At 72.8% G+C, this 112,350-nt stretch carries 99 protein-coding genes and 4 pseudogenes (2 of these 103 cut by a window edge); 47 read left to right on the forward strand and 56 right to left on the reverse strand.

The annotated features are described in order from the left end of the window. Window positions 1-1,987: the 3' portion of a trypsin-like peptidase domain-containing protein gene (locus ACFWPI_RS00915; protein WP_380369263.1), read on the forward strand. 2,330 nt of this gene lie to the left of the window's left edge; the window shows 1,987 of its 4,317 coding nt (coding positions 2,331-4,317); its start codon lies beyond the left edge, outside the window; the stop codon is at window positions 1,985-1,987. Window positions 1,988-2,122: 135 nt separating this feature from the next. On the opposite strand, the gene ACFWPI_RS00920 is transcribed toward ACFWPI_RS00915, so the two are convergent. The 12 genes from ACFWPI_RS00920 to ACFWPI_RS00975 form a co-directional block, all read right to left on the reverse strand. After that, window positions 2,123-3,229: a hypothetical protein gene (locus tag ACFWPI_RS00920; RefSeq protein ID WP_380369266.1), complete on the reverse strand. Its 1,107-nt coding sequence runs from the start codon at window positions 3,227-3,229 to the stop codon at window positions 2,123-2,125. 201 nt (window positions 3,230-3,430) lie between these two features. Beyond that, window positions 3,431-3,787: a hypothetical protein gene (locus ACFWPI_RS00925; protein ID WP_380369268.1), complete on the reverse strand. Its 357-nt coding sequence runs from the start codon at window positions 3,785-3,787 to the stop codon at window positions 3,431-3,433. A gap of 204 nt (window positions 3,788-3,991) precedes the next feature. Further along, the gene (locus ACFWPI_RS00930) at window positions 3,992-4,558 is read right to left on the reverse strand and encodes a Uma2 family endonuclease (protein WP_063352015.1); all 567 of its coding nucleotides are present in this window, start codon (window positions 4,556-4,558) and stop codon (window positions 3,992-3,994) included. 141 nt (window positions 4,559-4,699) lie between these two features. Next, entirely contained in the window at window positions 4,700-5,518 is an 819-nt protein-coding gene (locus ACFWPI_RS00935; RefSeq protein WP_380369272.1) for a maleylpyruvate isomerase family mycothiol-dependent enzyme, read from the reverse strand. A 140-nt stretch (window positions 5,519-5,658) separates the two neighbouring features. Next, on the reverse strand, window positions 5,659-6,012 hold the full coding sequence (locus ACFWPI_RS00940) for an antibiotic biosynthesis monooxygenase family protein (protein WP_380334514.1): 354 nt from the start codon (window positions 6,010-6,012) through the stop codon (window positions 5,659-5,661). 81 nt (window positions 6,013-6,093) lie between these two features. Next, window positions 6,094-7,338, reverse strand: a complete 1,245-nt coding sequence (locus ACFWPI_RS00945) for a beta-ketoacyl-[acyl-carrier-protein] synthase family protein (protein ID WP_380369275.1) — start codon at window positions 7,336-7,338, stop codon at window positions 6,094-6,096. Then, on the reverse strand, window positions 7,335-7,646 hold the full coding sequence (locus ACFWPI_RS00950; protein ID WP_380334520.1) for an acyl carrier protein: 312 nt from the start codon (window positions 7,644-7,646) through the stop codon (window positions 7,335-7,337). The genes ACFWPI_RS00945 and ACFWPI_RS00950 overlap by 4 nt, the downstream gene beginning before the upstream one ends. Next, the gene (locus ACFWPI_RS00955; RefSeq protein ID WP_380369277.1) at window positions 7,643-8,743 is read right to left on the reverse strand and encodes a beta-ketoacyl-ACP synthase 3; all 1,101 of its coding nucleotides are present in this window, start codon (window positions 8,741-8,743) and stop codon (window positions 7,643-7,645) included. Before ACFWPI_RS00955 ends, ACFWPI_RS00950 begins: the two co-directional genes overlap by 4 nt. Continuing rightward, window positions 8,740-9,579 carry an SDR family NAD(P)-dependent oxidoreductase gene (locus ACFWPI_RS00960; RefSeq protein WP_363630894.1) on the reverse strand — a complete coding sequence of 280 codons (840 nt, stop codon included), beginning with the start codon at window positions 9,577-9,579 and terminating at the stop codon, window positions 8,740-8,742. The genes ACFWPI_RS00955 and ACFWPI_RS00960 overlap by 4 nt, the downstream gene beginning before the upstream one ends. Before the next feature lie 29 nt (window positions 9,580-9,608). Continuing rightward, a complete protein-coding gene (locus ACFWPI_RS00965) occupies window positions 9,609-10,706 on the reverse strand; it encodes a 3-oxoacyl-ACP synthase III family protein (RefSeq protein ID WP_380369281.1) in 1,098 nt (365 codons plus the stop codon). A 17-nt stretch (window positions 10,707-10,723) separates the two neighbouring features. Next, window positions 10,724-12,691: a hypothetical protein gene (locus ACFWPI_RS00970; RefSeq protein ID WP_380369283.1), complete on the reverse strand. Its 1,968-nt coding sequence runs from the start codon at window positions 12,689-12,691 to the stop codon at window positions 10,724-10,726. Then, window positions 12,688-13,740 carry an acyltransferase domain-containing protein gene (locus ACFWPI_RS00975; protein WP_380369286.1) on the reverse strand — a complete coding sequence of 351 codons (1,053 nt, stop codon included), beginning with the start codon at window positions 13,738-13,740 and terminating at the stop codon, window positions 12,688-12,690. Before ACFWPI_RS00975 ends, ACFWPI_RS00970 begins: the two co-directional genes overlap by 4 nt. A 375-nt stretch (window positions 13,741-14,115) precedes the next feature. Between ACFWPI_RS00975 and ACFWPI_RS00980 the strand changes: the two genes are divergently transcribed. Then, a complete protein-coding gene (locus tag ACFWPI_RS00980) occupies window positions 14,116-15,444 on the forward strand; it encodes a tol-pal system YbgF family protein (RefSeq protein ID WP_380369288.1) in 1,329 nt (442 codons plus the stop codon). 36 nt (window positions 15,445-15,480) lie between these two features. On the opposite strand, the gene ACFWPI_RS00985 is transcribed toward ACFWPI_RS00980, so the two are convergent. Next, window positions 15,481-16,554 carry a hypothetical protein gene (locus tag ACFWPI_RS00985; RefSeq protein WP_380369291.1) on the reverse strand — a complete coding sequence of 358 codons (1,074 nt, stop codon included), beginning with the start codon at window positions 16,552-16,554 and terminating at the stop codon, window positions 15,481-15,483. Window positions 16,555-17,173: 619 nt separating this feature from the next. Here ACFWPI_RS00985 and ACFWPI_RS00990 point away from each other — a divergent pair. Then, a complete protein-coding gene (locus tag ACFWPI_RS00990; protein ID WP_380369294.1) occupies window positions 17,174-18,484 on the forward strand; it encodes an MFS transporter in 1,311 nt (436 codons plus the stop codon). Window positions 18,485-18,535: 51 nt separating this feature from the next. After that, the gene (locus tag ACFWPI_RS00995; RefSeq protein ID WP_380369298.1) at window positions 18,536-19,273 is read left to right on the forward strand and encodes a hypothetical protein; all 738 of its coding nucleotides are present in this window, start codon (window positions 18,536-18,538) and stop codon (window positions 19,271-19,273) included. Between the two features lie 170 nt (window positions 19,274-19,443). Here ACFWPI_RS00995 and ACFWPI_RS01000 read toward each other — a convergent pair whose 3' ends face one another. After that, a complete protein-coding gene (locus tag ACFWPI_RS01000) occupies window positions 19,444-20,352 on the reverse strand; it encodes a hypothetical protein (protein ID WP_380369300.1) in 909 nt (302 codons plus the stop codon). Window positions 20,353-20,576: 224 nt separating this feature from the next. On the opposite strand from ACFWPI_RS01000, the gene ACFWPI_RS01005 reads away from it, so the two are divergent. Then, on the forward strand, window positions 20,577-21,137 hold the full coding sequence (locus tag ACFWPI_RS01005) for a hypothetical protein (protein WP_380369303.1): 561 nt from the start codon (window positions 20,577-20,579) through the stop codon (window positions 21,135-21,137). A 230-nt stretch (window positions 21,138-21,367) separates the two neighbouring features. Further along, window positions 21,368-22,435: a hypothetical protein gene (locus ACFWPI_RS01010; RefSeq protein WP_380369306.1), complete on the forward strand. Its 1,068-nt coding sequence runs from the start codon at window positions 21,368-21,370 to the stop codon at window positions 22,433-22,435. Between the two features lie 124 nt (window positions 22,436-22,559). On the opposite strand, the gene ACFWPI_RS01015 is transcribed toward ACFWPI_RS01010, so the two are convergent. The 7 genes from ACFWPI_RS01015 to ACFWPI_RS01045 are packed head-to-tail and all read right to left on the reverse strand — an operon-like array spanning window position 22,560 to window position 30,830. Continuing rightward, window positions 22,560-24,812 carry an MMPL family transporter gene (locus ACFWPI_RS01015; RefSeq protein ID WP_380369309.1) on the reverse strand — a complete coding sequence of 751 codons (2,253 nt, stop codon included), beginning with the start codon at window positions 24,810-24,812 and terminating at the stop codon, window positions 22,560-22,562. After that, a complete protein-coding gene (locus ACFWPI_RS01020; RefSeq protein ID WP_380369311.1) occupies window positions 24,784-26,007 on the reverse strand; it encodes a beta-ketoacyl-[acyl-carrier-protein] synthase family protein in 1,224 nt (407 codons plus the stop codon). Before ACFWPI_RS01020 ends, ACFWPI_RS01015 begins: the two co-directional genes overlap by 29 nt. Then, window positions 26,004-26,276 (reverse strand): acyl carrier protein, encoded by a 273-nt coding sequence (locus tag ACFWPI_RS01025; RefSeq protein ID WP_380369315.1) that lies wholly within the window; start codon window positions 26,274-26,276, stop codon window positions 26,004-26,006. The genes ACFWPI_RS01020 and ACFWPI_RS01025 overlap by 4 nt, the downstream gene beginning before the upstream one ends. Window positions 26,277-26,312: 36 nt before the next feature. Beyond that, on the reverse strand, window positions 26,313-27,308 hold the full coding sequence (locus tag ACFWPI_RS01030; protein WP_380369318.1) for an NAD-dependent epimerase/dehydratase family protein: 996 nt from the start codon (window positions 27,306-27,308) through the stop codon (window positions 26,313-26,315). Then, a complete protein-coding gene (locus ACFWPI_RS01035) occupies window positions 27,305-28,990 on the reverse strand; it encodes an AMP-binding protein (RefSeq protein WP_380369320.1) in 1,686 nt (561 codons plus the stop codon). Before ACFWPI_RS01035 ends, ACFWPI_RS01030 begins: the two co-directional genes overlap by 4 nt. Next, window positions 28,987-29,952: a 3-oxoacyl-ACP synthase III family protein gene (locus ACFWPI_RS01040; protein WP_380369323.1), complete on the reverse strand. Its 966-nt coding sequence runs from the start codon at window positions 29,950-29,952 to the stop codon at window positions 28,987-28,989. The genes ACFWPI_RS01035 and ACFWPI_RS01040 overlap by 4 nt, the downstream gene beginning before the upstream one ends. A 53-nt stretch (window positions 29,953-30,005) precedes the next feature. Further along, on the reverse strand, window positions 30,006-30,830 hold the full coding sequence (locus ACFWPI_RS01045; RefSeq protein ID WP_380369325.1) for an alpha/beta fold hydrolase: 825 nt from the start codon (window positions 30,828-30,830) through the stop codon (window positions 30,006-30,008). A gap of 378 nt (window positions 30,831-31,208) precedes the next feature. On the opposite strand from ACFWPI_RS01045, the gene ACFWPI_RS01050 reads away from it, so the two are divergent. Continuing rightward, window positions 31,209-31,883, forward strand: a complete 675-nt coding sequence (locus tag ACFWPI_RS01050; RefSeq protein WP_380369329.1) for a hypothetical protein — start codon at window positions 31,209-31,211, stop codon at window positions 31,881-31,883. Between the two features lie 37 nt (window positions 31,884-31,920). Further along, window positions 31,921-32,610 (forward strand): hypothetical protein, encoded by a 690-nt coding sequence (locus tag ACFWPI_RS01055; RefSeq protein WP_380369331.1) that lies wholly within the window; start codon window positions 31,921-31,923, stop codon window positions 32,608-32,610. A gap of 108 nt (window positions 32,611-32,718) precedes the next feature. On the opposite strand, the gene ACFWPI_RS01060 is transcribed toward ACFWPI_RS01055, so the two are convergent. After that, window positions 32,719-33,735 (reverse strand): DUF4190 domain-containing protein, encoded by a 1,017-nt coding sequence (locus tag ACFWPI_RS01060; RefSeq protein WP_380369333.1) that lies wholly within the window; start codon window positions 33,733-33,735, stop codon window positions 32,719-32,721. Window positions 33,736-33,995: 260 nt separating this feature from the next. Here ACFWPI_RS01060 and ACFWPI_RS01065 point away from each other — a divergent pair, with 260 nt between their 5' ends. Then, on the forward strand, window positions 33,996-34,727 hold the full coding sequence (locus ACFWPI_RS01065) for an SDR family NAD(P)-dependent oxidoreductase (RefSeq protein ID WP_380369335.1): 732 nt from the start codon (window positions 33,996-33,998) through the stop codon (window positions 34,725-34,727). A 261-nt stretch (window positions 34,728-34,988) separates the two neighbouring features. On the opposite strand, the gene ACFWPI_RS01070 is transcribed toward ACFWPI_RS01065, so the two are convergent. Beyond that, window positions 34,989-36,107: an FAD-dependent oxidoreductase gene (locus ACFWPI_RS01070; RefSeq protein ID WP_380369338.1), complete on the reverse strand. Its 1,119-nt coding sequence runs from the start codon at window positions 36,105-36,107 to the stop codon at window positions 34,989-34,991. A 126-nt stretch (window positions 36,108-36,233) separates the two neighbouring features. Between ACFWPI_RS01070 and ACFWPI_RS01075 the strand changes: the two genes are divergently transcribed. Continuing rightward, the gene (locus tag ACFWPI_RS01075) at window positions 36,234-36,827 is read left to right on the forward strand and encodes a TetR/AcrR family transcriptional regulator (RefSeq protein WP_380369341.1); all 594 of its coding nucleotides are present in this window, start codon (window positions 36,234-36,236) and stop codon (window positions 36,825-36,827) included. Window positions 36,828-36,849: 22 nt separating this feature from the next. Here the strand turns inward: ACFWPI_RS01075 and ACFWPI_RS01080 are convergent, their stop codons facing one another. Continuing rightward, window positions 36,850-38,241, reverse strand: coding sequence for a sporulation protein (locus ACFWPI_RS01080; RefSeq protein WP_380369344.1), 1,392 nt, complete (start codon window positions 38,239-38,241; stop codon window positions 36,850-36,852). A 334-nt stretch (window positions 38,242-38,575) separates the two neighbouring features. Between ACFWPI_RS01080 and ACFWPI_RS01085 the strand changes: the two genes are divergently transcribed. From ACFWPI_RS01085 to ACFWPI_RS01095, 3 genes are all read left to right on the forward strand, one after another. Further along, window positions 38,576-39,889 (forward strand): UDP-glucose dehydrogenase family protein, encoded by a 1,314-nt coding sequence (locus tag ACFWPI_RS01085; protein ID WP_380369347.1) that lies wholly within the window; start codon window positions 38,576-38,578, stop codon window positions 39,887-39,889. Window positions 39,890-40,319: 430 nt separating this feature from the next. After that, window positions 40,320-41,603, forward strand: a complete 1,284-nt coding sequence (locus ACFWPI_RS01090) for a glycosyltransferase 87 family protein (RefSeq protein WP_380369350.1) — start codon at window positions 40,320-40,322, stop codon at window positions 41,601-41,603. Window positions 41,604-41,770: 167 nt separating this feature from the next. Beyond that, complete coding sequence (locus ACFWPI_RS01095) at window positions 41,771-41,953, forward strand: hypothetical protein (protein ID WP_063352045.1); 183 nt, start codon at window positions 41,771-41,773, stop codon at window positions 41,951-41,953. 2 nt (window positions 41,954-41,955) lie between these two features. On the opposite strand, the gene ACFWPI_RS01100 is transcribed toward ACFWPI_RS01095, so the two are convergent. Then, window positions 41,956-42,588, reverse strand: a complete 633-nt coding sequence (locus ACFWPI_RS01100; protein ID WP_380369354.1) for a peptidase inhibitor family I36 protein — start codon at window positions 42,586-42,588, stop codon at window positions 41,956-41,958. Between the two features lie 393 nt (window positions 42,589-42,981). Between ACFWPI_RS01100 and ACFWPI_RS01105 the strand changes: the two genes are divergently transcribed. From ACFWPI_RS01105 to ACFWPI_RS01115, 3 genes are all read left to right on the forward strand, one after another. Beyond that, window positions 42,982-44,115 carry a DUF4185 domain-containing protein gene (locus tag ACFWPI_RS01105; protein WP_380369357.1) on the forward strand — a complete coding sequence of 378 codons (1,134 nt, stop codon included), beginning with the start codon at window positions 42,982-42,984 and terminating at the stop codon, window positions 44,113-44,115. Between the two features lie 179 nt (window positions 44,116-44,294). Continuing rightward, window positions 44,295-44,675 carry a VOC family protein gene (locus tag ACFWPI_RS01110; RefSeq protein ID WP_363367504.1) on the forward strand — a complete coding sequence of 127 codons (381 nt, stop codon included), beginning with the start codon at window positions 44,295-44,297 and terminating at the stop codon, window positions 44,673-44,675. Between the two features lie 153 nt (window positions 44,676-44,828). Then, window positions 44,829-45,383: a hypothetical protein gene (locus tag ACFWPI_RS01115; RefSeq protein WP_380369361.1), complete on the forward strand. Its 555-nt coding sequence runs from the start codon at window positions 44,829-44,831 to the stop codon at window positions 45,381-45,383. A gap of 71 nt (window positions 45,384-45,454) precedes the next feature. Here the strand turns inward: ACFWPI_RS01115 and ACFWPI_RS01120 are convergent, their stop codons facing one another. The 4 genes from ACFWPI_RS01120 to ACFWPI_RS01135 all read right to left on the reverse strand — a co-directional run bounded on the left by ACFWPI_RS01120 (window position 45,455) and on the right by ACFWPI_RS01135 (window position 49,762). Continuing rightward, the gene (locus ACFWPI_RS01120; RefSeq protein ID WP_380369364.1) at window positions 45,455-46,294 is read right to left on the reverse strand and encodes a hypothetical protein; all 840 of its coding nucleotides are present in this window, start codon (window positions 46,292-46,294) and stop codon (window positions 45,455-45,457) included. Between the two features lie 186 nt (window positions 46,295-46,480). Beyond that, window positions 46,481-47,272, reverse strand: a complete 792-nt coding sequence (locus ACFWPI_RS01125; RefSeq protein WP_380369477.1) for a nucleotidyltransferase domain-containing protein — start codon at window positions 47,270-47,272, stop codon at window positions 46,481-46,483. Between the two features lie 176 nt (window positions 47,273-47,448). Next, window positions 47,449-48,477: an SDR family NAD(P)-dependent oxidoreductase gene (locus ACFWPI_RS01130; RefSeq protein WP_380369367.1), complete on the reverse strand. Its 1,029-nt coding sequence runs from the start codon at window positions 48,475-48,477 to the stop codon at window positions 47,449-47,451. Window positions 48,478-48,553: 76 nt separating this feature from the next. Beyond that, entirely contained in the window at window positions 48,554-49,762 is a 1,209-nt protein-coding gene (locus tag ACFWPI_RS01135; protein WP_380369370.1) for a glycosyltransferase, read from the reverse strand. 63 nt (window positions 49,763-49,825) lie between these two features. On the opposite strand from ACFWPI_RS01135, the gene ACFWPI_RS01140 reads away from it, so the two are divergent. The 3 genes from ACFWPI_RS01140 to ACFWPI_RS01150 all read left to right on the forward strand — a co-directional run bounded on the left by ACFWPI_RS01140 (window position 49,826) and on the right by ACFWPI_RS01150 (window position 53,785). Next, window positions 49,826-50,512 carry a response regulator transcription factor gene (locus ACFWPI_RS01140; protein ID WP_380369373.1) on the forward strand — a complete coding sequence of 229 codons (687 nt, stop codon included), beginning with the start codon at window positions 49,826-49,828 and terminating at the stop codon, window positions 50,510-50,512. After that, complete coding sequence (locus ACFWPI_RS01145) at window positions 50,509-51,909, forward strand: sensor histidine kinase (protein ID WP_380369376.1); 1,401 nt, start codon at window positions 50,509-50,511, stop codon at window positions 51,907-51,909. Before ACFWPI_RS01140 ends, ACFWPI_RS01145 begins: the two co-directional genes overlap by 4 nt. Window positions 51,910-51,991: 82 nt before the next feature. Beyond that, window positions 51,992-53,785, forward strand: coding sequence for a zinc-ribbon domain-containing protein (locus ACFWPI_RS01150; RefSeq protein WP_380369379.1), 1,794 nt, complete (start codon window positions 51,992-51,994; stop codon window positions 53,783-53,785). 154 nt (window positions 53,786-53,939) lie between these two features. On the opposite strand, the gene ACFWPI_RS01155 is transcribed toward ACFWPI_RS01150, so the two are convergent. After that, complete coding sequence (locus ACFWPI_RS01155; RefSeq protein WP_380369382.1) at window positions 53,940-54,605, reverse strand: maleylpyruvate isomerase family mycothiol-dependent enzyme; 666 nt, start codon at window positions 54,603-54,605, stop codon at window positions 53,940-53,942. A 395-nt stretch (window positions 54,606-55,000) separates the two neighbouring features. Here ACFWPI_RS01155 and ACFWPI_RS01160 point away from each other — a divergent pair, with 395 nt between their 5' ends. Genes ACFWPI_RS01160 through ACFWPI_RS01170 form a run of 3 tightly spaced genes read left to right on the forward strand, consistent with a single transcriptional unit; the run spans window position 55,001 to window position 58,772 of the window. Next, the gene (locus ACFWPI_RS01160; RefSeq protein WP_380369385.1) at window positions 55,001-57,316 is read left to right on the forward strand and encodes a xanthine dehydrogenase family protein molybdopterin-binding subunit; all 2,316 of its coding nucleotides are present in this window, start codon (window positions 55,001-55,003) and stop codon (window positions 57,314-57,316) included. Further along, entirely contained in the window at window positions 57,313-58,245 is a 933-nt protein-coding gene (locus ACFWPI_RS01165) for an FAD binding domain-containing protein (protein ID WP_380369388.1), read from the forward strand. The genes ACFWPI_RS01160 and ACFWPI_RS01165 overlap by 4 nt, the downstream gene beginning before the upstream one ends. Further along, window positions 58,242-58,772 carry a (2Fe-2S)-binding protein gene (locus ACFWPI_RS01170; RefSeq protein ID WP_380369391.1) on the forward strand — a complete coding sequence of 177 codons (531 nt, stop codon included), beginning with the start codon at window positions 58,242-58,244 and terminating at the stop codon, window positions 58,770-58,772. The genes ACFWPI_RS01165 and ACFWPI_RS01170 overlap by 4 nt, the downstream gene beginning before the upstream one ends. Window positions 58,773-58,780: 8 nt before the next feature. Here the strand turns inward: ACFWPI_RS01170 and ACFWPI_RS01175 are convergent. Further along, a pseudogene (locus tag ACFWPI_RS01175) lies at window positions 58,781-58,931 on the reverse strand (IS5/IS1182 family transposase); the annotation flags it as partial. A gap of 31 nt (window positions 58,932-58,962) precedes the next feature. Beyond that, on the reverse strand, window positions 58,963-59,721 hold the full coding sequence (locus ACFWPI_RS01180) for an SDR family NAD(P)-dependent oxidoreductase (RefSeq protein WP_380369394.1): 759 nt from the start codon (window positions 59,719-59,721) through the stop codon (window positions 58,963-58,965). 147 nt (window positions 59,722-59,868) lie between these two features. Here ACFWPI_RS01180 and ACFWPI_RS01185 point away from each other — a divergent pair, with 147 nt between their 5' ends. The 6 genes from ACFWPI_RS01185 (at window position 59,869) to ACFWPI_RS01210 (ending at window position 66,606) form a co-directional block, all read left to right on the forward strand. Further along, window positions 59,869-60,504 (forward strand): TetR/AcrR family transcriptional regulator, encoded by a 636-nt coding sequence (locus ACFWPI_RS01185; protein WP_380369397.1) that lies wholly within the window; start codon window positions 59,869-59,871, stop codon window positions 60,502-60,504. Window positions 60,505-60,806: 302 nt separating this feature from the next. Continuing rightward, a complete protein-coding gene (locus ACFWPI_RS01190) occupies window positions 60,807-61,802 on the forward strand; it encodes a hypothetical protein (RefSeq protein WP_380369400.1) in 996 nt (331 codons plus the stop codon). Beyond that, a complete protein-coding gene (locus ACFWPI_RS01195; RefSeq protein ID WP_380369403.1) occupies window positions 61,802-63,241 on the forward strand; it encodes a cytochrome P450 in 1,440 nt (479 codons plus the stop codon). Before ACFWPI_RS01190 ends, ACFWPI_RS01195 begins: the two co-directional genes overlap by 1 nt. 124 nt (window positions 63,242-63,365) lie before the next feature. Then, window positions 63,366-63,512: a hypothetical protein gene (locus ACFWPI_RS01200; RefSeq protein WP_380369407.1), complete on the forward strand. Its 147-nt coding sequence runs from the start codon at window positions 63,366-63,368 to the stop codon at window positions 63,510-63,512. Between the two features lie 109 nt (window positions 63,513-63,621). After that, window positions 63,622-65,352, forward strand: a complete 1,731-nt coding sequence (locus ACFWPI_RS01205; protein WP_380369410.1) for a DUF2332 family protein — start codon at window positions 63,622-63,624, stop codon at window positions 65,350-65,352. Window positions 65,353-65,415: 63 nt separating this feature from the next. Next, a complete protein-coding gene (locus tag ACFWPI_RS01210; RefSeq protein ID WP_380369413.1) occupies window positions 65,416-66,606 on the forward strand; it encodes a cytochrome P450 in 1,191 nt (396 codons plus the stop codon). Between the two features lie 172 nt (window positions 66,607-66,778). Here the strand turns inward: ACFWPI_RS01210 and ACFWPI_RS01215 are convergent, their stop codons facing one another. Next, window positions 66,779-67,204 (reverse strand): hypothetical protein, encoded by a 426-nt coding sequence (locus ACFWPI_RS01215; RefSeq protein ID WP_380369416.1) that lies wholly within the window; start codon window positions 67,202-67,204, stop codon window positions 66,779-66,781. Window positions 67,205-67,675: 471 nt separating this feature from the next. Here ACFWPI_RS01215 and ACFWPI_RS01220 point away from each other — a divergent pair, with 471 nt between their 5' ends. Beyond that, window positions 67,676-68,485 carry a hypothetical protein gene (locus ACFWPI_RS01220; protein WP_380369419.1) on the forward strand — a complete coding sequence of 270 codons (810 nt, stop codon included), beginning with the start codon at window positions 67,676-67,678 and terminating at the stop codon, window positions 68,483-68,485. A 270-nt stretch (window positions 68,486-68,755) separates the two neighbouring features. Next, entirely contained in the window at window positions 68,756-69,427 is a 672-nt protein-coding gene (locus ACFWPI_RS01225) for a hypothetical protein (RefSeq protein ID WP_380369421.1), read from the forward strand. Window positions 69,428-69,507: 80 nt separating this feature from the next. Here the strand turns inward: ACFWPI_RS01225 and ACFWPI_RS01230 are convergent, their stop codons facing one another. Next, a complete protein-coding gene (locus tag ACFWPI_RS01230) occupies window positions 69,508-69,834 on the reverse strand; it encodes a nuclear transport factor 2 family protein (RefSeq protein ID WP_380369424.1) in 327 nt (108 codons plus the stop codon). An 87-nt stretch (window positions 69,835-69,921) separates the two neighbouring features. Continuing rightward, complete coding sequence (locus tag ACFWPI_RS01235) at window positions 69,922-71,106, reverse strand: M20 family metallopeptidase (RefSeq protein ID WP_380369427.1); 1,185 nt, start codon at window positions 71,104-71,106, stop codon at window positions 69,922-69,924. 150 nt (window positions 71,107-71,256) lie between these two features. Between ACFWPI_RS01235 and ACFWPI_RS01240 the strand changes: the two genes are divergently transcribed. The 3 genes from ACFWPI_RS01240 (at window position 71,257) to ACFWPI_RS01250 (ending at window position 74,429) form a co-directional block, all read left to right on the forward strand. Next, on the forward strand, window positions 71,257-72,363 hold the full coding sequence (locus tag ACFWPI_RS01240) for an Lrp/AsnC family transcriptional regulator (RefSeq protein WP_380369429.1): 1,107 nt from the start codon (window positions 71,257-71,259) through the stop codon (window positions 72,361-72,363). 204 nt (window positions 72,364-72,567) lie between these two features. Beyond that, window positions 72,568-73,398: a hypothetical protein gene (locus ACFWPI_RS01245; RefSeq protein ID WP_380369431.1), complete on the forward strand. Its 831-nt coding sequence runs from the start codon at window positions 72,568-72,570 to the stop codon at window positions 73,396-73,398. Between the two features lie 167 nt (window positions 73,399-73,565). After that, window positions 73,566-74,429: a PIG-L family deacetylase gene (locus ACFWPI_RS01250; protein WP_380369433.1), complete on the forward strand. Its 864-nt coding sequence runs from the start codon at window positions 73,566-73,568 to the stop codon at window positions 74,427-74,429. Window positions 74,430-74,530: 101 nt separating this feature from the next. Here ACFWPI_RS01250 and ACFWPI_RS01255 read toward each other — a convergent pair whose 3' ends face one another. Next, window positions 74,531-75,286: an SDR family oxidoreductase gene (locus ACFWPI_RS01255; RefSeq protein WP_380369436.1), complete on the reverse strand. Its 756-nt coding sequence runs from the start codon at window positions 75,284-75,286 to the stop codon at window positions 74,531-74,533. 369 nt (window positions 75,287-75,655) lie between these two features. Between ACFWPI_RS01255 and ACFWPI_RS01260 the strand changes: the two genes are divergently transcribed. From ACFWPI_RS01260 to ACFWPI_RS01275, 4 genes are all read left to right on the forward strand, one after another. Next, a complete protein-coding gene (locus ACFWPI_RS01260) occupies window positions 75,656-76,534 on the forward strand; it encodes an oxidoreductase (RefSeq protein ID WP_380369439.1) in 879 nt (292 codons plus the stop codon). Window positions 76,535-76,798: 264 nt separating this feature from the next. After that, a complete protein-coding gene (locus ACFWPI_RS01265; RefSeq protein WP_380369442.1) occupies window positions 76,799-77,626 on the forward strand; it encodes a lipase family protein in 828 nt (275 codons plus the stop codon). 317 nt (window positions 77,627-77,943) lie between these two features. Further along, window positions 77,944-78,978 (forward strand): SMI1/KNR4 family protein, encoded by a 1,035-nt coding sequence (locus ACFWPI_RS01270; protein WP_380369445.1) that lies wholly within the window; start codon window positions 77,944-77,946, stop codon window positions 78,976-78,978. A gap of 73 nt (window positions 78,979-79,051) precedes the next feature. After that, complete coding sequence (locus tag ACFWPI_RS01275; RefSeq protein WP_380369448.1) at window positions 79,052-80,287, forward strand: epoxide hydrolase family protein; 1,236 nt, start codon at window positions 79,052-79,054, stop codon at window positions 80,285-80,287. A gap of 115 nt (window positions 80,288-80,402) precedes the next feature. On the opposite strand, the gene ACFWPI_RS01280 is transcribed toward ACFWPI_RS01275, so the two are convergent. The 5 genes from ACFWPI_RS01280 to lxmK all read right to left on the reverse strand — a co-directional run bounded on the left by ACFWPI_RS01280 (window position 80,403) and on the right by lxmK (window position 86,611). Then, on the reverse strand, window positions 80,403-81,617 hold the full coding sequence (locus ACFWPI_RS01280) for an alpha/beta hydrolase family protein (RefSeq protein WP_380369450.1): 1,215 nt from the start codon (window positions 81,615-81,617) through the stop codon (window positions 80,403-80,405). A 212-nt stretch (window positions 81,618-81,829) separates the two neighbouring features. Further along, entirely contained in the window at window positions 81,830-83,224 is a 1,395-nt protein-coding gene (locus tag ACFWPI_RS01285) for an alpha/beta fold hydrolase (RefSeq protein ID WP_380369453.1), read from the reverse strand. A 179-nt stretch (window positions 83,225-83,403) separates the two neighbouring features. Next, the gene (locus tag ACFWPI_RS01290) at window positions 83,404-84,402 is read right to left on the reverse strand and encodes an LLM class flavin-dependent oxidoreductase (protein ID WP_380369457.1); all 999 of its coding nucleotides are present in this window, start codon (window positions 84,400-84,402) and stop codon (window positions 83,404-83,406) included. Window positions 84,403-84,407: 5 nt separating this feature from the next. Continuing rightward, the gene (locus tag ACFWPI_RS01295) at window positions 84,408-85,439 is read right to left on the reverse strand and encodes a T3SS effector HopA1 family protein (protein WP_380369460.1); all 1,032 of its coding nucleotides are present in this window, start codon (window positions 85,437-85,439) and stop codon (window positions 84,408-84,410) included. Beyond that, window positions 85,436-86,611: a class V lanthionine synthetase subunit LxmK gene (gene lxmK, locus ACFWPI_RS01300; protein ID WP_380369463.1), complete on the reverse strand. Its 1,176-nt coding sequence runs from the start codon at window positions 86,609-86,611 to the stop codon at window positions 85,436-85,438. Before lxmK ends, ACFWPI_RS01295 begins: the two co-directional genes overlap by 4 nt. Window positions 86,612-86,834: 223 nt before the next feature. On the opposite strand from lxmK, the gene ACFWPI_RS01305 reads away from it, so the two are divergent. Together ACFWPI_RS01305 and ACFWPI_RS01310 are read left to right on the forward strand one after the other, a co-directional pair. Then, on the forward strand, window positions 86,835-87,011 hold the full coding sequence (locus ACFWPI_RS01305) for a hypothetical protein (protein ID WP_350876063.1): 177 nt from the start codon (window positions 86,835-86,837) through the stop codon (window positions 87,009-87,011). 45 nt (window positions 87,012-87,056) lie between these two features. Further along, window positions 87,057-87,224 (forward strand): hypothetical protein, encoded by a 168-nt coding sequence (locus ACFWPI_RS01310; RefSeq protein ID WP_380369466.1) that lies wholly within the window; start codon window positions 87,057-87,059, stop codon window positions 87,222-87,224. Here the strand turns inward: ACFWPI_RS01310 and ACFWPI_RS01315 are convergent. The 7 genes and pseudogenes from ACFWPI_RS01315 to ACFWPI_RS01345 all read right to left on the reverse strand — a co-directional run bounded on the left by ACFWPI_RS01315 (window position 87,214) and on the right by ACFWPI_RS01345 (window position 97,943). Next, window positions 87,214-89,565 carry a LuxR C-terminal-related transcriptional regulator gene (locus tag ACFWPI_RS01315; protein ID WP_380369469.1) on the reverse strand — a complete coding sequence of 784 codons (2,352 nt, stop codon included), beginning with the start codon at window positions 89,563-89,565 and terminating at the stop codon, window positions 87,214-87,216. The genes ACFWPI_RS01310 and ACFWPI_RS01315 overlap by 11 nt on opposite strands. A gap of 214 nt (window positions 89,566-89,779) precedes the next feature. Then, window positions 89,780-91,462 (reverse strand): multicopper oxidase family protein, encoded by a 1,683-nt coding sequence (locus ACFWPI_RS01320; RefSeq protein WP_380369471.1) that lies wholly within the window; start codon window positions 91,460-91,462, stop codon window positions 89,780-89,782. A gap of 309 nt (window positions 91,463-91,771) precedes the next feature. Beyond that, a pseudogene (locus ACFWPI_RS01325) lies at window positions 91,772-92,836 on the reverse strand (type III polyketide synthase); the annotation flags it as partial. A 334-nt stretch (window positions 92,837-93,170) separates the two neighbouring features. Then, complete coding sequence (locus ACFWPI_RS01330) at window positions 93,171-94,376, reverse strand: cytochrome P450 (protein ID WP_350876052.1); 1,206 nt, start codon at window positions 94,374-94,376, stop codon at window positions 93,171-93,173. A 200-nt stretch (window positions 94,377-94,576) separates the two neighbouring features. Continuing rightward, window positions 94,577-96,352 carry a glycoside hydrolase family 3 protein gene (locus ACFWPI_RS01335; RefSeq protein WP_380376298.1) on the reverse strand — a complete coding sequence of 592 codons (1,776 nt, stop codon included), beginning with the start codon at window positions 96,350-96,352 and terminating at the stop codon, window positions 94,577-94,579. After that, window positions 96,346-97,173 carry a tyrosine-protein phosphatase gene (locus ACFWPI_RS01340; RefSeq protein ID WP_380376295.1) on the reverse strand — a complete coding sequence of 276 codons (828 nt, stop codon included), beginning with the start codon at window positions 97,171-97,173 and terminating at the stop codon, window positions 96,346-96,348. Before ACFWPI_RS01340 ends, ACFWPI_RS01335 begins: the two co-directional genes overlap by 7 nt. Window positions 97,174-97,340: 167 nt before the next feature. Next, window positions 97,341-97,943: a TetR family transcriptional regulator gene (locus ACFWPI_RS01345; protein WP_063352100.1), complete on the reverse strand. Its 603-nt coding sequence runs from the start codon at window positions 97,941-97,943 to the stop codon at window positions 97,341-97,343. A 246-nt stretch (window positions 97,944-98,189) separates the two neighbouring features. Here ACFWPI_RS01345 and ACFWPI_RS01350 point away from each other — a divergent pair, with 246 nt between their 5' ends. The 6 genes from ACFWPI_RS01350 to ACFWPI_RS01375 all read left to right on the forward strand — a co-directional run bounded on the left by ACFWPI_RS01350 (window position 98,190) and on the right by ACFWPI_RS01375 (window position 104,376). Beyond that, window positions 98,190-99,743 carry an ABC transporter substrate-binding protein gene (locus tag ACFWPI_RS01350; protein ID WP_380376292.1) on the forward strand — a complete coding sequence of 518 codons (1,554 nt, stop codon included), beginning with the start codon at window positions 98,190-98,192 and terminating at the stop codon, window positions 99,741-99,743. Then, window positions 99,740-100,708 (forward strand): ABC transporter permease, encoded by a 969-nt coding sequence (locus ACFWPI_RS01355; RefSeq protein WP_380376289.1) that lies wholly within the window; start codon window positions 99,740-99,742, stop codon window positions 100,706-100,708. Before ACFWPI_RS01350 ends, ACFWPI_RS01355 begins: the two co-directional genes overlap by 4 nt. Further along, window positions 100,695-101,582, forward strand: coding sequence for an ABC transporter permease (locus ACFWPI_RS01360; RefSeq protein WP_380376287.1), 888 nt, complete (start codon window positions 100,695-100,697; stop codon window positions 101,580-101,582). Before ACFWPI_RS01355 ends, ACFWPI_RS01360 begins: the two co-directional genes overlap by 14 nt. After that, the gene (locus tag ACFWPI_RS01365) at window positions 101,579-102,730 is read left to right on the forward strand and encodes an ABC transporter ATP-binding protein (protein WP_380376284.1); all 1,152 of its coding nucleotides are present in this window, start codon (window positions 101,579-101,581) and stop codon (window positions 102,728-102,730) included. Before ACFWPI_RS01360 ends, ACFWPI_RS01365 begins: the two co-directional genes overlap by 4 nt. Continuing rightward, window positions 102,727-103,749 carry an ABC transporter ATP-binding protein gene (locus tag ACFWPI_RS01370; RefSeq protein WP_380376282.1) on the forward strand — a complete coding sequence of 341 codons (1,023 nt, stop codon included), beginning with the start codon at window positions 102,727-102,729 and terminating at the stop codon, window positions 103,747-103,749. Before ACFWPI_RS01365 ends, ACFWPI_RS01370 begins: the two co-directional genes overlap by 4 nt. A 279-nt stretch (window positions 103,750-104,028) precedes the next feature. Beyond that, entirely contained in the window at window positions 104,029-104,376 is a 348-nt protein-coding gene (locus ACFWPI_RS01375) for a hypothetical protein (RefSeq protein WP_380376280.1), read from the forward strand. Window positions 104,377-104,652: 276 nt separating this feature from the next. Here ACFWPI_RS01375 and ACFWPI_RS01380 read toward each other — a convergent pair whose 3' ends face one another. Together ACFWPI_RS01380 and ACFWPI_RS01385 are read right to left on the reverse strand one after the other, a co-directional pair. Further along, entirely contained in the window at window positions 104,653-104,961 is a 309-nt protein-coding gene (locus ACFWPI_RS01380) for a hypothetical protein (RefSeq protein ID WP_063352105.1), read from the reverse strand. Between the two features lie 93 nt (window positions 104,962-105,054). After that, complete coding sequence (locus ACFWPI_RS01385) at window positions 105,055-105,492, reverse strand: transposase (RefSeq protein WP_380376277.1); 438 nt, start codon at window positions 105,490-105,492, stop codon at window positions 105,055-105,057. Here ACFWPI_RS01385 and ACFWPI_RS01390 point away from each other — a divergent pair. Next, window positions 105,490-106,527, forward strand: a pseudogene (locus tag ACFWPI_RS01390) (FAD-dependent monooxygenase); the annotation flags it as partial. The gene ACFWPI_RS01385 and the pseudogene ACFWPI_RS01390 overlap by 3 nt on opposite strands. Window positions 106,528-107,027: 500 nt before the next feature. Here the strand turns inward: ACFWPI_RS01390 and ACFWPI_RS01395 are convergent. The 5 genes and pseudogenes from ACFWPI_RS01395 to ACFWPI_RS01415 all read right to left on the reverse strand — a co-directional run bounded on the left by ACFWPI_RS01395 (window position 107,028) and on the right by ACFWPI_RS01415 (window position 110,986). Further along, the gene (locus ACFWPI_RS01395) at window positions 107,028-107,732 is read right to left on the reverse strand and encodes a hypothetical protein (protein ID WP_380376274.1); all 705 of its coding nucleotides are present in this window, start codon (window positions 107,730-107,732) and stop codon (window positions 107,028-107,030) included. Next, entirely contained in the window at window positions 107,732-108,352 is a 621-nt protein-coding gene (locus ACFWPI_RS01400) for a SigE family RNA polymerase sigma factor (RefSeq protein WP_380376271.1), read from the reverse strand. Before ACFWPI_RS01400 ends, ACFWPI_RS01395 begins: the two co-directional genes overlap by 1 nt. 156 nt (window positions 108,353-108,508) lie before the next feature. After that, a pseudogene (locus tag ACFWPI_RS01405) lies at window positions 108,509-108,712 on the reverse strand (LysR family transcriptional regulator); the annotation flags it as partial. Between the two features lie 39 nt (window positions 108,713-108,751). Next, window positions 108,752-109,330, reverse strand: a complete 579-nt coding sequence (locus ACFWPI_RS01410; protein WP_380376268.1) for a hypothetical protein — start codon at window positions 109,328-109,330, stop codon at window positions 108,752-108,754. 420 nt (window positions 109,331-109,750) lie between these two features. Beyond that, window positions 109,751-110,986, reverse strand: coding sequence for a GDSL-type esterase/lipase family protein (locus ACFWPI_RS01415; protein ID WP_380376265.1), 1,236 nt, complete (start codon window positions 110,984-110,986; stop codon window positions 109,751-109,753). Window positions 110,987-111,258: 272 nt separating this feature from the next. Between ACFWPI_RS01415 and ACFWPI_RS01420 the strand changes: the two genes are divergently transcribed. Continuing rightward, entirely contained in the window at window positions 111,259-112,062 is an 804-nt protein-coding gene (locus ACFWPI_RS01420) for a GntR family transcriptional regulator (RefSeq protein WP_079136488.1), read from the forward strand. A gap of 206 nt (window positions 112,063-112,268) precedes the next feature. Here the strand turns inward: ACFWPI_RS01420 and ACFWPI_RS01425 are convergent, their stop codons facing one another. Then, window positions 112,269-112,350 carry the 3' end of an SGNH/GDSL hydrolase family protein gene (locus tag ACFWPI_RS01425; protein ID WP_380376262.1) on the reverse strand. 794 nt of this gene lie beyond the right edge of the window, so the window shows 82 of its 876 coding nt (coding positions 795-876); the start codon falls outside the window, past its right edge; its stop codon occupies window positions 112,269-112,271.

Below are 112,350 nucleotides of genomic sequence, written 5' to 3' on the forward strand. Positions count from 1 at the left end.
CAGCACCAGCCGGGACGGTGACGTCGTCCTCTCCCGCGACGCCATGGCCCACGTCGTCCTGTTCGTCCGCGGCCGGGACGGCACCGTCCACAGCCGGCCGGTCCCGGCCCAGTACGCCTTCTACCTGATGGTCTCCCCGGACGGACGCCGAGCCGGATTCGTGGCCGACGACGGGACGGGAGGCTGGTTCGACGTCGACAAGGAGAGCACCGCGCCCATCGGCCAGGTGCACCAACTGCCCCGGGTGGACGGGGTGCTGCAGATCTCCGCGGCTCCTGCCGACGCGACCGCGATGTCACCCGACGGGCGCTACATCGCGGTTCCGACCCGCGACAGCCTGGTCTGGTGGGATCTGGACGCGGGGACGATCGCCGGCCGCGTTCCCGCACCTCAGAACATGGGAAGCGGGCTGTGGTTCGGCTCCGACGGGCATTCCCTGCTCGTGAAGACCAGCAACGGCAGTACCGGACTGGCCTCCGTGGACATGGCCGGCGGCGCCGCGCGGACCGTGGTGATGCCTGCTGATCACCAGGGGATCCTGCCCTCCGGGGACCGGACCACCGTCGCCGTCGTCCAGACCCACGACCCCGGACAGGGCAGTGGCACGAAGAGCACCGTACGACTGATCCGGGTGTCCGACGGATCCGTGGTGGGGAAACCTTACGAAACCACGGAGACGATCGCCCCGGCGGCCGAACTGACCGCGGCGAGCGCCGACGGCCACCGGATCGTGATCAACGAAGCCGCCAAACTGACGGTCCTGGACCTCGACCGGGGAAAAGCCGTCGCGTTGGTGGACGAACCGGGCCGCCTGTACGAGCACGCGTCCATTCTCCTCTCCAACGGCGGGAAGGAGTACCTCGCCGGTCAGGGACGGAGCTCCATCTCCTACACCGAGATCCCCGCGGGCGAGGAGGACACGGCCGCGGCCGACACCGTCCACCTCAGTCGGGACGGCAGAAAGATCACCATCCGCCTGACGGGCGGCACCGACCTCGAACTCCGCGAGCCCGGGCTCGACCCCGGAAGGCTCCTGACCAGAACAGCCCTGCCACAGCCCGCCTGGAAGGGCAAAGGCGACCGCCTCATGTCCAACCAGGACGACACGCTCATCGCGCTCCGGGACGGCCCGAACACCGTCTCCGTCCGTGATGCCTCCACCCTGCGAGCGGTCGCCCGCATCACAGTGGCACCACCGCTCCAGGGCGACTCGGCAGCCGAGGACTTCAGCTACTTCTTCGACGGGGCCGACCGCCTGGTGACGGTCTCCGGCACCCGGATCCAGCAGTGGGAGGCCAGAACCGGCCTGCGGTCGGCGCAGTTCGACGCGGCCGCGTTCCACCCCCGGGCCGACAAGCCCGGCACGCCGCAGATGTACGTCGGCCCGTACTGGCAGGAGGGAAAGGTGACCGTGGTCGTCCACGACGACCCCGTGATCCGTGTCGTCGACATCGGCACCGGCCACACCGTCACGTCGCTGAACCCGGGCATCACCGACCTGATCGCGGCCCGGTTCGACGAGAGCGGCCGCTACCTGGCCGTTCTCCGCCGCAACAGCGTCATCGAACTGTGGCGGCTCGACCCCCTGCAGAGGGAAATCGGCCCCCTCCCCACCACCAGCACACCGGGCCAGAACTCGGCCATCACCCGATTCGTCGACGCCCAGGGCCGTTTCATGATCGCGGCCGACAACTCCATCCGGATCTACCAGGTCGGCGGCCGACCTTCCGTGGACTCCTACGACTTCCGCAACGTGACCGACAACAGCCTGCAGGAGCCGCTCACGTTCCTGGACGCCACCAACGACGGAAAGACCTTCCTCATCCGCACCGAGAACGACTACGTCCACCGGATCGTCCTCGACCCCGACGCCTGGCGGCGGAGCCTGTGCCGCATCATCGGCTACCGCTCCTTCACCGCCGACGAACGACGCACCCTGCCGGTCCGGGTACCCGACCGCCCCCTCTGCCCTCCCCCCAAGCCCTGAAGCTGCGGACGGCCCCGGAATCGACGCCGACTGCGCGGTGAACGCGCAGATCCGGGCTTCCACCCGCAACGGCTGGACGTGATCTCGCGCTTGTCGCCCTCCCGACCACCCGCGCCCTCCCGACCGCCCGCGCCCTCACTCCGGCTGCGGGCGGTGGTTGTGGAACAGGACGGTCCCCTCCACCAGCCCCTTCTCCACCACCGCCGGCGTGGCGCGCAGCCACTGGAGTGCCTCCGCACTGGTCGGGGTGTCGGCGACCAGCTTGTAGAAGGACAGGTAGCCCGCCACGCGTTCCAGGAGCACGCTGTTGGGGATCGGGATCGCCGCCCCGAAGGCGTCGAGGGGATCCCGGCCGGCGGCCCGGTAGCTGTCCATCGTGTGGAACTCGCCGGCGAGTCGGCTGCGCTCGGGCGTGAGCCGGTCCCCGGGGATCGTCTTCAGGATCGCGGAGAGTTTCCCCTGGCTCTTGCTGTAGCTGTCACCCATGGCGAGTTTGAGCGCCGCGGCCGCCTCTTCGCCGAACGCGCGCAACTCGGTGGAGATCTTCCGCTGCGCCATCGTCTGCGGCTTCTCCTGGGACTTGAAACGACCGGTGACCGAGTCGAGCGCGTGCTGCATCTCATGGGTCACGGTCGCGGCGAATTCCCGCAGTTCGAGCGGTGAGGCCTGGTCCTTGGGCGGGGTGATCCGCAGCGCGCCGCCCTCTCCTTCGTTGCTGAGCGCGAACAACGCGCGCGCACCCCTGATGTCCGTCTGCTCGTCGATCTCGATGGTGATCGCGGACTCCTCCAAGGCCTTGAACAACTCCCGGTAGGGGACGCTGAATCCGTCACCTTCCTGCTCGCCGGACGCCTGTTGGAGCAGTTCCGCGAAACGGTCCGGCGAGAGGTGCTGCCGTGACCAGTCGGCCTTGGCGTAGGTGATGGCGCGCTGCACGACCGGCTCACCGGGACGGGCGGCCGGCGCGTCCCCCGTCCTCCTCTGGACGGGGGACCGCTGTACCGGTGCGCCCGCCCCGACGACGGCCTGCGGGTGACCGCACCCCGCACCGTGCTGGTGCCTGGACCGCTCGATCACCCGCGAGACCGCGGCGTTGCCGATGCCGCGCTGCAAGGCGAGGACCGTCTGCGCAGACACGCCCCCGAGGCTCAACCCCAGTCCGTCGGCCGCCGGATCGGCCTTGCGCGGCAGGTCGCGGCGCCGCTGCGGCTCCGACGGCTTGCCGGGGTCTTTCGCGTGCATGGGGAACCCCTCCGGAGGCGCGACAGGTGTTCCCTCCGGCATATCCGGCCGGACTGTCGCCGCGCAGCACAACGGACGATCGGGCACCGATCTGTGCTCCAAAGGGCACGCAACGGCCGGGGTGCGCACCCGTGCTGTGCCCGGTGCGTCCCCGGCCCCGCCGGCGTGGTCAAGGAGGAGAACACGCCGGTGTCGAACGGATCAGCTGTTGCCGCCGCTGCTACCGCCGCCGTTGTTGCCGGTACCACCACCGTTGTTACCGCCGCCGTTGTTGCCGCCCCCGTTGTTGCCACCGCCGCCGCTGTCGCCACCGCCACCGGTGGTGGGAGGCGGCGAGAGCAGGTTGAGCAGGTCGCCCAGAAGGTTGGGCTTGTAGATGTACGTGTTGCCGCAGTTGTTCGAGAAGCCCGCGTCCTGGCCGACCACGCATGCGATGCCGACGTCTCCGCCACGCCTGTCCGTGCCGCCATGGCCGCCGGAGTCGGCGACGGCCCAGCTCGCGTCCGCAAGAACGAGAGCACTGGCAGCAGCTGCAACGACAGCGAATTTCTTGATCATCTCTCCACCTCTTGGTTGGTGACTTCGCTTCATGCTGCGGAATCCACGCATGCCACCACCGCACGGCAGGGCGGTTAAGTCGTAAAACTCGATAATATTTCACCCAATTCACCCAGGGTTGACGGGCCGTCACCGCAGGGCAGTCGGCTCACCGGACCCTGGTCAGGCTACGAAGCCGACCCGCCGCCCGGCCGACTCCCCGACTCAGAAACCCGCCGTGTCGAGTTCAAGGCTCAGCGGAGGCGGTAGCTGCAGGGGGGTGCCGAAGGGGTGCGGTCCTTCCACCCGGGTGTAGCCGAGCCGGCCCGGCTGGGAGAGCAGCGTGCAGGTGCGTTCCTGCCGGTCGACCAGGAGGTACACGGGCGCGCCGAACTGCGAGTAGCGCCGGCGCTTGGCGGTCCTGTCGGTTTCACCGTTCGACGGTGATGTCACTTCGACGACGAGCACGGTCTGGTCCGGGAGGAGCGCTCCCTCCGTCTTCGCCAGCTCGGCGGGCACGACGGCCAGGTCCGGCACATAGAAGTTCTCCGTGCCGGGCAGGTCGAGGTTCCCGGAGCCGGCACGGAGGTCGAGCTCGCGCATGCGAGGGCCGATCTGCTCACGGATCAGGTCGACAGCACTCTCGTGGGCCCAGGACGGTGACACCGGGGTGATGACTCCCTCTACGATCTCGACACGGTCACCCGCAATATGCCGAATTGCATACTTCAGGGCCTGCTCCGGATTCGGCACCTGGCTGTAGTCACCTGGGCCGGCGTGCGCTGTACTCACGTGCTGCTCTCCTGTCCGGGATCTCAACCCGCAGAACGGACCAGTGACAGTCTGACGTGTCCGCCCCTGGGCGCCACGACATGACGTCACGATGCGCCGGCGTGACACCGGCGGCGGCCGACGCCCGGCCGGCGGGCGGGTTCAGGGGGCCGCGAACAGCCGGGGGAAGCCCGGTGCCAGCCACGGCCGGCGGCCCCAGGCGAGCACCTTGCCCCGGGCGAGGGCGCCGGTGGCGGTGTAGCGGCCCAGCGCGATGAGGAAGAACGCCACCGGGCCGGTGAGGATCGTGCAGTCCGGGCGGCGCGGCGGCTCCTGGCTCACCACGGCGGCACCGTCCGTGAAGGTCACCGCGAACCCGCCCAGGCCGCGCACCCGCAGCCGGTAGCAGGCGCTGTGACCGGCCGAGGCGCGCGCGTCCAGCACCCGGGGCATCGCCGTCCGCAGGAAGGGCATCGTCAACTCGACGCGGTGCCGGTCGATCGGGTGCGGCCGGCCGAGCGCGACGGCGATGTCGTAGAGGTGGCCCAGCATGTGGGTCAGCAGGTAGGCGCCGAGGGTGTCCAGGTCCATCGGGCCGAGCGGGGTCAGCACCGGCTCGGTGCCGGCACGGGCGCCGGCCGCTGCCGTGAACTCCCTTGCCTGCCGGGCGATCTCCCCGGCGAGCACGGTCAGGTCCCGCTCCGGCCGCCTGGCCAGCGAGGCCTCGTTCGCGGCGGCCAGCGAACCCGGAGTGCCGTCCCCGTAAGGCCGTTCCTCGCCGGCGGCCAGTGCGGCCATCAGCTCGTTGGCCATCGCCAGGTGGGCGGCGGCCTCGCCGACCGTCCACTCGGCGCCGGGTATCGGGGTGTCGCCGCGGCCGCCGGCGAGCAGGGCGACGGCCTCGTCGCCGACGGCGGTGACCGCCTCGAAAAGCGCGGTGCGCGCGGCACCGGGGACGTGCTCGGGGAACGGGAGGGTCATGGTGGTGAAGACTGGCCGACCCCCGCACCGCTGTCCAGACCCGCGACACGGTTCGGTCCGGCCCCTGACCATCGCGGCCCGCCTGGACGACGAGAGCCGGTTCAGCCCGCTGCCGGGCCCCGCGGACCCTGGAAACCGCCCTACGCTCGGCTGAAACCGTGGCTGCGCTCCACCTTCGCCACGTGCAGCGTGTAGTTCTGGTACCACTCGGCCTGCCCGCGCTTCTGCGCCGCGCGGTGCTCGACGTTGCTCCGCCACTCCGTGAGGGCGTCGGCGTCGCGGAAGTACCCGACGGTGATGCCCAGGCCGCCAGGGGTCTGGGCGTGGTCCATCCCCAGGTATCCGGGGACGTCCTTCACCAGGTCTTCCATGCGTGCGCTGGTCTCGCTGTAACCGCTCTGGTCCTGGGTCCGCACTGTCGTGAAGACGGCCAGGTAGTAGGGGGGTTCATAGGCCTCGACGGGCACGACAGGTGCTTCGGGGTGATCGCTCATGGCGCCACCGTAAGGCGGGACGCGCCGAATGATCCAGTTCTTTCCTGAACAGCTGATGCGCCTTGCGTCCTCGTCCCGCTGTCAGCTCCCGGAGGTGGCGGCGGGGGCGAAGGCGAGGGCGGTGTTGTGGCCGCCGAATCCGGCCGAGGTGCTCAGTGCGAGGTGGAGGCGCTGGCGGCGGGGGCCGTCGTGGACCAGGTCGATCGCGCCGGTGTCCCGGTCCGGGAGGGCGAACCCCGCGGTGGCGGGGACGAGTTGGTGCTGCACGGTGAGCACCGTCAGGGCGGCTTCGATGGCACCGGCGGCGCCCATCGTGTGGCCGAGCGCGCCCTTGGCGGAGGTGACGGACGGGGGGCGCAGGGCGAAGAGCCGGTCGATCAGGCGGGCTTCCGCGGAGTCGTTGAGCGGGGTGCTCGTACCGTGGGCGTTGACGTGGTCGACGTCGTCGGGGCCGGCGCCGGCCTCGGCGAGGGCCAGCCGGGCGGCCGCTTCGAGTCCACGGGCTTCCGGGTGCGGTGCGACGGGGTGGTAGGCGTCGGCGGCGGTTCCGGTGCCGACCAGCAGGGCCCTGGGCGTGGCCTGCCGCGACGTCGCGTCCGGCCGGCGTTCCAGGACGAGGAAGCCCGCGCCCTCGCCGATGACGAAGCCGTCGCGGTCCGCGTCGAACGGGCGGGAGGCGCGGGCGGGGTCGGTGTTGCGGGAGAGCGCCTTCATCCGGGCGAATCCGGCGACGCAGACCGGAGTGATCATGGCGTCGGTGCCGCCGGCCAGGGCGATGTCGCAGGCTCCGGTGTGGAGCAGCAGGGCCGCGGTGTGGATGGCGGCGGCCCCGGAGGCGCAGGCCGTGGCGGTGTGCAGCACCGGGCCCGTCGTGCCGAGCTCGATGGCGAGTTGAGCTGCTGCCATGTTCGGCAGGAAGGCGGGGAGCGCCAGTGCGGACACGGCGGAGGGGCCCAGGGTGCGGAGTCGTTCCGCCGCGTGTTCGTAGCTGCCGACTCCTCCGGCGGCGGAGCCGAGGACCAGGGCGACCCGGGCGCCGTCCCAGCGCGCGGGTTCGAGGCCCGCGTCGGCGACGGCCTCCCGCGCGGCGGCGATGGCGAAGCGGGTGGCGCGGTCCAGCCTCCAGGGCTGGCGGCCGCCGACCAGCGCGGCGGAGTCGCCGGGGACCCGGCAGGAGAGGACGACGGGGAGCCCGGCGAGCGCCGGATCGGGTGCGGCGGTGCTGCGGGCGTCGAGGACGCCTCGCCAGGTCGGCTCCGCCCCGTGACCGGCCGGGGTGACCAGGCCGATCCCGGTGACGGCGAGCGGTGGGCGGGCCGCACTCATGCGGCTGGGCCGGGCGGCTGCTCGGGGTCGACGGACGGGTCGGGCCGGACGGAGGCGACGGGCCGGACGGGCTGCGCGAGCAGGGCGTGGATGCGGTCGACGAGCTGGCCCACCGTCACGTCGGCGGCGGAGTCGAGGTCGTCGTCCAGGGCGACGCCCCAGTGTTCCTGGAGGGTGACGACGAGTTCGATCCGGGCGAGGGAGTCGAGGTCGAGCTCGTCGAGGGCGGCGTCGTCGCCGATCGTGTCGGAGGGGGTGTCGAACTTCTCGGTGAGCAGGGTGACCAGGTGCTCGCGGACGGGGTTCACGGTGGGCTGACCTCCTCGTGGTCGTGGTCGTGGCGCGGGGGCCGGGGTTCCGGGGCGGCCGTCCGTACGGGTGCGTCCGGCCACAGCAGGGTTGCGGAGGCCCAGGTGAGACCGCCGCCGAAGGCGGTGAGCAGAGTCGGGGCGCCCGGGCGGCAGGCCCCTCGGGCGGCGGCGTCGGCGAGGGCGAGCGGTACGGAGGCGCCCGCCGTGTTGCCGACGTCGCGGATGTTGCCGAAGCGGTGCCGCGGCGGGATGCCGAGGCGGTCGGCGACGGCGTCCAGGATCCGCTGGTTGGCCTGGTGCCCGATGAAGGCCTCGACCTCGCGGGCCTGCCAGCCGGTCGCGGCCAGGGCGGCCCCGGCGGAGGCGGCCATCCGGCGTACGGCGTGGGCGTAGACCTGGCGCCCGCGCATCCGGAAGTAGCGGTCGCCGCGCCCGAGGGCTTCGGTGGCGGGGAGTCGCGGGCCGCCTGCGGCCACGGTGATCAGGTCGCTCCCGCCCCCGTCGCTGCCCCAGTCGGTCTCCAGCAGGGCCCCGGGTTCGGTGGTGTCCCCGGGGCGGAGCACCACCGCGGCGGCGGCGTCGCCGAAGAGCGGTGCGGTGTCGCGGTCGAAGGGGTCGACGATGGCCGAGTACTTCTCGGCCGCGACCACCAGGGGGGTTCGGCAGGCGCCGCTGCGGAGCAGGGCGGAGGCCGTGGCCAGGCCGTAGAGGAAGCCCGAGCAGACGGCTGCGAGGTCGAACGCGGGGACCGGTCCGAGGCCGAGGCGGTGGGCGACCTCCGGTGCGGTGGCCGGGCAGGGGCGGTCCGGCGTGGTGGTGGCCAGCAGGAGCAGGTCCGGGCGCAGGCCCGGGGAGCCGGTGGAGTCGATCGCGGCGCGCGCGGCGGCCGTGGCCAGGTCCCCGGTGCTGACGCCGGGTCCGGCCAGGCGCCGGCGGTGGATGCCGGTCCGGCCGGTGATCCACTCGTCGGTGGTGTCCAGGCCGCCCCGGGCGATGATCTGGGTGTTGGTCACCTCCTGGGGCGGGAGGCTGGAGCCGAGGCCGGCGATCACCGCCGTGGCGCGGTGGCCGGGGGCGGAGGGTGGGGAGGTCATGCCGCGGCGAACGGGGAGGGCGGCTTGGGGGTGCCCGCAAGACCGCCGTCGGGGACCGAGAGGCCGCCGTCCAGGGCGATTGCCTGCCCGGTGAGGAAGGCGGAGGCGGGCGAGGCCAGGAACAGCGCCGCTGCGGCGACCTCCTCCAGCTCGGCCCAGCGCCCCATGGGCACATGGGCCAGCAGCCAGTCGGTGAGCGCGGCATTGGTGTGGACGGCGGCCGTCATGTCGGTGCGCACCCACCCGGGGCACAGCGCGTTGACCCGGATCCCGCTGCGGGCCCAGCCGACCGCGAGGCTGCGGGCGAGGGAGACCTGGGCGGCCTTGGTCGCGGCGTAGACCTCCATCATGGGCGTGCCGACCAGACCCGCGACCGAGGACATCAGCACCAGGCTGGCGCCGTCCGACTGCGCCAGGTACGGGTGGGCGTGCCGGCAGATCGCGGCGGTGGCGTTGAGGTTGACCGCGACCACCTCGTCCCAGACGTGCTGCGGGAGGTGCTGCAGCGGTGCGAGGAGTGTGCTGCCGTCGGGGTTGGTGGGCAGGATGCCGGCGTTGTGGACGACGATGTCGAGACCGCCCAGGGCCTGGGCGGCCTGGTCGACGATGGCGGCCTGCCCGGTGTCGGCGAGGTCCCCGGGTACCAGGACGGGGGTGCCACCGTAGCGGGCCACCTGGTCGGCGGTGTGCTTCAGCGCGGGCCCGGTGCGGGCGGAGAGGGCGAGCCGGGCCCCGGCCTGGGCGAGCGCGACGGCGACGGCCTGGCCGATGCCGCGCGAGGAGCCGGTCACCAGTGCGCGGCGGCCGTCGAGGCGGAAGCGGTTGAGGATGGTCATGGGGGTGTTCCTCCGGTTCCGGCGGGGCGTCAGTCGGTGGCGTTCCGGGCGGTGCTGTCCCGGGCGGGGGTGTCCCGGGCGGGGGTGTCCCGGGCCAGGGTTTTCAGGTCGCTGCTGGACCGGACGGGCGCGCGCAAGGAGCGGGCGCCCGTCCAGGTGAGCAGGGCGCTGCCCCAGGTCAGGCCGGCGCCGAAGACGCAGACGAGCACGCGGGCCCGGTCGGCCAGCAGGCCGCGGGCGGCGGCGTCGGCCAGCGCGAAGGGGGCGGAGGCCGCGCCGATGTTGCCCGTCAGGTCTCCGGTGATGTGCAGGCGTTCGGCCGGGATGCCGATCCGGTCCGCGACGGCGCGCAGGAGCAGCGGGTTGGGCTGGTGGGTGATGAAGGCGTCGATGTCCTTGAGGTCGAGGCCGTGGTCGGTGAGGGCCTGGTCGACGAGGCGGGGGAAGATCTCGGTGATGAAGTCGCGCACGACCCGGCCGTCCATGTGGATGTGGTGCAGCCCGGCGTTCAGGCTCTCGGGGCCGGCGGGTATCCGGCTGCCACCGGCGGGGATCAGCACGTGGTGCGCGCCGCGGCCGTCCGAGCCGAGGCGGAAGCCATGGAAGCCGGCGTCGTCGTGGACGGGGCCCAGGACGGCTGCGGCGGCGCCGTCGGCGAAGAGGACGGCGGTGGCTCGGTGGGCGGGGTCGACGAACTTCGAGTAGGCCTCGACGCCGACGACCGCCGCGTACCGGGCGCCGGGGGTCGTGGCCAGCCAGGCGTGCGCGACCTTGGCCGCGAACAGCCAGCCGGAGCAGGCCGCGCTGACATCGAGTGCGACGGCGTTGCCGGCGCCGGTGAGGGCCTGGATGCGGCAGGCGGTGGCCGGCCCGAGTTCGTCGGGCGTGGAGGTCGCCGCAACGACGAGGTCGAGCCGCTCCGGCGGGATACCGGCGGCCTCGCAGGCGGCCAGTACGGCGGCCGCTGCCAGGTCCGAGGCGGCCTCGTCGGGTGCGGCCCGATGCCGTTCGACCACGCCGGTGCGCTCGGTGATCCAGGTGGCCGAGACCCCGGCGGGCGGGCCGACCTCGTGGTTGCCGCGGACCTCTGCGGGCAGGTACGTGCCCATGCCCAGGACCCCGGTCATGGGGGGCTTCCTTCGGTTCACGACGTGCTCCCGGTGCGATCGGAGGAGCCGGTGGAGGAGCCGGTGGAGAAACTGGTGGAGGAACTGGCGGGGGCGCCGGCGGAGGCACCATGGGCGGCCAGGAGCGCGGCGGCGTAGTCGGGCTCGTCGAGGGCGGTGCGGGCGAGGCCCGCCCCGGGGTCGAGGGCGGCCACGATGTCCGGCAGGGCCTGACGCAGCCGGTCGCACAGGACGTCCATGGCGGCGGGCAGGGCACGCACGGCCGTGGGGGTGAGCACGCCGGTCGCCAGCAGGGGGCCGGCCAGGCGGCGGGCCTGGCGCAGGCCGTCGAGCGCGGCGAGGTCGGCCGCCTGCGGAACGGGCCACCCGCGCCGGTGCGCGGCGCTCCCCTCCACCGCGGCCTCAGCCGCGAGCCGGCGGGCCTGGACGTCCCCCAGCTCCAGGGCGTCCTCCAGCAGCGGGTTCCACAGCTCCAGGTCTCGCTGGAGCGAGCCGTGGAGCGACTCGGCACGGTCCGCCGCCGCCGCGGCGAGGTCGTCGGCGAGCCGGTCCTGCAACGCGGTGACGGCCGCAGGCCACCACGCGGCGTCGGTCGGGTCGGCCGGGAAGCGACAAGGGTCGGCCGGGAACCGGCCCGGACCGGCCGGCCGCCGATCGGGGCGTGCCCGCTCCTCGGCGAGGGCGCGGCCGGCGTCGAGCAGGATGAGGGTGTTGTCGCCGCCGGCGTTGTCGAAGGCGCGGGCGAAGCCGAGGTAGCCCGGCAGCCGGTTGTGGTCGAAGAGGCCCGACACCCCGCAGCGGTGCTGGAGGGAGTCGACGAGGTCCGCCACGGCCCGGGTGCTGTGCGCCTTGTAGAGGGCGAGCGAGCGGTCGACCGCGGCCCAGGGCGAGAAGGTCATCGCCGTGCCCGGCCCGTCGGAGGGGCTTGCGGCGCGCAGGCCCGCCCACGTGGACAGGGCCGCCCGGGCGGTGCAGCGCAGGGAGAAGGCGGCGGCCAGCGCTCCGACGACGGCGTGCTGCTGGGTGCGGTACTCCAGGACCGGGCTCCCGGGCGCCAGCCGGCCGTGCGAGCGGCGGCCCGCGCTGAACCGCCAGGCCATCGCCGCGCTGCGGCCCGCCAGGCCGGCCATCGCGGACGGCAGGGTGGCCCACAGCCCCTGGCCGCAGCTCAGGGTCCGCTGGAGGCGGGCGTCGGCGCTGGGCTGAGGGTCGTGCAGCACGCCCGTGGCGTCGATCCCGGCCCCGTCCGCCAGCCAGCGGTCGTACGGGATTCGGGCGCCGTGGAACCGGACGAGGCCGTAGGGCAGCGGGAGCGCGCCCACCGGGAGCGGGCCGGAGACCGACACACCCGGTGCCGGGCGGCCGTCGGCCCCGGTGATGTCGACGAGGAAGGAGAACACTCCCCCGTCCCGGGCGCCCGTCAGCAGCCGTGCGCAGACCACCGCCTGCTGGGGCAGGCCGAGCGCCGCGACGGAGGAGAACTTCGCGGCCCGGTGGTCCGGGGTGTGCAGTGTGAACGCGCGGCGGACCGGGTCGAACCGGGCCTCGGTACGGATCCCGAGGTGGCTGCCGGCGTCGCCGATCTCGGTGACCAGGAAGGAGCCCTTGGTGCGTGCGTGCGCGAGGGCGCCGTCCGGGTCCGCGGCCTTGCCGCCCAGGAGAACCAGCGAGCCGACGCACAGGGTGTAGTGGGAGAGGAAGGTCTGGTAGAGCGATGGATCCGCCAGTGCCGTCGCCTCGCTGAGTGCGGCCAGCAGCTCCGCGTCGGCGACCACCTCGGCCGCCGGCGGCAGCGAGGCCGCCAGACGGGCCAGCCGCCGGTGCGCGCTGACGTCCGTGCGCAGGGCTGCCGCCCCGTGTTCGGCCCGGTGGTCCGCCAGGAGCTGTCTGAACTCCGCGGCCCGCCGGGGAGGGAGCAACGCCGAGAGGCGGGTCAGGACGTCGATCGCGTCGGCCTCCTCGCCGGGCGTCCGTTCGGTGTTCATGAGTCTCCCCGTGCGGCCGTCGTGGTCGGGTGGTGGTGGTGCGACGTGCCCTCCCCCGGCGCGGCGGGAGGCGGGCAGGAGCGCGGGGGCTCCAGCGGCGACTGGGGCGGGGACGGAGGGCCGGTCGGCCACGGACCGTCGGCGACCGGCGCGAGCGCGTCCTGCCGCGGGTCGATCCTGCGCACGCTGTTCGTCAGCGTGCTGCCGGTGCCCGCCTCGACGACCAGCGAGGCGTCCGCCAGCGCCGCGCCGAACACCGCGGGCAGGTCGAAGGGCCTGACCAGGCAGGCGGACAGCGCGCTCGGCAGGTCGCTGTCCGCGCGGTAGAGCCGGCCGGCCACCGCCGAGTACACCGGTCGGCGCGGCGGGGACAGGCGCAGCCGTCGGGCGAAGTACGCGAACGCACCGGCCTCGTGGACGAGAGCCGGGTGGTGGCTCATGAACGGGAGCCGCAGCCGCTGCACCCCCACGCCGTGCGCCGTCGCCGACCGTTCGACGACGGCGAGCCCGTCGAGCGGGCCGGAGACCACCGTCTCCCCGCCGTGGTTGACACAGGCCACCACCACGCCCGTGCCCGGCCCGGCGGCCGCGAGCAGCCGGCGGGCTGTGGCCGGGCCCGTGCCCAGCAGTGTCATGCCGCCACCGTGGCCGGTCAGCAACTGCCCGAGCCGGCAGGCCAGCCGGGCCCCGTCGGCGACCGAGCAGCATCCGGCCGCGGTCAGCGCGGGGATCTCGCCGAAGCTGACCGCCAGGAGACGGTGCGCCCGGCAGCCGTCGGCTTCGAGTGCCCGGTGCACCGCCAACGACACACCGAACAGCGCGAGTTGTACGGTCCCGGGCGGCTCGGCGGCCAGCGCGCCGGTGCTGAGCGGGGAGCCGCCTGTCAGTTGGGAGCCACCACCCGAACGGGAGCCGCCTGTCAGTTGGGAGCCGCCTGCCAGCCGGGGGCCGATCGGTGCCACCCCGAACTCGGCGGCGACCACGTCGGCCTCCTCGAAGACCTCGGCGACCGCGCGTGCCAGCGACCCGACGCGGGGAAGCGTCCGCAACAGCGGAGTCAGACTGAAATCTCCCTGCCCGGGGAACATGTGAACGAACTTTTCGATGGCCGTGGGACTCTGCGGACGCTGCGGGCCGGACATCACGGATTCCGCCTCCACCCTGGGGCACGCTCGAAGGAAACGCCCCGACGTCACTGATGGTGGAGTCTGCGGCCGCGCTCGCGGGCGCTTTTCGACGGCCGGCCCGTCAAGCTTTTCCGGGCGTCAACTTTCAAAGAATTAAACCGAGTTGAGAATCCCATTCGGGTATCCCGGCGGCACCGCGAGCGGATAGCATGGCGGGATGTGCGCAGCGCGACCGCGTACCGCGGAGGCCGGACCGGGCCGCCGTGAGCGCGGCGTCGACGACCCGCCGGGAGAGACATGGCCGTCCGCCGTGTGCCCAACGCCCGCCTTCGCGAACTCCTCGAAGAAGCCCAATGGACCGGAGAGCAACTGGCCCGGGCCGTCAATCAGATCGGCGCCGAATCCGGATGGGCCCGGGCCTACGGGCGCGCCTCGGTGCACCAGTGGCTCACCGGAGCTGTTCCCCGCAAGCCCGTCCCCCACCTCGTCTGCGCGGCGCTGGGCCGTCGGCTCCGACGGCCCGTCACCCTGGCCGACGCCGGATTCGGCGGCCCGCCACCGGACGCCCCGCCGCCGGATTCCCCGGCGGTGCTCGCACGGCTCGCTGCGGCGGCCGTCACACCCGATCGCCACGGGAGCCTCCTCTCCTACCAGCCGCCGCCCGCCCCGTCCGGAAGCCCGACCGGCCTGACCGAAGCCCCGAGCGGCCCGTCGGTACCCGCGGGCGCAAAGGCGCCCCCGCCCCAGCCGGACGCGCTCGCCCTGCTACTGCCCGTCTTCTCCGCGATCGACCGCGTCCACGGCGGAGGCCAGGCCCGCACCGCACTCGCCGCGTTCCTCTCGACCACGGCGGCGCCCATGCTCGCCGCACCCGCCCCGCCCGTCCGGCACTTCGGCATCCTCGGAGCCACCGCCCGACTGTGCTACCTGTGCGCCTTCATGCACATCGACGACGACCTCAACGGCCTCGCCGGCCAGTACTACCGCCTCGCCCTCGACCTGGCCCGGCACGCCGGCGACACGGCCGCCCAGGCGATGACCCTGCGCGCCATGGCCACCCAGGCCTACGAACTCGGCCACCGGCGCCAGAGCCTGCGCCTGGCGCAAGCCGCCGCCGACTGCCGCATCAGCTCCTCGGCGCCGCGGCTGCGCGCCTCCGTCCTGGGGCAACTCGCCCTGTCCGAGGCCGCCGTCGGCGATCGGACGGCCGCGCTGCGCCACATCGGCGACGCCCGCGACCTCCTCACGAACGCCACGGGCCCGCCGCCGCCGATCGGCGACTACCACCGCGCCTCGTGGGACCACCAGCGGGCCCTCGTCGGAGTCGAACTCGGCGACCCCGCCGGGGCGATCAAGCTCCTGGAGGTGTCCGCCGCCCGCAGGCCCCGGGGCGAGTCCCGCTCCCGTGCCGTCATCCTCAGCAGGCTGGCCGAGCACCAACTGGCGGCCGGGCACATCGAAGCCGCCTGCGCCACCTGGCACGAGTTCCTCGACGTCTACCCGCTGCTGGCCTCCCGCCGGGCCCATCTGGCCAGGGCGCGGATGCCCGGGCTCCTGCTCCCCCACCGACGACGGCCGGCCGCGGACCACCTCATCCAACGGGCCACCGCCCTGGGGCGCGCCTGACGATTCGCGCGCGGTACCGGCCGGGCCTTCTCCCCGTCAGGGCCGGCGCGGAGTCCGCGCGAGGACGTCGGTCGCGACCTCCGTGACCGTACGGTGGTAGGCCACGCTCACCGGCCCCAGGCCGCCGATCGCCCCGACCACCGCGTCCGTCGCGTCTCCAGCGCCCTCGGCCGCCCGCAGCGGGGCGATCACACCGACAGTCGCCGCCGCCGCGATCTCCTCGGGCCGCAGGGCGTTCAGACCGTTGAACGCCACGAACGCGCCGGAGCGGATCGACGCCGCCACGGCGCTGCTGGCGGAGACCAGTACCAGGTCGCTGGACTCCGCCACCGCGCGGACGGCGCGCCGCCGGTCGGAGGAGCGGTAGCACCACTGATCGGGGTGCTGGCCCCGAAGCAGCGGGAACCGCACGCGCAGCACCCCGAGGATCTCCGCGACCTCCTCGACCGGTGAGCACGGGTGCTGGACGAAGGACAGCCGCTCGGGATCGACGGACCGCAGGGCCCGCGCCCCGGCCGCATCCGGCACCCGGACCCACCCCGCCTGCTGCGCGCCCGTCTGCTGCGCGGCGGGGCCGGCCGGGGCGAAACCGCCGCAGCCGAGCACGAGGACCGTGTCCCCGCGCGCCTCGTACTGCCGGACGGCGGCCCACGTCGCGGCCGCCCGCGGACACTCGGCCTGCCCCGCGCCCCCTGCGGACGGGGGAAGCCGGTTCAGGGGCTGGGACGGGACGACCGGGGTCGGTCCGCACGCGGGCTCCGACGCGCAGACGATCAGCCGTCTGGTCCGCACCGTGGCCGACCAGACCCGGACGGCCTCCGCCGCCACCGCCTCCTGGCGGGCCGGAGCGATCACGGCGATCCCCACCACGGCCCCGTCCAGGTCGATGTAGGTCGTGGCGAACAGCCGCCCGCCCCGGCCCGCCGGCAGGATCCCGCCGGCACCGATCCGGGAGGCGAACCCGCGCTCGTGGAGCCACCCGGCCACGAGCGGGGCCGCCGGGCAGGTCACCGGTCCGCGCGTCGGATGGACGTAGCCGGACAAGACGGTGATCGGACCGTCAGGGCCCGATGCCACGTCGGACTGCTCCGTCAACCGGGACCGGTTCATGCCGGCTCCTCCCAAGGGTGGCTGGCCACGTCGTTCGGCTCCGGCGAAGATCGCGGATGCCGTTGGTGATCTTCCGAGTGTGCCCGGTGAAGCCGCGCCGGCGAGCTGCGGACAGCGCCGTGGACAGAGGTGTCGCCGACGGGCGTCCGACAGCACTCCGGCGACGGCAGCGGGGGCCGGAGCGGGCGACGGGCCGGGTGTGAAAGTCGGATTCTCCATGAATCCGACCCGCCAGTGAGCCACATGCGAATGGAAGTCGCATTGTCCTGGCGGTCGGACGGCCGGAATCCACTCCACAGCACGACGATTCACCGGCGACACGATTAACCTGAACGCCACATTCGGACAAGAAGTCGAGTCGACCACACGAACCACGAACTCCCTTACTTTCGAGCCGAGTTGAACCAACCTCCGACCGGTCACGCCGGACGCCCCGGCGAACCCCCGGAGTTCGGGGCAAAGGTTCCGTGCGCACGCGAATAGTCCAGCCCGCGACGGCCTGCGTGGCGCGATGCCACCGGCGCTGGAATATTGCTAGAAGTGACGGCAGTCACACGCAATGGAGTTCGATGTGCGCTTCGCGACGCGCGATGTCCGCCGCTCGGTCATCGTCAGCCTCATGGGTACCACGCTCGTCTGGTACGACTTCTTCCTCTACGTCAACGCTTCCGTACTGGTCTTCAAGCACCAGTTCTTCCCCTACCTCTCGCCCTTCGCGGCGACGCTCACCGGCATCGGCCTCTACGGGGCCGCGCTGGTGGCACGGCCGGTCGGCGGGGCGTTCTTCGGGCACCTCGGCGACCGCCACGGCAGGCGCCCCGCCCTGGTCGGCGCGCTGCTGCTGACCGGGGCCTCCACCGGCCTGGTCGGGCTGCTGCCCGGCTACGGCCAGATCGGCTTCGCCTCCCCCCTCCTGCTGGTCACGCTGCGCCTGCTCCAGGGGCTCGGCCTGGGCGGTGCGTGGGGGGCCGCCACCGTCGTCGCGCACGAGTGCGCCGAACCGGGTCGCCGGGGGCTGGTGTCGAGCTGGGCCCAGATCGGCGCGCCGGCGGGCAACCTGCTGGCGTTCGGGGCCATGACGGCGGTCTCCGGTGCGCTGACCCCCGCCCAGTTCATGACCTGGGGCTGGCGACTGCCCTTCCTGCTCTCCGCCGTGCTGGTGGTGGTGGGGCTGTGGGCCCGGGCGCGGATCGAGGAGACCCCCGCCTTCCGGGCGCTCACCCTCACCGGGGCCCGCAGCAGGCGGCCGGTCATCGAACTGATCGCCCGGCACCGCAGGAAGCTGCTGATCACCACGGCGATCACCGCCGGAGCCGACGTCGTGCTCTTCGGCTTCTCGTTCAACTACGTCCTCACCCTGCTGCGCGTCGCCGGCCTGTCGCTCAACGCCCTGATCGCGCTCTCGCTCCTCGCCCCGCTCGCGCTGATCGCCCTGATCCCGTTCTTCGGCGCGCTCTCGGACCGCTACGGGAGACGGCGCGTCTGCCTGGCCGGGACCATCACCACGGCGGTCTGGGCCGCCGCGTTCGCGCCCCTGCTGCGCTTCGGCTCTCCTCCGGTCCTGGTGCTCGCCTACCTGCTGTCGCTGGTGGGCTTCGCCGCGATGTACGCCCCCCAGGCTGCCCTGGTCTCCGAGCTCTTCCCGAGCCGTGTGCGCCTCAGCGGAACCGCCGTCGGCTACCAACTGGGCGGACTCCTCGGCGGCACCCTCGCCACCTACCTGACCGCCGAGGCCACCGACTGGTTCAAGTCCCCGTCCGTGACCCCGCTCTACGTCCTCGCCGTCCTGGTGGTCAGCGGTACGGCGCTCCTCACCCTCGCGCGCCACGGCGAGGACGACGGCTCCCCCGCAGCGGCCGGGCCCTCGGACTCCGGGTTCCCCACCCCGTCGAGCCGTCCCACAGCCCCGGCCCCCGGACTCCCCGGGTGAGCCGGCCCCCAGCACCACCGGGCTCCCCCACCCCAAGAAAGGCACGACCCCATGAAACACCCCATCGGTATCGCGGCCGCCGCCCTCACGGCCGGCACCCTGGTCGGCGGACTGCTCGTGTTCGACACCTCCGCCGTCGGAGTGCCCCAGGTCATCACCTGTGAGGACAGCTTCACGATGACCTTCAGCTCCGGCCTCACCCTCGTCCCCCAGGACAACATCACGGCCACCCTCGGCAACCCCAAACTGCTCAACTGCACCGGTGACGCCCCCATCACCCAGGCGGACTACGTGGGGACCGGCCTCGGCAACGGCGTGACCTGCGCGGCCGGCAGCTACCAGAACGCGCCCGGCACCCTGCAGCGCGTCACCTGGGAGACCGCGAACGGCCAGCCCACCACGGAGGACCCGGGCACCACCGACTTCACCTGGGACATGCAGCCGATCCAGGACCTGCTCAAGTCGAGCAACCCCCTCAGCGGCGGCATCACCGCGGGCCGCTACAAGGGCGCCACCTGGACGGTGGTCCTCGACCCGGTCAAGTCCAACATCGACCTCACGGCCTGCAGCACCCCGACCGGCCTGAAGTCGATGACGCTGGACGGGACGGTCACCATCACGCTGCCCACCGGCACGCAGTCCCCCACGCCGACACCGACCTCCACCTCCAGCCCGACCTCCACATCCAGCCCGACTTCCACCGCCACCCCCACGCCCACCGCCACACCCACGGCCACCCCCACGGCCAGGCCCATGCCCGTCCCCTTCGTCCCCGCGCAGGACGCCTGATCCCGAACGGGCGCCCCACCGCCGCGCTCCCGCAAGCCCCGCCCCTCGCTGCGGAGAGGGCGGTGCCCGGCGAACTCGGGCCGGGCGGGACGAGCCTCCTGGACACGGCGGCCTGACGAAGCGCTGGGCCCCGACGCCGATCAAGCGGCGCCGGGGCCCAGTCCGCTGTTCTAGAAGGTGAGGGTGATGCAGCCGTTGCCGCCCGCAGCGCCCTCGGTGCCGTCCTCGCCGGGGGTCTGGGGGTCGTCGAAGTTGCCGACGTAGTCCTGGCCGTCGCCGCCGTCCCCGCCGTCCCCTCCGTCGCCGGTGCCCGCGGGGCAGGCGGCCGGCACAGGAGCCCCCGCTGCACCGCCTTCGCCGCCCACGCCGCCCGTGCTGCCGGGGACGGTGTCGCCGACGGTGGCCGGTGTCACGTCGACGCCTTCCTCACCACCGGCGCCGAGGTCACCGTCGGATCCGCCCGTGCCACTGGGCCCTCCGCCCTTGCAGACGGAGGCGGGGACGCTCCCTCCGCCGTGGCCTCCCTCGCCCCGGGCGCCTCCGAGCACACTGCCCGCGCCCCCGCCACCGGGGCTTGACCCGCCGTCCACGGCTGCCAGGACGACTGCGCCGCCGGTGAGGGTGGATCGGCCCCCGGCGCCGCCGTCGGCGCCCGGGTCGGTCTCCTCACCGCTGGCGCCTCCCGCTCCACCGGCTCCGCCGCTGCCGACGGTGAGGGTCAGCACGTCGCCGGGGGTGACGGCCAGGGTGCAGGTGACCCGGGCCCCTCCTCCGCCGCCGCCTCCCGCCCCGCCCCCGCCGCCGCTCTTGAAGAGGCCGGTGCCACCTCCGCCGCCCCCGCCGCCTCCCCCGGCACCCGACGCGACGAGGGTGACGGTGATGCCGGTGACACCGTCCGGGACGGTGAACGTGGCGTCGGTGGTGAAGGTCCGGGTGGTCGCGTCCCGGGCGGGCGCGGTTGCACCGACGGGCAGCACCAGCGCCCCCGCGAGGCAGCCGGAACCGAGGGCGGCGCGCACCCTCCGGGGGCGGGCAGGCCTCACACGGGCTCCGGCTGTCACCCAATCGTCGTAGCTCATGCTCAAACAGTGCTGTGGCTGCGGTCCTCCCGCGACGCCGGAGTGGGGATCGGGTGACCCGACCCGTCCGCGGCGGGGCGCCCGCACCGCCCACCTGGCCGCCCCGTCCCGCTGTCCGAGTGAGACACGGAGCGCGCCGGTGCCGCACAAATGCCGGTTGATCGAGTACCGACGATCCTTGGCCCCAAGGCACAGCGCCGATGGACAGAGAGTAAGGACGACTGATGAGACGTTTGATGGTGGCGGCCCTCGTGGGCGGGTTGCTGTCGGTGGCGATCCCCGGCGTGGCCGGAACCGCACAGGCGACGGAGGTCCTGGACAACCTGACCTGCACAGGGCCGGCGACGTTGACGTTCAAGAACCCGGTGACCGACGCGGCGGCATCGAACTCGTACACGCTCGAAGGCAGTCTCGACGACTGTTACAGCGCCGCCGGAACCAACTCGAACGTCGGCCATGGCACGATCTCCTCGGTCGCCACCGGGACGTTCTCCTGCGAGTCCTACCATCCCTTCTCCGGAACGGCGACCTTCACCTGGTACGACGTCAACAACAGGGTCCTCGGCCGCACCACCGTCTCCTTCAAGGGCGGGGAGAAGGGCAACTCGGGCAGCAGCGAGGTGACCAACGACGAGACCGGCATCACGGACGTGACCAGCACCCTCCTGCCCCTCAACAGCTACCAGGGCAGCTTCGACCTGTCCGGCATCACCGGCTCCTGCGACGCCGGAGTGACGGCCCTGACCGGGAAGCACGAGGTGGACTTCAGCCTCGCCTCGCTCTGAGCGCACAGCACGCGCTCTCGAGCCCCCGGGCACCGTCCGCCGCCCGGGGGCTCGCCATTCCTGTGGCCACTGCTCGGAAGGCGTACACCCTTGCCGCGTTGACTCCGGCACGGTGAACGGAACAGATTCCGTCAAGCGCGTTGACCAAAAAGCTGCATGCCGATATGTCAGTGTACGAGCCGTTGGGCCAGGAGCCCGCTTCACCGCTACGTGCCGACGGAGGCGCAGACATGGTCGATGGAATCCGCGAAGAGGACGAGTCCGGAGGGCCGGGGGCAGCACCGGTGGCACGCCGAAGCCTCCTCAGGGCCGCAGGGCTGGGTGCCGCCGTGGTGGGCCTGGGCGCAGCCGTGCCCGCGGCGGCCGCAGCCGAGGACCGGTCCGCGACCCCCGCAGGCACCACCCGCCGGCCGGACGTGCTGAACAGCGTGAACCTGTACTGCTCGGCGGACGCGGGCACCTACATGGGCGGCGGGACGGCCACCGTGCAGGTCACGGTCGGCAACTTCAGCAGCGCCGCGGCCACCGGACCGGTGTCGCTGAAGGTCATCACCCCGTTCTACGCCAACGTCGCGTCGCTGCCCTCCGTCAGCGGCGGCACCTCCCGCTGGCTGTACCAGAACAGCGCGCCCGACGTGCCCTCCGTCATCCAGGTCTCGTTCAACGGCTTCCCGGCGAACACGGCCGTGACCGTGCCCGTCACCTTCACCCTGCTGCCCGCCGCCCCCAACATCCCCCCGATCGGCCGGGCGATCTTCACCACCGACGCGAACAACACCACCGACATGGACAGCGACCTGACCCGCAACGTGTGGGAGTTCGGCTTCGTCCGCTCCAGCCTGGCCACCCCGCCCCCCGGCAACGCCAACCTCTACTTCACCTCCCCCCAGCTGCCCCTGATCGCCGGAGGCGCGGCGGCCGAGATCCCGTTCCACTTCTTCAACGGCGCCGGCGCCCTGTTCGACGGCACCCAGAGCCCCGCGAACTTCACCTTCTCCACCCCCTTCTACACCCAGGTCCCCACCGCCGGCCGCCCGCCCGGCCTCACCGCGCTCTACGAGAACAACGACCCCGCCATCCCCTCCGTCTACCGGCTCTCCGTCCCCCCGGGGCTCGGCTCCCTCGGCCCGCAGACCCCCGCCACCATCGGCATCCCCTTCCTGATGCAGAGCGGCGGCCCGAGGGAGTACACCGTCTCCTCCGCCATGATCACCCCCACCGGCGGCGACACCCAGGGCGACCTCACCATCGCCCACCACCACTTCGGCATGGTCTCCGTCATCAACACCGCCGTGTAGCCCGGTCGGATCACCGGCCTTGCTCCTGGTGTCCTGCGCCGGACCTCCGGCGCAGGACACCAGTACTCCGAGCCCGCTCCGCACGCCTCCGAGCGCCGGGCCCTCTCGGAACCCGCTCGCGCGCTCACTCCACCGCTTCCAGGCCCGGCAACGGCCCGGGACGAGGCCCGCTGGGCGCCGCCTGCCGCCGCAAGCGCGGTGCCCACCAGTTGAGTTCACCGAGCAGGCGCATGGTGGCGGGGACCAGCAGCATGCGCACCACGGTGGCATCGACGGCCACGGCCACCAGGACACCGAGGGCGATCTCCTTCACGGTGACGACGGGGCTGGTCGCGAAGGCCGCGGCGACCAGCACGATCAGGGCCGCTGCGGCCGAGATCAGCCCGCCGGTGCGCCCGAGGCCGGTCACCACGGCGCTCGCGTTGTCCATGCCGCCGCGGTGGAGCTCGCGGATCTGCGCGATCAGGAAGAGTTCGTAGTCGACGGAGAGCGCGAAGACGAACATCAGCATGATGGCGGCCTCCAACGCGCCGACGTACCCGGTGGGTTGGAGGCCCAGCAGCCGGGCGCCATGGCCGTCCTGGACGGTCCAGGTGACGGCCGCGAAGGCGATGCCGAGGGACATCGTCGTGGTGATGACCGCCTTGAGCGGGACCAGCAGCGACCGGAAGGCCAGGAAGAGCAGGCCGAGCGTGACCACCAGCAGGTACCCGACCAGTGCCGGGAGCCTGGCCTTCAGGGTGTCCAGGACGTCGACGTTGGCCGCGGCCGGTCCGCCGACCAGGACGCGGCCGCCGTCGGGCGGGTCGAGCGCCCGCACGGCGCGCACCAGTTGCCCGGCGGCGGGAGCGTCCGGAGCCGCGTCGGTGGTGACGGTCAGTATGGCGCTGTGCGCGGTGCTGACGCGCAGCCGGACGTCCTGGGCGTTCGGCAGTCCGGCGAGCCGCTGCTGCCAGCGGGCCAGTGCGGCCTTGCCCGGCTGGCCGCCGATGTCGTCCCGCAGGTGGGCGACGACCTGGAGTTGGTCGAGCGCGGCCGCCGGGAAGTCCTCGTGCAGCAGTTCCTGGGCTCTGCGGCTGGCCGCCCCGGCGGGCAGGGTCCGCTGATCGCTCGCGGCCAGGTGCAGGCCGACGACCGGGGCGCTCAGCACCGCGATCATCGCGACGGCGGCGGTGAGCCAGGCCCACGGATGGGTGACGGCGCTCCGGCCGAGCCGGTACCAGAACCCCGTCTCCTCGCCCTCCGCCCAGGCACGTCCGAGACCGGCCCGTCCGAAGCCCGGCAGCCGGACGCACCCGGCCTCGACGCCCGGGCCGAGCACGGCCAGTACGGCGGGCAGCATGGTGAGGCTGACGGCGCCGGCCAGCGCGACGGTGACGGCGGCGCCGATGCCGAGGGAGCGGGTGATGGGGAACGGAAGCAGGGTCAGGCCCAGGACGGCGAGCGAGATGGCCGTCGCGGAGTAGAGCACGGTGTGCCCGGCGGTGGCCATGGTGGCGGCCACGGCCCGGTGCGGGTCGCCCCGGTGGCGCAGCTCGCGCCGGAAGCGGACGACGACGAACAGGGCGTAGTCGACGGACAGCCCGAGAGCGATCATGACGACGACGTTGCGGGTGACGTAGCTGACCGGCACCAGTGGGGCGAGCACGCGCAGCACCGCGAAGGACAGCGTGAGGCTCGCGCCGGCCACGGCCAGCGGCAGCAGGGCCGCGGCGAGGCTGCCGAAGAAGAGCAGCAGCAGCAGGAACAGCAGGGGGAAGACGTAGAGTTCGGCCCGGGTGAGGTCGTCGTCGACGGTGCGGTCCAGGTCGGCCTGGAGCGGGACCTGCCCGGCGTAGGCGACGGTGAGTCCGTCGGCGTGCAGCAGCCGGCGCAGCCGCTCGTAGGAGGCGGTCTTGGCCTGGTCGCCGGTGCCGGCCAGTCCGACGACCACGCAGGCCGCGTGCCCGTCGGTGGAGAGGAGTTCCCGCTTGCCGGTGTTCCAGTAGTGCTGGGCACCCGTCAGCACGGATCTGGGCACCTCGGCGAGCGCGGAGCGCACGGCTTCGCCGAACTCCAGGTCGTCCACGGTGAGGGTCTCGCTGCGGAAGACCACGATCGTGCTGGTCCCGCCCGCGTTGTAGTGGTGCTCGATGGCTTCGAGCGCCCGGCTGGACTCGGCCCCTTGGTTGGTGAAGCCGCCGTGGGACAGCCGCGCGGGCAGCCCGGCCCCGACGACCGCGGCGACGGCCAGCAGCAGGGCGGTGGTCCACAGCACCGCCCAGCGGTGGCGGGCGACGAGTGCGCCGAGCCGGGCCCCGGTGCCGTCGGGCGGCGCCGGGGTGGCTCGGACCGTACCCGCCCGGGGGTCAGTCCCGGCGCAGGGCGAGGACGACATTGTGGCCTCCGAAGCCGAAGGAGTGGCTGAGCGCCGCGTCGATGCGCTGCCGGCGCGCCGTCCCGGTGACGCAGTCGATGTCGAACTCGGCGATGTCGGGGGTGAGGTTTGCGATCGGCGGCACCAGCCCGCGTTCGATGGTCAGCACGGTGAGCGCCGCCTCGATCGCGCCGGCCGCGCCGAGGCTGTGGCCGAGCACGCCCTTGGGGGCGGTGACGCTGGGCTGGTGCGGCAGGGCGCGAGCGATCAGGCCGGCCTCGGCGGCGTCGTTGAGTGGGGTGGAGGTGCCGTGGGCGTTGACGTGGCCGATGTCGCCGGCGCCCAGGCCCGCGCTGCGCAGCGCCGTGCGCAGCGCCTGTTCCGCACCGGCGGCGCCCTGGGGCGGCGCGGTCGGGTGGTGGGCGTCGTTGCTGGCGCCGTGTCCGGCGAGCACGGCGCGCGCCCGGGCGCCGCGCGCCCTCGCGTCCGCGGCGCGCTCCAGGACGAGCACGGCGGCGCCCTCGGCCAGGACGAAGCCGTCCCGGTCGGCGGCGAACGGCCGGGAGGCGCCCGGTACGTCGTGCCCGCGTGCCGACAGGGTGCCCATCCGGTGGAACCCGGTCGCCACCAGCGGGCTGAGGGCGGCTTCGGCGCCACCGGCCAGGACGATGTCGCAGGACCCCGCGACCAGCAGGTCGTGGGCGATGGCCAGCGCCGTGGCACCGGAGGCGCAGGCGGTGGCGCAGGCGAGCGTGGGGCCGCGCGCGCCGAACTCCTGGGCCACCTCGCCGACGGCCATGTTGCCGATGACCATCGGGATCACCGTCGGCGAGACGTGGGCCGGCCCGCGCTGGTGGAGTCGGCGCAGTTGGTCCTCCCAGTGCGGCGCGCCGCCGAAGCCCACCCCGAGCACGACGGCGACCCGGGCGCCGTCCCACCCGCCGGTGTCCAGTCCCGCGTTCTGGACGGCCTCCCGGGCCGCGAGCAGCGCGAGCTTGCTGAACCGTCCGATCCGCCAGGCCTTCTTGCGCCCGACCGCCGTGTCCAGGTCCATGGCGGGGATGCGGCAGGAGAACGCCACCGGGGCGGCGTCGAGGTCCGGGTCCGGTGACGCGGTGGGTGTGCCGGCGCAGACCCGCTGCCAGGTCTCCTCGGCGCCGAACCCGGCCGGGGTGACCAGCCCCAGGCCGGTGACGGCGATCTCGGGGCGGTTCACGCGACCGGTTCGGTCGCGTCGCCGAGTCGGGCCTGGACGATCCGGGCGACGTCGATGAGCGTGCTCTGCCGGTCGGCGTCCTCCTGGCTGATCAGGATGCCGAACTCGTCCTGGAGCACGAAGGCGAACTCGGCCAGCGCGAGCGAGTCGACGTCCATCTCCTCGAAGGTGGCGTCGGGGCTGACGGCGTCGGCGGATACGCCGAACCGCTCGACGAGCAGGGTCTGGGCGGTGTCGCAGACGTCGTCCACGGAGAGCGTCGTGTCCATAGCGGTGGTTCCTTTCCGGAGTGTGAGGGGGCGGGCTCAGCCGCCGGTAGTGCGGTGGTGACGGGTCAGCTCGGCCATGGCCTGGTCGAACGTGGTGGGCGGCTCGAAGCCGAGGTCGCGCCGGGCCGACGTGAGGTCGAACCAGTGCGGCCGGGTGAGCTGGTGGAGCAGGAATCGGCTGAGGCCGTGGTCGGTGTGGCGGCGGAGCACCGTCGTGGTGGCGTCGGCCAGGACGGCGGCGGCCAGGGCGACGGGGTAGGGCACCGGGCGCCAGCTCGCGTGGCGTCCGGCTGCGGCGAGGAGCCTGGTCACCACCTCGCGCAGGGGCCGCGGTTCGCCCTGGGCGATGAAGTAGGCCTGCCCGGCCGCCGGGTGGCCCGGTCGCAGCCGGTCCAGCGCGAGCAGGTGGGCGTGGGCCGCGGTGGCGAGGTGGCAGGTGTCGACGAGGTTGGTGCCGCGGCCCGGCATCAGCAGTCGCCCGCCCTTGGTCGCCCGCAGCAGGGCGGGCAGGAAGTGCGGGTCGCCGGGCCCCCAGATCAGATGGGGGCGCAGCACCGTGGTCGCCAGGTCCGGGCCGTTGGCGGCGAGGACGGCCGCCTCGGCCTCGGCTTTGGTGCGGGGGTAGGCGGCCGAGTGGCGTCGGGGCCCGGGCAGGGACTCGTCCGCTCCCGTGACGCCCTCAGGGGTGAAGGCCACGCTCGCGGTGGAGGTATAGACCAGTTGGCGGATACCAAGGGCGCGGCAGGCGGTCAGGACGCGCCGGGTGCCGTCGACGTTGACCGCGCGGTACGGCTGCTCGGGCCCCCGGACCCCGGCCAGGGCCGCGTTGTGGATCACCGCCTCGCACCCGGCGAGGGCTCGCCGAACCGTATCCGGGTCGGCGATGTCGCCCAGGTGCTGACGGACCCCGAGCCGCTCCAGCTCCGGACTCCAGCGGCGGTTCAGTGAGACCGCCGCGTCGCCGCGCCCGGTGAGGCGGCGGCACAGCTCCAGACCGAGGAAGCCGCTGCCCCCGGTGACCAGGACCCTCATCGCCCGCCGCCCAGCACGCCGCCCGGGCGTCGTCGGCGCAGCCGGCGGCGGGCCCAGCGGGCGAGGCGGTCGCGGTCGACGCGCGAGTTGTGCCTCGGGTCGGTGGGCAGCCGGCGGTGGAGCAGGACGGTGGCGATCCGGTGGCCGCCCGGCACCGCCGACAGGGCGTGCCGAAGCCCCTGGAGGACGGCCGTCGCCGAGTTGGCCGCCGAGGGCGCCAACTCCACGCAGAGCACCGGCCGTTGACGGCCCGCGGGCCCGAGGCCGATCAGCGCGGTGCGGCCGATGCCGGGCACCGCGTCGGCGATCCGCTCGACCACCGCGGTGTCGAGCACGAACCCGGCTCCGTGCACCCGGTGCGCGGAGCGCCCGAGGAACCACAGCCGGCCGCTCCCGTCGAGCCAGCCGAGATCGCCGGTGCGGTGCAGCACGTCCTCGCCGGAGCCGACCTTGGCGGCCGCGTTCGCTCCCGGGCGGGCATGGTAGGCCAGGCTGACCTGCGGGCCACCGACCGTGATCTCCCCGTAACCCCCTTGCGGCACAGGCCGGTTGTACGACACGGGGCCGACCGGCACCAGGACGTGGGCCGTGATGCCGGGCACCGGGCGGCCCAGGCAGACCCCGCGGTGGGCGTGCAGCGGTTCCGCGTGCGCGGCGGCCAGTTCGGTGCTGTCGATCACGCTGACCGGCAGGCACTCGGTGGCGCCGTACGCGCTGAGCAACGTCGCGTCCTCCGGCAGCGCCCGGCGCAGCGCACGCACCAGCCGTTCGGACGGCGGGGCGCCGAAGGAACAGACCAGCCGCACCGGGGCGAGCGACACACGGCCGTGCTCGCACTCCCCGGCCAGGGCCCGCAGCACCGCCGGGGAGGCGCACACCACCGAGGTGAAGTGTTCGGTGACGGCGCGCGCCAGGTCGGCGCCCCGGGTGCGGGCCGGTCTGAGGTGGTTCACGGCCGGCACGACGGTGGTGGCGCCGGTGGCGGGCCCGAACAGGGCGAAGGGCAGGAATCCGGCGAGCAGCACCTCGCCCGGGCCCAGCCCCAGCAGCCCGGCGATCGAGCGGACCTGGGCGGCCAGCTGCCGGTGCTCGTACTCCACGCCCTTGGGCACTCCGGTGGAGCCGGAGGTGAAGGCGATCAGCGCGAGCGAGGCGGCGGGCGGCGGGCTCGGCCACGACGGCTCCGGCCGCTCCGTCTCCGGCTCCGGCTCCGGCCGACGCGCGCGCCACGCTCGGCCCGTGAGCAGCGAGACGGTGACGTGCGGGCGGGCCCAGCCGAGCAGCAGCCGGGCCAGCTGGGCGAGCGGGTCGCCGATGAACACCTCGGGCCGCGTCTCGTCCAGACAGGCCCGCAGCGCCGGACGGGGCAGCGCCGGGTCGATCAGCACCGGCACCGCACCGAGGGCGAGCAGCCCGTACACGGTGGTCACCAGGTCGTACGGGTCGCGGGCCATCACCACGGCCTTCTGCCCGGCGCCGACGCCCGCCTCGCGCAGTTCGCGGATGCGCGCCCGGCAGGCGGCCTCCAGCGTCGCGAAGTCGACGGTGTGCCAACGGCCGCGCGGAGCGGGCCAGACGAGCGCGGTGCGGTCCGGCTGCAGGCCGGCCCAGCCGGCCAGGTGGGCGGCGAGCGTCTCCGGCCAGGCGTCCTGCTCCTCGGTCGCCCCGGGGACCGCGCTCACCACCGCAGGGCCATGACGCCGAGGCTGGTGCCGCTGGCCAGGCCGAGGATCCCCACCAGGTCGCCTTCGTGCAGCCGGCCCTGCTCCTGCGCGAGTGCCAGCTGCAGCGGGATGGTGGCGGTGGCGACGTTGCCGTAGTGGGGGAAGGTGGGGATCACGGCCTCGGCGGGGATGCCCGCGGATGAGCAGAGGTCGCGGGTCATGGCCGCCGAGGGCTGGTGGACGCAGAACAGCGCGCAGTCGGCCACGGAATCGATCAGCTCGCCCGCGGCCTTGAAGGCCTGTTCCCGCAGCTCCGCGAAGGAGGCCGTCAACGCGGCGTCGTCGACGTCCAACTCGTGCATCCGGCCGGTGGCGTACGGGCTGCGCAGTACCGCACTCGGCCACGCGGCCGGGTTGGCGAAGAAGCGGCTGCCGAGGATACCGGGCCGTTCGCTCGCCTCCACCAGCACGGCCGCCCCCATGTCGCCCAGCGTGAGACTGGCCAGTGCCGATGCGAGCCGGCCGCGGTCCGGAACGCGCCAGCGGGTGATCCGGCTGGGCACCTCCCCGGTGACCACCAGCACCCGCCGGTAGGAACCGAGCCTGATCAGCGCGTCCACGCTCTCCAACGCGCTGAGCACGCCGTTGCAGGCGTTCATCAGATCGAAGACCGGCGCCGTGACACCGAGTTTGGCGGCCACCACGTTCGCGGTCGCCGGCTCGTCGAGGTCCTTGCTGATCCCGGTGTAGACGAGCAGGTCGATCGTCTCGGGCGGGAGGCCGGCGTCGCGCAGGACGGCGGCAGCCGCCCGGGCCGCCAGGTCCGAGGGCATTTCCTCCGCCGCCGCCACGCACCGCTCGCGCAGCCCGAACATGTGCTCCAGCAGTCCCGCCGGCAGCGCGGCCCCTGGGCTCTGCCGACGCAGTTCCTCCTCGATCTCGCGGGAACTCTGACGGGCCTCGGGGACATGGACCCGCACGAGACTGATCCTGCTGTGGGGCGAGGGCATGGGTACCTCTCCGTGATGGTTCGTCATCGCGTGGACAGGAAGCGCCGAAGCGGCCCGGTCAGGGACTCTCCGGCGTCCTCCAGGACGAAGTGGCCCGCGTCGGCGAAGGCGTGCACCTCGGCGTGCGGGAGCCTGCGCCGCCACTCCCCCAGGACGAGCGGGGTGAACACCGGGTCGCGCAGGCCCCAGCCGATGAACACCGGCAGCCCGGCGAGGTCGGCGCTGTCGCCACCGGGATCGACCAGGGACCAGGCGGGGTCCGCGCCGCTGCGCGGGATCTGCCGCAGGAAGTCCCGCACCGCGCGGCGCTGCCACGCGCTGCGGTACGGCCGCAGGTAGGCGGAGCGGACTTCGGCGGGCAGCGGCCGGACCACCCCGGCCCGCAGCGCCGCCCGGGGGAAGACGTTCAGCAGGTGCGCCGCCTCGCCGAGCGGCCGGACGTCGCGCAGCAGGGCCAGCGAGCGCGGCAGCCGGTACCCCTCGGGCCAGCGGAAACCCACGCTGTTCAGCACGACCAGCTTCGTGACCAACCCGGGGTGCCGCCTCGCCCAGGCCAGGCCGATCGGCCCTCCCCAGTCGTGTACCGCCAGGGTCCAGCCCGCCGACGGCGCCCGACGCTGCTCGATCAGGTGGGCCGCCAGCGCGTCGAGGTGCTCCAGCCGCTCCGCGAGCGGAATCGGACCGGCACCGGTCCTGTGCTGGGAGAACCCCATGCCCAGCTGGTCCGGCGCAATGCAACGGAAGTCCCCGGCCAGCGCGGTGATCAGACGCCGCCACAGATATCCCCACGTCGGGTTTCCGTGCAGCATGAGCACGACGTCGCCGGATCCGTGGTCGACGTAGTGCAATCCGGATTCCTCCTCGCGCCGCCAGTGCTCCCTACCCGGAAAGCCGGGCAGGAGGGGTCGACTGGGCAGCATGGGGGTCTCCCCTTGTCCGTCGGGCGGCCCGACGGGCCAGCGCTGAAAAGGTCTGCCGCAGAACGTAACCCGCCGCCGGGGGAAGACCCGGCAAGCACGCGCCGGTATCCCCCGACTGCCCGACAGTAAAGATTGTTCACGATCTTCAGTAGCAAAAAGACAACGTTGGAGGAGTTCGGTCCTGCGCTGCGACAGTCGGATCAATATCGCACCGTAAAGGCGAATCCAGCCCTGCTCGGATCGCACGGAGCCTCACTGGTGGTGATTCTGGCAGCAGCAGTTCGTACCTAAACAAAGGAGAGCATTATGGGAGCTCGACCCACCGCCCCAGGCACACCGTCCGGGCCGCACACCAGAAAACTCTCGGTCCGGCGGTGGCGACTCGCGACCGTCCCGCTCGCCCTGGTCGCCACGGCCGCCGGTGCCGGCCTGCTCTTCCAGCAGGCCTCCCCCATCCCGGCCGCCGCCAGCGAGTCCACCGGCCACCGCGACACGCTCCTGACCAAGCTCACCTGCTCCGGGCAGGCCGTCGGCAGCAGCAGCGCGCCGATCACGAACACCCCCGCAACCGTGTCCCTCTCCTGGGTCGGCACGTTCGACGAGTGTTTCGCCGAGAACGGCGGGCCCACGAACGTCCTGTCGGCGACGTTGACCTTCGCCGGCACCGGCACGCTCTCGTGTTCCTCCCCCAGTACGTTCAGCGGCACCGAGACCATCACCTGGTACAGCGGACTGAACCAGACCGGCAGCGTCGTCGGAACCTCCACCGTGACCACCAACGGCGCACAGGACGTCGAAGGCGACCCCGCGCGCGGGGACATCCTCAACTCGAGCGACGGCACGGTGTCCCTCGGCAGCAAGGTCCTGCCGCTCGCCGGCGTCCTCGCCACCTTCGAGCCCACCAGCGACATCAGCCACTGCTCCAACGGCCTGAGCAGCCTCACCGCGAAGCACGACGCCCAGTTCTCCAGCCTCCTCTGACCCCCTCAGCCGCCCGACTTCACAGAACAGGAACACCATGCCTTCGCACTCCTGGGACTCCGACCCCGTGCCGACGCGGGAAGCAGCGCCGTCCAGGCCCCGCCGGTGGCGCCTGGCCGCCGTCCCGCTCGCCCTGGCCGCCGTGGCCGCCACCTCGGCCGTGCTCCTCCAGCAGCCCGCCCCCGCCTCGGCCGCCGACACCCCGGCCGTGACCGACGGGGCCAACGGGGTCGCCGAAACCCGGGCCAACCCCCTGCTCCGGCTCATGTGCTCCGCGGAGGGTACGGTCAACAGCACCCAGCCGATCACGGACACCCCCGCTGCGGTCGACCTGTCCATGAACAACGGCGCCATCGACAGGTGCCTGACGAAGAACGGCGGCCCCGCCCTGTCCGCCGGATCGGTCTCCGTCACCGGGTCGGCGACCCTCGCCTGCAAGCAGATCGGCCAGCTCACCGGCACCATCGTCGTCGACTGGGTCGACGCGAACGGCAACCCGGCCGGCACCTCCACCATCAACACCTCGGGCATGCAACGCGTCGAGGGCGACCCCTCGAAGAACCAGATCGCCAACAGCCTCAACGGCACGGTCTCCCTCGACAGCACCGTCCTGCCCGGCGCCACCGTCACCGGCACCCTCTACCCGGGGGCCGACATCACGGACTGCGACAGCGGGACCATCAGCAGCCTCCCGGGAAGTCGAATGGTCATGCGCTTCAACCTCTGAGGCTCCCTCGACACTTGGCCGGGGCGCGGCACGTGCCGCGCCCCGGCCTCGGACGATCCGGGTCCGAGACCTCGCCCCACCCTGGTCTCCGGCGGGAGCGGCCCCGGGTCAGCTCGGGGAGCCGGACCAGATGACGTCCTTGCGCAGCCGCCCGAGACCGTAGTCGAACTGGGCGGAGAACCGGTCGGCCGCGCTGCCCGGCAGGGCGTACGCCGTCAGACCGGTGGCCTCCTCGCCCGGGGCCAGCGAGCCCTTGAGGATCTTCATCCGTCCGCTTCCGTCGATCAGTGTGAAGACGAGGTTGCCCTTGGCGTCCCTGATGGTGGGCAGCCCCGACCCGTCGAGCGAGGCCTCCTCCGACCCGGTGTTGACGACGGTGATCCGCACCTGGATGATCTTGGCGTTCTTGGGAGTCCCCGACACGCTGTCGCTCGGAACGTACGGCGTCGGCGCGGCCATCGTGACCTTCAGCCCGTCCCCGTACGTGTAGGACTGACCGAACGACAGACGCCGGGCCCGCTCGTCCGCGGCCGCCGTCTCCTGCTCGGCCTCGACCCTCCTCCGCTCGGCCTCGATCCGCTCCCGCTCCCTCGCCGCCCGCTCGTTGTCGGCCCGGGTCGCGGCATCGGCACGGGCGCGAGCGGCGTTCTCGTCCGCCCGCCGCTCGTCGTTGGCCGCCTGCACCCGCGTCACGACGAACACCCCGGCGCCGACCGAGACCAGCAGGCCGGTGATGCCCAGGATCACGCCCGCGAGCGCCATCGCCCGGTTGGTCGCCAGGCCCTTGCGGACGTAGCCCAGCCCGATGGCGCCGAAGACCACGGCGAGCAGGGCCGGCAGCCAGGACAGCCAGAAGAAGATGACGGCCAGGCTGAGGACGCCACCGACGATCCCGAGCACCATGGCCGCGGTGCCCAGGCCGTTGCGGGGCTGCGGCGCCGGCATCGGGTACGCGTACGGCGGCCAGTACGGGACGTTCGGAGCCGCGGCAGGGGGTGCGGCAGCGGTGGCGGCGGGCGCCGTGGCCTCGCCCTGACCCTGACCCGGGCTCGGCGCCGCCCATGCGTTGGTGTCGGCCGGCTCCTCGGCGGACCGCGGGCTGTCGGGCGGGGCAGGAACGGTCATGCAAAATCCTTCAGGCACTTGAGATGATGAGCGGCTGTTCAGCCTCGACGCCAAAGGATCTCCTGATCCCCCGACGACAGCGACCCGATTTCCGCGAAGCGACCACCACCCCAGGCCGGACCCGCACGTCGACACCCCGGGACGGGACACCGACGGGGTCGGCGGGTGATCAACATACAGGTGCCCGGTGACAGCTCCGACGTCGCGGTGCAAGCTCAAGCGAGCAACTGTTCAAGCCACCTGAAAGGGGAACACCCGCCATGGCCACCAGGACCGCACTCGTCACCGGAACCAGCCGCCCGGCCGGACTCGGCTTCGCCGTCGCCCGCGAACTCGCCGGACAGGGCTACCACGTCGTCCTCACCGCCCGCGACCACTCCACGGCAGAGCCGCTGGCCGACCGACTGCGCCGGGACGGGCACGCGGCCACCGCCCTGCGCCTGGACCTGTCCGACCCCGTCAGCATGCACGAAGCGGCCGACCACCTCACCCAGGCCTTCGGCCACCTCGACGTCCTGGTCAACAACGCCAGCGCCATGCCCGACTTCCAGGTCCTGTCCGCGATGGAGGCCGACATGGATGCGGTGCGCACCGCACTGGAAGTCACCGTGATCGGCCCGTGGGCCCTGACCCAGGCGATGCTGCCGCTGCTGACCGCCGCGCCCGCAGCCCGGATCGTGAACGTCTCAAGCCTGTCCGCCCAGCAGATCGCCACCGGCCTCGACCTCGGCGCGGCGCTGCGCGCCCCGGCCTACTCGATGGCCAAGTACATGCTCAACGCCCTGACCACGGTGCTCGCCCGGGACCTGGCGCACACCCCGATCCTCGTCAACGCCGTCGACCCCGGCAACACCGCGACCCACCCCGAACGCGGCGACGACGCAACCGACCGCCCTGCCGCCGAAAGTGCCCGCGACATCGTCCGAGCCGCCACCCTCGACGCCGACGGGCCCACCGGACAGCTGTTCGGCAACGGACGACCCGTTGCCTGACACCACGTTCAAACCGCGCCCACGGTGGCCTCTCCGCGCCGGGCGACAACGTGCACCCAATCCCCGGCCTCAGTCGCTTCAGTCCCTGTCGCCGCCCTGACCTGCGTCAATACGCAGCGACCAAAGCGACCAAAGGGGCCGGACAGCCCGGACAGCCCGTGGAAGCCGACAGTCGCTCGACCCGCCCTGGACGACTCCAGCCGCGAGTGCCCGAACACCAGGTCCCTGAGCGAAGACAGTCAGAGCCCGAGTGGAGTCGGGTCAGGGGGCCGTCGAGGGAACGAGGTGGTCGAGTCCCTGTGCACTGCCCGTCGCGGCCTCGATCGAGCGCGGCAGCATGATGCTCTCGTAGGCGCGGACGGCGTCGTCGACGCCGGGTTCGGTGGCGAGGGCGTGGGCGAGGTCGGAGCCGTCGAGCATGGCGAGATTGGCGCCCAGTCCGACCGGGGGCATCAGGTGCGCGGCATCGCCGAGCAGCGTGACGCCGGGAACGCGCTGCCAGGTGTGCGGGGCGGGCAGGACGAACAGGGGCCGGCTGACGAACCCGCTGTCGCTGTTGCGCAGGACGTAGCGCAGGCTCTCGTCCCAGCCGTCGAACGTCCTCAGCAGGTGCGTCCGCACGGCCCGCTGGTCGCCGAGGTCGATACCGGCGGCCGTGTGCCAGTCCTCCGGCACGCGCAGCGCTATGTAGGCGCGGATGTGGCCGTTGCTGTTGCGCTGGGCGACCAGGGACCTGCCGGCGCCCTTCGCCAGCATCGAACCGTTGCCGACCAGCCGCGCGAGGTCGGGGTGGCGGGTGTCGCAGTGGTCGAATCCGGTCTCGACGAAGGTGACACCGGTGTAGCGGGGTACGGCGGGCGACAGGGCCGGACGGACGCGCGACCAGGCGCCGTCGGCACCGACCACCAGGTCGAAGTCCTCGACGGTACCGTCACCGAAGCGCAGCCGGCAGGTGCCGTCCGTCAGCGGGGTGACCCCGCTGACGGCGCGGTCCCATCGCACCGTGCCCTCGGCGATCGAGTCCAGGAGCAGGCCGCGCAGTTGGCCCCGGTCGATCTCCGGCCGGCCGCCGTCGGCGGAAGGCCCCTGCTGTGCCAGGAGCGCGGCGGTGGCGAAGTCGAGCACGCGCCATGCGTCTCCTTCGGGGCGGGCGAGGGCGTGGAACCGGTCGAGGAGCCCCGCCGCGCGCAGGGCGGCCTGGCCGGTGTCGGCGTGCAGGTCGAGGGTGCCGCCCTGCGGGCGGGCGTCGGCGGATGCCTCGCGCTCGAAGACGGTGACGGAGCGGCCGTGCTGCTGCAGGACCCGGGCGCAGGTGAGGCCGCCGAGGCCGGCGCCGACGATCGCGATGCGGGGTTCGCGGGGTTCGCGGGCAGAGTTCATGGGAGTACCCCTCGGGGAGGTGGGTGGGCCGCTGGGAGGCCTGACATCACCAAGAAAGCACACTCGCTAAATAAGCGCAACGACTAAACTTTTGCAGCGGATGCACTTCGCCGATATGGTGGGCACGTGACCGAACCGACCGGGCGCCGCGAGCGCAAGAAGGCCCAGACCCGCCAGTCCCTGGCCGACGCCGCACTCGACCTCTTCCTCGAACACGGCTACGACCAGGTCGGCGTCAAGGACGTCGCCGAGGCCGCCGACGTCTCGGTGACCACCCTGTTCAAGCACTTCTCCGGCAAGGAAGCCCTGGTCTTCGACCAGGAGGACGACATCGAAGCAGCACTCGTCGCCGCCGTACGCGAACGCACCCCCGGCACGTCGATCCCGCAGGCGCTGCGCGAGCACCTCCTGCTGGCGCAGACCCAGTTCGCCGTCCACACCGCGGACCCGCGGTTCGCCGACTTCACGCGCATGGTGCAGGAGACCCCCGCGCTGCGCGACTACGCCCACCGCATGTGGACGCGCCACGAAACCGCCCTGGCACGAGCCATCGCCGAGGCCGTCGCCGCCCCCGAGGACGACGTCAGCTGCGCCGCCCTCGCCCGTTTCGCCCTTGAGGCCCGCGGCCTCATCCTGCGGCACCCTGAACCACGCCGAGCCGCCGACGACGCCTTCGCCCTGCTCGAACACGGCTGGGCAGCCTCCCACCCGGGCACCTGACCCGGCCGCGCCGCCTCTCGCCCTATACGGCGACGCCGAGCTCCCTGCCGGTCCGCTGGAGGAACTCGACGACCTGCGGCTCGCGGCGCCAAGGCGTGAGCGCGGTGTTGAACTCGCGGACGTAGTCCTTGGCCCGGCTGGACTGGACGCGGGCGAGGATGTCGACGGCCTGGTGGCCGAGCGCGAGGCCCTGGTCCAGGTCCTTGCTCTGGAGGTGGGCGGTGCCGACGATGGCCAGCCGCATCCCGACCGAGCGGGTGAACACCCCGGGCGGCATGGCGGCGGCCTGCGCGTTCCACGCGAGGGCGGCCTCGGGGTTCCTCAGGTCGCGGAAGATCTCGGCGGCGTCGGCCGAGAGCCGGGCGTGGTGGTAGAAGTCGATCCACGCCGGCTCCTCGGCGCCGTCGTGGGCCTGGTCGAGCAGGCTCTCGGAGGCAGCGAGCGCGGCGGAGGCGGCCCGGGCGTCGTCGTCCCGGGCGTGGGCCCGGGCCTCGATGAGCTTGGTGAACGCGAGCACCCTGGGGGCTGCCCGGCCCCTGGCCCGCTCGAAGGCGCCCTGGGCCATGTCGATGGCCTCGCTCGCGAATCCCCTCAGCAGAGTTTGCATGGCCATCGTGGCCAGGACATAGCAGCCGAGCTGGACGTCGCCGCCGGCCCGGGCCAGGCGGAGAGCCTGGATGAAGTGCCGTTGAGCGACGTCGTGTCGGCCGACGTCGAAGGCCGTCCAGCCTGCCAGGCGGGACAACTCGGCCGTCGCGGAGAACAGTTGCCGTCCGACCTCGTCGCTGAAGGAGCCGTTCAGGAGCGGGACCGCGCGTTCCCGGAGGCAGGCGGTGACGGAGTTGGCCTTCCAGTTCCCGCCGCCGTACTTGGAGTCCCAGCGCCGGGCGTCGTCGGCGGCGTCCCGCAGTTCGGCGAGGTCGGCGGCGCCGACCCGGCCGCGGCCGCGGTGGGCGGCGGTGTCGTCGGCGGGGGTGACCAGCCAGCGGGTGACCGGGGTGGTGAACGCGGAGACGGCGAAGCCCGCACCGGTGAGGAAGTCTCGGCGGTTCACGCTGCTCCAGAACGAAGTGGCCGTACGCACGGCCTCGGCGGGGTCCCTCGGGAAATCCCACCCCATCGCGGCGTCCGGTGTCCCGGCATCGGCCATACCGATCTCGCCGAGTCCCACGGGCCGGCCGAGCCGCTCGCCGATCGCCCGGGCCAGCAGCTTCGGCACGGGCCAGTCCGGAACCATGCCGCGCGCCGTCCAGTTCGCGACGGACGTGTGCGTATAGGTCGTGGTCAGCCCGGCTTCGTGGGCGAGCTCGTTCACCCGGTGGGCCAGCGATTTGCGGCTGGCGCCCTCGCACTTGTCGATCATCCGGGCCAGCGCGTCGTTCGGCGGCCTGGTCCGGCGGGTGGTCGACGCCACGGCGTCCCCCTCAATCGGTCCCCGCACGGGCGCGGGGAAGTCGTACGCGGCCAGGCACGAGACGTCGCAGGTCCGGCACCCGAGGCCTGATCGCCGAGGGTATGACATCCGTCGCTCACGGTGAATCGGATGCACGATTTGTGAGCCCCCTTGCGAGCCCTGTCCGCACCGACTGCCAGGCGGTTGCCTGGTGTTCGGGCCTCCGCCGGGGCCTGCGGAAACCTCCTCCCGGCGGGGCCACCACCGATTCACGCGCAGGGGTGACACCCGGATGCGCGGAATCGCAGGACCGGCCGGCGCGGACGCCGCCCGCCCCCTTCGGAAGGACACGTTCGTGAAGCTCACCGTGATCGGCTGCGGCTACCTCGGCGCGACCCACGCCGCCGCGATGGCCGAACTCGGCCACCAGGTCCTCGGCATGGACACCGACGCCGACAAGGTCGACGCGCTGAACAAAGGCCAGGCCCCGTTCGTCGAGCACGGCCTGGACGACCTGCTCGCCAAGCACACCGCCACCGGGCGGCTCCGTTTCACCCCCTCCTACGCGGAGGCCGCCGGCTTCGCCGACGTCCACTTCCTGGGCGTCGGCACCCCGCAGCGGGACGGCAGCGGCGCCTACGACCTCACCCACCTCCACACCGCCGTCCGGCGCCTGGCCCCCAGGCTCGGCGACGGCGCGGTGATCATCGGCAAATCGACCGTCCCGGTCGGCACGGTCACGGAACTGCGGCAGACCCTGGACGAGCACCTCCGCGCCGGGGTGAGCGTCGGCCTGGCCTGGTCGCCGGAGTTCCTGCGCGAGTCGTTCGCCCTCCTGGACACCCTGGAGCCGAACCGGATCGTGCTCGGCGTCGAGGACGGCGACACCGGCAGCGAGGCCGCCTTCCGGCGGGTCTACGCCGACATCCTGGCCGCCGGCTCCCCGCTGATCGTCACCGGCATCGCGACGGCCGAGCTGATCAAGGGCGCCGCGAACGCCTTCCTCGCCACCAAGATCTCCTTCATCAACGCGATGGCCGAGCTCTGCGAGCTGACCGGCGCCGACGTCCGGCAGATCGTCCTCGCCCTGGGCCACGACCACCGGATCGGCGCCGAGGGCATGCGGCCCGGCCTCGGGTTCGGCGGCGGCTGCCTGCCCAAGGACCTGGCCGGGTTCACCTACCGCGCCGAAGAGCTCGGCGCCGACACCGGCCTGCTCCGCCAGGTCGCGGCGATCAACCGGCGCCGGCGCGAGCACACCGTCGAACTCGCCCGCGAAGTCCTCGGCAACGCCGTGACCGGCAAGCGGATCGCGGTCTGGGGCGCCGCGTTCAAGGCCCACACCGACGACATCCGCGACTCCCCGGCCCTGGCCGTCGCCGACGCCCTCCTGCGGGCCGGCGCCGAGGTCACCGTCCACGACCCCGCCGCCGTGGACAACGCCCGCAGGGCCTACCCCCGGCTCGACTACGCCGACGACCCCACCCAGGCCGTCACCGGCGCCGAACTGCTGCTGCACCTGACCGACTGGCCCCAGTACTCCGACGCCGACCCGGCCGACCTCGCCCGGCACATCGCCGTCCCCCGGGTCATCGACGCCCGAGGCACCCTCGACGCCGCCCGCTGGCGCGCTGCCGGCTGGACCTTCCGCGCCCTCGGCCGCCCCTGACCCGCACGGATGACCCGCACGGGGCCCCGGCAGCCACGTCGATCCCGTCCGGCTCCGTGCCTGCCCCACCCCTGCGGTTGCCCCCGGGGCCGGCGTCGTCCGCGCCGCCCGGGTCTGCCCTTCTCCGTGCCCTGACGGGTCCGGGGCCACCAGAGTGCCGGTGGACCCGGGCGCCTATGATCGGCCGGGGGCGGATCCGCCCGTTCGCGCACCACCTGCCGGATACCACCGTCGGGGCCGGCCCACCGGAACGGATCACGGGAACGGGCCACGGGGGCGGATCGAGGGGTGGGGCACGGAGGGCTTTCCGGTCCGGCTGCCGCCCTGCGGACGGGGCTCCCCCACGGAGGGCCGCGGTACCGGCCTCGCCGTCCGACCCATGACACGCACCCCGGCCGGCCCACCGCACCGCCGACCCGAATGGAGACCGATGTCCGAGATAACCGCCGAGGAGCCGCGTCAGAGCACGGCCGACCCGACGGTCCTGATTCTGGCCGCGATGGCGGCGGTGATGGCCGCGCTCTCGGTCCGCATCCTGATGCTGGACAACGAGTCGACGGACTTCTACTACTTCCTCGGGCCCTGGTACCAGTACATCGCGAACAACGGCGGGTTCCACGCTCTCAGCGGCACCGGCTTCTCGGACTACAACGTCCCCTACCTGTACCTGATGGCCGCGCTCACCTACCTTCCGGTGGCCGCGCTCACGGGTATCAAGTGCATCTCGATCCTGTTCGACCTGGCGCTGGCGTACTACACGTTCCGCATCGTCTCCCTGCGGTCGCCGCAGCAGCCCTGGCGGGCCCTCGGCGCGGCGGTGATCGTCCTCTTCCTCCCCACGGTCGTGACCAACAGCGGCTGGTGGGGCCAGGCCGACGCGATCTTCACGACCTTCCTGGTCGGCGGCGTCTACCACATCCTGCGCGACCGGCCCTGGTGGGCCTGCTCGTTCTTCGGGATCGCGCTGGCGTTCAAGCTCCAGGCGATCTTCCTGTTCCCGCTCCTGCTCGTCCTGGTGCTGGCGCGACGGATCCCGTGGCGAAGCCTGCTGGCCCTTCCGGCGGTGTACGTGGCGCTCGACATCCCCGCCGTCCTGCTCGGCTCCGACCCGTGGCAGCTGCTGACGGTGTACGCCCGGCAGCCGGACACGTACAAGGACCTCACGCTCAACGCGCCGTCGGTCTACCAGTTCGTCTCGGTGCCGTACGAGGAGCAGGACCCCGTACGGCACGCAGGTGTGCTGGTCGCGGGCGCGCTGGTGCTGGTGCTGATCGGGCTGGCGGTCTGGGCCATCCGCCGCGCCGGCGGGGCGGCGGCCCTGGAGAACGGACCGACAGTACGGGAGGGACGGGCCAAGCTCACCGACACGGGGCTCCTGCTGCTGGCCGCCGTCTTCGCGATCGCGGTGCCGTTCCTGCTGCCGTCCATGCACGAGCGCTACTTCTACGTGGCGGACGTGATCAGCGTGATCATCGCCTTCCAACTGCCCCGGCGGCTCTGGTACGTGCCGGTCCTGGTCCAGCTGTCGTCCTTCGGCAGTTACCTCAAGTTCATCGCCCCCAGCGTGTCACCGTACCTGTCCATGCCGGCCAACGGCGTGCTGATGCTGCTGGCGCTGATAGTCGTACTCCGGGCCACCATCGGGGAGTTCCGGCGCTCGTGGACTCCGGGCGATCTCGAACCGGCCCCGGAGGCGGCGGCGCTGACCGCGTAGGTTCGCCGGAGCGCCCGGTCACCCGCCTTCGGGCAGCGGCCTTCCTCCCCGGCGGAGGCTCCCGCGGAATGATGGGCCCCTCTCGCGTCAAGCGTGGTTGACGCGAGAGGGGCCCATCGTGCCGTGGCGGCACGGGAGTTGACCACGAGAGCTCTACCCTTGGGGTCATGAAGCAGCAGTACGTCACCATGGCCCTCGCAGGCCTCCTGATCGGAATCCTCGCGTTCGGCGCCGGCTGGTACACGGCCCGTGCCCGGGAGACCGCTCCGGCCCCGACCTACATCACGGTCACGCCGGAGCCGGTCACCGCGGGCACGATCTCCCCTCCCGCCTCGGCCGGTGCCCGGTAGGGCTACTGACGAACCGCCCAGAAACGGTCGGCCATATTGTCGAAGCCGACCGACGCGGACAGGGACTCCGGCGGCTCCTTCCAGAGCATCTGCCACTGGCCGTCGCCCGGGTCGTTGTCCACGATCACCTCCAGGCCGCGGGCGGTGTTGACCCAGCTACTGGTCTGGTCGCGGAACCCGTAGTCGGCGAAGTACACCGGCTTGTCCTCGTGGAAGAGGTTGAACTGCAGCCTCCTGCCACCCCAGTTCTTGTCGGCGTAGAAGCAGTAGTAGGAGGGTTCGCTGGTCGGGGCCGGGCACTTCTTCCAGTCCGCGCCCCTGGCGGACCGGCGGTGGTGGTCCCCGCTCCACGGGGGAGCCTGCGCCTCCCCGGGCAGCGGCAGGACCACCACCGCCCCGTCCGGGTAGGTGATCTCGTTGGCGGCGGTCTGCTTACCGTTCTTGCTCGCGGCGAGTTGGGCGTCCACCGCCTGCTGCAGCAGGTCACGGTCACCGCGGGCAAGGTTTCTGATGACGGGCCGCGCGTCCTCGCCCGTACTGGGTGCGGCTGCGGCCCGCGCCCCAAGGGGCGCAGCCAGGAGCACGAAGGCCACGACCCCACGAACGAGGAGACTGCGGACTCGAGAGTGCGTCATATTCCAACGGTAGCGATATGCATACGATATGTGATGCTCGCGTCTCGATCAGGGGGCGTGAGACGGCATGCACGCGCCGATCGATCGAAACCTGCGCCCGGGAGAGCCCCTGCTGCTCGCCGTGTTCGTCCGGACTCGTCCGGGCTCGGGTCACGGGGCGGCCGGTGGTCGGTGGGCCGCCCGGCTGCGGACATTCGGCCCTATCTCACCTCGGCCGGTCCACGTCCGGATGCGGAACTTCCGTGTGGCATAGCCAATTTGGGTGAAGGTTTGCCCACCGATCGACGGCAGGGCGACGGGGCGCCGTAGCCTCGGTGGCGACCCGTCGCCGCCGAGGTGCGCGATCCGTTCGGTGCCACGGGAATTCGTCGACTCGGAAAGGCCAGCGACAGAATGACACTCTCATCGGGCTCATCGGGCGGGAACGACGCGACGACCGGCGGGCCCTCCCGCCGCAGGGTCCTCAAGATCGGCATCGGCGTCGCCGTGGGGGCGGGGGCCATCGGCTCGGGCGCCCCCGCGGCGGTCGCCGGCGGTCCGAACGACCCTCCGAGCCCGACGATCGCGACCAAGGTGAAGAACCTCAGCGGCCCGGTCGAGACCGGGCCGTTCGCCTCGCCGTGGACCGACCTCGGCATCCCGGTGCTGTGTCCGGACGGCACGATGCTCTTCGTCTGCGGCGACACCTTCGACGGCGCCCAGGTGGGCGCAGCCGACTGGCGTGCCCCGGTCGGCCTGCGCTCCAGCAGCGCCGACCTGAACAACCTGCGCATCGACGGCAGCGTCGGCGGCAGCCACGCCAACAGCCTGGTCGACGAGCCGCACAACCCGGTCGGTGACAAGGCCACGACGGCGATCCCGTCCGACGTGTTCGTCGTCGACGGCGTGATGTACATGCACCTCATGCGCGGCGTCATCTACGACACCCACCACACCGACTTCTGGCGCTCCACCGACAACGGTGAGACCTGGCAGTACCTGTGCCAGTGGCCGGGCGACCTGTACGGCGGCCAGTTCCAGCAGAAGACGTACGCCGTGGCCGACGACGGCTACTGCTACGTCCTGTCCACGGTCTTCAACCGCGACGTGGAATCGGGAATGCTGCTCCACCGGGTACGAAAGGAGAGCCTCGGCAATCCGGACGCCTACGAGCCGTGGGGCTACGCCGACGGCGGCTGGCGGTGGAACGCGCCCGCCCCGACGACCGTCTTCGGCACCCGCAAGTGGGGCGAGATGTGCTTCCGCGCCATGGACGGCAAGTACGTCCTCACGTGGCTGAACATGGACCAGTTGTCGATCAGGGCGATGGTCTTCGCCCTCCCGACCTCGGACCTGACCACGACGCTGGAACAGGCCATGATCCTCCCCTGCGCCCCGGGCCAGGAGGTCGCCAACCTGGTCGCCAGCCCGTACGGCGGTTTCGTCATCCCCGGCTCGACGTTCGGCAACTTCCACATCGTCGTCAGCCAGTGGTACGACCCGACGAACTACCGGATCATGCAGTACCGGATCAACATGCTGTCCTGAGCCCGCACCGGCTTCGGGTCGATGCCGCCGGCCCCGCGTCGGGCCCGCAGCGGCCCGGAAAACATGTCGACCGTGCTCGCCCCGTCCGGTACGGTCGCGGGGTTGTTTCGCCGCCGGAAGCCCGTGCCGTTCGCGTGTGGTCTCCCCGGCGGTTCCCCGGCTGAGAGCAGGTACTCGTCATGGCGTGTCGTATCGGTGAGCTGGTGCTCGGTTGCCGCGACCCCGAGGTGCTGGCGCGGTTCTGGTGCGAGGTCCTGGACTTCGTCGTACTCGGTCGCGAGGACGACGGCTCGATGGAGATCGGGCCGCGCGAAGGATTCGGCGGTGCGCAGCCGACGATCTTCCTCAGCCGCCGGGACGAGCCGGAGCCGGGCAAGTCCCGGCTGCACATCGACGTGAACGCCACCGACCGCGATCAGGACGCCGAGCTCGAACGCCTTCTGGCGCTCGGCGCCCGCCCGGCCGACATCGGCCAGACCGGGCAGGAGCAGTGGCATGTCCTGACCGACCCCGAAGGCAATGAGTTCTGCCTGCTCAAGGCCCGCATCGACCCGCTCTGACGCCGATCGGCCACGCCTCGGCGCGAGGCTCCGGGCACCCGGGGTCTGCCGCGAAGTCCGATGCGGCGGAGGTGCCTTGATCGGTCGCGAATCTGACGCGGCGAAAGTCTTGTGCAGAGACGTTCAACCGAGAAGGCCAGGGAGGACGAACCCGTGAAACGTGCGCCGGTGAAGGTGAAGCAGCGAGCGGGCGGCGCCCGGATTCTGCTGTTGATTCCCGCCGCGGCGCTGCTCGCCTCGGCCTGTGCGTCCGCAGCGGAGAACAGCGCCGCCGGGCAAGGTGAGGGCCGCCGCCCGACCGCCGTCGCGACGACCCCGGCGGAGGTGCGGACGGACGTCGAACCGTTGAAGCGCCACTTCCCGCAGCTGGGTGAGCTGTCCGCGACGAAGTGGGTCGGCCGGGTGCTGACGAAGAACTCCGTGCCGGAGATCCCCGGTCCGACCGACGTGAGCCTGGACGGGGTGGCGAAGCTCGATCCGGCGACGCTGACGGCGATCACGGGCAGCGGGACGTGGCGGGAGGGCGGCATCGGATGCGGTGTCCCGCAGGAGATAGCCGCCGAGGTCGGGGACACGATGGCGTGGCTCCACAGTGAGGCCTTCGACAAGTCGGTCACGCGGGCCCAGTACACAGGGAGCTTCTACTTCGACAGGCAGACCAACCGCGTGTACTTCTGCACGGTGAACCCGAAGGACCGAACCAGCTGATTCCCGCCGTCCGGCGGTTCGCTGCTCGCCCGATGGCGCGGGGCCGGGGTCCGATGGCCCCGCGCGATCGGCTAACGGGAGAAGTGGGCCTTGACGCTCACGGCCGGTCCACCCGAGTATTTCTGAACGGCCGTCCTTGCGTCTCCAGACACAGCCACGGAAACGGTGCCTGCGGGAGGAACGGTGATCAGCCCGCCGATCGGGACCACTTCAATCGCCTGCTGGGGCGTTCCGGCCGGTGTCTGGTTGTAGACCAGGTAGACGATCCGGACCGATACGGCCGCGTTGTTCGGGTTCTTCACGATGACCTGGTCGAATGCGTCGAACTTGGTCAGCTGCTGGCCTGCGGAATCCGCCGGCTCGGCCTCGACCGCGGACGCGTCCGCCGGAAGGTCCGCCGCGGCGAGTTCTTTGACGGTCACTCTGACATTGGCGACCCGTTGGGCGTCAGCCCCGTGGAAGGCCAGGACGTCGTAGCCACCGCCGGGCTGGATGACGAGACTGCCTCGGTCACTCCCGTACGCCGTGGTGACCTGTACGTCGGGCAGATCGTGACCGCTGCCGTCCACTGCCGTGATCGTCAGAGTGGGCGCCGCGCCGGCCTGCCCGTCGTTGTCGATGGACAGCGTCTGATCGATGTACTCATGTTTGCCCAGCGCGTGGTAACTGAAGGACAGTGATGTGGCTGTCGGGCCTGGTGCAGCGGCAGGTGTGGCGGGAGTTGCGGCAGTCGGCGCCGCATCGGTCGCGCTACTTGCTTGGGACGGCCCCTTCGCGGGGGTTGTGGAGGCACCACTCGGGTCGCAGCCGGTCAACGCGGCGACACCGAGGACGATGCCTACAACCGTCCGGATCCGGAGGGCGGAGGTGCCCCGCCTGCTCCGAACGAAAGATCGATCAATCCTTGACATTTGCCGGAGACTAGCGCAAGCGGAGGACACGGAGGCTCCGCTCTTCGCTCCCGACTCGGCGGGACGGCAGCAGCCGCGCCCGCAGACGTGAGTTCTCCGCACTGTTTGGCGCTGCCCCAGCGATGTCGAACACCGGTGAGCCGACGAGCCGCCAGCGAACGAGCGCCCGGCTCAAGGTGTGTGCTGCTACTCGGTGCGGTTCCGGAGCGCGGCGAGGGTCTCCTCGACCAGCTCCCGTGCCTCGGCCACTGTGGCCGCCAGCAGTTCGGCGCTCTCTCCGAGCGCCCCCAACAGGCCGCGGACTCGCGGGCCGAAGCCGGTTGGCGCGCCCGGAAGTGTCTCGGCGACAGCCAGCGCGCCCTTCTCGTTGAGGCACCAGCGCCGGTCCTCGGCGAACATCGCTTGCACCAGTACGCCGACGGCCCGGGACAGGCAGAGCGAGACGTACAACGTGTCCGCCCGTGCCGCGCCCTTCGCTGCGGCGCCGACCAGGAATTCCGCCTCCCAGGCTCCCGCCGTCAAGGCCTCTCGCAACGGCTCGGGGTAGGTCGCGGCCTTCTGCTGAAGGTCCGTCAGCTCGCGGGCGGGGTCGGCCAGGACCTGGCCGAGCGCCACCTCGCCTGCGTAGCAGGGCGACCAGAAGCCGAGGGGATGCCCGGCCTGCACGCCGACTTCGTACCGGCCCTCGCGGCAGTCCGTCCACACCTGCTCGACCCGGTCCATGTCCCGCAGGATCCAGTCCACCGCCACGCCGTCGACCTGCAGCCACGCGCCGCCGTTCACCCACGGCCCCCAGCCGCCCGGGCCGGCCACCTCCACCTCGGGGCCGGCCAGCGCGCGCAACGCGGCGAGATCGAGCCCGCCACGGTAGTAGACGCCGAGGTCCCAGTCCGAATCCGGCCGGTGCTCTCCGCGGGCCCGGCTGCCGCCGAGCATGACTCCGACGACGCCCGGCACCGCGGCCAGGCGGTTGGCCATCTCCTCGATGATCGCTCGCACGGAGCGAGTCTGGCAGTCACCCCTGCGTCGGGCCAGCCGTTTCCGCCGGCGGTCGCCGGATGCGGGGGCTTCGAGGGCGGGTGTGTGCCGGAGCCGGTGGCCGGCTCCGGCACCAAGGCCCATGCCCGATGGGACAGTTGGCCGCAGGGGCGGCGTCAGACCTGGTAGCGGTCCGGGGCGAGCAGGTGCAGGTGTTCGGCGACCCAGTCGGAGGTGTGGCGCAGGCCCTCGTCCAGGCCGACCTGGGGCTGCCAGCCGGCCAGGTCGCGCGCCTTGCGGTTGTCGGAGAGCAGCCGTTCGACCTCGCTGCCGCCGGGGCGCAGCCGGGTCGGGTCGACGACGATGTCGGCGTCCCGGCCGGAGGCGACGATCAGGGCCTTGGCCAGGTCGCCGATGGACACCTCGCTGCCGGTGCCGAGGTTGACGGTCTCGCCGAGCGTGCGGTCGGCGCGGGCGATGGCCAGGAAGCCTTCCGCGGTGTCGGTGGCGTAGGTGAAGTCCCGGGTGGGGGTGGTCGAGCCGAGCCTGATCTCCCGTGCGCCGGAGTGGAGTTGGGCCAGGATGGTGGGGATGACGGCGCGGGCGGACTGGCGCGGGCCGTAGGTGTTGAACGGGCGGACGACGGCGACCGGCAGTTCGAAGGCGTGCCAGTAGGAGAGTGCCATCATGTCCGCGCCGATCTTCGAGGCGGAGTACGGGGACTGCGGCTGGAGCGGGTGGTGCTCGTCGATGGGTGCGGTGATCGCGGTCCCGTACACCTCGCTGGTGGAGGTGTGCACCAGGCGGGCGCCGTGCCGCAGGCAGGCGGCGGCGACGTTCTGGGTGCCCACGACGTTGGTCTGCACGTAGGCCTCGGGGGCCTGGTAGCTGTAGGGGATGCCGATGAGCGCGGCGAGGTGGAAGACGGTGTCGCAGCCGGCGACGGCGTCCAGGACCCGGCCGGCGTCGCGGACGTCGCCGGCGAGCATCTCGACGGGGCTGCCGGGGTCGGCCAGGTAGTGGGCGAGGTATCCGCGCTCGGCGTACGGCTTGTAGTGGACCAGGGCCCGGACGCGGGCGCCGCGGGCGACCAGCAGGTCGACGAGGGTGCTGCCGATGAAGCCTTCGGCGCCGGTGACCAGGACGGTCCGGCCGGTCCAGTCCTGGTGTGCGGCGGGGGTGTTGGGGTGGGCGGGGCGGTTCATGGTGGTCCTCCGGTGGTTCGGGGCGGGTGGTCGGCGGTCAGTGGTCAAGCGGTCGAGCGGTCGAGCGGTCGAGCGGTCAGCGGTCGTACGGGCCGGGGGCGGGGGCCGGGACGGCGGGCGGCGCGGGTGCCGGGGTCCGGCCGATGACGCGGAGCACCTTGGCGGCCAGCAGGTCGGCGGCGCGCGCGTGGTCGCCCGGGTCGGCGGCCTGCGCCATCGCGGCGAGCCGGGCCGGATCGGCGAGCAGGGGTTCCACCAGGGCGGCCAGCCGTTCGCCGGTGCACTCGCCGTCCGGCAGCAGCAGGCCGGCGCCGGCGTCGGAGAGGACGCGTGCGTTGTGGGTCTGGTGGTCGTGCGGCGCGTGCGGGTAGGGCACCAGCACGGCGGGCATCCGGAGGCTGGAGAGTTCGGCGACGGTGGCCGCGCCGGCGCGGCACACCATGAGGTCGGCGGCCGCGTAGGCGAAGTCCATCCGGTCCAGGTAGGCGACAGCGTGCGCCACCGGGTTGCCGTCCAGTGCGGCCCGGACCTGTGCCAGCGCGGCCGGGCCGGTCTTGATCAGCAGCCGCCGGTCGGTGCGGTGGCGCCAGCGTCCGGCCAGTTCGACGGCGGCCGCGGTGAGGCGGGCGGCGCCGAGGCTGCCGCCGTTGAAGACCAGCAGCCGGACGCCGTCCGGGACGGCGAAGTGCCGACGGGCCTCGGCGCGCAGCGCCGCCCGGTCGAGCTGGGCGACGGCGCCGACCAGCGGCATCCCGACGGTCTGCGCCGAACGGCCGGCGGGCAGGTGCTCGCGGGTGCGGTCGAAGGCGAGCGCGATGTGCGGGGTGAGCCGGGCGGCGAAGCGGTTGGCCCGCCCGGGCACCGCGTTCGACTCGTGCACCACGCTCGGCAGCCCGGCCATCTTGGCGCCGACGATCACCGGCGCACTCGGGTAGCCGCCCATGCCGACCGCGACCTGCGCGCCCTGGGCCCGCAGGATCTCCCGGCAGTCCCGGCCGGAGCGCAGCAGCGCCGCGGGCAGCAGGTAGCGGCGCGCGCCGAGGGAGGCGTCGAAGGGGATCATGTCGACGGTGTGCAGCCGGTAGCCGGCCTGCGGGATGAGGGTGGTCTCCAGTCCGCGTTCGGTGCCGACGAAGGAGATCACGGCCCGCGGGTCGGCTCTGCGCAGCGCCTCGGCCAGTGCGAGGCCCGGGTAGATGTGTCCGCCGGTGCCGCCGGCGCCGATCACCACCGACAGGGGGCGGGCCGGATCGTGGTTGGCATGGTTGCCGTGTTCTGTCCGCATGCCGTCGAGCTTGCTGAGGCCGCCTAAGAGAGTTCTCAGAGTCGTTCTGAGAGGGTTGTCCGCATGAGCAACGGGCAGAGAGTGCTGGTCGTCGACGACGATCCGGAGGTACGGGCCGCCGTCGAGGACGGGCTGGCCGTCGAGGGCTACCAGGTGCGCGGCGCCGCCGACGGGCTGGCGGCGCTGAACGAGGTGTCCGGCTGGCAGCCCGACGCGATGGTCCTCGACCTGATGATGCCCGTCCTCGACGGGCTGGCCGTCTGCCGCCGGCTGCGGGCCCTGGGCGACCGGCTCCCGATCCTGGTGCTGACCGCGCGCGACTCGGTGAGCGACCGCGTCGACGGCCTCGACGCGGGGGCCGACGACTACCTGGTCAAGCCGTTCGCCCTGGACGAGCTGACCGCCCGACTGCGCGCCCTGCTGCGGCGCAGCGCCCCGGCCGCCGAGGAGCCCGGCTACCGCTTCGCCGACCTGGAGGTCGACCCGGTCACCCGGACCGGGAGCAGGGCGGGGCGGCCGGTGGAGTTCTCGCGCACCGAGTTCGCGCTGCTGGAGGTGCTGCTGCGCCACCCCGGCCAGGTGCTCCCGCGCGAGGTGATCATGGAGCGCGTGTGGGGCGCCGACTTCGGCCCCGACTCCAACTCCCTCGCCGTCTACGTCGGTTACCTGCGCCGCAAGCTGGAGGCCGGCGGCGAACCCCGGCTGGTGCACACGGTGCACGGGGTCGGCTACCGGCTGGACCGGGCTTGAGGGCGCACGCGCGCTGGCGGCGCCGGCGCCCGCTGCGCACCCGGCTGGCCCTCGCCTGCACGGCCGCGGTCGCCGTGGTGGCGCTCGGGATCAGCGCGGCCGCGTTCAGCATCGTCCGCTACGAGCTCAACCACCAACTCGATCAGCACCTCACCCAGCAGGCCACCCTGGTGCAGCAGCAGCACCGCGACCAGGGGCCGCAGGTCGTCTACGGCGAGTGCAACTACCTTGCCGCCCCGGCCTGCGCGCAGATCGTCTCCGCCGACCCCGGCAAACCACCGAACGAGCAGTACCTGCTGCCCGTCACACCGGCCACCCGCCAGGTCGCGAACCGGCAGCGGGCCGGCTACTTCACCGACCTCACCATCGGCGGCCACCCGGCCCGGATGCTCACCACCCCGATGATCGCGGCGCCGCCCGGCGCCCGGCAGGCCGTCCAGGTCGCGCTGCGCGCCGACAGCGTCCAGGAGGGGGTGCGGCAGGCCGGCGCGCTGATGGCGGCCGTCGCGGCGGCGGGCCTGCTGCTGGCCGCCGTCCTCGGGCGCACCGTGGCCCGCACCGCCCTCGCCCCGGTCGCCCGGCTGACCCGCACCGCCGAACGGATCGCCGACACCCGGGACGCGGGGCTGCGGATCGACCTGCCGCCCGGACGCCGCGAGGACGAACTGACCAGGCTGGCCGGCAGCTTCAACACCATGCTGGGCGAACTGGAGCAGTCCGTGGCCGCCCAGCGCCGGCTCGTCGCCGACGCCTCGCACGAGCTGCGCACCCCGCTGACGGCGCTGCGCACCAACGCCGAACTGCTGGCCCGCGCCGACCGGTTGACCGAGGGCCAGCGGGATCGGGCGGCGGCCGCGCTGCACCGCCAGCTGCGCGAGGTGACCGGGCTGGTGAACGACCTCATCGAGCTGGCCCGCGACGAGGAACCGCAGCCGCTGCTCGAACAGGTCGCGGTCGGCCGGCTCGTCGGGCACTGCGTCGACACCGCGCGCGGCCACTGGCCGGCGATCGCCTTCACCCTGGACGACGACGCGGACGGCGCCGCGGGCCACGGCGCCGCCGAGCGCACCGTCCCCGGCGTGCCGGCCCGGCTGGCCCGGCTGGTCTCCAACCTCCTCGACAACGCGGCCAAGTTCAGCCCGCCGGGCGCCACGGTCGAGGTCCGGCTCACCACCGGACTGGAACTGACCGTCCGCGACCACGGCCCCGGCATCGCGCCCGAGGACCTGCCGTACGTCTTCGACCGCTTCTACCGGGCCTCCGCCGCCCGCGCCCTGCCCGGCTCCGGGCTCGGGCTCGCCATGGCGCGGCAGATCGCCCACGCGCACGGCGCCACCCTCACCGCCGAGGCCGCCCCCGGCGGCGGGGCGCTGTTCCGCCTGCGGCTGCCGGGCTGAACGGGACGGCCGGCTTCTGATCCGCCGTCCGAGCGCCCACCCGTCACCACGCTCCCGATTGGCGGCATGGGAGAATCCGCAGGTGAGCCCCATATCGCCCCAGAAACAGGTCCAGCTGTGTGCGGATGCCGGCTGTTCTCAGCCGTCCGCGTACCGGACACGTTCGCGCGATGCCTGGTGCGACGATCACATCACAGGCATCCTCCGCGCCGGTGGACTGGAGCCGCTGGAGCCGTTCGCCAAGCCGACGGCATGGCGCCTGACCCGGTGCCTGACGTGTGACTGCGAGGCTCACTACCGCTTCGAGTACACCCTCGCCAAGAACGCGGAGGGCGAGGCGACCTGCCGGGCGTGCTACTGGCGCCAGTGGGCGCAGGACGAACGACGGCGCCACGGCGCGTACGCGGACCTGACGCCGGTTTCCGTGGCGGAGGCGAGGGAACACGCGGAGAAGCACGGCTACGACCACCTGGCAGCGCTGACCGACCCGTCCTACTCCGACGACCCCCACCACGTCCGGTGCAAGTACTGCGGCCGCCTCGCCGCCGAACGGCTGGGGGACATCGCATTCGGTTGCCGGTGCCAGACCAACCCGAGCCGCGCACGACAGACCCCCAACCCGCCCGGGCAGAAACAGCGGGCCCTGCTCAAGGACTCCGGGCTGCCGGTCCTCGACTGGTGGGACCACGAGACGAACGACCTCGCGCAGTGGGAGACCGTCACCGTCACGGCCCGCCGAGAAGCGGCCTGGCGCTGCCCCGGCTGCGACCTGCGGTTCACCGCCCGGGTCCACGACATGATCCACCGGGTACAGTGCCCGACGTGTGAACCGAAGCACCACGCCCAGTGGCAGGCGGAGTACGAGCGCTACGAGGTGACGCCCGTCGCCGACGTACCCGAACTCCTCTCGGCGTGGGCCGACGACGAGGACCCCCGTACCGTCACCGTTGCCGGGCTCGGGCCGCTGCGACGGTTCCGCTGTCCGCAGGGACACCACCCGCGAATATCCCCGTACACCTACCTGCACTCAGGCTGCCCCTCCTGCCGGAGCCAGGAGACCCGCACCGCCCGGCTGGAAGCCGTCGCTGTCGAACCCGCCCCGTTCAGGATCGGTCCGGAGATCGCTTCCCAGTGGCACCCGACCCGCAACGGTCGCATCAGCCTGGCCAAGCTCTCCCCCCGGTCCCGCCGGACCGTGTGGTGGCAGGACCCCAACTGCGGCCATCAGTGGCAGGACACACCGGAACAGCGGGACAAGGGGCAGCGCCTGCGCTGCCCCGAATGCCGCACGATCCTCGACTCACTCGCGTTCCACTTCCCGGAACTCGCCGCCGAGTGGTCGCCCGTGAACCCCCTCTCGGCCTGGCACGTGCGCCCCAGCGGTCAGACGGCCTTCGTCCCGACATGGGTCTGCACCGCCGACCCCGCGCACGTGTGGCAGACACCCCTGGCCTCCCGCGCGGCCGGCAGCGGGTGCCCCGAGTGCAGGGAACACGGCAAGTCCCGGATCGAGCTCGACCACCACGCGGCCGCCGAACGCGCATTCGGCAAAGCATCGTCCGGTCAGGCCGTACGCCATGTCGCGTTCGTCCGGCGCAGCGTCTGGCACGTCGACATCACGGTCGAACTCGCCGGCGGCCGGAAGCTCGCCGTGGAGTACGACGGGTCCTACTGGCACGCGGACAAGGCCGATGTCGATGAGGAGAAGTCCCGTGACCTGCTGGCCGCGGGGTACCTCGTCGCGCGGCTGCGCGAGCATCCGTTGCCCGCTCTGCCGATCGACGATCCCGGGTACGCCGAGTTCACCGTCCACTCGACCGTTTCCGACCCGGATGGTGTGATCGAGCGGGTGAAACGCTGGACGTCCGAACACTGAAGGCAACTGCCAATGATTCGCACCGGAACTCGCTCCGGTCGCGGTGTCGTTCGGCACGGTTCGGCGGTGATGGTGGCGGTCTCGTCGCTGCTCGGCCTGGCCACCGCCTTTTGCGATTGTTGTCGACACGATCGGGCTTCGGCCGGGACGTCGGTCAGGCCGTCGCCTGGCGCTCGCGCAGGACGACGACCCCTTCGCCGTCGAGCTGGTCGCAGTAGGACGCGCGGCCGGCCATCGCCATGACCAGGGCCAGGGTGGTGCCGGACACCCGTGGGCCGTCACCGGCGACGAAGAGGCCGTCGGTGGCCGCCAGCCGCAGGCCGGCGGCACGCTTCTTGGAGAGGACGGGCAGGTCGGAGCCCTGGTAGTAGACGGCCAGGGCGGTCAGCACGTCAACCGGGTAGTCGCGCTCGATACCGAGCGGTCGGCGGATGTCCTCCGCGTGCACGACGGTCTCCCCGAGCATCGCCACTCTCGGCAGGGGCGGCTTGGTCGTGCTGGTGATCACCTGGCGGAACCGCGCGAGCGTCTCGGCCGGAGCGGCGCCCATCTGCTCGGCCAGCCGCAGGGCAACCTGCCGGTCGAAGTCGAAGCGACAGCGGATCACACCCGCCATCCACCGTGCCGGGCCGAGGCTCGCCCCGGCGGTCATGTGCGCGAGCACCTCGCGGACAGTGAACCGGTCGCAGAGGGACCGGGTCGCCCACTGCCCCTCGTCCAGTCCTGCCAGGTCAGCGGCCAAGGCTGCCCGTTCGGCGTGGACCTGCTCCCAGGTGCCCGTCACGGGTCGAGGACTGTCGTTCGGTGTCGACGGTGGCATGCGGGCACTGCTCCTGTGCGCTAGTCGGACGGGCGCCGAACCGGGCACCGGCGAAGCGCAGCTTCGCACGCCTGAAGCCACTGCGCATCCGCCCATCACCGCTGTACAAGGCGCAGGGCTTTGAATCCGGGGGTGGCGACTTCGCCCCGTCGGCCCTCGGAGTTGCCCGCCGTGGCGCGGCCCCGGAACCGAACGCGCCTGTGGACAGGGCCGTGGGGTTCCCGTCGACGAGAAGCGGGTAAGGGCCGGTCCGCGTGTTGCCCGCGCACCATGGTGGACGGCCCGTACGGTGGGGCTCCCCACGTGCGCCCGCGCGGGTACGGCTGTTGGCGCCCGCACACCGTGCCGCGGCGGCCAACTCCCCTGTGAGCGGTACGAGTCACGGAGGTGCAGTCGTGGAGCAGTGGACCAGGCGCGAGGACGAACGGCTGCTCACCGGTCGGGGCCGCTTCGTCGCCGACATCGAGGTGCCCGGGTGCCTGGACGCGGCGTTCGTGCGCAGCGGCGTGGCCCACGGTGTGCTGCGCGGGGTGGACTGCGCTGCCGCCCGGGAGGTGCCGGGAGTGGTGGGGGCCTGGTCCGGCGCGGATCTGTCGGAGCCGGGCCCGCCCGGGACGGCGGCCTCCGGCTTTCGGGGGCTTCCGGCGGTGCCGTACACGTTGTTGGCCGGACTGTCCACGGAGGAGGCCGTGGCAGGCCGGGAGTGGCCGGCGCTGGCGAGGGACCGGGTGCGGTACGTGGGCGAGGCGGTGGCGGTGGTGCTGGGCGAGGACCGTTACCGGGCCGAGGACGGGGCGGCGGCGGTGTCCGTCCGGGTCGACCCGCTGCCCGCAGCAGTCACCGCGGGCGCGGCGGCGACGGACTCGGTCCGGTTGTTCGACGGTCTGAGCAACACCGTCTTCCGCGGGGAGGCCGGGCGGCCGATCGACGATTCGGTGTGGCGGCGGGCCGCGGTGGTGGTGGAGGGCCGCTACCGCCAGCAGCTCCTGCTGCCGTCCCCGATGGAGTGCCGAACAATCCTCGCCGTACCCGAAGGGGACCGGCTGACGGTGTGGTCAGGGCACCAGATGCCGCACCGGCTGCGGCGCGAACTGGCGGCGCTGCTGGGGTGGCCGGTCGACCGGGTGCGGGTGGTGGTCCCGGACACCGGCGGGGCGTTCGGGTCGAAGAGCGCGGCGTGGCCGGAGTTCGTCGTGGTCGCCCACCTGGCGGTGCGGCTGGGCCGGCCGGTGCGGTGGATCGAGGACCGGCTGGAGTCGATGACGGCCGCCTCCCGGGGCCGGGGGCAGGACCAGCGGGTGCGGCTCGCCGCCGACGCCGAAGGACGGCTGCTCGCCTACGAGTTGGAGATTGAAGCCGAGGTGGGCGCCTACCCTCAGCTCGGTGCCGGGCTGCCGATGCAGACCGCCTTGATGGCCACCGGCCCGTACGCGACCCCGCAGGTGCACGCGACCGTCCGCTCGGTGCTGACCAACACCATGGTGACGTACCCGTACCGCGGTGCCGGCCGACCGGAGGCGGCGATCGCGCTGGAGCGGGCCATGGACCAGATGGCTCGTGAACTCGCCATCGACCCAGCCGAATTGAGGCGGCGCAACTTCATCCCGCCGCACCACTTCCCGTACCGGACGCCCACCGGCCGGTGCTACGACAGCGGGAACTACGCCGCCGCGCTGGACCTGGCACTGGAGACCCTGGACTACCCCGGGTGGCGGGCCGAGCAGGCCCGGCGCCGAACGGACCCTGACGCCCTGCCGCTGGGCATCGGCCTGTCCTGCTACGTGGAACGCTCCGGCGGGGAGCCGGGCGGGCTCCACGAGTTCGGCGGCGTCGAGGCCGCAGCGGACGGCACGGTCGTCGTCCGGTGCGGCGCGGCCCCCGCCGGCCAGGGGCACGAGACGGTCTTCCCCGCGCTGGTGGCCGAAGCCCTGGGCGTGGACCCGGGCCGGGTCCGGCTGGTCGAGGGGGACACCGACGAGCAGCCCGAGGGAATGGGCTCCTTCGGCAGCCGCTCCGCCCAGGTGGCCGGCGCGATGCTGCGGCACGCCGCGCAGTTGCTGCTCGACGAGGCACGCGAGCGGGCCGCGCGGCTGTGGAGCGTTCCCACCGAGGCCGTGGACTGGTCCGACGGCGCCGCGCGCCTCGTCCGTGGCGGCTCGCCGGCGATCGAACTGGCCGAGCTGGTGCGGGCGACCGGGCCGCTGCGGGTGGACGACCGGTTCGAGGCGGGCATGGCCTTCCCCTTCGGCGCCCACGCGGCGGTGGCCGAGGTCGATCCCGAGCTGGGCACCGTACGGCTGCTGCGGGTGGTGGCCGTGGACGACTGCGGCGTGCAGCTCGACCCGGTGATCGTGCGCGGGCAGGCCTTCGGGTCGGCGGTGCAGGGCATCGGCCAGGCCCTGTACGAGGGGATCCCCCACCGGGACGACGGCGTACCGCTGTTGGCCTCCGGGCTGCTGGACTACCTGCTGCCGACCTTCACCGAAGTGCCGGCCATCGAGGTCAGGGACACCTGCACCCCGGGCCCGGGTACGCCGCTGGGCGCCAAGGGGGCGGGCGAGTCGGGCTGCATCGGCACTCCGGCCGCGGTCGTCAACGCCGTGGTCGACGCGCTGCGGATCGCCGACCCCGACCTGTTGCAGATGCCGCTCACCCCGGACGTGGTCTGGCGGGCGGCCCGTGCCCCGAAGCTTGTGGAGGCGGCTCGGTGAAGCCGGCCGCCTTCGACTACGCCGTACCGCGCACGGTGGCCGAGGCCGTCGAGGCGCTCGGCTCCGCGGACGGGACGGCCCAGGTGCTCGCCGGCGGGCAGAGCCTGATCCTCGACATGCGCCTGCACCGCGTGCGCCCCGGGCTGGTGGTCGACATCAACCGCGTCCCGGGACTCGACCGGGTCGACCCGGACGGCGGCACCCTGCGGGTCGGCGCCCTGGTACGACACCGCGCGTTCGAATCGGCACGGGCCGTCCCCGGCCCGCTCGGTGCGCTGTTCGCCCGCGCGGCGGTCCACATCGCCCACCCTCCCATCCGCTCGCGCGGCACGATGGCGGGCAGCTTCGCCTGGGCGCACCCCGCCTCCGAGTGGTGCGCCGTGGGCGCCGCCCTGGACGCCGACGTCGAGCTGTCCGGCCCGCGGGGCACGCGCACGGTCGCGGCCCGGGACTACTTCCAGGGGCCGCACCTGACCGCTCGCCGACCGGACGAGCTGCTGACCTCGGTGGCCTTCCCGCTGCTCGACGGCGACACCGGGGTCGGTTTCACCGAGCACCGCCGTACACACTTCTGCTTCGCCCAGGTCGCGGTCGCCGCCGCCCTGACGGTGCGGGACGGGGTGGTCTCCGAGGCCCGGATCGGGCTGGCCAACTGCGCCGACCGGCCGCTGCGGGCCCGCGCCGCCGAACAGGCGCTGATCGGCGCCGAGGCCTGGGCACCCGTCGGCGGACACCGGCTGCCCGACGGGCACCCGTTCGTCCGGGCCGGCGGGATCGCGGCGCAGCAGGACGCCGCCCCCGTGCCGGAGCCGTACGCCGACACCGAGTACAAGCGGCACGCCGTCGCGGTGCTGGTCGCCAGGACGCTGCACCAGGCGGCACGGGACCTGCGATCCCGCCGCACCGGGCCGGACGGAGACCGCGCATGAGGATCACCCTGACCGTCAACGGCGAAACGCACCGCCTCGACGTGGAACCCCGCCGCATCCTCGCCGACGTGCTGCGGGAGGACTGCCGGTTGACCGGCACCCACCTGGGCTGCGAGCACGGCGTCTGCGGGGCGTGCACGGTGCTGGTGGACGGCGAGGCGGTCCGCTCCTGCCTCGTGTTCGCCGTGCAGTGCGACGGGAGTTCGGTGGGCACCGTCGAGGGCCTCGCCGGGCCGGGCGGCGAGCCCCACCCCCTTCAGCGCGCGTTCTCCGCCGAACACGCCCTGCAGTGCGGCTTCTGCACCCCGGGGTTCCTCATGGTCGCCGCCGGCGCCTTGGCGGCCGACCCCGGCCTCACGGACTCCCCCGAGAAGGTCGACGCCCTGGTCGGCTCCAACCTCTGCCGGTGCACCGGCTACGAACCCATCCGCCGCGCGATCCTGCGGGCCGCCCGCGAGCAGAACGCGCCGCGCCCGGACGACCTGCGGGATCCGCCGCAGCGACCGTCCGCTCACCACCACCCGTAGAAGACATCTCATGTGGAGAGTCGGCGGGTGCAGATGGGGGCTGCGGCGGTGCCGGCGAAGGCGGCGAAGTGGTCGGCCTTGCGTTCGTAGCGGCGGTGGAGCCGGCGGAAGCCGCCGAGCCAGGCGGTTGATCACCCAGCGGTGTCGGCCGAGGCGTTGCCTGCGGCCCGGGACAGGCTCGCCCGGCCGGTCAGAGGAGGGCGCCGCCGGAGACCTCGATGCGCTCGGCGGTCACCCAGCGCAGGCCCTCGGAGGCCAGCGTGGCGATGGCGTCGCCGATCTCCTCGGGTTCGCCGACACGGCCGAGCGCGGTCTGCCCGGCCAGAACCTGGCGCATACCGACGTCATCCCGCATGGCACCGCCGTTGAAGTCGGTGGCGGTCGGCCCCGGGGCAATGGAGTTGACCCGGATGCCTCGGGGGCCGAGTTCTGCGGCCAGAGCGCGGCTCAGCGCCTCGACGGCGGCCTTCGAAGCGGAGTAGACCGACGTCGCGGGACTGGTGTGGCGAGTCAACGACGACGAGACGTTGATGACGTGGGCGCCCTGCGCCAGCAGCGGCACAAGCGACTGGATGAGGAAGAACGTGCCCCGCACGTTCGTGCCGAACACCGTGTCGAAGTCGTCGGCCGTGACAGCTTCCAGCGGGCCGAAGACACCAACCCCCGCGTTGTTGACCACGATATCGAGCCGCGAGGCCCCCCAGCGCTCAAGCAGTCCGCTCAGCTCGGAAGTGAAGGCTCCGAAGGAGGAGACGTCGCTGATGTCGAGACGCACGACGGCGGCAGTCCCACCCGCGGCGTGCACTCGCTGCGCCGTCTCCTCGGCCCCGTCCGCATCGCCGCGATGGGTGACCACGACCCGCACCCCGCGCGCCGCCAGGGCAAGAGCCGTACTCCGGCCCAGGCCACGGTTCGCACCGGTCACCAAAGCGATCCTGTCGGCTGTCATCAGCTGCTCCCTCATCGCACGGCACCCGAGAGGCATCGGGCACCGCCATCAGATGCGAGTCGGTTGACTCGCCTTTCCATTGCAGCGTAGGCACAGCAAAAGAGGCGAGTCAAGTGACTCGCCTCGGATTTGGGGCATACTGCACGCATGGCAGCAGAGCTCTCCGCACACCACCGCCGTCTCGCCCAGCAGAAGCGTGAGGCGATCATCTCCGCAGCCACGAACCTCTTCCTCAACCGCGGCTACGACGGAACCTCCCTCGCCCGCATCGCCGAAGGGGCGGCCGTCTCGAAGTCCACCCTGTTCAAGCAGTTCCCCACCAAGGCAGCCCTCTTCGAGGCCATCGTCACCGAGTCCTGGCAGCGTGACACCGCGGACACTGTCGCGCGCCCTCAGGCCGGAGACCTGCGCTCCGGCCTGACCTCCATCGGCCACCGCTACGCCGACCTGATCGGCCGGCCCGGTATGACAGCCCTGTTCCGCATCGTCATCGCCGAGCTGCCCCGCTTCCCCGAACTGGGGCAGATGCAGTTCCAACTCGGCAAGCTGCCCTACTTCACCTCGGTCCAGCACTACCTGGAGTCGGAGCACGAGGCCGGCAACGCCGACGTCCCGGACGCCGAGAGCGCCGCCAACCAGTTCCTCGGGATGATCGCCAACTACGTCCTGTGGCCCCGCATGCTGCTGACCGACTGGAACCCCGCAGCCTCTGACATCCGCTACGCCGTCGAGCAGGCCGTAGAGACCACGCTCGCCCGGTACGCCTCCGATCGACCAGCCTGATCCAAGGGCTGGAATTCGTACGCCGCCGCCCCAGTGCTGGAGGGGCCCGCGGAGCCGTGATCGTGCGGACCGTCGCCGTCGGCAAACGATGGCGAACTCAAGCGGTCAGCGCATCACCGCTGTTGAGGAGGCGGGACGGCCAGCCGTGCGCCGGGAGGCAACGACGGATGCGCGCGCAGTCCATCCCCCTGCCCCGCGCCGGGCTAGTTTCGGCCTCCCAGGCAGGCCGGGCGACCCCACGCGATCGTCGCGGGGCACGGAGGCCGGCTGCGACCCCACACCAGACGAAGGCCGGCGCAACGATGACCGATCTCCGCGACGGGCAACCACACAGCACCCCGGACGCCTTGTGGTGCCCCTTCCCCTCCCTGACGAACCCCCACGCCGAACAGGCCGACCGGCAGAGCCTGGCCTGGCTGGCGTGCCACCGGCTGCTGGACGGTCGGCTCCGGCAGTCCGACCGGATCGGGCGCCAGCGCAGCGGCCACCTGGCCGCACGGACCAACCCCGAGGTCTCCGCCGAGATGCTGCGCCTGCTGTCCGACTGGTACGTCTGGCTCTTCGCCTTCGACGACGGGTACTGCGAGGACCGCGAACGCGGAGACCGCCCAGGGCCGTTGGCCCGAACGACCGCTCTCCTCGCCCGGGTGGTCGACCCCGAGCCGCCCGGCGACGAGATGCCCGGACCGGCCGGCGCCTACGCGGCGGCCCTGCGGGAGATCCGGGACCGGGTCGCCGCACACGCCTCGCCGTCACAGCTGTTCCGGTGGGAGTGCACGGTCCGCGACTACCTCTCCGCCCAGGTGTGGGAGGCCGCCAACCGCGAGGCGGGCACCGTACCGGGCCCGTCCGAGTACGCCGCCATGCGCAGGCACGCCGGGGCGACGTACACCTGCCTCGCCCTGGTCGACATCGCCGCCGGCTACGAAGTCCCGGCCGCGGAGGCGGACGGGCCTTCGCTGCGCAGGCTCAGGGACCTCACGGCGAACCTGGTGAGCTGGGACAACGACCTGTACTCCCACGCCAAGGAGACCGCGGGCGGCCAGGGCCGCCACAACCTGGTCGAGGTCCTCGCCCGCCACCACCACTGCTCTCCGGTCGAAGCCCGACGGTCCGCCGTCGCCATGCGTGACACCGAGATGCGCGCGTTCATCGAGCTGAGCCGAACCATCCACACGGACGGCAGCGACGCGGCCTCGACCTACGCCCGCAGCCTCGGGCTGTGGCTGCGCGGACACATCGACTGGTCCCGCCACACCTCCCGGTTCGACGTGCCGGCCCCCGCGGCGGGGCACTGATGCGCGAGGAGGACACCCCGCCCGGCACCGCACCGTGCGCGCCGGGCCACCTGCCCCTGCTCGGGCACCTGCTCCCGCTGCTGACCCGCCCCATGCCCTTCCTCCAGTCGCTGGCCGACCACGGACCGGTGGTGCGGATCCACCTGTGGCGCAGACCGGTTCACGTCCTCACCGATCCCGAGCTGGTCCACCGGCTGCTCGTTCGGGACGCCGCGAAGACCGAGAAGGGCTTCGTCTTCGACAAGGCCCGCGGCCTGCTGGGCAACGGCCTGTTCACCTCCGAGGGCGCGTTCCACCTCCGCCAGCGACGCCTGGTCCAACCGGCCTTCCACCGCGACAGCATCCACCGGTACGCCGCACTGACCGCCCGACTGGCAGCGGCGGCGGTGACCCGCTGGGAGCCCGGGCGGCCGGCGCCGATCGAGCCTCGGATGCACCGACTCGCCCGGGACGTCGTGGTCGAGGCACTGTTCGCCACCCGCCTGAGCGGCGCCCAGAAGGCCCGGATCGACCGGGCCGTGCCCGTGGTCCTCACCGGATTCGTCCAGCGGGCGCTCTACCCGTCACCGCTGCTGGAAAAGCTGCCCGTACCGGCCAACCGGCGCTTCGACACAGCGGTCAGGGAGCTGCGCACCGTCGTGGACGAGATCATCGCCCAGGCCGCCGCCCCGCACCAGGGCCCGGACGACACGCTGCTGTCCCTGCTGCTGACCACCCGCGACAAGGAGACCGGCCTCGCCATGGCACCGGCCCAGGTCCGGGACGAAGCGGTCTCGCTGCTCCTGGCCGGCACCGAGACGACCGGCACCACACTCGCCTGGTTCTTCCACGAACTCGCCCGGCACCAGGACCTGCAGGACGAGCTGAGCGAGGAGGTGCGCGCCGTCGCCACCGACGGCGCCGTGTCCCCTGGCGACCTACCGCGTCTGGAGCGCACGGGGCACGCGCTCAGCGAGACCCTCCGCCTCCACACCCCCAACTGGATCCTGATGCGCCGGGCAGTGGCACCGCTCCGGTACGGCGGTGTCCTCCTGCCCCCGGGGGCGGAGGTCCTCTTCAGCCCGACCGCGCTGCACCGCTCCCCGCGGCTCCACCCCGACCCCTTGCGATTCGATCCCGACCGCTGGCGCCGTCCTGCGGGCCACGCCCCACCCAGACTGTTCATCCCCTTCGGCGCGGGCCACCACAAGTGCGTCGGCGAGTCCTTCGCCTGGGCCGAGATGCTCGTCGTCGCCGCAGCCGTCCTCGCCCGCCTGCGACTCAGGCCCGCCACCGCCACCCCCCTCCGGGAGAGCGCCACCGCCGCCACCATCCGCCCGCGCGGCACGGGAGCACGAGAACGTCGCCGGGAGGGCATCGAGCCGGGGTGCATCAGCGAAGCACCGATACTGACAGATCGTCAGTTCCACTTCTCTCCTAGGACATTTCCCGTGCACTGACGTACAACCGTTCCGGCTCCCGCCTCCGTAGTGTCACAGCCAGTCCCGGACCCTGGTGCAACCCGCAGCAAGCGGCGGGCCAGCGGCCCACTTCCCGAATAGGAGAACTGCATTGTCCCAGAACATGCTTGACGAAGACACCTCCGCCGTGATCGGGGCGGCGGAGCGCCTGCTGGAGGGTGAGCAGCCCGCGGAGCCGAGCACGCCGTCGTCCTGCGCGGACCAGCGGATCGCCGCCGTGATGGGTGGCGGGTTCTACACCTACTGCTGATCGGTGCCCCGCCCGCACTCGCCCGGCGCCCCCTCGGGCGAGTGCGGGCCCTCCCCCGTGCCGCAACGGCCTCCGGAGCGCCGGCGGGCCCGACCACAAGGACACACCGATGAATCCCACCGAGACCGCCGATCCGCTGACGGTTCCCCCCGACTGGTTCGCGGCCGTGGGCACGGAGATCGCCATGGTGCTGGAGGACCTGCGCCGTGACCACCCGAACCTGGCGGACGCGGTCACCGGCCTGCTGGCGGCGGACGGCGGCGGCCGAAGCCCCTTCCGCCTCCTGGGCATGGCCGTCCTCGGGACGATCACCGGCGAGCCCCGGCCGGCGGCCGCGGTGTGTGCGGTCTCCCGGCTGTGGTGGGCGGGGGCCGAAGCCCTCGACGACCTCGCCGACGGCCAGGGCCCGGCCGCACCCCGGGGCAGGTCCGAACTGGCCCGCACCACCCTGGCAGCCGTGGCCTGCGGGAGCACACTGCCCCACCGGGTGGCCGACCGGTACTCGGCAGCCCCGGACATCCGCCTCTCCTGGGAGCAGGAACTGGTCCGCACCGCACTGGACGCACTGGAGGGCCAGTTGGCCGACATCGCCGAGCCGGCGGACGACCCCGTGACGTGGCGGTCCGTCATGGCCTGCTACCGGGGCAAGAGCGGCGCCGCCTACGGCCGCGACGCGGTGATGGCAGCCAGGCTCGCCACGGACCGGCCCGAAACGCTGCGGTCCTGGCGGACCTTCGGCGAACTCTTCGGCGTCCTGCGACAGCTCGGCAACGACGGAGCTCCCAGCGCGGCGCAGGAGTTCGAGGATCTGGCCAACGGCACTCGCACCCTCCTGCTGGCCCACGCACTCGCAGTCGCCGCCCCCGCGCACCGGGAGCACCTGCTGGACCTGCGGGCCCGGGCCGGCACCGATCCGGGCGCCCGCGGGGAGCTGCGGGCCGCTCCCTTCGCATCGGGGCTGCTCGCCAGGCTCGCCGACGACGTCGAGCACGGCGGGCCGGTGACCCGCCTGATCGGACGGCACCCACAGGCCGGCGCGCCCCTGTTCACCATCCGCGCCATGGCCGGGGTCCAGGGCCTGCTGACCGCCGGGCGGCTTCCCCGACTGACCGCGCACCTGGCCGAGTCGAGTGCGGCGGACGGAATCGAACCGCGCGGCACCGACCGGTCGTGGAACCTCTTCGTCACGGCGATCGCCGACCACCCCGCCGAGATCGCCACCGCGCTCGACAACCCGGTGCAGCAGCACGAGCCCGTCCGGGCCGCGACACTGCTGCACGGGCTCGCACTGGTGCGGGCCCCGCGGATCCGACTGCTCGAACTCGGCGCCTGCGCCGGACTCAACCTGCTGATCGACCGCTACCGGTGGTTCGGGCCCGGCTGGGAGTGGGGCGACCCCGCCTCAACGGTCCGGCTGCCCGCCCACGGTCCGAACCCCGGAAGCATCCGGATCGTGGCGCGCGCGGGCTGCGACCTGCGTCCCCGCGACCCCGCCGATCCGGCCGACGTGCAGACCGTACGGAGCTACCTGCCCTTCGAGCACACCTTCCTGCGAGCCGCCCTCGACGACGCGCTCGACCTCGCCGCCCGCACCCCGGTCCGGGTGGAACAGGCGGATGCGGTCGGGTGGCTGCGGCGCGAGCTGGCGACGCCGGCCGATCCGTCGGTGCGCACGGTGGTCTGGCACAGCCTGTTCTGGGGGTTCCTCGAACCAGGCCAACAGGACGCCCTGGAAGGGATCATGACCGATGCCGCCGCCACCGCGCCGCTCACCCGCATCGCCTTCGAACCCCACGACTGGACGATGCCGCCACGGCTCCAGCTGATCCAGTACTCCTGAGCCCAGGGCGTTCACGGCACTCGCTCGACCCAGAAACCCGATCCCTACGTGAGGAATCCCGGCATGCTGCCCGGCGAGGCATTCCAGTACCTGGCGTCACCCACCGGCCGCCAGAACCCCTATCCCGCGTACGCCGCCCTCCGGTCCCACGGGCCAGTGGTGCGCCTGCGACCGGGGTTCTACGCGGCGACCGGGTACGACGCCGTCAACGCACTGCTGCGGGACCCGCGACTGGAAGTCCGGGGCTGGCCGGACGGTGCCGCCGCACGCCTGATCGCGGACTCCATGATGAAGGCCAACGGGTCCGACCACGCCCGCGTCCGACGGCTCGCCGCAGACGCCTTCTCACCCCGCGGGACCGACCGACTGGAGGAAGTCGTCACCGCACGGGCGACCGCCCTCGCCGACCACCTGGCCCGGATCGGCCGCGACGGCGAGGCCGTGGACCTCATGGCCGAGTTCGCCTACCCGCTGACGATCCGGATCATCGGCACACTGCTCGGTGTCCCGGACGGCGAACACCAGTGGTTGCGCGAGCGCGCCCAGGAGACGACCGCCGTCCTGGAGCCGTTGCGTCCCGCCGGCCCTGCCACCGCGGCCGACCGCGCGGCCCTCGAACTGGAAGCGTACGTCACCGAGCTGACCCGGCTCCGACGTGCCGAACCCGGCGAGGACCTGATCACCGCACTGGTACTGGCGCACGACCGCGACGGCAGCGAACTGTCCACCCGCGAACTCGTCGTGAACCTGGTGTTCCTGCTGCTGGCGGGATTCGAGACCTCCGCCAACCTCCTCGGCAACGGCCTGGGAGCCCTCCTGGACCACCCCGACCTCGCCGCGCGGCTGCGCACGGACCCGGGCCTGACCGACCGGTACGTCGAAGAGGTGTCACGCTTCGACGCGCCCCTGCAACTCACCAGCCGGTGGGCACCCGAGCCGATCGAGATCGACGGCATCGGCAGCATCGAGAAGGGCAGCCACATCCTGCTGCTCCTCGGGGCGGGAAACCACGATCCGGCGCACTTCACCGCCCCGGACCGGTTCGACCCGTTCCGGGACGCCCAGCCGTCGCTCTCCTTCGGCGCCGGCGCACACTACCGCCTCGGCTCGGCGCTGGCCCGTACGGAGGCGCGACTGGCACTCCCGTTGCTGCTGGAGCACCTGCCCGCCATGCGGCGCGCCGGCCCGGCAGTGCGCCGCGACCGCCTCACCTTCCGGGGCTACGCCAACCTCCCCGTTTCCTTCCGGAACTGACCGGCCGCCCGCCAACCCGTGCTGTTCGCCTGTGTCCAGACCGATTCCCCATGCGGCGGCCGCACTTCGCCTCGGCCGCTTCCGCGCCGGGGCAGGGCAGTTGGGCGGTCTTGGTCCAGGTGCGGCCCAGGTGTCGCCCGGCCGCCGGCCGTCAGCGGCCGCGCCGCCGGTCTCAGCGGACCTCCACCGTCACCGGCTCGGAGGTCCGTTCGCGAACGGGGTGCTGGTCGTCCGGGCCGGTCAGGCCGAACAGCGCCGCGCGGTACTCCAGGGCGCCGCTGTGTGCTGCCTTGACGTGCGCGACGGCCTCCGCCTCGGTGCCCGTCTCGACCACGGCGCCGCAGGTCATCCGCTCCCACGTCGAACCGCTGCTGCGGCCCTCCAGGCACACCTGGAGGTAGGCGGCACCGTCGTCGTCCCCGCGCCCCGTGACCGTGAAGGTCGTGCCGACCCGCGCCGTGTGCGGAGCCGTGATCTCCACGTCGCCCTTGGCGAACGCCGGTCCGGCGGCCAGGGCCACCGAGGCCAGGCCCAGCGCACCGATCACGGCGGCCCGGCCGCCCCGCGTCGTCGTCCCGGTCCTCTTCGTCCTGCTCATGAACAGCCTCCTTTGGAACTCCCCACATGGGGGACCGCGCCTTGCACAGGCGCCCGGGTGTGCCCCACCGATTGTCGGGGCCAGCCGCCGCCCCGGCCGGGTTACGACGCGGCCTGACGTGGTCGGGACGCGACAGTGGAGGCGGATCGTCGGACGGGTCGCGTCCGGGGTGGACAGCGGCCAGGCCCTCGCGGGAACCGGGGACGATCAACTCCCGGGTGAACCCGCCCTGTTCCGCGCGGGTCGAGCCGACCTCGCGCCGGTCCGGCGTGGCCCCGGGTCTGCCCTTTCGGCCCTCGCCCCGCCACCCCGCCGCCCGTAGACTCGGCGGGGGGCGGCCGGAAGGGTGGGGAGGGCGTGCGCGAGACACGGAGAGCCGCGGAGCGGCAGACGACGGCGCCGGCCGCCGCCGGGCACGGGGCACGCCTCACGGGCCTGGCCGCGCTTCAGCGGCAGGTGGGGAACGCCGCGGTGACACGCCAGGTGCAGCGCCAGAAGGGCGGCCTGGACGAGCACTACGCCACGAGGCCCGCCGAGCACCCCGAGTGGGGGCCGTACCAGGACCTGACGAAGGCCGCGGGCATTCCGCAGCCCCAGGCCGACGCCGCCTGGCAGCTGCTGCTCGGCGGGGTCGACTCGCAGGGCGCGCTGAACGACGAGGCCGTGGCGAAGACGAAGGACCGCCAGGAGCAGCGCGAGCTGCGGGCTTCTAACTCCTGGTACCAGGAGTTCGTCAAGCTCATCGCCGAGCACCTGGAGATCGAGACGCCCACCATGGCCCTGTGGGCGGGCGGCATCGAGACCAGCGACTACGCGTACCGGAAGGGCCACACGCCGCTGGGGCGGACCCGGATCGGCGGCGTGCTCAACGTCCTGGAGCTGCACCCGGACTGGAAGCTGACGGGGCCGATGTGGAGCGTGCTGTCCAAGGCCTTCGTGTCCCGCGCGACCGGCCCCGTGCACATCTTCGTACGGGCCTACGCTCCGGAGAGCATCCTGATCAGGCTGGAAGTCCCGGAACTACGGCTGGTCCAGCGGCTGAACCCGGACGTGAAACTGATCTGGCACCCCGTGTACACCGCTCCCGGCGGGCAGATGAGGGAGATCTCGAAGGACTGCCGACTCGTCGACAACGCGGAGTACGACGGGCGGGACACGTGCGTGAGCGCCCTCGTCCAGTACCTCAGGATGTTCCACGACGACAGCAACACCGAGGCCGCCCCCGCCCACAGGAGCATGGAGCAACTGCTCGTCGCGAACGGCCACAAGGACGGCGTCTGAGGCGGCGGCCCGCGGCGGCTCGTACGCGGACCTGGTAGGTGTGGCCGTCGTAGGGCTGGCCGGTGAACTGCCAGGAGAGGTCGAACCGGTGGGCCGGGGCGAGGAAATGGCACGGGCCCTGCGCGGGTGAGCCGTCAACTGTCCGGCGGACAAGGCCCATCGGTTTCTGGGACAGGATCGGGATACTTCCCGCACCTGCCTGTGAACGACCCTCGCCTACGGTGATCACACCCGGTGAACCTCACCGGTCGAACGACATCGGGAGACCTCATGCGCACGCGCCGCCTCGCCCTCACCGCCGCCGCCGTCGCGGCGCTCGCCGCCACCGCGACGGCCTGCGGGCCGGACAACAGCGACACGGGCTCCACCGCCGCCAGCCCCGCGGCCACCGCCGCCGCGACCACCGGGGCCGCGACCGCACCCACCGGGGCTTCGCCGACGAAGGCCGCCGCCGCGCCCACGGCGCCCTCCACACCGAAGTCGTCCTCCACGCCGAAGTCGCCCGACGCGGCCTCCGCCCCTGCCGCCGACAAGACCGGCTACGGTCAGGCCTGCGGCGCCAACGACCTCGCACTCAGCGCGAAGTCCGAATCCCAGGCCGGCGGCTACCTCCTGATCACGGCCAAGGCCAAGCCGGGCATCACCTGCACGCTCCCCGCGACCCACCCCACCATCGCGTTCGGCTCGCGCGGCATCGAGGCCGCCAACGCCGAGCAGGCCACCGGTGAACCGATCACCCTGAGTGGCGCCAAGGTCGCGTACGCGGGCATCATGACGAAGACCACCAACACCAACCAGGCAATCCAGTTCACCGACGTCATCGTGGGCATCGGCAACGCCGACCCCAACCCGGCCAGCATCGCCGTCGGCACCACGCCGGTCGACAAGCCGATCGTCACCAACTGGCACACCGTTGCGAAGGACGCCGTCCCCGGTCTCTGACGGCCGTTCACCGGAGGGGCGCGGGCCGGCCGTACGACGGCGGCGACGGCCGCCGTACGGGCCTGCGCTGTTGCGCTGGTTCAGCTCAGGAAGTCGACGCGGTCGATGAGGCCTTCGCGCACCCGGTAGGCCACCAGGACGCGGACCGGCTCGTCGGCCAGGCCGTGGGCGACTTCGTGGTCGACCACCCAGTCGCCTTCGCTGAGCCGCCCCACGATCTCCGCCCGGCAGCGGCCCTTGGCGAACTGTCCGGCGTACCTGTCGCGCAGAGCCTGCCGGCCATGGAGTCGGGTGCCGTCGGCCCGGTGGATCGTGATGTCCTCGGCGTAGGTGGCGACGAAGGCGTCGATGTCGTGGCTGTTGTAGGCGGCGAGCTGCTGCTCGACCACGTCGCGCGGTTCGGTCATGTGGTTGATCGTTTCTTCCTCGGTGTACGGGTTACGGGTTACGGGTTGCGGGTTCAGCAGGGTTGCGTGCTACGGGTTCGACCGGGCTCAGGCCGCGAGACGGCGGGTGGCGAGTTCGGCGTAGAGCGCGGCCCCGTCGGGGAGCACCGCGTCGTCGAACTCCGCGTAGGGCGAGTGGTTGACCGGCAGGTCGTCGGGGTCGGTCCCCTTCGGGGCGGCGCCGAGCCACACGAGCGATCCCGGCACGGCGTCCAGGACCCGGGAGAAGTCCTCCGACCCGGTCATCGGGTTCGGCATCGGCTGGAAGCGCTCCTCGCCGAAGACCTCCCGGACGGTGTCCGCCAGGAAGTCGGTCTCGGCCCCGTCGGTCACGGTCACCGGGTACTGGGGAAGGAACTCGACCTCGGCCCGCAGGCCGTGGGCGGCCGCGATGGCCCTGACCAGCTCCACCGTGGTGTCGGCGACCTTGGACTGCGCCGCGGCGGAGAAGGTGCGCACGGTCGCCTCGAAGTAGGCGGTCTCGGGGATGATGTTGCGCTGGGTGCCGGCCTGGATCAGCCCGACGGTGACCACCACCGGATCGAACACGTCGAAGCGGCGGGTCACCATGGTCTGCAGGGCGGTGACCATCTCGCAGGCCGCCGGGATGGGGTCCTTGGCCCGGTGCGGCACCGAACCGTGGCCGCCCGCACCGTGGACGGTGACGTTCAGCGCAGCGGAAGCGGCCATGATCGGCCCGCGCCGGGAGCCGAACTCCCCGTGCCGCATGGCCGACGACACGTGCAGGGCGTAGGCGGCGACCGGGCGCCTTCCTGCCGCGTCGAGCACGCCCTCGGCCAGCATGGCCCCGGCCCCGTCCCACCCCTCCTCGCCCGGCTGGAACATGAAGACCACGTCGCCGTGGAGCTGTTCCCGCCGTGCGGCCAGCAGGTGTGCGGCACCCGCGAGCATGGTGGTGTGCAGATCGTGTCCGCAGGCGTGCATGGCCCCGTTGTCGGCGGCGAACGGCAGCGGGGCCTTCTCGGCGACCGGCAGGCCGTCCATGTCCCCGCGCAGCAGCACCGCCGGCCCCGGTCGGCCGCCGCGCAGCACCGCGGTGACCGAACTCAGCGCCGAGCCCTGGCTCACCTCCAGCGGCAGGCCGTCCAGGGCCCGCAGCACCCGCTCCTGGGTGCGCGGCAGGGCCAGGCCCAACTCGGGGAACCGGTGCAGGTCGTGGCGCAGCCGGACCAGGTCCGGGGCCAGAGCGAGAGCGTCGTCGTGCAGGGACACGGGCACCTCCGTCGATCCCGCGCGTGGCGGGAACTTGTGCAGAGCGATCTTGTTCCGTGATTCTGGATCTCGCGGCGGGATTTGCCCGCGATTTCGCAGGATCACGCCACCAGGAGGCCCTTCGATGCACGAATCCACCGGCAGCCGACGGTGACCGGCTCCGAGATGCCCGACACCGCGACGACCGGCACCGAGGTGACCGGCACCGCGACGACCGGCGCCGAGGTGACGGTGGACGAGCTGGACCTCGCCCTGGTGAACGCGCTGCAGTTGCGGCCCCGCGCACCCTGGTCGCTGCTCGGCCAGACCCTCGGGATCAGCCCGGTCACCGCCGCCCGCCGCTGGCGCCGACTCTCGCAGGCCGGGATCGCCTGGGTGACCGCCTACGGTCTGCCGCACCCCGAGGACCGCGGGTGCGTCGCCTACCTCGACCTCGACTGCGCTCCCGGCCGGCTCCGGCAGATCGCCGACGAACTGGCCGAGGACCCGCACGTGATGAGCATCGAACACGTCGCCCAGGGCTGCGACCTCGTCGTCACCGTGGCCTTCACCGACCTGGCGACGGTCTCCCGGTACACCGCCGAACGGCTCGGCCCACTCCCCGGGGTCAACGCCGTCCGCGTCCACCTGGCAACCGGCTTCTACGCCGAGGGGATCCGCTGGCGACTGGACTCGCTGGACCAGGCCCAGCGCGTGGAACTGCACGACGATCACCTGGCGGGCTACGGGACGCCGTCCGGCGTACGAGCCGAAGTCCGGGAAGAAGACCGGGAGTTGCTCATCAGACTGGGCGTCGACGGCCGCCTCGGCCAAGCCGAGCTGGCCGCCGCCACCGGGCTCAGCCCGTCCACGCTGCGCCGGCGCCTCGACCGGCTGGCCGCCTCCGACGCGATCCGCTTCCGCTGCGAGATCGCCGCCCGCGACGCCGGCCGGCCGGTCCTGGCGACCTTCCGGGCCGACCTCCCCCCGGAGCGGCTCGACGAGGTCGGCCCCCAGCTCGCCAGACTCCCCGAGGTCCGGCTGTGCGTGTCCGTCACCGGCCCGCACAACCTCCTGCTCTCCGTCTGGCAGCGCTCCCTCGCCGACGTCCAGCGGCTGGAAACCGCTCTCGCCCGCAGGTTCCCCGACCTGCGGGTGGCCGAGCGCCGCGTGTCGCTGCGCACCGTGAAGCGGATGGGCCGAATCCTCGACGGGGACGGACGCGCGGTCCGCGCCGTTCCGCTGGACATCTGGCGGGATCCGATCCCGCTCTCCTGACGGCCGTTCAGGTCCGTCCCTGCTGCAGCGCGCCGTCACCAGGAGCTGCGGGCCGCCTCGCGCAGGCCCGGCGGCCCGCCCGTGTGTTCCGGCCATTTCCGGGCGTAGGCGCCCGTACCGGCCGCCCCGGTGGGCAGGATGGCCGACGGCCCGCGCCACTGCCCGGCCGGGCCCCGCAGACCGATCGGAAGGCAGGGACCAGCCATGCCCAAGAGCGCACGGCGATGCACGGCGGCGGCGACCGTCTGCGCCGCACTCATCGGCGCAGTCGGCCTCCTCGCGCCATCCGCCCAGGCCCAGGCCCCGACCTCCGTACAGGCACCGGCGACCGTGTCGTCGACGGCGGACCGGCCCCGGGACACCACCACGCCCCCGGGCACCGAGGGGCAGTCCACCACGGTCACCCGTCCCGGCGGCACCCAGGCGCGGTTCGCGGTCTTCTCGACCGCCGACGGCACCGGCGGGACCATCTGGTACCGGACGCAGTCGTCCTCCGGTGGCCCGTTCGGCGCCTGGAGCCAGGTCAACGACATGAGCCTCAGCTACCGGAACCAGGTGCTCACCGCCGCCGCGGACGCCGACGGCGCCCTGGAGGTGTTCACCATCGGGTACCAGTCGTCGGTCCTGGTACGGATGCACCAGGCGGGCCCGGACGGGCCGTGGTCGGCGCCCGAGCCCTTCGGCCCCGCCGGGGGGCTGGTGCCGAGGTTCTTCGGGGTGCCGGTGGCCTTCCAGCGGGCGGACGGCGCGCTGGCCTTCTTCGAGGTCTACCAGGGTTCGAGCAGCCCGCAGTTGTACGTCAACGAGCAGAGCACCCCCGGCATCTGGGGCTCCTGGACCAACCTGGGCACCGGTCCGCTGTCGGAGGCGGTGGCCACCCCCTCCTCCGTCACCGAGGCGGCCGACGGGAGGCTGACGGTGCTCGCGCACATGTGGAACGGCCCCTCATTGTCCGCCGAGATCTCCGAGCAGGCCCCGGGCGGTGCCTGGGGCCCCTGGCGCGACTGCCGCAACGGCGGCTGCGCCGGGGGCTGACCGCCGGCGGCCACGCCCGGAAGCCCCGCGTGGCGGCCGGGAGGCCGAGCACACCGCCCCCCACCGGGATGCCCGGCGGCCTCGACCACCCCCGGGCCCGAGCCGCCCGAGGCGCTGGCGCAGACTGGGAGACGAACACCCGACCGACCGACCGGAGGACGACACCCATGGCCGACCGGCCCCTGACGCTGATGGCAGTCCACGCCCACCCCGACGACGAGGCCACCTCGACCGGCGGCGTCCTCGCCCGCTACGCCGCCGAGGGCATCCGCACCGTCCTCGTCACCTGTACCGACGGCGCCTGCGGCGACGGCCCCGGCGGCGCCAAGCCGGGCGAGGAGGGCCACGACCCCGCCGCCATCGCCGAACTGCGCCGCCAGGAACTCGAAGCCAGCTGCCGGATCCTCGGGGTCGACCACCTCGAACTGCTCGGCTACGGCGACTCCGGGATGATGGGCTGGCCCGCCAACGACGCCCCTGGATCGTTCTGGAGCACCCCCGTCGCCGACGGCGCCGCCCGGCTCGCCGACCTGATGCTCCGCTACCGGCCCGACGTCGTCGTGACCTACGACGAGAACGGCTTCTACGGCCACCCCGACCACATCCAGGCCAACCGCATCACCATGGCCGCCCTCACCCAGGCCGCCCTGACGCCCAAGGTGTACTGGACGACGGCGCCGCACTCGATGATGCAGCGCTTCGGCGAGCTCATGCGCGAGTTCGGCACCGACGGGGACACCGCGGCTGACAGCACTGACGGGGACAACCCGGAGCCCACCGGGGAGGCCGTGGAGCTGCCCCCGATCGGGCTGTCCGACGAGGAGATCACCACCTGGGTGGACGCCACCGCCTTCGGCGGGCAGAAGTACGACGCGCTGCTCGCGCACGCCAGCCAGGGCGAGAACATCTTCTTCCTGAAGATGGGCCGGGAGCGGTTCACCGAACTGATGGGCGTGGAGACGTTCGTCCGGGTCCTCGACACCACCGGCGCGGCGCTGCCCGAGAAGGACCTGTTCACCGGCCTGCGCTGAGCCGAAGGGCAGGCCCGGGGCCTCGGAGGAAACGATGCAGGCCACGCCCGGAAGGGCGTGGCCGCTTCCACTCGGGGGCAGTCGGCAAGGGTCCTGACGGATCAGCGGGTGGTGTAGCCGCCGTTGGCGAACACGGTCTGCCCGTTGATCCACCAGCCGTCGGTGAGCAGGAACTTCACGAGCGGGGCGATGTCCTCGATCCTGGTGAGCTCCCCGTTCATGGAGGACGACTTGTGGTAGACGACGGAGTCGTCGGTCTCGGCCGGGTAGAAGAACGAGGTGTCCATCGGGCCGGGGGCGACGTTGTTGACGGAGATGTTGCGGCCGAACAGTTCCTTGGACAGGGCGCGGGTGAAGTGCTCGACGGGGGACTTGCTGCCCGCGTAGACGGAGTACAGGCCGGTGTAGGCGGCCAGCAGCGAGGTCACGATCGTGACGATCTTCCCGCCGTCCTCCAGGCGCTTGGCCGCCTCGCGCATCATGAAGTACGCCGCCTTGGTGTTGACGGCGAACATCCTGTCGAACTCCTCCTCCGTGGTCTCCGTCATGGGCTTCTTGATGACCATGCCGGCCGTGTTGACCATGCAATCGACCTTGCCGAAGGCGCTCACCGCGACGTCGAAGAGCGTCTCCACCTCGGAGACCCTGCTCAGGTCGCCCTGATGGACGATGGCGTCGCCACCGAGCTCCTTCACGTCGGCGGCCGTCTGCTCGGCCTTGTCGCGGGAGGCGTCGCTGTTGTAGTGCACAACGACCCTGGCACCGTCCCGGGCGCACTCCTTGGCGATGAGGCTGCCGAGGTTCTTCGATGCGCCTCCGATGACGACGACCTTGTCCTTGAGCGTGTGGCCGGGCATGGAACTCTCCTCATCAGGAGCCGGGGGAAGGGGAGGGGAAGTCGGGCAGGCCCGCCGGCCCGGACGAGTGCGCCTGGCGCCTCGCTGCCACCACCACGCTCACGCTATGGCGGCATGCCAGGGCCCGCATGTCGAGGTTCCGCGGCTTGCGCCCGTGGCAACCGGCACCCACCACCACGCACCAGGGAAAGGCCCACGGCTTGGTGCCGGCCCACAGCACGCCACGGGCGGGTGTCCCTGCCACGCCCAGGAACACCGGGGTGCCGCCCCGCCCACCCCCGCTCCCCCAGAGTTAGGAGTCACGCCGGGCTGTCCACGAGCGTCCGATTCGTCGGCCCCGGCCTCAGCGAAGCCGACGAAAGGCACGACGTGACCACCAGCGCTCCCGGCGGCACCCTCACCCTGGCCCCCGACCTCGCCCTCAGCCGGATGGGCTACGGCGCCATGCAGCTGGCCGGCCCCGGCGTCTTCGGTCCCCCCAGGGACCGCGACCAGGCCCTGGCGGTCCTGCGCGAAGCCGTCGAGCTGGGCATCACCCACATCGACACCAGCGACTACTACGGGCCGTTCGTCGTCAACGAACTCATCAAGGAAGCCCTGCACCCCTACCCGGCCGGACTGCACATCGTCACCAAGGTCGGCGCCCGCCGCGACGAGACCGGCGACTGGATCCCCTCGCAGGAGCCCGCGGACCTCAAGGCCCAGGTCCACGACAACCTCCGGCACCTCGGCCTGGAGGCCCTGGACGTCGTCAACCTGCGCCTGGACTCGGTGGAAAACATCTCCGATGCGCCCATCGCCGAGCAGTTCGGCGCCTTGGCCGACCTGCGCCGTCAGGGGCTGATCCGCCACCTGGGCATCAGCGGCGTCTCCGACGCCCAGCTCACCGAGGCGCAGGCCATCGCCCCGGTCGTCACCGTCCAGAACCTCTACAACCTGGCCAACCGGCAGGACGACTCACTCGTGGACCGCTGCGCGGACCAGAACATCGCCTTCGCCTCGTTCTTCCCCTTGGGCGGCTTCAGCCCGTTCCAGTCCCAGGTGCTCAACGATGTCGCCGCCCGTCTCGACGCCTCCCCGCAACAGGTCGCACTGGCCTGGCTGTTGCAGCGCTCGGCAACCACCGTCCTGATCCCCGGCACCTCCTCCATCGCCCACCTGCGCGAGAACACCGCCGCGGCCGACCTCGTCCTGCCCGCCGACGCCGTCGCCGAACTCGACACCATCGGCTCCGCGAGATCGCGGTAGTCCTCAACGCGGCTGGCAGCGCTGCCACTTCGACTTCGCCGACGCCACGCCGATCATCGGGGACCACGGCCGTCGAGCCCATGGGCGGTGTTGCGAACGCCGCGGATCCCGCGTCCTGCGGCGGTTCCCGCACAGCCCGCCGGGATCCGGGTTCCGCCGCGGTTGCGCCCGTACGGGTGGCCTTCAGCGCTTCCGGCTCCCCTCCGTTCGCGTACGGCACTAGGTTGCTGGGCGACCCGCTGGCCCGCTTCCCGGAGGACACCGATGGCCATCCCCGCCCTGGACCACTCGACGACCCGCTATTCCCTCCCCCACGCCTACTGGATGGCGCAGGCCGCCGGACTGGCCGTGCTGGACCGGGCCGGCATCGAGGACAAGGCCCACGCCTGGGGCTTCGACGAGGTGCGGCACTTCGAGTCGACGCACCAGATGCCGTTCCCGATCGAGGACACCCAGGCCTACACCATGGCCAGCGACCGCATGATCGTCACCGGCTTCCGGGGCACCGAGGTCCTGAAGATCTACGACTGGCTCACCGACGTCAGCACCCCGCCCGTTCCCGGACCGGCGAACAAGGGCTTCGTCCACTACGGCTTCCACCAGGCCCTGCGGTCCGTCTACCCCGAGATCCGCGACACCATCCGGGGACTGCGCACCAACGGGCAGAGCGTCTGGTTCACCGGCCACAGCCTCGGCGGCGCCCTCGCCATGCTGGCCGGCGCCTGCTGGTACTTCGAGGAGCCTCGCCAACTCCCCGACGGCGTCTACACCTTCGGCCAGCCCCGCACCTGTGAACGCCTTCTCGCCGCCGCCCACAACACGGCTTTCAGGGACTGCTGCTACCGCTTCGTCAACAACAACGACATCGTCCCCCAGCTCCCGCCCGAGCCGGCCTTCACCCATGTCAACGCACTCCGCTACTTCGACGCCGACGGAGAGCTCCACGAGGCCATGCCGCTCATCGCCGGGCTGAAGGACCGGGCGAAGGGCTACCGCCAGGACATGTTCGCCCCCGAGACCGACGGCATCAAGGACCACCACCTGCGCAACTACCTCGCCGCGTTCGAGAAGAACCTCGCCACAGCCGCCTGATCGCAGGACACCCGGGGCCGACCCCACAGGGCCGGGCCCGACCCGACGTCCGCTCCACAACCCGACGGGAGGCTGCGGCGGACGGCGAGGAGTCCGGGCTTCGTGGGCGAAGCGGCCGTGACCGGCACGGGGACTGCACGGTGTCCTGCTTCGCCCGGAGCCGGGTTGATGTCTCGTTGGGCCGACCACCTCGCCGCCCATCAGTACGGCTCAGTACGGCGATGCGTCAGTGCCGCCTGACTCTGCCCTTCTCCGAAGCCGCCGTCGGCCGGGCATCGAACGTACAATCGCCGGACGAGTAGGTGCGGGAGGGCGCAGTGGGACACTTCGAGGGCTTCGACGTCACCGGGTTCTGGGACGATTCGGCGTACGCGCTGGAGCAGTACGTGGAGGAGGCCCCGCCCTCGCCGGAGTTGGTCGCGTCGTTGGAGGAGGAGCTCAGCGGATACCGTCTGCCCGACTCCTACGTCGCGCTGATGACCGTGCACAACGGCGGCACCCCGGCCCGGACCTGCTTCCCCATGCCCGAAGCCACGTCCTGGGCCGACGACTACATCGAGATCACCGGAATCCGGGGCGTCGGGCGGACCCGTCCGCAATCGCTCGGCGGCGAGTTCGGCAGCCGGTTCTGGATCGACAGGTGGGAGTACCCCGACATCGGTGTCTACTTCGCCGCCATGCCCTCGGGCGGCCACGACATGCTCGCCCTCGACTACCGCGCGTGCGGCAGGCGCGGCGAGCCGACCGTGGTGCACGTCAGCCAGGAGGCCGACTTCGCGATCACCTTGGTCGCGGAGAACTTCGAGGCGTTCGTCACGGGCCTGGTCGACGAGTCCGTCTACGACACCTCGGAGCAGGACCGGCTCGCCGACCTGGCCGCGGTGCGCGACGGCAGCTTCTCCCCCGTCCTGCTGCGCGCCTTCCGCGAGGTCGCGGACGTTCTGCCCGACGCGGACCGGCGGATGCGGGCGCTCGCCGAGGCCCTCGTGCACGACAAGGGGTTCTTCGCCCTGCACGCCGACGCGCGCTCCACGCTCATGTACGACTACCTGTTCTGGCTGTTCAGCAGCTTCAACCGGGTCGACTCCTTCGAGCGGTACCTCAGAACGCCTGCGCAGGACGAGCCTTCCTACGCGCTGCCGGACTACGGGCTCATGATCGCCTTCGGCCTCGAGTCCGAGCAGTACGGCTTCCGCACCGGCGGATACGCCCCCGGCTTCCTCGAGGACTGGTGGAACTCCCGTATCGCCTCGGGTCAGATCGTCGAGACTGCCGACGGCTATCGGTTGACCGACGCCACCATCACCACGCTGCTCGACGGACTCGCCACCGTGGCCGGGCAGGACGGGTAGCCGTGTTCGCCGGGCCAGTTGGTGCCCGTCCGGCGGCGGCACCGCTTCCTCCTCCCCGGAAAGGAACCACGCCATGACCGCCCCGCACACCTTCCCCCTGAAACCCACCCCGATCCATGTGCCCGACGAGGTCCTCGACGACCTGCGCACGCGTCTCGCACTGACTCGTCCGCCGCTGGACGAGGGGAACGAGGACTGGTCCTACGGCGTCCCGGACAGCTACCTCCGTGAACTGGTCGCCTACTGGCGGGACGGGTACGACTGGCGCAAGGCCGAGGCCGCCATCAACGCCCACGAGCACTACCAGGTGAGCGTCGGCGGCGTCCCGGTGCACTTCCTGCGCAAACCCGGCCGCGGCCCCCGCCCGATCCCGTTGATCCTCACCCACGGCTGGCCGTGGACATTCTGGCACTGGTCGAAGGTGATCGACCCGCTCGCCGACCCGGCCGCGTTCGGCGGCGACCCCGCCGACGCGTTCGACGTCATCGTGCCGTCCCTGCCCGGCTTCGGCTTCCCCGGCCCGCTCACCGGCTTTCCGGACGTCAACTTCTGGAAGGTCTCCGACCTCTGGCACACCCTGATGACCGAGACCCTGGGATACGGGAAGTACGCCGCCGGGGGCTGCGACATCGGCGGGATCGTCTCCAGCCAGCTCGGCCACAAGTACGCCGACGAGCTGTACGGCATCCACATCGGCTCCGGGCTGCCGCTCGACTTCTTCACCGGACCCCGCGCCTGGGACTTCGCCCGGAACCGGCCCCTCACCGACGACCAGCCCGCCGACGTCCGCGCCCGCACCATCGAGCTGGACCAGCGCTCGGCGTCCCACCTCGCCGTGCACACGCTCGACGGCGCCACCCTCGCCCACGGGCTGAGCGACTCGCCCGCCGGACTGCTCGCCTGGCTGCTGGAGCGCTGGAACGCCTGGAGCGACAACGGCGGAGACGTCGAATCCGTCTTCACCAAGGACGACCTGCTCACCCACGCCACGATCTACTGGGTGAACAACTCCATCGCCACGTCGATGCGTTACTACGCCAACGCCAACCGCTACCCCTGGGCCCCCGCCCACGACCGCACCCCGGTCGTACAGGCCCCGGTCGGCCTCACCCTCGTCACGTACGAGAACCCGCCCGGCATCCACACCGCCGACGAACGCGTCCGGGCGTTCAGGACCGGCCCGCAGGCCGACTGGTTCAACCACGTCAACGTCAACGCCCACGACCACGGCGGCCACTTCATCCCCTGGGAGAACCCCGACGCCTGGGTGGACGACCTGCGCCGCACCTTCCACGACCGCAGGCCCTGAACAACCCGGCCGGCTCGCCCGGCGACAGGCCGGGCGAGCGTTGCCCCGCGCGTTGCCCCCCGCGGGGGCGGGCGCGGGGCGTGCGCGGGGGCGACGGTGGGATCAGACGGCAGGATCAGGGGTGCTGGAAGGCGACCTCCGGGTCGGCCGGTGACGGGCCGTCGAGCAGCGGCTGCGGGATGCCGCGCAGGTGCAGGTCGAAGAAGGCCCCGACGTAGGCGCGGGTGATCTCCTCCGCGCGCTGCGCCGGGATCGGCACGGCCGGGCCGGCCACGCCCAACTGTGCGGCGAGGACGGGCAGATCGGTGAAGCTGGAGTGGTCGGAGCCGGCGATGGTCAGCCACCGCTTCCAGCCGTCCAGGCGCGCCCAGTCGCGGTCCCAGCTGGTGTCCGCGCCGCCCGGGCTGTGGTTGGCCAGGGTGCCGAACATGAGGAAGGGGCGGCCCTGGAGGCCGGCGGCGGGGACCGGCGCGAGGAAGGTTCCGTCCATGTTCACCCCGGCTCGTACCCGGTCGTCAACAGCCATGGTCGCGGCGGCGGCGTCACCGCCGATGGAGTGCCCGGCCATGCCGATCCGCCGCGGGTCGATCATGCCGGCGTATCGCCACGGTGAATGACGGTCGGTCAACTGATCGACGACGAAGGAGAGATCCGTGGCCCGGCTCCGGGCTATCGCCTCCAGAGCCTCGAGGGTGGGGGTCTGGTCGCAGACGGCGCAGGTGCGGGTCCGTCCGTCGGGGAAGGTCACACCGGTGGACTCGTAGGTGTGGTCGACCAGCGCGACGACGTACCCGCGACTGGCCAGGTCCTCGGCGAGGCCGGTGAGGGTGGCGCGCGGCAGCCCGAGGCCGGGCGAGAGCACCAGCAGGGGGAACCTGCCGCGCTCCGGCCGTGCGTCGGCGTGCGCGAAGGTGCGGGTGCCGCCGAGCGCTTCGGCCGGGACGGCGCCGCCCTGAGCCGCCTGCTGAAGCAGCAGCCGGGCCTCCTCGGTGGTCATGTAGGGGGCCGGTCCGCCTGTCCCGGGCCGGGCCGGGTAGTACGTCGACACCATCAGTTCCCGGGCACCCGCGGCCGGCACCCAGGGATCCCGGCGGTGCTGGTCGACGAGGTGCAGGGTGCTGCGTCCGATCGCGTGCGGACCCGTCGGGCGGGGCAGCTCCAGCTGGACGCCGGACCTGTCCGAGGCTGCGGAGGGGGCCGCGGACGGGGCCATGGAGGGGGCTGTGGCGGAGGGCCCGGGCGCGGCGAACGCCGTACCCGCTCCGATGATCGGCAGCGGCAGGACGAGCGTGAGCACGGCGGCCAGGGCAGCACGACGGATTCTGGTCATTCCGGCGACGCTAGTTCGCGGGCGCAGTAGTTGACATCCCCTCAGGGGAGGACGGGGAAGGGGACAAGGCATCCCAGCGGAGGAGGAGCGGGCATCCCAGCGGATGAGGGCGGACGGGCCGGCGCAACAGGCGGGCCGGCGCAACAGGCCGGACGGGCCGCGGCGGCGGGCCGTTCCGTCCCCCGTGCGGAACGGCCCGCCGACGGCTCCCGCTACTTCAGCAGGAAGTCGTACACCGCCTGCCGTCCGGCCGGGTTCGCCGCCCGGTTCTGCACCGAGTGCGCCGCCCCGGGCACGATCACGGTCTGCGGGTCGTGCGCCAACTCGGCCTGCTGGTAGAGCACTTCGTACGGCGTGGACAGGTCCCGGTCGCCGCCGAGCAGCAGCACCGGCACGTCCGGCAGCTTGCGGTGGTCCGACGGCGCCGGCGGCACCTGCTCGCGCGGCCAGTCGAGGCAGACCAGGAGGCTGCCGAGCCCGGTCGCGGTCGCCGGGTCGTACGGCCAGGTCTGCTCGGCGGTCAGCCGCTGCCGGGTGCGCTCCAGCGCCGCCGCACGGCCCGCGACCGGGGTATCGGTGGTGCCCCACGGGAAGCGCGAGTCGGCGCACAGGGCGGCGGAGTGCAGCCCCTGGCTGAGCTCCTCGGCCGAGGCCGCGTCGACCTGCCGGCGGACCAGGTCGAAGAAGTCCTGGAGCTTCGCGGGCTGCCCGGCGGCGGCCTCGTGCAGGATCTCCGGGACCCCGCCGTAGTTCGGGTCGATGAACTCGTAGCCGGTGAGCGCACTCAGGATCTGCGCCCCGTTGCCGTACCGCCGAACCGTGGCGGCGAGGTCGGCGGCCGGGTCGGTGGTGCAGCCGGTGGCCTGGCAGGCGGCCCGCAGGACCCGGGCGCTCGCGGGCAGCGCGGCCAGGTCGAGGGGGTCGAAACCCTGTTGCGGCACCACCGAGTCGAGCACCAACCGGGCCACGTGCGCCGGGTGGGCGAGCGCGTACCGCTCGGCGACGAAGCTGCCGTACGAGACGCCGTCCAGGGTGAGGCGCCGGTCGCCGAGGGCGCGGCGCAGCAGGTCGATGTCGGCGACGGTGTCCGCCGTGCTGTAGTGGCGGGAGTTGGGGCCGAGGGCGGCGGCGCAGTCGGCGATCGACTGCTTGCGCGGCAGGGCGAGGTCGGAGGAGCCCATGTCCTCCTGGAGGCCCGGACACTGGAGCGCGCCCCGGCCGGTGCCGCGCTGGTCGTACATCACCAGGCGGTAGTCCTTGAGGACGGGCTCCAGCTTGCCCGCCATCCGCTTGATCGCCGGGACGCCGGGCTGGCCGGGGCCGCCGGTGAGGAACAGCAGGTCGCCCTTGGGCGCCGTGGTGTTGCCGGTGACGGCCACCTCAAGGTCGAGGGTGCCGGGGGTGGCGCCGCTGTGGTCGAACGGGACGGTGAGGGTCCCGCAGCTGAACTCGGGTGCGTCCGGGCAGGGCGCCTGGCCGGTGATCCCGCCGACGCGGGCCGGTCCGGCCGTGGCGGCGAAGCCGACTGCAGGGGTGGCCAGGGTGGTGCCGGCGACCACCGCGACGGCGCCCAGCAGGGCGGCGACGCGGCCGCGCGTGCTCGTCATGTTCGTCCTTCCGCTCGCGCCGCGTCCGTGCTGACGCGGTCACGGAACCAGCCTGCGCCCCGGGGCTCTTCGATGGGGAGCGTTCGGGCGGGATTCGACCTGGAAGGCGGACGGAACCGCGTCCGCTACGCCCCCACGTCCCTCACGCTGCGCCGCGGCGGCACGCCTCGCCGACGGCCTCAAGAACGGGTGAGGAGTTCGGTGAGGTCCGTCAGCGCGGCGTCCCACCCGTGGGCCAGCACCACGCCGGCGGGGTTCAGGACCACCTCGTCGACTCCGGCCGTCCCGTAGGCGGCGAGCTCGGTCGCCAGTTGGCCGGGCGAGCCGTAGAGGAAGACTCCGGACTCGACGAGTTCGCGGGCGCCGGCCACCGGGTCGCGGGTGTCCAGGTGCAGGCCCGCGCGGCGGAGCATGTCGGCGTAGTGCGGCGCGCCGAGGTGCCGGCCGGCGCCGTGCTGGGCCAGCACCATCGGGTGGCGGCCCGGCCGGGCGACGGCGGCGTGCACCACGGTCACCACTCGCGGCGGGGCCGCCGGTCTCGGCGGGGCCGCCACCCGGCCCGTCGTCGCTGCGCCTTCGGCCAGGGCGGGGACGAGGACCTCGGCCACGTAGCGGGGCGGGGTCATCCAGGTGATCGCGACGTCCGCGACCCGCCCGGCCGCGCGGGCCATGGCGGGTCGCAGGACGCCCGCGCCCAGCTCGACCGCCGGCGGGTGCTCCCCGTGCGGGAGCCGAAGCCCTGGCACGGCGGAACCGGGGCCCGGTGCGGGCGGCCCGGCCGACCGGCCGTCCAACAGCGTGCGGACGGCGCCGACGTAGTCCGCCACGGCCTCGGCCGGCCGGGCGTAGGGGGCGCCCAACAGGCCGCCGACGAGCGAGGGTTCACCCGCGCCGTAGCCGATCACCGGCCGGTGTCCGGTGAGCACGGCCAAGGACTGGGCCTGGGCGGCCGCCTCGAAGGGGTGCCGCAGGGCAGTCAGCGTGACCGAGAGTCCGACCGGGATCCGCTGCCCCGTCCCGGCCAGCCAGGCCAGCGCCTGGTGGCTCTCCACCGCCAGGGACTGCCCGAGCCAGAGCCGGTCGGCCGCTCCGGCGCTCACCAGCGAGGCGAGCGCCGTCAGCGCGGTGAGGTCGGCCCGGTCGCGGAGGGCGTGCGGGAAGAGGACGGAGATCCGCATGCCGCTCAGCCGTTCCGCGAGGGGTCGGTGGGGTCGGTGGCCGCGTCGCGCAGCGATCGGGCGACGGAGGCGGCGAGCGCCGGTCCGCCTGATCCGTCCGGGCCGTCCGGGGCGGCCGCGTGTCGCAGTACTCCTTCGGCCACCGCCGCCGCCCGGTGCTGGCCGAAGCTCCGGCCGCGCCACCCGGCCCTGGTGTCGCCGGGCTCGTCGGCGGTGGCGATGCCCGGCCCCAACGGGTGGGCGAAGACCGAGGTCTGCGCGCCGAGACCGGGCAGGTCGCGCAGCGCCGCCACCAAGGCCGTCAACTCGCCGGCGTGGGAGCGGGGGAGGTAGAGCACGACCGCGTCGCGACGCGGGTACGACCAGGGCCGGGACAGCACCTTGGCCCGGTACCGCAGCGAGCGGGCGGCCGACTCCCGGAGCAGCGCCGCCCAGAGCGCGGGCGCGGCGGCGGGCTCCTCGACGTGCAGGTAGAGCCGCCGCACCAACTCGCCCTCGTGCGGCCCGCCGTGCGGCCCGTCCACCAGCAGGAAGCCGGGCGACAGTGCGGGGCGGACGGCGGGCAGCTCGACGGTCACGGACGTGTCCGCCGGTCGCGGGCCGTCGCTCCGGACGGCGGCGGCCGGGACGCGGACCGTCACTCCGCCCAGCTCGACCGTGAACTCCGTGGCGGCGCCCCCGGCTCCGGTCCCGGGCTCAGCCCCGGCCCCAGCTACGGCCCCGGTCCCGGCCTCGGTCGGGACGGCGGCGCGCAGGCGGGCGGGGGCGAGCGTGTCCGCGTGCGGTGTCGCCGAGATCAGCTGCCGCTCGAACTCCACGTCACGGCGGGGCAGTCGAGTGGCGGTGCGGGACCGGTCGAGGCGCGACCGGTCGAGGCCGGCGTGCCACTGCTCGTAGAGCGCCGCGCCCAGGGCGAACCGCAGGCCGCGCGGCGAGTCGGCGCTGATGCGGTGGCCGTCCACCGAGACGGCCTGCGGGTACTCGGTGAGGTCGATGCCGGTGAGCGCGGCCGCGAGCTGTTCGGACACGTGTGTCATGACGCCACCAGCCCGATCGCCTCGATGAACCGGTCCGGGGCGAGCAGTGCCCCGCGTCCCACACCGGCGATGCCGCGCTGAACCGCGCTCAGGGTGGGCCGGACGCTCGCGGTGGCCATGGTGCGGTCGAAGAGGTGCCAGCCGGCGTACCCGACCACCCGCTCGGCGAGTTCGGGATCGAGCCGGTCGGCGTGCTGCCGGTAGCCCTGCCAGAAGGCGCCGATCACCGGGAGGACGGCGGCCAGTTCGCGCTCTCCGCTGCGCATGAGGGTGCCGTGGGCGTCGGCGGGTCGGCCGCCGTCGGCCTCAGCGTCAATGGGGTCGACCTCCACGTCGACCTCGTCGGTGTCGACGCCGGTGAACATCCGGCTCGCCGCCCGGTACAGCCACTGCCCGACGAAGCCGCCGAGGTCGATCGCCGGGTCGGCGAGCTGGAACTCCTCCCAGTCGGTCAGCTGGAGCGTGCCGTCACAGAGCAGGAACTGGTCCAGCCGCAGGTCGCCGTGGACCGGACGGTGGTCGGCGGCGGCCGAGCGGGCGTCCAACGCGCGCAGGGCGCCGTGCAGTCGGCGGTCCTGCTGGAGCAGGCCCCAGAGGGCCAGTTCGGCGCCGCTGCTCGCGGTGTACTCGGCCACGGTCAGCGCGGCCAGCCGGTGGCCGGTGCGCGCGCCGGGGCGGGGCTTGGGCCGGACGTCAGCCGTCGGGAAGCCGTGCAGCTCGGCGAGCGCCCGGCCGGCCCGCCGGGCGAGTGCGGTGTCGAAGCCGTCCTCGTCGGCGAGGGTGTTCCCGGTGACGGCGTCCGCCAGCAGGTCGAAGACCAGCACCAACCGCTTCCGGTCGCCGCCGAGCAGCGCCGGCGACTCCCAGGAGAGTGCGCCGGCCCCGGTCCGGGCCGACTCGAAGGCGCAGGAGCGGTCGTAGCGGTCGGTTCCGTCGGGGGCCTGGCCGTCGAGCCGTTTGATGAAGACGCCGGTGCCGTCCGTGGTGCGTCCCGCCCACGAGTCGTTGCGGCCGAGATGGCTCACCAGGCTGTCCGGCTCCAGCGGGGCGAAGCCCAACGCGGCCAGTGCCACCGGCACTTCGGGCGCGTACTCGAAGAGGCCCGGGGTGCGGCCGGGGCCGGCCCGGTCGGCTGCCGGCGTTGCCGGTGGGGTCGAGACTGTCGCTGCCATGGCGGCCACGCTAGGGATCCCGGCCGGCGGTCACCACGGGCAGGCTCCTGTCATGCCCGAGTGGGCAAGGGGCAGGATGCCCCACTTTCCTGCTACTGGGCACTGGCATCGAACGCCTGATCTGCTGGGGGCAGTCGAGGAACCCGCACCTCGCCGAAATCCGAAACCGAAACCGAATCCGGGCCCGATCCGAGCTCGAATCCGACGAGTCGAGAGGATGACCATGAGCTCTGCTGACCTGATGGGCGGCTACGCCGCCTACACCACCCCGAACGCGGCGATCGAGGAGCTCGCCAGCACCGGCATCACGGCCGAGTTGGAGTTCACCCCGGTCCTCACGGTCACCCCGTGGACCGAGGCGATCTCCCTGGTGGTGGTCTCCATCGCCACCCAGCTGTGATCCACTCACAGACCTGATTTCGCTTCCATCTCAAGGGAGTTCGACATGAGTACTGCTGATCTGATGGGCGGCTACGCCGCCTACACCACGCCGAACGCCGCGATCGCGGAGCTCGCCAGCACCGGCGTCGCCGGCGTCCCGGCGGAGCTGGAGGTCACCCCGAGCGTCTCGCTCGTCGTCCTCTCGCTCGTCACGATCACCATCATCGGCTGACGGACTCGTCGAGCGTCACGTCGTCCGGGCCCCGCCGCGCGCTGCGGGCGGGGCCCGCCCGGCAGCCGGAGCGGTGCACCCAGCCGGCGACGCCGACCCGCGAGGAGCACTGCAACCGCCGCATCGTCTCGCGGAGGTGGTTGACCACCGTCCACTCCGAGATGCCCAGGCGGCGCGCGATCTGATGATTGCTCAGTCCGTCGGCCACCAGGAGTGAGACCTCCAGTTGGCGGCTGGTCAGCTGCTGCCTCGGCGGTGCCTCGACGGAGTCCGACTCGGCGAGGGGGAGGACGGGGGAGAGGGAGCAGAGCAGGTCCAGGAGCGCGGTGGCCGCGCCGGCTGCCAGCGCGTGGGCGAACTCGTCCTCGGCGAGCCGGCGACGGATGCCGGGCAGCAGCCGAGCGGTGGCCAGGTCGGGATCCGCGGGGTCGCCGGGAATGCCGGCTCGCCCCGGATGGAAGCTGCCCAGCAGCCGGGCGGCGTCGGTCGCCCGCGCCGGCGCGGGGCGTAGGGGGCTCGCGACCAGGCCGACCAGCGCGCCGAGCGTGGCGACCGCGCCGAGTGGGCGCAGGTGGGCCAGCCCCTCGACGTAGTGGGCGCGGGACGCGGACGGATCTCCGTCGGCGGCGGCGAGCAGGCCCAGGTGCAGCAGGGCCGTTCCGGCCAGCAGCACGTCCCCCCGGCGTCGGGCCGCGGTCAGCACCCGGCCCGCCAGTGCGCGGCCGGGCCCGGTCCGGCCGAGCCGAAGCTCGGCCAGGGCGGCCTCCAACTCGACGCGCAGGGCCGCCGGTTCGTCGTCGGCCGCACGGAGGAGCGCTGCTGCCCCGGTGAGGGCGGCGAGGGCTCGGTCGGGGTCCCGGTCGCATCCGGTCAGGCCCCGCAGCCGCAGGAGTCGGGCCGCCATGGAGGGTTCATCTGGAGTGGTCCGGGATCGGTCGGGCAGGGATGAGGCCGCCTCGGCTTCGTCCAGCAGGGCACTCGCCAACTCGTGGTCGCCGTCGAGCAGTCGGGCCTCGGCGCGGATCAGCGCGAGCCGGACTCGTGCTCGCCCATCGGTGATTCCGGCAGGGCCGGTTGGGCTGGTGGCGCCGAGCGGCACGGCGGGCCGGTCGGCCCAGTCCGGGCCGAGGCCGACGACTCGGGCGTGGGCGAGCAACTGCTCCATCAGGTCGAGGGCCTCGACAGTGAACCCGTGCCGGCTCAGCGTGTCGACCGCCAGCCGGAGGTTGGCCTCCTCGACGCGCAGGGCGAGCAGGGCTGTCGGCTGATCGCCGGCGGCCAGCCGCCGGGCGGCCCCGGCGGCGAGCCGGGCGTAGTAGCGCGCATGACGGAGCGTGAGGACGACGAGCGGGCCGCTGGCAGGCCGGACCTCGGGCAGGTCGCCGAACGGTACGTACAGTCGCGTCTCGGCCGCACCGTCCAATCGGCCGGACGGCCGGTCCTCCAGCGTCAGCGACTGCCGGTCGAGCAGGGCTTCCAGCGCCGCCGGGAAGGCACTCGGCGCGATCCCGGCCACCGCCCGGAGCGCCTCGGGCCCGAACCCGCCGGCGAACAGGGGTGTGCAGGACATCAGCCGCGCCGCGTCGGCGCCGAGCGGGCCGTACCGTCCTGATGGCCGTCCCGCCTCTCGCCCTACCCCTCGTCCCGGCGACCGGTCCGCCGACGGGACGGGCAGCGGGCCAGGCGGCTCGACATACGCGGCCACCAGGCTGCCTCCCCCCGCCCCGCCGAGTGCGGCCAGCACGGTGCCGACGCCCTCCAGCGCCGCCACCCGGGCCGCGAGCACCAACGCCCCAGGCAGTCCCCGGAGTTCCACGCAGATCCGGCCCACGGTCTGCTGGTTCCGGGAGGTCACCGTGAAGCCCGGGCTCCAGGCCCGCCGGGCGGCCGTGAAGACCTGCACCGCGGGGGTGCGGCAGAAGGCGTCCAGGTCGGCCGGTGACCAGTCCACCGGAACGGCCAGCGGGTCCACCCGATACGCCACGCCCGCGCCGGCGGGTGACAGCCGACCGGTGGCGAGCACCTTCGCCCCACGCGGGGCACACCGGGCCAGCAGCGCCAGGTAGTCGTCCGTTTCGACCTGATCGACCGTCAGAAGCTCGGCTGGTCCCGGAGTTCCGGTCGCCCCGCCCGCCGCCCGGTACCGCTCGGCGACCGCGAACGCCAGCCGGGTCTTGCCGCTGCCCGGAAGGCCGTGCAGCAGCACGCCGGGTACGGCGGGGTCGGCGAGTAGCCGCAGCAGCTCGGCCGTCTCACGTGCTCGCCCGAACAGCTCACCCGTGAAGGCCCGGTGGTCCGCGGGTTCCTGCCGGGGGATGCCGGACTCGAACAAGATGGTCATGGACGGCTCCAGAGCTGGCTCCGCCCGCCTACACAGCGCAGGTGCGCCGGCGGGATCGTCCGTACTGATCCTGGACGGCGGCGCCGACCGGCGGTATCCCAGACTTCTGGGACGCCGCCGGTTCAGCACCGCCGGTTCAGCACCGCCGGTTCAGCATCGGCGCGCGGCCAGGCTCAACTCCTCGTCCAGGTCGGCCCGCCGTTCGGTTCCGGGTTCACCGCAGTCCCCGGTGCCGGCGGTGGTGGCCCGCATGGTGGTGGTGGTGCCGGTTGCGCCGTCGCCACCGCCGTCGACCGGCTCCCGCCGCCGAGGCTCCGGCCGCCGACGATCCGGTGGACCGGGACGAGTCGGCGAAGGCGTCGCCCGACTCCCGCCCGGAGTCCTTCGATCCTGCGGGCAGCACGTCGATCCGGCCCATCTGGCCGTGCGAGGAGTGCACCATGTGGTGGCAGTGGTAGACGTACTCGCCCGGATATTCGCCCCAGGTCATGGCGATCCGGACGCTCTCCCCCGGGTGGACCGTGATGGTGTCCTTCAGCCCGGCCTCGGCCGGGCCGACCGGCACCCCGTCACGGTCCAGCACGCGGAACTGCACCAGGTGGGTGTGGAAGGAGTGGGGGGCGTGGAAGACCCCGGCCGGCGGGCGGGTGAGGTGGTTGCGGATCGTCCAGATCTCGCTGCTGCCGACGGTGGTCCGCACGTCGGTCCGCTTCGGGTCGTACTTGCGCCCGTTGATCCTGGCGTCCGGGAAGGTCGTCAGCGCGAACTCCCGGTGCACCGTCGCCTTCGGGATCGGCGGCAGAGTGGCCAGGACGTCCGGAATCCGGCTCCGGTCCTCGGCCGTCCGGGTGATGTCGAAGCGCAGCACCTCGGTCCGCTCGCTCTCCAGCGCGGCCGTGTTCTCCAGCACCACCGATCCGCCGACCGGGTAGCGGGCGAAGTCGACCACGATCTCGGCGCGCTCCGCGCCGGTCAGGGTCAGCTCGTGCAGCGTCACCGGCGCGGCGAGCAGTCCGCCGTCCGAGGCGATCTGGGTGAACGGCTGGCCGTCGGCGAGGCGCAGCGACACATGGCGGTTGGGCGAGACGTTGAAGACCCGCAGCCGGTACTTGCGCGCGGCCACCTGGAAGTAGGGCCGCTCCTTGCCGTTGACCAGCATGTGCGGGCACGCGTACGGGTCGGTGTAGACCAGCCTGCCGTCGGTCTCGATCCGGGCATCCCGGATCAGCAGCGGGATGTCGAACTCGCCGTTCGGCAGCGGCAGGCCGCTCTCGTGCGGGTCGCTGAGCAGGTAGGCGCCGGCCAGGCCGCGGTAGACGTTCTCGGCCTCCAGCTCGTGCGCGTGGTCGTGGTACCAGAGCGAGGCGGCCACCTGCTCGTTGGGGTAGCGGTACTCGCGGGTCTCGCCGGGCTGGACGAGGTCCATCGGCAGGCCGTCGTAGCGCGAGTGCACCTGGCCGCCGTGCAGGTGGACGGAGGTGTGCACGCGCAGGTCGTTGGTCTGCTGGACCACCACCTCCCGCCCTCTGACCGCCCGGATGGTCGGACCGGGGAAGCAGCCGCCGAAGGTCCGGACGGTGGTCAGCAGCCCCTTGACGATCTCCGCCTGGGTATCGGCCATCCGCAGCCGGTACAGGTCCGAGGAGTCCGTCCGCGACACCGGGTTCAGCACGGGGGGCACCGGCATGGCGTGCTCGAAGGGGGTGATCCGGGCGGCCGACCGCTTGGCCTCCGACCTGGGCGGCGCGGCGTGCGCGGCCGGAGCGGCTTGCGTGGCCGGCGCGGCCGACAACGCCAGGGACGAGACCCGGGCCCCGCCCGGTGCGCGGTCCCAGGGGAAGAGGACCGCCGGGCCGCCTATCGCGGCGGCTTTCAAGAGGTCTCGTCGGTTCAGCATTCCCGGTCTTTCCGTCCAGGGCCGGGCGGTCGGTACGCCGCCGGGCCAGTGGTCGCCGGTCGTGGCTTCCGGCGGCCCTGCTCGGTGGCCGCCGCGCGCACGCCGGCGCGGGCCGGGCGTGTCGGACCGTAGCGCCGACGCGACGTTCCGTCACTGCCCGTTGGCTCAGTATCGGCGAGCTTCGCGCGCTCCGCAGCGCGACCGCACCTGCCCGGGCCCTGACCCAGCGCCCGGCCCCCTGCCCCCTGCCCCCTGCCCCCGGAACGACGGACGCGGGGCCGGGCACCTGGTGCCCGGCCCGGCCGCCGATCAGGAATCGGGCGACGCCCAGGTGCCCAGGGACATCTCGGCGGTGATCCCCGGGCCGAACCCGGCCAGCAGCCCTTGGTGCCCGTCGAGGGCCGACTTCTCGTCGAACATCCGGGCCAGGGCGTCGAGTACGACCGCACTGGCGATGTTGCCGTACTGGGTGAGGGTGGCCCGGCTGAAGCGGAACGCCTCGGGCGGCACCTCCAGGAAGCGACTGAGGTCGTCCAGGATGCGTGGGCCGCCGGCGTGGACGATGTAGAAGTCCAGCGTGCCCACGTCCCACTGGTGCTGCTCCGCCACCGCGCGCAGGGCCGGGCTGAGCGGCTCCATCGTCCCCGGCACCCTCTTGTCCAGCTGGAAGTGGAATCCGGTGGGGCGGACCGCGTAGGAGATCCACTCCTCGGTGTCCGGGATGAGGTACGAGCCGTTGCGTTCCAGCCGCATTCCGGTCCCGCCCTCGCCCCGGACCACGGCGGCGGCGATCCCGTCGCCGAACAGGCCGTTGGACAGCAGCGAGCCCACGCCCAGGTCCGTGGGCTGGTAGCACAGCGAGCAGAACTCGCAGGCCACGATCAGCACGTTGGCGCCCGGGTAGGCCGAGCAGAAGTCGTGGGCCCGGTTCACCGCCGCACCGCCGCCCGCACACCCCAGTTGGGCGATCGGCAGCTGCCGGGTCTCCGGCCGGAAGCCCAGCCTGTTGATCAGCCACGCCGTGAGCGACGGCATCATGAAACCGGTGCACGACACATAGACGATCAAGTCGATCTGGGACGCCTCCACTTGGGCCTGTTCGAGGGCCCTGATAACCACCGCCGGGACGCGGGCCTTCGACTCCGCCGCGAAGACGGCACTGCGCTCGTCCCACCCCGGGTGCTTCAGCACCACTTCGATGGGTTGGATCAGGTGCCGCTTGCGCACTCCGGTGTTCTTGATGAGACGCAGCGCCAGTTCGAGCTGTGGATGGTCGGGGTGGAGCCTGCGCGCCAGCTCGATGGTCTCCTCGTTGGTGATGACGTGCTCGGGTACGTCTATCGCCGGTTTGCACAGAACTGCCACGGCACTTCCTCCAGACGAGCGGTGTTCCCGGTGCGACCCTGGCGGGGCGGGATTTCACCACTCGACGGCAGCCGCTGCGAGCCGGACGCGCGGAGGGCGCGGTCGGCGGGACGCACCGGGCGGGACCCAACTCAGCGGCCGACGAGCCGACCGGGCGAGCATCGGTTGATCGCGGTGCGGGCGGTCGTGCTGGCCGCAAGTTGGTTCAGGCCACCTAGCCCAATTTACGGAAGGCGGGCCCGTCCCGCATGTCGGCCCGCACACCCCCGGGGGTGCGGGCCGACATGCGCGGTGTTTCCGGCAGCGGGTGGCTGCGGGCGGCCGCCGGAGCGTGGGGGCACCGTCACCAGGTGACCGGCAGCGCCAGCGGATAGCGCCAGATGGACGTGGTGTTCCACGCCAGCTCCGCGGCCGGCTTCGCCAGCGCGATCCTGGGGAAGCGCTCCAGCAGCGTCCCGAGGGCGACTTCGAGTTCGGTGACGGCCAGCGGCGCGCCGAGGCAGTGGTGCGCGCCCCAGCCGAAGGTCATGTGGGAGGGGCTGGTCCGCTCCAGGTCCAGCTCGTCGGGCCGGTCGAACCTGCGGCCGTCCCGGTTGGCCGTCAGGTAGGAGACGTGCACGATGTCCCCCGCCGGGATCGTCACCCCGCTCAGCTCCACGTCCTCAAGGGCCACCCGGGGGATGCCGACGCCCTTGCGGAAGGGGATGAAGCGCAGCAGCTCCTGGAGCGTGCGGGAGAGCGTCTCGGGCCGCTCGCGCAGTGCGGCGAGCACGTCGGGCCGGCTGAGGATGGTGTACGAGAGGTTGCCGAGCTCGTACGTCGTGGTGTCCTGGCCCGTGATCAGCAGGACCATGGCCATCACGGTGAGTTCCTTCTCGTCGAGGACCTCGTCGCCGTCGCGGGCCGTGGCCAGCACGCTGATCAGGTCGTCGCCGGGGTTCCTGCGCCGTTCGGCGGTCAGCTCGGCGAAGTACGCCCGCAGGTCGGCCTTGGCGCGTACCGCGTTCGGCTTGTTGGCCAGGCTCACGTCCATCATCGTCCGGGCGTTGGCGCGCAGCTGGGCGCTGTCGGCCTCGGGGATCTCCAGGACCTCGCAGATCGTGATCAGCGGGAGCGGATGGGCCAGGTGCTCCATGAGGTCGGCCGGGGGGCCCTGGTCCCGCATGCGGTCCAGCAGCCCGTTCACCACGTGCTGGGTGCGCTCCCTCATCCGCTCGATGTGGTCGGGGGTGAAGCCCTTGGACACCAGGCTGCGCAGGCGGGCGCTGGCGGGCGGGTCCATGACGTTGATCGCCTCGGCCTGGACGATCGGCTCCGGGGTCATGCGCGGGAAGTCCCGGCCGACGATGGCGTGGCGGCTGAACCGCCGGTCGGTGGTCACCGTGCGCACGTCGTCGTAGCCCGTGACGAGCCAGGCCTCCCCCTCGCCGTAGGGCAGGCGGATGCGGCTGACCGGTGCGTCGTTCATGAGCTGCCGGAGCGTCGGGTCGAACTCTAGGGTCTCGGCGAAGTCGAACGGGCAGTTCCGTGCGCTGGAGTCGGTGGACATGCGGACCTCCAGGTCTGGGCCGCGCGGGCCGGATGGGGGAGGCGGACGGAATGCACCGGTACCCGATCGGTCGGCCGCACACACCGGCGGACGGGCGAGAGCGCCGGTAATTCATCCGGTCTGATCAGCGGATCGGCTCCACCCGCGCCGGGGCCTGCCACTGGTCGGTGGCAGGCCCCGGCGGCCCCGGCCAGGGTGCCTCAGCCCTCCCCGGCGGCCCGGTGCCCGTGCCGGAAGAGCGGGGCGCGGGTGTCGAAGGGCACGTCCTCGCGGCAGGCGGCGACGGCGGCGTCCGAGCGGGGGAGGTCGAACGGGAGCGTCGCGGTCATCGGGGCCCGGCCGAGCGCGGCGTCCAGCACGACCTCGTCCGCGGCGCCGAACTCGCCGATCAGCAGCGCCGCGTGCGGGGCGAGCGGGGTGAGCACGGCGGGCCGCTCCAGCTGGGCGGCGAACACCGTGGGCACGGTGGCGGCCAGCGCGGTGAGCCGGTCGACCTCGGCCGGCTCGAACTCCAGCGAGCCGCTGTGGAAGTGCTGCTCCAGCATCCCTTCACGCCGCTCGTACGGGGTGGCGAGGCGGATCACGGCCAGCTCGGCCCGCTCCGGGTCCTCGACGAGGGTGCCGTACCCGGCGGCGACGGCGGGGTCGATGCCCTCGACGTACAGCCGGGTGGCGGTGCGCGGCTCGCCGGCCAGGTGGACCACCGAGCGGCGCTGGACCTCGCGGCCCAGCGCCCGGCCCTCCGGGGCGCCGACCAGGTCGGCGGCGGCCTCCGGGTCGACGTACGGGTCGGCGAAGAGGCCGAGGCGGAACTTGTCGCGCAGGATGCGGCGGACCGACTCGTCGAGCCGGGCCTCGGTCACCGCGCCGGAGCGGACGGCGGCCAGGATCAGCTCCGGGTCCGTCTCGCCGCCGAGCTGGTCGGCGCCCGCGTCCAGGGTGAGCACGACCTGCTCGGCGACGGACAGCTCCTCGACGCCCCAGTGCCGCGGGGGCAGTGTGACCACTCCGGGGACGTCCATGCCGGTGATGGCGTTGAAGTCGGTGCAGACCACGCCGTCGAAGCCGTAGCGACCGCGCAGCAGGCCGGTGATGACGTCCCGGTTGAAGTTGGCGCCGACCTCGTCGAGGCCGCTGCCGGAGGGGATCGCGTAGGCGGGCATGATCTGCGCGGTGCCCGCGGCGAAGGCCGCCTCGAAGGGGCGCAGGTGGGTCTCGAACTCGCCGCCGGGGTAGACCAGTCGGCGCCCGGCGGCGAAGTGCGAGTCCTCGCCGCCGGCCTGCGGGCCGCCGCCGGGGAAGTGCTTGGTCATGCAGGCGACGCTGTCCGGGCCGATCGGCCCGCCCTGGAGGCCCTCGATGTAGGCGGTGATCATCCGCGAGGCGCGCTCCGGGTCCTCCCCGAAGGTGCCGCTGATCCGGGCCCAGCGGGGCTCGGTGGCGAGGTCGGCCATCGGGTGGATGGCGACCCGGATGCCGACGGCGCACAGCTCGCGGCGGATCAGGTCGGCGTAGCGGCGCACCAGGTCGGGGTCGTCGGTGGCGGCGAGGCCGATCGGCTCGGGGCCGGTGCTGAAGCCGCCGCCGGTGTGGGCGGTGGCCGGGTTGGCGGTGAAGCCGTGCCGGGGGTCGGAGGAGAGGGTGACGGGGATGCCCAGCCGGCCGGCCGCGGCGAGGTCCTGGACGTGGTTGTTCCACTCGGCCATCGCGCGCGGGTCGGGGACGGCCATCATGGCGAAGTGGGTGAGGCCGCGCTCGGTGATCAGGCGGGCGCCGGAGGGGAACGGGCCCTGGTCGCCGGGGAGCATCCGGCCGTGCAGCATCAGCGCGGCCTTCTCCTGCAAGGTCATCCGGGTGAGGAGGTCCTCGACCCGCTCCTCGACGGGCAGCCGCGGGTCCTCGTAGGGCTCCATGGTGCCGTTGTGGTTGAGGTCGCGGAAGGGCGTGCCGTCGGTGTGCCGCAGCAGGGTCAGCATGCCGTCACCTCGGCGGTGTTCGACGCGGCGGTACGGGCGGCGGTACCGGCCTCGGTGCGGGCGGCGGTGCGGGCCTCGGCACCGGCGGCTGTACGGGCGGCGGCCTTGGCGCGGAAGGCGTCCAGGGTCTCGGCGCCGACCCCGCAGGCGGTCAGGAAGCCCTCGGCGCCGCCGTTCTCGGCGCGGACCAGGTCGAGGAAGGTGCTCATCGCCCCGGCGGGAGCCTCCAGCAGCGGGGCGGGGACGACCATCCGGCCGGCCTCGACCTCGTTGAGGGCGGCCCGGTTGCGGTCGGCGAGGCCGGCCCAGATCTGCTCGATCGCCTCGTTGGTGCGGGCGTAGTCGGCGACGATCTCCTCGGCGGGCACCCCGAGCAGCTCCAGCAGCAGCGCGGTGAGCAGCCCGGTGCGGTCCTTGCCGGCCGCGCAGTGCACCAGCACGCCGCCCGGGCGGACGGCGGCCTCGACGGCGGCGGCCAGCCCCTGCGGCGCGGACTCGGCCATCAGCAGGTAGAAGGCGCCGAGGTCCTCCGCGGTGGTCATGGCCCGCATGGCCTGCGCCAGTTCGTCGTTGGTCGGCTCGATCCGGGCGGGGACGACGGCGATGCCGGCGGCCTCGGCGGCGGCCCAGTCCTCGGGGCGGCTCTCGGGCTCGCCCCGGAGGTCGACGATGGTGGTGATGCCGTGCTCGCGCAGCTGGGCGACGACGGTCTCGTCGGCGGCGGGGAAGGGCTGGGCGGAGCGGAACAGGGTGCCGGGGCGGATCCACCGGCCGGCGGGGTCGGCGAGCGCTGCGGGGTCGCGGAAGTTGACCAGGGACATGCGGGGGCCTTTCGGGAAGTGCGAAGCAGGTGGTGAAGGTGCGCGGCGGGCCGCGCGAAGGGGGGGAGGGGGGCGGAAAGGGCGTGCGGTGCCGTCCGGACGGCCGGCGGCATCGCCCAGGGGTGTCGCGGTGACGGGGTGTAGAGGTGCGGGGCTGTCGGCTCGGGTCAGCCGGCGGTGTCGAGCACGTCCCGGTAGGCCTGGCGCCATTCGGCCACCGTGCCGGTCTCGGACGCGATCAGGACGTGGTGGCGCACCATGCCGCCGAACTGCGCGCCGAGCGCGGTCGGGCGCAGGTCGGTGGCCGGGTCGACGCCGAGCCGCTCGGCCGCGATGGTGACGGTGCGTTCGGTGAAGCCGTCGATCACGACCACGGCGTAGTTGTGCACGGAACCCTGCACCTCGATCAGGCTCCGGCGCAGCCGGCGGCGGCGCTCGGTGTGCTCGACGGGCTCTTCGAGCCGGCCGCCGGTGGCGGTCAGCGCGTGGTCGAGCGCGGCCCAGAGCGGGAGTTCGGCGGGGGCGGCGGCGAAGGCGTCGAGGATGGCCTGGCCGAAGTCCCAGCCGAACAGCAGCGCCTCCTTGGCCGGGTAGTAGCGGAAGAACGTGCGGTGGGCGATGTCGGCGCGGCGGCAGATCTGGTCCACGGTGGTGCGCTCGAAGCCCTGCTCCTCGAAGAGGTCGAGCGCCGCGGTGCGGATGCTGTCGCGGGTACGCGCCTTCTTGCGGTCGCGCATGCCCTGCTCCGCCGCGGTGTCCGTCCCCTGCATGGTTCTTCCGTTTCCTCTCGGTGAGTTGAGTGTGGATGGGGCCGCCGAGGGGGCGGCTGTCAGTACCGAATCACGTCCGACCGTGCTCGCTCAAGGCGAGTGCCGACTCTTCCGGGTCTCGTCATCTGAAATTTGCACAACTGCCTTTTGGCAGTACTGCCACTTCCGGAATGGTGTGGGGCGTCGGCGGCCGCACTCCCCCAGGCCGCCCCCGCTCCCCTCCCCCCTCCCCCGAACCGAGGAACCATGAAGCGGCACACCCACCTCCTGGTAGCGGCGGCCTGCACGGCCGCGCTCACCCTCACCGCCTGCTCCGCCTCCGACGACGCGCTCTCCGGCGCCGGCGCCGGGAACACCGGCGCGGCGAACGACGGACCGGCCGTGGACGGCGGCACGCTCAAGATCGGCCTGGACCGGCCGTTCGCCAAGCTCGACCCGGCCGACGGCACCCTGACCTCGATGCCGATGATGGTCCTCGCCAACGCCCTGTACGACCCGCTGATGGTCAACGGCGACAACGGCGCCGTCCAGCCCTACCTCGCCAAGTCCTTCACCCCCAACGCGGACGCCACGGTCTGGACCCTCGACCTGCACGAGGGCGTGAAGTTCAGCGACGGCAAGCCGCTGGACGCCCAGGCCGTCGCCGACCACGTCACCCGGCTCGCCAAGCCGGAGAGCAAGTGCGCCTGCGCCATCGACGCAGCCACCATCGGCGCCACCACCGTCTCCGGCCCGACCACCCTCACCTTCACCCTCAAGGCGCCCGACGCCGCCTTCCCCAACCTGTTCACCCGCTCCCTCGGCTACGTCTCCGAGGCCCCGGCCGGCGACTCCCCCGCCGTCGGCTCCGGCCCGTACACCGTGGAGAGCGTGCAGCCCGGAGTCTCCGTCACCCTCGCCCGCAACCCCGCGTACTGGGGCGCCAAGGGCCACGCCGACAAGCTCGTCTACCGGGTGCTCACCGACACCGACAGCCGCTACCAGTCGCTGCGCTCCGGCGACACCGACCTGATCTGGACCGAGACGCCCAGCCAGTTCAAGCAGGCCTCCGCCGACGGGCTGCGCCGCGCCACCGGGCCCGGCGGCACCACCACCATGGTCTTCAACACCACGTCGGCGCCCTTCGACGACGTGCGGGTCCGCCGGGCCGTGCAGTACGCGATCGACCGCGAGGCCCTGGAGAAGGTCGTCTCCCTCGACCAGGGCGCCGTCTCGGACGGCCCGATCGGCTCCCGCTCCCCGTACCGCACCGCCCCCGGGTACCCGGCCCACGACGCGGCCAAGGCCCGGGCGCTGCTCGCCGAGTCCGGCCACCCCGACCTCGCCTTCGACTACCTCGTCGACAGCCGCCCCGAGGGCCAGCAGCGCGCCACCGTGCTCCAGCAGATGCTCGGCGAGGCCGGGATCAAGGTGACCATCAAGCCGCTCGACGCCGCGGGCCTGGGCACCGCGATGCTCCAGCGCAAGTTCCAGGTGATCGACTTCCCCACCAGCATGTTCGGCGACACCGACACCGCGCTCACCAGCCTCTACCTGCCCAACTCGCCGTACAACTTCATGAGTTGGTCCGACCCGGAGACCTCGAAGGCGATCGCCGAGGGCCGCTCCTCCACCGACCCCGCCCAGCGTGCGGCCGCCTACCAGCAGGCCGCCCGGCGGGTCGTCGGCGAGGTGCCGATGGCCTTCCTCACCGAGAACACCGTCGGATTCCTCGGCTCCGCCAAGGTCGGCGGACTGCCCGACCTGTCCAAGCGCACCGTCCTCAACGTCTCCCCCGCCCCCCTGTGGGTGAAGCGGTGACCCCCCGCACCCGCACCGCGCTGCGCCACGGCGGGCGGCTCGGCCGCGCCGCGGCCGTGCTGCTGCTGGTCACCGTCGCCGCCCTGTACCTGCCCCACCTGATGCCGGGCTCCCCCGCCGTCGCCGCCCTCGGCCCCACCGCCACCCCCGAGCAGATCTCCGCCTACGAGGCCGGGCTCGGCCTGGACCGCAACCTGTTCGCCGCCACCTGGCAGTGGATCGCCGACGCCCTGCACGGCGACCTCGGCCACTCGCTGTCCACCGGAGCCGCCGTCACCACCGAACTCGCCGACCGCATCCCCGTCACCCTCGAACTCTTCCTCGCCGCCCAGCTGGTGGCACTCGCCCTGGCCGTGCCCGTCGCCCTGCTCTCCGCCTGGCGCCCCGGCGGCACCTTCGACCGGATCGCCACCGCCGGCACCTTCGGCTGGCTCGCCGTCCCCGGCTTCGCCCTCGGCCTGCTGCTCATCTGGCTCGCCGCCGTCCAACTGCGCGTCCTGCCCGCCACCGGCTGGACCCCGTTCACCGAGAACCCGGCCGAGAACCTGCGCCACCTGGTGCTGCCCGCCCTCACCCTCGGCCTCACCGAGGCCGCCGTGTTCACCCGCACCCTGCGCGGACAACTGCTCGACACCCTCGACCAGCCGTACATCGCCGCCGCCCGCAGCCGCGGCATGGCCACCACCCGGCTGCTGCTGCGCCGCGCCCTGCGGCCCTCCAGCCTGCCGCTGGTCACCCTGGTCGGCATCGGCATCGGCACCTCGCTGGGCGGCTCGGTGCTGGTCGAGTCGCTGTTCGCGGTGCCCGGCGTCGGCAGCCTGGCCGCCGGGGCCATCTCCGGCCGGGACTTCCCCGTCGTCCAGGCCGTGGTGGTGGTCAGCGCCCTCGGCGTGGTCGCGGCCACCTTCGCGGTCGACCTGCTGTACCGCACGATCGACCCGAGGATCGCCCATGAGCACCGCTGAGACCACCGCCGTGACCGCCGTGACCGCCGAGGCGGCCCCGGCGCGCACCGCCCGCCGCCGGCCCCCCGCCGGCGTGCTCGCCGCCGGGGCCTGGCTGGCCGTGGTCGCCCTCGCCGCCCTGCTGCTGCCCCTGCTGCCCGGCTTCGACCCGCTGCACGGCGACTTCGCCCACCCCGCCGCCGCCCCCGGCCCCGGCCACTGGCTGGGCACCGACAGCGCCGGACGGGACGTCCTGCAGCGCACCGTCGCCGGCGCCCGCGCCTCCTTCACCGTCGCCGTCCTCACCATCCTGGTCGGCCTGCTCGGCGGCGGAACGCTCGGCCTCGCCGCCGGCTGGTTCCGCGGCCCGCTCGACAAGGCGATCGGCTTCGCGACCGACCTGCTGATGTCCGTGCCCAGCCTGATCCTGGTGATGATCGTGGTCTCGCTGCGCGGCCCCAGCCTCACCGTGATCGGCACGCTGATCGGGCTGTTCACCGTCCCGCACTTCACCCGGGTGGTGCGCGCCGTCGTGCTCTCGCTCAGCGAGCGCGGCTTCGTCCAGGCCGCCCGCATGCTCGGCACCGCCCCGCTGCGCATCCTGCGCCGCGACATCGTCCCGCACGTCGTGCCGGCCGCCCTCACCTTCGCCTTCACCGCCACCACCGTCGCCATCGTCGCCGAGGGCTCGCTCAGCTTCCTCGGCTTCGGACTGCGCCCGCCGGAGCCCTCCTGGGGCGGCATCATCGCCGAGGGGCGCACGGCCCTCGGCAGCGCGCCGTGGATCTCGCTGGCACCCGCGGCCGTGCTCTGCCTGACCGTCCTCGCCCTCAACTACCTCGGGGAGCACCTGCGTTCGGGTGGCCCCGCCGGCCCGAAGGGAGCGCGCGGATGACCTCCGCCCCCGACCTCGACTCCCCTGCCCTTGCCGTCCCGGCGCTCGACGGACCTGCCCTCGACGTCCCGGTGCTCGACGTCCGCTCGCTGGACACCGTCCTGCACACCCCCGACGGCCGCGCCCTGCACGTCCTGCACAGCGTCAGCCTCACCATCGCGGCCGGCGAGTGCCTCGGCGTGGTCGGCGAGTCCGGCTCCGGCAAGTCCGTGCTCGCCCGCGCCGTCCTCGGCGTCGAGTCCCGCACCACCAGGGCCGTCGCCACCGGCGAGATCCGACTGAACGGCGAGGACCTGCTCGCCGCCTCCCGCACCCGCCGCGCCGAACTGCTCGGCACCGGCATCGCCATGGTCCACCAGGACCCGATGACCTCGCTCAACCCGGTGGTCCGGATCGCCGACCAGGTCACCGAGTCCCTCACCAACCGGCGCCGGCTCTCCCGGCGCGAACGGCTGCGCACCGCCACCGAGTTGCTCGCCGCCGTCGACGTCCCCGACCCCGCCCGGCGGGCCCGCGCCCACCCGCACGAGCTCTCCGGCGGCCTGCGCCAGCGCGTCGGCATCGCCGCCGCCCTGGCCGGCGAACCCGCCCTGCTGCTCGCCGACGAACCCACCACCGCCCTCGACGTCACCGTCCAGCGCACCGTCCTCGACCTGCTCGACCAGCACCGGCGCAGCCGCGGCCTCGCCACCCTGCTGATCACCCACGACATCGGCCTGCTGTACGGGCGGGCCCGCCGGATCGCCGTCATGTACGGCGGCCGGATCGTGGAGACCGGCCCCACCGAGGCCGTCACCCGCCACCCCCGGCACCCCTACACCGCGGCCCTGCTGCGCTCCGTACCGCGGGTCACCGGCCCGCTGCGCCGCACCCTGCCCGCGATCCCCGGCTCGCCGCCCGACCTCACCCGGCCCACCCCCGGCTGCCCCTTCGCCCCGCGCTGCGAACTGGCGACGGACCTCTGCACCACGACCGCGCCCCCCACCCACACCGCGGCGGACGGCCACACCGCCGCCTGCCACTTCCCGCTCACCGCGCCGTCTGACGCGCCGTCGTCCTCGCATTCGTCCTCCCCTTCGCCCTCGCCCGATTCCTCGCCCGATTCCTCGCCCGATTCCTCGCCCGACGAACTGGAGCCCGCGGCGTGACCACCGCCCCCGACGCCGCTGCCCACGCAGCCGTCGCTCCCGAAGCCACCGCACCCGGAACGGCCGTCCTGGAGGCCACCGGCCTCAGCGTCGTCCACCGCACCCGCTCCGGCCCGCTGCACGCCGTCAGCGGCGTCGACCTGGCCCTCCACCCCCGCCGCACCCTCGCCCTGGTCGGCGAGTCCGGCTCCGGCAAGAGCAGCATCGCCAAGGCCCTGCTGCGGCTGCCCCCGCCCACCACCGGCACCGTCACCCTCGACGGCACCGACCTCGCCACCCTCTCCCCGCGCGCCCTGCGGGCCGTCCGGCCCCGCCTCCAGATGGTGTTCCAGGACCCGCTCTCCTCCCTCAACCCGCACCGCCGGGTCCGCGACCTGGTCGCCGAACCCCTCGACGCCCATCCCGACCCGGCCCGCGACCGCGAGCAGGTCGTCACCGAGCAGCTGTCGGCCGTCGGCCTGCCGCCCGCCCTGTTCGGCGACCGCCGCCCCCACCAGCTCTCCGGCGGGCAGGCCCAACGCGTCGCCATCGCCCGGGCCCTGGCCGCCGGACCGCGCGTCCTGATCGCCGACGAGGCGGTCTCCGCCCTCGACGTCTCGGCCCAGGCCACCGTGCTCAACCTGCTGCGCGGGCTCACCGAGGGACGCGGACTGGCCGGCCTCTTCATCTCCCACGACCTCGGCGTGGTCCGCGCGGTGAGCGACGAGGTGGCCGTGCTCCAACTCGGCCGCATCTGCGAACGCGGCCCCACCGAAGCCGTCCTCGCCGCCCCGGCCCACCCCTACACCGCCGCCCTGCTCGCCGCCGTCCCCGAACCCGGCCGCCCGCTGCGCGACACCGGCCTCCTCCCCACCGACCCGCCCTCCCCCCTCGCCCCGCCCAGCGGCTGCCGCTTCCGCACCCGCTGCCCGCTGGCCGACACCCGCTGCGCCACCGAGGAGCCGCAGCTGCGGGAGGTGGCACCAGGCCGCGCGGTGGCCTGCCACCGACCGCTGATCGACGCCGCCACAGCGTCCTGACCAGCCGGACGCACCACGGGCCCCCGGGCCGGGAGCCCCACTCCCGCCCCGGGGGCCCCTTCCGTTCCGTTCCGTTCCGGCCGCGGACGGGCCTGCGTCCAGGGCGCGCCGTCGGCGGAAGCGACGGACGACGCCCCTGCCGGGCTGTCACCTGGCAGGGACAAGGCCTTCGCGCCCCGTTCGCACCCCTTCACGCCGGTGACGATTCGCGTACGCAGACTTACCGTTGGTTGCGACCACGGGTCGCACCCGGCGACCCGGCGTACCGGAGGTCCCATCATGCGACGCCTCGTCACGACGATCGGTACCCTCATCGCCGCAGGGACGCTGGCCGTGGCCGTCCCCGCCTCCGCCCAGGCCGCCACGGGCACCCTGACGTTCTACAACGTGATCTTCCCCGGCGGGTCGGGCGTCGGCCCTGGCGTGCCCTACCTCGACCCGGCCCCGGGCTGCTACGACGTGCCGAGGGAGGCGCACGGGCCCCTGTCAGGCGTGAACAACGCGACGGACAGCACGGTCCGCTTCTACTGGGGCGAGGACTGCACCGGCGGATCCCTGTTCAGCGTGTCGGCCGGCCGTTCGGTCAGGTTCAACTCGCACCCGCGCTCCTTCAGGGTCGAGAGCTGACCCTGAACCCGAACGCACCCACGCCGGCCCCCCGCGACCGAAGCGCGGGCAACTCGGACACAGAAACGGCCAGTTGGACAGCGACAACGTCGCTGTCCACACCGCCCGATCTGCGGCGGCGAGAGCCAGCCGACCGAGCCGGATGGCCCGGCTGGAGCCTCACCATGTAGTTGTCGGGCGTCTCGTCGTAGCACGTGGCCAGGCTCCGCCACGCTCGGATCCCGTGGGAGACCGGTTTCCCACCCGCGCTGCCGCGCCTCTTTCGGTACGTCCCGGTCAGACAGCGGAGAGGTGCAGCTTGAACGGCGAACCGTTGGAGCTGGGCGTCCAGCCGTTCGACCGCCCGGCCCGAATACCTGCGGCGACTTCGCGCGGCAGGACGACCTCAGCCGGCAGCATGTTCGGTTCGAGCACGGCCGGCCGACCGGTCTCCACGACGAGCGTCGTTCCGGGACAGGCCGCGTCCTCCACCATGTAACCCAAGGTGATGCCGTCGTAGTCGCAGCACGGTTTCCTGCTCACTCGCCAGCGGTACTCGACGCCGTCGACGACAATGCGGCGGGACCCTTTCTTCGCCAGTGCCACTCTTTGCCCTTCGGCCTTCGACTGCTCGTATATGTGTATCGCCAGTCTCCCTGTACGGCACACGCGTGTCACCGGGTTCGGCGCCAGAGCTGATCACGCAAGGCCGAGGAGCGCGAGGGGGCGGCGTGCGTCGCGCGCGTTGCGGCGGAGGCCGGCCGCAATGTTCCTGACGCCGCTCAGCCATAGGACTCCAACAGCGAGATTGCGCCAGGTCGCCATGGCGCGGGGGACGTTCCCGGTCCGCAGTTGGGAGGCGTCCTCGGCGAAGGTCGTGTCGCGGACGTGGTGCAGGGCCTCGATCTTCCAGTGGTTCCGGATCAGTTGCGCGAGCTGGGCGGGAGTGGCCTGTTCGGCGGTCAGGCTGGTGACCTCGTAGATGGTCGCGATGGTGGTCTTGCCGGTCTTGCGGTCGGTGCGGCGGCGCTTGACCTGGACCGCCTGGCAGGCGCCGGGGAAAAGCAGGTTGTTGACAGTGGCTACCTTGATCCGGCGGATCTCGGAGCGACCATGTCCCGTTCCCCGGGTACGCACACCGACGGCGGTGCGCCGATCCGAACCGGCTGGCTGGTCGGGTGCGACGGCGGCCGCAGCACGGTGCGCCGGCTCGCCGGGTTCGACTTCCCCGGCACGGCCCCGGAGATCACCGGCCACCAGGCGATAGTGGAGATGACCGGCTCCGAGGCCCTGGGCGCCGGCTGGAACCGGACCCCGGTCGGGACGTACGTGCACGGGCCGGTGCCGGGCCGGATCCTCACCGTGGAGTTCGACGGTCCGCCCGCAGACCGCCAGTCGCCGGTCACCGCCGAGGAGTTGCAGGCCAGCCTGCGCAACGTCAGCGGCGTGGACGTGACGATCACCAAGGTGCACAGCGCGACCCGCTTCACGGACAACGCCCGCCAGGCGAGCACCTACCGCGCGGGCCGGGTGCTGCTGGCCGGCGACGCGGCGCACGTGCACTCCCCGTTCGGCGGCCAGGGGCTCAACCTCGGCATCGGCGACGCGATCAACCTCGGCTGGAAGCTCGCCGCCACCGTGCAGGGCTGGGCGCCGGAGGGCCTGCTGGACAGCTACACCGCCGAGCGGCACCCGATCGGCACCTGGGTCCTGGACTGGACGAGGGCTCAGGTCACGCTGATGCGGCCCGGGCCGGGCAGCGGCGCGCTGCGCAACGTCGTCGCCCAGCTGGCCGACACCGCGGCCGGGACCACCTACTTCGTCAAGCAACTCTCCGGCGTGTGGCAGCGCTACGACCTGCCCGGCGAGCACCCGCTGGTGGGCCGCAGCGCGCCGGACCTCGTACTCGCCGACGGCAGCAAACTGGCCGACCACCTGCACGACGGCCGCGCGCTGCTGCTGGACCTCACCGACGACCCCGAGCTGCGCGCCCGCGCCGACGGCCACCGCGACCGGCTGCGGATCGTGACTTCCCACTGCCCCGAACAGCCCACGCTGGCCGCCCTGCTGGTCCGCCCGGACGGCTTCGTCGCCTGGGCGGGCGGCAGCGGTGAAGCCCCGGACGGGCTCGGCGAGGCGCTCGGCAGGTGGCTCGGCGCAGCTCAGGGCTGAGCTCAAGGCTGAGCTCAGGGCTGAGCTCAAGGCTGAGCTCAAGGCTGAGCTCAAGGCTGAGCTCAGGGCTGAGCTCAAGGCTGGCGCAGGACGGCGGCTGCCAGGGCGAGCGCCAGGTCCTTGCAGGGTGTCGATCGCCCGGTCGAGTTCGGCGGCCTGCTGCTGGCAGCTGCCGCCGGTGACGCAGTCCTGGAAGGAGTCGATCCGCAGGTAGCCGATCCCGCCCGGCAGCGCGCCGACTCCCAGTCGGCCGTTGCCGGAGCCGAGTTGGAGTGTCGGTGCCGGGGAGGGAGCCCGGACCGGTGGGAGGGGCCGAGCAGACGCCTCCCACCGACGCGGATCCCCGGCAACCAGGCGCCGTGACGGCACCGTCCTCGCCCGGCGCGTCCGACCCGTCGGGCCTCAACCCGAACGTCCGGACGCACTGCGGGTGGGAGAGCAGCCACTTGGCGGCTTCGCCGACCGGCCGGGCACCGCCGGGATCGCGGCGGCGGTCTGATTCAGGAGGTCAGCGTCTTGCTCGCCAGCACCTTCCCCTGAGCGTCGTACGCGGCGAGCTTGACGCCTTCGAACGGGTATGCCGTCGAACCGTTGGGGGTCTTGCGGCCGGGCGGCCCCCAGACATAGCCGGTGGCGTAGCCCGGGTTGCCGGGAAGGGAGGCAACGGTGGCCCAGGACGCCTGGCCGTCTATCTCGATGGTCATCCGGGCCACCCGCCCGGGCCCGTGGTAGATGAGGTTGTACAGACCCTCCTGGTACTGCGGGGGGTTCCCGTAGTACTGCATGACGATCTCGGTCGCTCCGCCCGCCCAGGAGTGCCCGCCGCACCCCGGACCGCTGCGGTAGGCGGGGGCGTCGTGGATGCAGATCTCCTGGTCGTTCAGTTGCATCCACCAGTCCTGGCGGCCCAACGACAGTTGCTGGCCAGGCTCCACCACCACGGCCTCGGGAGCCGGCCCCTCCGGTACGGCCAGGGCCTGCGAGGCCGGCCCGACGGTCTGGACCGCGCGCTGCGCGGACAGTACCGCGCCCGTGCCCGCCACCACCGCGAGCGCGGCCACCACAGCCGACGCGCCCATCGCCACCCGGCGCCCCCGCTGCTGCCTGCGCACCTGGACCTGCACGGGTCCGGCAGACCAGTCCCCCACCGCGACCCGGGCCGCTTCATCTCGCAGAGCGCCGCGCATCATGTTCTCGGTGTCCATCACCTGTTGTCTCCGTTCGTGCCGTCGGTCGTCGAACCGGTGTCCGCCGCATACAGGGCCAACGCCGGGTGTCCGCGCAGTTTCGCCAGGCCTCGGCTGGCCTGGCTCTTGACATTGCCCAGCGAGCAGCCGAGCGCTTCGGCGACCTGGTACTCGCTCATGTCCTCCCAGTAGCGCAGGACGACCACGGCCCGCTGGCGCTGTGGCAGTTCCGCCAGCGCCTGGAGCAGCACCGAGCGTTCCTCGACGTCGCGGTGGCCACCGCCCGCGGTGTGCGCCCGATCGGGCAGGACGGGCATGAGCAGTTGCCTGACCCGGCGCCGCCGGTGACGGCTCAGGTTGTTGTTCACCAGGGCCCGGCGGATATAGGCGTCCGGCTCCTCCAGACGGCTGATCCGGGACCAGTTCCTGAAGACCTTCGCGAAAGTCGCCTGTACCACGTCCTCGGCCTCGTGGTAGTCGCCGGTGAGCAGGTAGGCGGTGCGCACCAACTGCCGCCAGCGCGCGGCGGCGAACCCCTCGAAGTCAAGCTCCCGCAGGCCGGGGCCGCCCGCGGAAGCCGGTGCCGTGACGGACGGGGGCGGGTCCTCCACTGGGATGTGCAATACGCTCACGGTCATCCGATTCCTCTTCGCGTCCGCGCGACGACCCAACCGGGCCATCGCTCTGCCCTACTCACCGCCGCACCACCGAGAAGGTTGCACACGGGCGCCGACAACTGGTGCACGGCGAGTCGGTAGTCTCGGCGCCGGGTCCGGGGGGCCCGGCGGCACGTATCAGGCGGTCGAGGTGATGGCTCGGGTGATGGCTCGGGTGACGGCCGTGATCGGCGGGGTCGGGCGGCCGGGGAGTCGCGCCACGAGGACCCGGCGGAGCTCGGGAGGTGCGCCTTCGACGTGCAGCAGGCTCACCCCGGGCGGCAGCACCGGGGAGAGCCGGGAGGGCACCGTTGTCACCCCGAAGCCGCCGGCGACCAGTTGGAACGCCCGTCGGGGAGCCGGGCCGACGCGTTCAGGCGGCTACTGGGCCAGCACCACGGTGAAGACGAAGAGGACGACGGCGAGGACGATGGTGCACAGCACCGCGGCCCTCACGGGCGTCAGCCGGTCCCGGAACCGCTTCTGCGGCAGGACGCGCTGGCTCGGACTGGTGTTGTGCTTCCACCAGTCGACGACCCGCCGGAAGTCGGTGTCGAAGTCCTCCGACGGGTGGAGGTCGCTGGCCATCACGGTGGACATCCAGTGGCGCCGGCCGTCGGTGGTGTGGATCCGGGCCACACGTGTGGGCGCGCCGCGGCCTTGGATCTCCGACACGTCGATCCAGGAGATCTGTTGCCAGGAGTAGGTGCGGCCACGGCCGAACCCCCAGCAGATGGTGACTCCGTCGGTGCCGACCCTGCTCCAGTACCGCATGGAGAGGAGGCGGCTCGCGGCGGCCAGCGCCACGGTCCCGCCGACGAGTAGGACCATGGGGCCGAGGCCGAGGTGGAACTTCAGGTGGCCGGCGACCAGTTCGACCGTGACGACGATGAGTACCGGCCCGAGATCGGACCAGTCTGGGCGGAATCTGTCTTTCCCCCGGAAGATCAGTTCATTCACACTGCGCACACTACGCCGCCCTCGACCCGGCCTCGCAAGGGGATGGGTAGAGGGCCGTGTGGCTCCCGTCAGGGCAGGTCGAATACCGACAAGTCGGCTGGTACCGCACCTGGTTGTGCCGACTCGTACTGAACCTCGCGCGGCACGAGGACGCTGCCCGGCTTCCCGGCTTCTCCGAGAATCCGCCCCAGGCCCGGTCAGCCGGCACCGGCGCATCGCCCTGATCCGCAAGGTCATGATCAGCGACGAGCTCCCGCCCATGGAACGGGTCGCCACCGCACTGATCCTGCTCTGTGCCCAGCCCATTCCGGCGGCTGGTCCGGCTCACCATCCGTGAGGTCCAGCACGAAGCCGATCAGGTCGCACTCCGGCTCGGCGATCCACCCACCCCAGTCCCCGAGCCCTTCACCGGCATACTCCTCAACTACATCCACACCGCACGGCCGAACCGGCCGAACAGCACAGCTCCGGCCAGTGGCTGAAGGGGCCCGGGGTGGTGAAGGTGAGGGTGGCGAAGCGTTGGGCCATGTGCTGGTGGGTGGCGGCGTCCGGGTGGAGTTGGTCGGGCAGCGGGAGGGCGGCGGCGTCGGCCGGTCCGTAGAGGTCGCGGCCGTCGAGGTAGTGGAGGTTCGGATCGTCGGCGGCCCGCTGTTCGACGATGCGGGCCAGCTCGTCCCGGATGACGCCCAGCGTCAGCTTTCCGCTCGCGCGCTCCGCGGGGTCGCCCGTTGCCCGGAAGCGGAGTTGTCCGGTGCTGAGAGCGGTGAGGTCGATCGTGCTGGGGCCGGGTGTGTCCTCGACCATGGGGCACAGGATGGGCGAGACGACGAGCAGGGGCGTTCGGGGGTGGCCGTCGCGGATGGTGTCGAGGAAGCCGTGGACGGCGGGGGTGAAAGCGCGCAGGCGCATCAGGTCGTGGTTGACCACGTTGATGCCGATCTTGACGCTGATCAGGTCGGCGGGGGTGTCCCGCATGGTGCGCGCGGTGAAGGGGTCGAGCAGGGCGCTGCCGCCCAGGCCCAGGTTGATCAGTTCCACGTCGCCGAGGGCGGCGGCCAGGGCGGGCCAGGTGCTGGTGGGGCCGGCGGCGTCGGAGCCGTGGCTGATGGAACTTCCGTGGTGCAGCCACACCTTGCGGCCTCGGTCCGGCACGGGCTCGATGGGGGCGTCGGTCCGCAGTGCGACGAGTTCGGTGGTCTCGTTGTACGGCAGCCAGATCTCGACGTCCTTGGTCCGGTCGGGCAGGTCGCTGAAGCGGAGGGTGCCGGCGGTGCCCGGGCGGCGCTCGGCGGTCCTGGTGGTGATGTCGATGGTCAGCGTGTCGCCGCCGGTGACGACGGCCTGACCGGCCAGACGGCCGTCGACGAGCAGGTCGTAGACGCCGTCCGGGCGCGCCGGGGCACCCACGTAGGCGGTCTTGGTGGGCAGGGTGTCCAGTTCGACGGCGGTGGCCCGGGTGCGGAAGGCCAGCCGTACACCGGAGGGCTGGGACTCTGCCCTGGCCAGCTGCGGGTCGGCGCACTGGGCGCGGGCCCAGGCGGGCAGTCGGTGCGGCAGCAGGCCGCGCTCGGTCTGCTCCAGGTCGAGGGCTCCGCGCAGGAGGTTCGCGGTGATGGGTGTGGTGATCCAGGCGTGCGGATCGTGCTGGTGGTGCATGGTGTCGGCCTGCCCGTCGGGGTTGTCGTGGTGTTGCGATTCATTCGATCGTGGTGTTTCGATTCATTCGATGGGGGTGCCGGGGGGGCGGGGCCCTTCACCAGGCGGCTGTGCAGGGTCTGCTGGGGCTCCGGCCAGGCATCTAGATGTCTAGCCGTCCAGATGCCGAAGATGCTATCCCTCGCCGAGCCGCACCCGGTTGAACAGCAGGAGAACTTCACGGATGCGAACCCGGACTGGACCCAGGGCGCCGGATCCGTAGGATTCGCCACGTGCCGACACCACGAAACAACGGTCCGTTGTACCTCCAGTTCGCCCGCGCCATCCAGGAGCGCATCGACACCGGCGAGTACCCCCCGGGCTCCCGACTGCCGAGCGAGCCGGAGCTGTGCGGGCAGTTCGGAGCCAACCGATTGACCGTCCGCCAGGCGATCGCCGAGCTCGACCGTGCGGGCGCGATCGAGATCCGGCGGGGGGTCGGCACCTTCGTGCGCCGGCCGGTCGTGCGGGCCACGATCGATGTCGACCCGAACAGCGCCCGCCTCGATGTCGGCAGCCAGAGCGTGCCCGTGCCCGTGCGCGGCCTGAAGGGCACCGAGGAACGGGCCGTGGAGGTGTCGGTCGGCTCGGACACGGCGCCCGACCGGCAGGCGGCCGAGCACCTGCGGCTGCCCACGAGCGCGCTGACCCGCATCGACACCGTGATCGTGATCTCCGCCCAGCCCTGGGCCGTGAACAGCTACTGGGTGGCCACGCACCTGCTGCCCACAGGCTTCGCGGAGTCGACGGAGTCGCGGAACACCACGGTGGCGGTGGCCGAGGCGATCGGTATCGAACTTGAATACGACTGGCGCTCGTTCAGCGCGATCGCCGCCGACATCGCCGACGCGCAGCGACTCGACGTCGCGGCCGGCAGTCCGCTGCTCCTGCGCGAGGGGGTCAGCTGCGCACCGGACGGACGGCCGATCCTCTACGTACGCCGGCGGATCTACGGCGAGAACGCCAGCTTCGTGATGCGCTACCGCGAGTGGCGCCAGGCGGACCAGGACTCGGGCGGCGCGGATACCAGCGGCTGAGGCGCACCTCGTTGCGCGGGGACTCTCACCTCCCTCCCGCCACCTCCCTCCCGTCGCAAGTGATCCGGGCCGCATTTGAGGCTGCGACCAGGTGTGACCAGGTGTGACCGGAACAACCGGGACGTCGGGGGCGAGGGCCCGGTGGCCCGGCAGCCTCGGTGAGGCCGCCGGGCCATCGACCCGCTGCGGTCTGCGGCCTCGGACCCTCAGCTGACTCCGGCGGCCCGCAGCGCGGCTTCGACGGCCGCAGCGACGTGTTGCTGACCGACCGCGTTCGGGTGGAACGGC

It is taken from the genome of Kitasatospora sp. NPDC058492, from assembly GCF_042720685.1.
GTDB lineage: Bacteria > Actinomycetota > Actinomycetes > Streptomycetales > Streptomycetaceae > Kitasatospora.

What these genes read in the sequence shown, in the direction of transcription:
- ACFWPI_RS00920 (WP_380369266.1), bottom strand. Translation starts at nt 3,229, where the DNA reads ATGCACGCGAAAGACCCCGGCAAGCCGTCGGAGCCGCAGCGGCGCCGC.
- ACFWPI_RS00925 (WP_380369268.1), bottom strand. Translation starts at nt 3,787, where the DNA reads ATGATCAAGAAATTCGCTGTCGTTGCAGCTGCTGCCAGTGCTCTCGTT.
- ACFWPI_RS00935 (WP_380369272.1), bottom strand. Translation starts at nt 5,518, where the DNA reads ATGACCCTCCCGTTCCCCGAGCACGTCCCCGGTGCCGCGCGCACCGCG.
- ACFWPI_RS00940 (WP_380334514.1), bottom strand. Translation starts at nt 6,012, where the DNA reads ATGAGCGATCACCCCGAAGCACCTGTCGTGCCCGTCGAGGCCTATGAA.
- ACFWPI_RS00945 (WP_380369275.1), bottom strand. Translation starts at nt 7,338, where the DNA reads ATGAGTGCGGCCCGCCCACCGCTCGCCGTCACCGGGATCGGCCTGGTC.
- ACFWPI_RS00955 (WP_380369277.1), bottom strand. Translation starts at nt 8,743, where the DNA reads ATGACCTCCCCACCCTCCGCCCCCGGCCACCGCGCCACGGCGGTGATC.
- ACFWPI_RS00960 (WP_363630894.1), bottom strand. Translation starts at nt 9,579, where the DNA reads ATGACCATCCTCAACCGCTTCCGCCTCGACGGCCGCCGCGCACTGGTG.
- ACFWPI_RS00965 (WP_380369281.1), bottom strand. Translation starts at nt 10,706, where the DNA reads ATGACCGGGGTCCTGGGCATGGGCACGTACCTGCCCGCAGAGGTCCGC.
- ACFWPI_RS00970 (WP_380369283.1), bottom strand. Translation starts at nt 12,691, where the DNA reads ATGAACACCGAACGGACGCCCGGCGAGGAGGCCGACGCGATCGACGTC.
- ACFWPI_RS00980 (WP_380369288.1), top strand. Translation starts at nt 14,116, where the DNA reads ATGGCCGTCCGCCGTGTGCCCAACGCCCGCCTTCGCGAACTCCTCGAA.
- ACFWPI_RS00985 (WP_380369291.1), bottom strand. Translation starts at nt 16,554, where the DNA reads ATGAACCGGTCCCGGTTGACGGAGCAGTCCGACGTGGCATCGGGCCCT.
- ACFWPI_RS00990 (WP_380369294.1), top strand. Translation starts at nt 17,174, where the DNA reads ATGGGTACCACGCTCGTCTGGTACGACTTCTTCCTCTACGTCAACGCT.
- ACFWPI_RS00995 (WP_380369298.1), top strand. Translation starts at nt 18,536, where the DNA reads ATGAAACACCCCATCGGTATCGCGGCCGCCGCCCTCACGGCCGGCACC.
- ACFWPI_RS01000 (WP_380369300.1), bottom strand. Translation starts at nt 20,352, where the DNA reads ATGAGCTACGACGATTGGGTGACAGCCGGAGCCCGTGTGAGGCCTGCC.
- ACFWPI_RS01005 (WP_380369303.1), top strand. Translation starts at nt 20,577, where the DNA reads ATGAGACGTTTGATGGTGGCGGCCCTCGTGGGCGGGTTGCTGTCGGTG.
- ACFWPI_RS01010 (WP_380369306.1), top strand. Translation starts at nt 21,368, where the DNA reads ATGGTCGATGGAATCCGCGAAGAGGACGAGTCCGGAGGGCCGGGGGCA.
- ACFWPI_RS01015 (WP_380369309.1), bottom strand. Translation starts at nt 24,812, where the DNA reads ATGTCGTCCTCGCCCTGCGCCGGGACTGACCCCCGGGCGGGTACGGTC.
- ACFWPI_RS01025 (WP_380369315.1), bottom strand. Translation starts at nt 26,276, where the DNA reads ATGGACACGACGCTCTCCGTGGACGACGTCTGCGACACCGCCCAGACC.
- ACFWPI_RS01030 (WP_380369318.1), bottom strand. Translation starts at nt 27,308, where the DNA reads ATGAGGGTCCTGGTCACCGGGGGCAGCGGCTTCCTCGGTCTGGAGCTG.
- ACFWPI_RS01050 (WP_380369329.1), top strand. Translation starts at nt 31,209, where the DNA reads ATGGGAGCTCGACCCACCGCCCCAGGCACACCGTCCGGGCCGCACACC.
- ACFWPI_RS01055 (WP_380369331.1), top strand. Translation starts at nt 31,921, where the DNA reads ATGCCTTCGCACTCCTGGGACTCCGACCCCGTGCCGACGCGGGAAGCA.
- ACFWPI_RS01060 (WP_380369333.1), bottom strand. Translation starts at nt 33,735, where the DNA reads ATGACCGTTCCTGCCCCGCCCGACAGCCCGCGGTCCGCCGAGGAGCCG.
- ACFWPI_RS01065 (WP_380369335.1), top strand. Translation starts at nt 33,996, where the DNA reads ATGGCCACCAGGACCGCACTCGTCACCGGAACCAGCCGCCCGGCCGGA.
- ACFWPI_RS01070 (WP_380369338.1), bottom strand. Translation starts at nt 36,107, where the DNA reads ATGAACTCTGCCCGCGAACCCCGCGAACCCCGCATCGCGATCGTCGGC.
- ACFWPI_RS01090 (WP_380369350.1), top strand. Translation starts at nt 40,320, where the DNA reads ATGTCCGAGATAACCGCCGAGGAGCCGCGTCAGAGCACGGCCGACCCG.
- ACFWPI_RS01095 (WP_063352045.1), top strand. Translation starts at nt 41,771, where the DNA reads ATGAAGCAGCAGTACGTCACCATGGCCCTCGCAGGCCTCCTGATCGGA.
- ACFWPI_RS01100 (WP_380369354.1), bottom strand. Translation starts at nt 42,588, where the DNA reads ATGACGCACTCTCGAGTCCGCAGTCTCCTCGTTCGTGGGGTCGTGGCC.
- ACFWPI_RS01105 (WP_380369357.1), top strand. Translation starts at nt 42,982, where the DNA reads ATGACACTCTCATCGGGCTCATCGGGCGGGAACGACGCGACGACCGGC.
- ACFWPI_RS01110 (WP_363367504.1), top strand. Translation starts at nt 44,295, where the DNA reads ATGGCGTGTCGTATCGGTGAGCTGGTGCTCGGTTGCCGCGACCCCGAG.
- ACFWPI_RS01120 (WP_380369364.1), bottom strand. Translation starts at nt 46,294, where the DNA reads ATGTCAAGGATTGATCGATCTTTCGTTCGGAGCAGGCGGGGCACCTCC.
- ACFWPI_RS01125 (WP_380369477.1), bottom strand. Translation starts at nt 47,272, where the DNA reads ATGGCCAACCGCCTGGCCGCGGTGCCGGGCGTCGTCGGAGTCATGCTC.
- ACFWPI_RS01130 (WP_380369367.1), bottom strand. Translation starts at nt 48,477, where the DNA reads ATGAACCGCCCCGCCCACCCCAACACCCCCGCCGCACACCAGGACTGG.
- ACFWPI_RS01135 (WP_380369370.1), bottom strand. Translation starts at nt 49,762, where the DNA reads ATGCGGACAGAACACGGCAACCATGCCAACCACGATCCGGCCCGCCCC.
- ACFWPI_RS01140 (WP_380369373.1), top strand. Translation starts at nt 49,826, where the DNA reads ATGAGCAACGGGCAGAGAGTGCTGGTCGTCGACGACGATCCGGAGGTA.
- ACFWPI_RS01155 (WP_380369382.1), bottom strand. Translation starts at nt 54,605, where the DNA reads ATGCCACCGTCGACACCGAACGACAGTCCTCGACCCGTGACGGGCACC.
- ACFWPI_RS01170 (WP_380369391.1), top strand. Translation starts at nt 58,242, where the DNA reads ATGAGGATCACCCTGACCGTCAACGGCGAAACGCACCGCCTCGACGTG.
- ACFWPI_RS01180 (WP_380369394.1), bottom strand. Translation starts at nt 59,721, where the DNA reads ATGACAGCCGACAGGATCGCTTTGGTGACCGGTGCGAACCGTGGCCTG.
- ACFWPI_RS01185 (WP_380369397.1), top strand. Translation starts at nt 59,869, where the DNA reads ATGGCAGCAGAGCTCTCCGCACACCACCGCCGTCTCGCCCAGCAGAAG.
- ACFWPI_RS01190 (WP_380369400.1), top strand. Translation starts at nt 60,807, where the DNA reads ATGACCGATCTCCGCGACGGGCAACCACACAGCACCCCGGACGCCTTG.
- ACFWPI_RS01195 (WP_380369403.1), top strand. Translation starts at nt 61,802, where the DNA reads ATGCGCGAGGAGGACACCCCGCCCGGCACCGCACCGTGCGCGCCGGGC.
- ACFWPI_RS01200 (WP_380369407.1), top strand. Translation starts at nt 63,366, where the DNA reads ATGCTTGACGAAGACACCTCCGCCGTGATCGGGGCGGCGGAGCGCCTG.
- ACFWPI_RS01205 (WP_380369410.1), top strand. Translation starts at nt 63,622, where the DNA reads ATGAATCCCACCGAGACCGCCGATCCGCTGACGGTTCCCCCCGACTGG.
- ACFWPI_RS01210 (WP_380369413.1), top strand. Translation starts at nt 65,416, where the DNA reads ATGCTGCCCGGCGAGGCATTCCAGTACCTGGCGTCACCCACCGGCCGC.
- ACFWPI_RS01215 (WP_380369416.1), bottom strand. Translation starts at nt 67,204, where the DNA reads ATGAGCAGGACGAAGAGGACCGGGACGACGACGCGGGGCGGCCGGGCC.
- ACFWPI_RS01225 (WP_380369421.1), top strand. Translation starts at nt 68,756, where the DNA reads ATGCGCACGCGCCGCCTCGCCCTCACCGCCGCCGCCGTCGCGGCGCTC.
- ACFWPI_RS01230 (WP_380369424.1), bottom strand. Translation starts at nt 69,834, where the DNA reads ATGACCGAACCGCGCGACGTGGTCGAGCAGCAGCTCGCCGCCTACAAC.
- ACFWPI_RS01245 (WP_380369431.1), top strand. Translation starts at nt 72,568, where the DNA reads ATGCCCAAGAGCGCACGGCGATGCACGGCGGCGGCGACCGTCTGCGCC.
- ACFWPI_RS01250 (WP_380369433.1), top strand. Translation starts at nt 73,566, where the DNA reads ATGGCCGACCGGCCCCTGACGCTGATGGCAGTCCACGCCCACCCCGAC.
- ACFWPI_RS01255 (WP_380369436.1), bottom strand. Translation starts at nt 75,286, where the DNA reads ATGCCCGGCCACACGCTCAAGGACAAGGTCGTCGTCATCGGAGGCGCA.
- ACFWPI_RS01265 (WP_380369442.1), top strand. Translation starts at nt 76,799, where the DNA reads ATGGCCATCCCCGCCCTGGACCACTCGACGACCCGCTATTCCCTCCCC.
- ACFWPI_RS01275 (WP_380369448.1), top strand. Translation starts at nt 79,052, where the DNA reads ATGACCGCCCCGCACACCTTCCCCCTGAAACCCACCCCGATCCATGTG.
- ACFWPI_RS01280 (WP_380369450.1), bottom strand. Translation starts at nt 81,617, where the DNA reads ATGACCAGAATCCGTCGTGCTGCCCTGGCCGCCGTGCTCACGCTCGTC.
- ACFWPI_RS01285 (WP_380369453.1), bottom strand. Translation starts at nt 83,224, where the DNA reads ATGACGAGCACGCGCGGCCGCGTCGCCGCCCTGCTGGGCGCCGTCGCG.
- ACFWPI_RS01290 (WP_380369457.1), bottom strand. Translation starts at nt 84,402, where the DNA reads ATGCGGATCTCCGTCCTCTTCCCGCACGCCCTCCGCGACCGGGCCGAC.
- ACFWPI_RS01295 (WP_380369460.1), bottom strand. Translation starts at nt 85,439, where the DNA reads ATGACACACGTGTCCGAACAGCTCGCGGCCGCGCTCACCGGCATCGAC.
- lxmK (WP_380369463.1), bottom strand. Translation starts at nt 86,611, where the DNA reads ATGGCAGCGACAGTCTCGACCCCACCGGCAACGCCGGCAGCCGACCGG.
- ACFWPI_RS01305 (WP_350876063.1), top strand. Translation starts at nt 86,835, where the DNA reads ATGAGCTCTGCTGACCTGATGGGCGGCTACGCCGCCTACACCACCCCG.
- ACFWPI_RS01310 (WP_380369466.1), top strand. Translation starts at nt 87,057, where the DNA reads ATGAGTACTGCTGATCTGATGGGCGGCTACGCCGCCTACACCACGCCG.
- ACFWPI_RS01315 (WP_380369469.1), bottom strand. Translation starts at nt 89,565, where the DNA reads ATGACCATCTTGTTCGAGTCCGGCATCCCCCGGCAGGAACCCGCGGAC.
- ACFWPI_RS01320 (WP_380369471.1), bottom strand. Translation starts at nt 91,462, where the DNA reads ATGCTGAACCGACGAGACCTCTTGAAAGCCGCCGCGATAGGCGGCCCG.
- ACFWPI_RS01330 (WP_350876052.1), bottom strand. Translation starts at nt 94,376, where the DNA reads ATGTCCACCGACTCCAGCGCACGGAACTGCCCGTTCGACTTCGCCGAG.
- ACFWPI_RS01335 (WP_380376298.1), bottom strand. Translation starts at nt 96,352, where the DNA reads ATGCTGACCCTGCTGCGGCACACCGACGGCACGCCCTTCCGCGACCTC.
- ACFWPI_RS01340 (WP_380376295.1), bottom strand. Translation starts at nt 97,173, where the DNA reads ATGTCCCTGGTCAACTTCCGCGACCCCGCAGCGCTCGCCGACCCCGCC.
- ACFWPI_RS01345 (WP_063352100.1), bottom strand. Translation starts at nt 97,943, where the DNA reads ATGCAGGGGACGGACACCGCGGCGGAGCAGGGCATGCGCGACCGCAAG.
- ACFWPI_RS01350 (WP_380376292.1), top strand. Translation starts at nt 98,190, where the DNA reads ATGAAGCGGCACACCCACCTCCTGGTAGCGGCGGCCTGCACGGCCGCG.
- ACFWPI_RS01360 (WP_380376287.1), top strand. Translation starts at nt 100,695, where the DNA reads ATGAGCACCGCTGAGACCACCGCCGTGACCGCCGTGACCGCCGAGGCG.
- ACFWPI_RS01365 (WP_380376284.1), top strand. Translation starts at nt 101,579, where the DNA reads ATGACCTCCGCCCCCGACCTCGACTCCCCTGCCCTTGCCGTCCCGGCG.
- ACFWPI_RS01375 (WP_380376280.1), top strand. Translation starts at nt 104,029, where the DNA reads ATGCGACGCCTCGTCACGACGATCGGTACCCTCATCGCCGCAGGGACG.
- ACFWPI_RS01395 (WP_380376274.1), bottom strand. Translation starts at nt 107,732, where the DNA reads ATGGACACCGAGAACATGATGCGCGGCGCTCTGCGAGATGAAGCGGCC.
- ACFWPI_RS01400 (WP_380376271.1), bottom strand. Translation starts at nt 108,352, where the DNA reads ATGACCGTGAGCGTATTGCACATCCCAGTGGAGGACCCGCCCCCGTCC.
- ACFWPI_RS01415 (WP_380376265.1), bottom strand. Translation starts at nt 110,986, where the DNA reads ATGCACCACCAGCACGATCCGCACGCCTGGATCACCACACCCATCACC.